Below are 115343 nucleotides of genomic sequence, written 5' to 3'. Positions count from 1 at the left end.
TATGAGTTTATGTTTAAGCCAGATAACCATGACCTATGGGATTTTTTACCTACTCTAAAAAACAAGCCAAATGTGCAATGGGCTTTGCCATTGGAGCAGGCTGTAGCAGACTTCCAAATTGAAGACAAAAGTAAAATACATATTGTTGGCCATCTGAGTATTGACAATGCCCTTGCCATAAAACCCGCAGTGAATGATACAGATCTTGAACAGAGATTAGATGCAGAACGAGATCGAATTCAGAAGACACGGAAAACTTTGCAAATCACTGAAGTAAATTCATTTGCTTTTGTAAGTAGTACTACTCAGCCCTTGGCAATTGATAGTACTTTTTTAAACAGTTTACTTGATGTACTTCCCAAGCATCCCAATATGGAAGTTCGTCTTGGTCTACACCCTGGTATTGAAAATCTCGATGCTTATTTAATAGAAATAATTGAGGTTTATAAAAAACATCAAGATGCATGTAAGAATCAATTTAAAATTATTTTAACAAGTAGTTTATTTGAAAAACTTAAAAAACCTGAGTTGACTGTAACTAATCCTGAGTTTGAGCATGTTTTTATAAGGGCCAATGTCACTGGTAATGAAGCTGCCGCAGCTGCTGAGTATGTAGCCCAGGCTGTTCCAGGTGCTTTATTAAATCAGGGGGTATTAGAAGGAAAACCAGCTTATACTCATTTTGGGAAACCTTATCTTCCAGAAAAATATTTTTCTAGCACTATATCGGCTTTTTTTACTGCAAAACGGCAACAAGAGCGAAGTAAAGATGAATTGGGGTTAGATAAGAAAACTGCCCCTGAGTGTTGTGCTGAAGTTCTTTTAAAATTATAAAATCTTAATTATAAGTTCCCTTTCCCAAAAGTAGGTAAGAGACCGGAGTGAGGATGATGCAATCTCTCCCTCATCCGCCCCTGCGGGCACTATCTCCCCATAGGGAGAAGGGTACATTTTTACCTTAATGAGGTGGAAAAATTCGATAGAGTCGCTGGTTAAGAGATCCCCTCTTCCACAGTGGGAGAGGGGCTGGGGTGAGGGTGATGCAATTATCCCCTTATCCGCCTTGCGAGTATTTTTCTCCATACAGAGAATTCAATGTAGAGATGGATTAGCACTTTGTCTTAATTATCGTACGAACAAGTTTTTTCTTCTTCTTTATCCAAAACCCCTGAATTTGCTGAGGTGGAAGGACAAAAAAACATATGTTGTATGGGAATAGGTGGATCAGCCTTCCGCTTGTCCAACCCCTTTTTTGCCATGTTTCTCACATCATCAGTTGTCGCATGAATACTCATGAATTCTAATTGACTTAACATCATTTGCTGTCTTTTCTTATCGTACTTCTCCCAACCATTGAATTCTTCAGCCACCCGGGCAGCTAATGTTGGATTAATTTTTTCCAATTTTAGGATGACGTCAACGATTAATTGATAGCCTTTTCCTGAAGCAGCATGAAAACCATAAGAATTTTTAATGAATGTGCCAAGTAAAGCATATACTTTATTGGGATTAGATAAATCAAAAGCGGGATGTTGCATTAACTGTTCCACAAGTTTTACAACATGCTCTGAGTGTGCTGCTGTCTGCACATTAAACCAATAATTAATAGCTCCGGCATCCCCTTGCCAGTAATCATAAAAACGTTGTAAGAGGTTGCCCGATTGGCTGCAATTATTGTTGATAAGCAAAATAAGCGCAGAGAGGCAGTCGGTCATGTTTTTACCCAGGGAACTATTGAATTGTTCTATTAAAGAACTCTCTGTTTTTTCAGGTTGTACAGAAATTAAATAGGTATGACAAACCTGCTTTAAGCGTCTTATGCCAGCAGACACGATATCAAATGATTTAAAAGGTGAGTTGTTGGATGCAGGTAATTTATCTAGATTGTTTTGCATTAACAAAATATCGTTCTTTAATTCTTTTGCAAGCTGGACTTGAATAAGCCGACGTGCTTCTGCAATTTTTTCAAAATCCTGGTCTTGCAGGTTGGAAAATAAAATTTCTTCTGTAGGTATGGATATTAGTTCGGCAAAAATCCAATGATTTAATGAACTAGATGCCTCGAGGATTAATTTTCGATAGGTGTTAAAAAAAGCAGGGGTGAGTTTAAGCGAATTACCCAAGCAATATTCCTTAACCATCTTGGTGATCAATTTATTTGCTGCCTCACAACGATTATATAAATTGCTGTCATGTTGCATTAATTGAAGAAGCTGTTCTGAATTATATTCAAATTCAAGTTGAACAGGAGCCGAAAAGCTGCGTAATAATGATGGAGTAGGGCGTAAATCCACATGATTGAAGTGAAATTCCATTTCAGGCTTATCAATTATTATGGTTGTATCACCCTGAATTTCTTTTCCATCTTTATCGAGTAATCCGACAACAACAGGTATCGGTCTACCTTTCCCATCCTTGGTTTTAAATTTTAATGTATAACATTTTGAATTTTCATCATACTCATCAGTAACCATTAATTGAGGAATACCGGATTCAGTAAACCAGGACAAGAAAGAGCCCATATTTTTACCCGTTGATTCACTCAATGAGTCCAATACTTCTTCCAAAGTTACGGCACCACCATCATTAGTTTTTAAAAATTGGGTCATTCCTTCATAAAAACTTTTTTCACCAAGAAATAGCATCATCATGCGAAAAATATCAGCACTTTTTTCATAAGCAGCGGCGGTATACAGACTTCTAACATTGGTGTATGTATTTTGCCTTGGAGCACGCTCATCAAAATTTTTTCCGTCTAACATCCGAATTAAGTCGGTTCCAAATAAGCGTTCCCGAAACATGGCTGCTCGAAACGTAGTTAAACCTTCTTTAAATGGCAAATTAAACCACTCGCGGATGGTTACTCGATCACCTGACCAATAATGAAAATATTCATGAGCAACAACCTCTAAGACACGGAGAAAATCAGCATCAGTTCGAGTTTCGGGTGTGGCAAATAAATTTGCAGTATTGAATAAATTTAAGCCAGTCGGTTCTGAAGCACCTGAAGCATATTTATCGACGCCAGCTACCATATGTTGTGGTAATTCACATTCCAGATTAAAGACCTCTTCTTCCCAACGCATTGCTTCTTTTAAAACTTCTTTAGCGAAATCACATTTTGCGGTAGCGGCAGGGGGTACATAAAATTCAATTGGTAATTCACGCTCAGATCGGGTTTTGAAATAAGCTACTGATTTTTGTAGTTTTCCAGCAACCAAGGCAAAAAGATAACTCGGTTTGGGAACTTTATCCAGCCAGGTTACGCTGTGTAACCCATTATCGAGATTGTTTTTTCCAATGAGTGATCCATTGGAAAGTAATACGGGATAGTCTTCCTTTTTAGCTATAATTGTTGTTTTGTAGGTGGCTAAATTATCAGGCCGATCATGACAATAAAGAACACGACGTAGTCCTTCGGTTTCAGCTTTAACCAGAATTGTTCCCTCTGTTTCATATAAGCCAAAAAGATCCGTATTCTCCCCTAAACGAGTCACTGTTTCGAGTGTAAACGCGCGACCTTGGGGGATGTTTTTGATAATTATGGAGTCTTTTGTTATTTCATAGTCGTCTTGAGACAGTTTTTTACCATCGAGTAAAATAGACTCTAAGAGCATATTTTCTCCATCCAACTCAAGATCTACCGAGTGAGATGAAGATTTGGGATTGGGCTCAATAGTTAATAATGCTTTGGATTGAATTGGACTTTTAGAGAGATCAATCTCCAAATCTACGTGTTTAACGAGATATTCAAGAACCTCATAATCACTTAACCTAAATATCCCAGAATGATTTTTCATGAAAACTCCCTAATTCATGGTATAAGGAGCAACAATATAAGATCAAAATGTTTATTTCAACAGAAATGATTTTTAAGTAGAAAAACTCGTTTCATGTAGCGCTTTTTTTTGAAATTCTTCTGTGCTCTCTTCATTAACTTGCATGTAAACGGGTACATGTTGTTTGGATTGGGTAAATGGATTATGCTCAGCATCCCAAGGAAGAAAAGCCTTCATATCATTGAAATAGCAAAGTTTGGCTTCAGCAATTTTTAATGGAAGTATCGTTTTTTCGAGAATTTCATTGAGTTCTCTAGTTATCTCCGCTTGAAGTTGTTCCGAAATCTCTATAGAAATTATCTTATTAGATCGTGAATAAGCCAATGTAATATGAAAGATCTTAGGAATTGTTTCCTCAATACTCAAAGCTTTTGCTATTTCTTCAATTTGTGTGACATGCTCTCTGGGTAAATTTACAGCAAGTGAAATTGTCCGACCAATGTTGACTTTCATCTTTTCAATGGAAGGGGTGATAGGAGTTTTTTGAAGAGCTTGTTTTATTTTTTTGTAGTGAGACAAGTTATTAGTAATAAATTGCTCCCATATGCCGCCTACTTGTTGTTCCGTCTCTAAACTCATTGTGGTCATATGATAACTATTGGCAGGTAGGGGAGAAAAATGCTGCATAATCAAAGGATTATTTTTTAAGGCTTTATGGATAGTTTCACAAAATTCTTTATGTTCAGGATAGCAGGCGGATACCACTGTAACCCCTGGAAATAGTGCATATTCACCACGCGCGTCAACTTTACTTAATCGTCTATGTTCCTGTTTGTTTTGCATTGTGAACATTTTAACAGCCCAAATTAAGGTTAAATGGATATTACCATGAATTATGTCCAATGCAAAAAATGTAGTTCATATTTAATCTATAATGATTATATAGAGAACTAGTACAGCGCATCTAATATGATATTAGATAATAGAAACAGAGAGTTACTATGGCATCGAAATTGAAAGAAATAGAAACTACCCAAGAGTTTGAGAATAAACGCCTTGATGCACTTCAGTCATTAAAAATTATGGATACGGGTCCAGAAGAAAGTTATGACCGATTGGTGCGTCTTGCAATTGATTTATTTAATATACCCATTTGTTATATCGCGTTTCTTGATGAAAAAAGGCAATGGTTTAAATCGCAACACGGTTTAAAGGTAAAACAAACCCCCAAAAACATTTCTTTTTGTAATGTAACAATAAAAAAACATGAACCATTAATTATTAGCGATGCATTAAATGATGAACGATTTGCCAATAGCCCTTTGGTACAAGAGGCGCCTCATATTCGTTTTTATGCGGGCGTGCCTCTGACCGATCCAGAGGGTTATAATGTGGGTACATTTTGTTTGGCTGATACTTCTCCAAAACAATTGGACTCAAAACAATTAGAGCTTTTATTAAATTTAGCTCATATAGCCAAAGATCAGTTAAGCCTCCGTAAGACAAACTTTTTATTACAAAAAATAAAAAGCCAACTTGAAGTACGAAATAAATTAATTCGTAAAGTATTTAGTTTTTATATGTCAGATGATGTAGTAAATACCATTCTTAAATCCCCTCATAATCAAAAATTGGGAGGATATGAAAATAAAATAACAATTATGTTTAGCGATTTAAGAAATTTTACTCCTTTATCGGAAGCAATTCCTGGTGAAACGCTGGTTTCTCTTTTAAATAACTATTTCAGTAAAATGGTCCCGGTCATAGAAAAATATCAAGGCATTGTTGATGCGTTTATTGGTGATGCCATTATGGTCATTTTTGGCGCACCATATTCTTCAGAAAATGATTCCCTTCGTGCGATAGCCTGTGCCTTAGAAATGCAACAGGTCCTAAAAAAATTGAATCACGCTAATAAAAAGAAAAATCTGCCGCAGTTAGAAATGGGGATAGGGATTAATACTGGGGTTGCCGTTGTGGGGAATGTGGGTTCCAAAAAGCGAATGCAATACAGTGCGATAGGTTCATCCGTTAATTTATCATCACGAATTCAAGATCTCAGTCTTGGCGGTCAAATATTAATTTCTGAATCTACTTATAAGGAAGTTGTAAATGACATCGAAATTAATGGGCATCTACGAGTCAAAGTTAAAGGAATCCAGTCACCGATAACTATTTACGATGTATCACAGTTAAAATCGATGGAAAAGAAAGTTTAAATAATTGCTGAAAGTCATCCCGAACAAAGATGAAGTATTTTCTTGGCGGAACACAAGTCGCTTTTGGGAATACCTCATTCAAAAGATCCCTTCTTCGTAAGACCTCACGTGGCTTTCAGATCATGTACAGAAAACCACGTGCGCATTATTATATTGAGGGCCCTTGGATGTTTTCTGCTGATTCACTTATTTCACTTGATAAACCATTTGGAGTAATTCCCCATGGTTTTGCAGTAGAGCGTCTGATAGGTAACCCGCCTTTATTTAAAATATCACTAACCAATGTAGTACAATTATAGACTTGGCTATCATTTTCTTTTTGCGTTATTTTTCTGCGATACAGTTCAACATCAATTGGATCTTGATTGACAAACGCAGAGCTGTCTTTAAAAAATCCAACAAGATTAACATTAGGTAGTAGTTGATAGCCTACCTTTCCTGTTTTTACTTTGTCTTGAGTTTTCTTAATATGTTCACTCATTACAGAAGTATTTAAATTTTCGAAATGATAAACATGATCTGGGGCTAATGGTTTTGTATCTTCAATTGGTTTTACCTGTATCGGTCTATCTGTATCAAGGCTTGTATTATTCGATGTCCCTAAGGTTTCCATATCATCAGACAAATTGGTCGCGATGTGTGCTGGTAAAGGGATTACAGATGTGAATCCTGTAGATGGGATACTATCAGGATGAATACTTGCATATTCCCCAGGATCTTCATCTTTCATTTTTGGCTTTGAACCGCCAACTTGTATTGCAGCATGCCCAACTTTGCTAGCTGTCATATTCCAAATAAAAACCCATGTATCTCGTGTAGGCTCAGTTGGTTTTTTTTCTTCTAGTGGAGTAGTCGGGTTTAAGTTTGCAGAATTACTTTCCATATCTTTTTTCAAATTTGAATTAGGGAGGGAAGTATTTGCACTATCATTTTTTTTAGATCTGAGAAATGAAAACATAACAATCCTTTTATTAGAGAAATTACCTATTTAGCATTGAGATTATAGGCAGGTATTAAATTTTAAATCAAGTGGGTATTTAATGTACACCATATTTAATCTTTATTAAATATGGTGTATTGGTTTGATATTATAACTTGAAGTCACTGCAATGTTCTTTCATAAATGATTCTTTATCTACTTTAGAAAAACCATGTTTTTCTAACGCTGGAGTAAATAAGGTTGGTATTGTAGGATTTTCAAAATCATAACCTGCACTTTTGAGTACATGGGTTACCGAACTAGCGCAATTATCTACTTTAATTTTCGGAACTTCTGGATGATTGTCATCATACACATGGAAACCACATATATCTTCAGAGGGATAACAACCCGTTTCTTTCTTAGATTTTTCTATTACTTTTTGTGAGCCTGCAGCTCCGTGAAGTAGATGCTTGAATCCATTCACTAGTGGATTGGCTTCCCCAAAAACAGAGTATGTTGAATGACCTTTGGTTACGTCTTTAGTGAACTCATTTTGCCCCTTTTTAGCACCTTTAAATTGTTCTTTAGTCACTGAAGTAGTCAAAATGTGAGTTGCTTCTTCTACATCTTGCTTATGATCTGGGGCGAGTTGTCCTGACACAGGGATCGAGCCAAAGGTCATTCCATTAATAATACTTCCGAAGAAGCCAGGATAAAAACTTGTGGTACGAATTTCTGTTTTACCTTCTTTTTTCTTGATAAGCAGTGCAGTGACGTGTCCTGGGCCATTTTCTTGATTAGTATCTTTGACACAGACAGCAACATGATATTCTGCTTTAGGTTGCTCAGGTTTAACTTGTGGTGTTGTAGTAGTTTGTTGTTGTGTTTCTTTTTTAGAGAACATTTAAATAACCTCATATTGTCTAACATACGAGGCATCCATACCAAATATTAAAATCACTTTTATTCTGTATTATACGTATCAATTATTAACAAAATATTAATTAATAGAATAAATTATGAGCAACAGTTGAATTAAAACAATCCATCGATTTTGGTCTGCTCCCTATTGCCTAAGCAATTAGAATGAGGAGCAAGTAATGTACTCTTAATAAGGAACTCACCAAAGCAAGTGATGAGGCAACAGGGGAGGCATTTGTGCATAATGCGGCAGCACGAGCGCCTCTTGCATCAATAGAAATATTTATCGGATCACTCAAGCGCTGCCGACAGAATGGGGAGTGTACTCACCTAATGTGTTTTGCTTTTCGCCAGCATTTTGTTGGTGAATGCAATTGCTAAGGCTGAAACAAGTAGCGTTAAATGAATGATGACTTGCCACATTACAGAGAAGTTGCTGAGTTTATTGGGATCAATAAACGTTCTCAATAGATGAATCGATGATATGCCAATTAATGAAAGAGCAAGTTTTACTTTCATTGCTCCTGCATCAAGATGATCAAGCCATTCAGGTTGGTCGGGATGTGAGTCAAGGGAAAGAGGCGAAACAAAGGTTTCATATCCTCCCAAAACAACCATAATAAGAAGATTGGCGATCATCACTACATCAATTAAGTCCAACACACCAAGCATAATGAGGGTATCATCAATGTTATTGAGATGGGTTATTAATTCAAATAATTCATGGACAAAACGATATACATAAACAGCCAGTATTAGAATAAGACCTAAATATAAAGGAAGTTGTAACCATCTTCCCATAAAGATAAACTTACTTATGCCTTTTTTTAGATTATTCATAAAGCTTACACCATTTTTTATTAAAAACTCTTTTTACAACACGCTCGTCATTCCGAGTGAAATGAGAGCCCCCCATGAAATAGCACGACGTCATAGTTGAAGCTCCCACGTCTCACTCAGGATGACGCCAAAAAATCCCCAATTTACGTAGCGTTAAACCAGGCTACAATTCAATAATCGAAAGGTTAAGGTGCCTCAGTAACCGTAATTACTGAAGAAACACCTTGTGCTTTTGTATTTGGATTGTACATTGCTTCCGCATAAGCAGGGGGAACAATGTATTTGCCTATATTCACTGCTTTTATTTTATAAACAATTTCCTTTGCAACAGACTCAACTCCACCAAAGAAATTCACTCTATCTTCACGCACATCAACAAAATCCATTGTCGTATTTTTTACAGAGTCGGTTACGACTTCAAAACCGCCTGGCAACAGATCTTCAATCGCAATATTAGACAAATAATCATTACCTAATGCACGAATTTGGATATGTACTTCAATTTCGCTTCCCAGGGTAGTTGTGCTGATTGCATTTCCTTTTGCATCTCTATATTCTCGGAAAATTTCCAGGCCTTGTTTTAAAGGCGTTTTTGGAATGTCTCGATTAAAACCTGATTGCATTAGTTGATAGAAAAATGTTTTCTTATCCGGGTTGTTTAAACGTATCTTTAGGACATCAGGATCAATATCCGTTTTTTGATAGTTTGCATTAGTCGCTGGAGCAATAACTTCTTTATTATTTGCCATGATCTTGGTCATCGATAAGGCTGATACTGATTCATTAGGAAGATTGGGATGATAGGCACCTAAGGCCAGACTGGTAAATCCAGATAAAACAGTATTGATCTCATCATTATTGACTGCTTGAATTAAGCGATTGAGTAGCTCATCACCTACCTGTGGCAATAGATTAGGGAAGTGCTTCGCTACAAGATATAAATATTGAGCATCGGCAATGGCACTACTATAAAAATCAGTAACATAAGCCTGATTATTTTGTGGCTTATACAGACCAATTAATTGATTTGCCTCATCATGACTTTGTAGGAGTTGATACGATGCAGCAATATAAGCTGAGGTAATATCACTCTTCCACGCACTCGTCTTATCCTTTTCTAGATACAGCTGCAGGTTTGCAAGATAATTCGTAGTAACGATTTCATTGCGGGTTAAAATATAAATGGCGTATGCCTGAATTCTCGCTGTATCCAGATCAGAGACATTTTGACTGGCCAGGGTTTTAAGATAGTTAATTCCATTAAAGAACAGTTCATTTGGAATATTAAACCCTTGCGCTCTTGCTTCAGTTAAGAAATGCATCGCATAAACCGTAGCAAAATCATTACCTTGATTATCGCCAAGCCCTGGCCAATAACTAAAGCCGCCATTAGACATCTGGCGCTGGCTTAGCATTTGAATTGCAGCGTTTACTTTTTCATTCACTTGCTTTGTTTCTTCACCAAAACCAGATTGGTTGTTCATTACCAATAAGGGGAGGGCTTTACTGGTTAATTGCTCAGTACAACCATAAGGATAATTATCCAAATAACGTTGTAAACCAAATACCAAAATCATCGGGCTAGTAGAAACAGTAGCACTCACTTTACGATATTCTGGATAAAGCGTTTGCATAATATCCAGAGTTTTTTGTGCGTCTTCTGATTTCCCACTATTGATATAAGTGCTAAGCGGCGTAGCTGGTCTGACACTTAGTGTAGCACCCATTGTACTTGATTTATCACCCATACTGGCTTTGAAGGTTAATTTAGCCGCTCCTAAAAGAGATTTAGCCTTTAATTTATAATGAACCGTCTGTTCGTGACCTTCAGCAATTTCTAATGTTTGTGTAGGGGATCCGACGATTTCAATTTCAGGTGAAGCGGCCAAATCCACATTGATCAGTGCATGTTCCCCAGAGTCTTTAATATTATTTGCAATCGATGTAGATATTTCAAACTCATCTCCTGGGGCTACAAAAGTCGGAACATTAGGGTTAATAATAAAATCCCCACGAATTTCGGCAGAAGTTTCTTTTGAACCAACAGAATCAGATGATACTGCTACTGCCATGACTCGTAATTTTCCATTAAAATAATCGGGAACTTGATAGACTAGTTGATGATTATTTGAATCGGTATCAACAATTCCTGACCAATAAGCGACAGGCAATTCGGTTTTCCGCTTGAACGGATTAAGGCGGCTTGCCATTCCTTCTTCACCATTATCACCACCAACGGCAGAAAGCTCACGATCTTGAATAAATTTTGGCATGATTTGATCCACAGTTTGCTGGGTCAATACTTCAAGAGCATGCTTTTGGAAGAAGAATGATAAAGGATCTGGGGTTGTATAGCGCGCGACTTGCAGAATGCCTTCATCGACAGCAAAGACAATTATCTTTCCAGGTTTATCTGTATGATAATCTATAGTGAAAGGTTGGCCTGGACGTGCAACTGATGCAGTTTGCAGATCAATCTTTAAGTTGTGATTCTCATGGTTCACAGTGAAAGGGACCACATTATAGCTGAGCGGGCTTATGAATATTTCTGGTGAGCTCCAATCACGTATAAAAGCAACATTGATGTACCCATCTCCTTGAAAATCAGCAGGTATATGGATGGTTTGAACGGAGTTAGTAGTATCTGTTTTGAACCATTGTGCTGCATAAACTTTATCACGCTCTATGGTTATTAAACCGGAACCTGTATAGGGTGCGGTAATTTGGATTTCAATATCCTCATTCGCTTGATATTCCGTTTTATTCAGTTTAATCGATAATTCAGCATTCTTAGCTAAGGGTTGTTGACTTGCGCCCACTATACTGAATTTTAGCTGATTAAGTACGGTATTATCTTTACCAAGAATACTTAAAGAATAATCACCAATTTGTTGCGTTGGTAAGGTGTAATCAGTACCTTGTTCGGAAATATTAAAAGGTGAGGTGCTAACTATTGTGGATTGAATAACGGACTGATATTGGTAGGTTCCATCCGCTTTTTTAACCAGGGTTGTAACTGGGTGTAACGAAACCAGTTGTATCTTTAAATCACTGACTTCTTGTTTGTTCAATCCAGGATTAATCGCAATATAATTAACACTTCGGGCACTGTTTTGCTTAATAAAGGATAAATCACCATCCGCCTTATATCCTATAAAGTAGGGCAGTGGACTAATTAGAGTTTTACTTTGGCTTGTTACACTACGGCCACCCTCAGACTCAAAACCTTCAGCAAAAAATGTTAATTGATATGTTGCCTTTTCGAAACGATCGAGATTTAAATCAAATTCTGCCTCGCCTTTATCATTTGTTTTTGCGTCATTCAAAGTTTCAGTGAAAACCTTAGGCGGCTTTTTGGGATCCAGCAAAGGATCAACAAAGACATAGTCTGGATATTTATCGAATTGAACCTTTTGGGGTACTAATAAAATCTTAGCACTAACTTTTCGATCTGCGGCAGGAGCTCCATATAAGTTCCATAGATTCACTTCACCCTTCATTCCAGTAGGAGTGCTCCATCCAGTAGATGGTTTTGGAGACAAGTTGGTAGTGATTCTCATTCGATCGGGTAAAAACTCAGAAACGCGAATGGTTGTAGATCCAAGTAAATTTTGGGGATATCCATCTTTGACTAAGTACAGATTGACCATGTACTGCCCCGTAGGGGAGCTGTTATTTGTTGCAAAATCCAAGTCCATGTAGCCTAGATCATTAAGAGTAATTTTTTCATCTTTGATTGTTGTGCCTCTTGAATCAACCACAGTTGCTTGTAAAGGTAAGCCACCTGGCTGGGGTTGGGCATAGGCTTGTTTGACAATCATGCCGATATGGACTGTATCTCCTGGTCTGTAAATTCCTCTATCGGAGAAAAGATAAGCACTTAAACTGTGCAATTCTTGATTGTTGGTGTAAAGCCCTCCAATATCAAACTTAGAGAAATTTAATTGTCTATTCGCATTATTGAATGGAATAAATGACACATCATTATTCAATTGTGCCAGATATACAATAGGTTCTCTATCATCAACAAAGTCTTTTAACGGTGGGAAGGTAACGCGTCCTTGAGCATCACTAACACGCGATAAAATCGGCAAGCCATTTTTTCCCAAAACAGTGACTGTCGCATTGGCAACAGGAGTTCCCTGGGTTATGGAGTTAACAAATAAATCGTGACTACCGTCTTGATTGTCTTTTACCAATAAAGCCAAATCGGTGATTAATATCATACGGCTTGCTTTTACATCCAAAGCCGATTTATTGTGGACATCCCAGCCAGTAGCTTGTAATAAAAATAACCCTTGTGGTCCCAGGGTATTAGTATTCATTGTCAAATATTTGCTAAAGTCAAGCGCAGTATACTGTTGCTTGGCTAAATCAGAAATATCGAATTCTTGGATTTCTGAAGAGATTTGACTGATATTCTGTTGATTAAAAGTAGGATTGATAAAATAGGGATTATTAAAATCACCTTGAGTTTGGGTTACCAGTTGATTGATGTTCTCCGGCAAAACTCGGGCAAAATCAAATTTGACTGCTGGTACGCCTCGAACGAGTACTGAAAGTTTTTTCTCTCCACTTAAAGCCAGCAGTGATCCTTTATGTAAGAAGCTGATCTCTTTAGGGATTGCAGGAACAGGAATAACCGCTGCATATTCATTGCCTAAAGTAAAATCGCCAAAACTGTGCATTCCTTTATCAATTTTAATATATATATATCGAGGGGCCTCGGTTTTAAATTTAAAACTGTGTAAGTTGGAATAGTTTTGCTCTGTAGGAATCGCTTCTTTTGCCAAGGGTGTTGAAAGCGAAAGAACCGCTTGTGTCACTTCACCTGGATTTTGCCATTGATAATTCTCTTTGGCAGCTTCAGCAGTGGTTGCCGGGCGATCTTTAGGCAGCAAATAAATATGTACTGACTTATTAAACTCACTCTCATTTACCCCTAACGAAGTTTCTACAGTAAGGACTTGTTCAGGCCTGTCTTTATCATTGCGGACAATGGACGCTGAAGCAGAAAGAACTTTAAGAAAATCTTTGGCGCTAGGAATCAGTAAATTTTGTGATTGATCTTGCAGTAAATGACCGGAATTAGTAGATGAGGTAACGCTTTGGCCTAGTGTTAAACGTAAGAAACGTGCTACATCATTTATCTTTATCGTGTCTGAATGTAGGTATGCTACCCGTTTATTTTTATCGTAAGTCAAGGTAAAGGGGAGATTTTCACCGGTTGACCCTGATTTTGTTTGATACACTAAAGAGGTATGTTGTTCTAAAGTTTGGGGATTAACTGGAAAATTGAACTCTATTGTTGCTACAGCATTTCTTACCTCAGCATGAACTGGATCTTGATAGAGCTTAAACTCAGTAATTTTGGCATTAAAAGGGTGAGTAGAAAAAGTAAACTTACGACTTTCCATATTTGCATTAGGAGCAAAAGCACTCTCAGCAAAAAGGATTGTATATTTTTTTCCTGCAGGCCAATCCTCTGAAGGAGTAAAAACTAATTGACTGTCGGTATTCCATGTCCATGTCCCAGGAATTTTTGGAGTTATAACTATGCCTTCGCTTACTGTTTTTCCAATCAGATTAAGAGGGGCAACTGATTGATTAATAAATCCATTATTTTTTATACCAAAATCAATAATCAAATTGTTAGGAACTAATTGTTCTTCAGTATTTGGTGTTATCTCCGGGACTGTGATTTGCGCCGTGGTATAAATTGGTTTTGGTAAGTTTTTATACCAATATAAGGAGTATCCGGCTGAAATTAAAATAAGAATTATTAATAAGCTGCTTCCCCAAAACTTTTGAGGAGATGATTTTGATTTATTACACAAGTAATTCACCCAAGGAGGGCTTCGCCAATTTAATTTGCCAAAAACAGATGAAAACGCATTTAGTAATATAGATAGCGGATTTTTATTCATCATTTATCCCAAGAGGTGGAAAGGGGTGAAAAATTTTTGCATATATTTTATTCTATTTAGTGCATAATAGCGACTATGAACAAAATATTTAAATCTCTAAGCATAATCCTTATTACGCTCCTTGTCAGCGCCTATCTGATATTATTTTTTTTACCTAAACCCACCTTACTGGAGGGAACGAGTTTTTCTAAAGCAGTTTATGACGAACACAATAAATTATTAAGGTTAACATTGAGTCAGGATGAGAAATACCGACTGTTTACACCTTTGTCAGGCATATCAAAGCAGCTTATTGAAGCAACCTTATTGCAAGAGGATCAATATTTTTATTGGCATTATGGAGTCAATCCTTGGGCAACAATGAAAGCCATATGGCAAACGTATGGTGCCCAATCACGAAGGGTAGGTGCCTCAACGATTACCATGCAAGTGGCGCGGATGCGTTATGGTATGAATTCAAAAAAAATCACAGGAAAGTTATTACAAATCATCCGTGCGATACAAATTGAAATGCATTATAGCAAAGAGCAAATTCTGGAAGCTTATTTAAATTTGGCACCCTATGGTGGCAATGTTGAAGGAGTAGGCGCTGCAAGTTTGGTTTATTTTGGTACACCAGTACATAAAATTACTTTGCCGCAATCCTTGACCCTAAGCATCATTCCTCAAAATCCAGGTAAAAGGACACCAAACAATAAAGAGTTAAAAAAAATTCGGGAGCACTTGTTGGGCCGCTGGTTAAACAAACATCCAGAAGACCTTAACAAAAAGGCAATGTTTGCATTGCCTTTAGTGATGCAAAACACTCATATGCTCCCTTTTAATGCACCACATTTTGTAAATAAAATTTTATCTGAAGCATCAAACAAACAGCAAAGCATTGATACAACCTTGGATTATCGTACGCAAATGATTATTGAACGCATTACGCATCATTATCTTGCGAGAAAGAAGGGAATCGGAGTAAATAACGCAGCTGTTTTACTTTTAGATACTCGCGATATGGGTATTAAGGGAATGTTGGGATCTGCTGATTTTTTCAATACCAGTATCAGCGGACAAATTAATGGTACAGAGGTCAAGCGATCACCTGGGTCCACGTTAAAGCCATTTATCTATGGATTAGCTTTGGATCAGGGCTTAATTCATCCAGATACTGTTTTAAAAGATGTACCCCACAGCTTTAATGGCTATAACCCAGAAAACTTTGATTACGATTTTATAGGTCCTATTAAAGCTAAAGATGCTTTAGTTTTGAGCCGTAATATCCCAGCAATTTATCTCGCTAGTCAGTTAACGAACCCAACATTACATCAATTATTAGAAAAAGCTGAAATTAGTCAATTACGATCAGAGTCATACTATGGCTTGTCATTGAGTTTGGGCGGGGCTGAATTAACAATGAGTGAACTCGTCAGCTTATATGCCATGCTGGTAAATGATGGAATTTGGTTACCTATTCAAGCATTTAAAAATGAAGTAAAACCAAAAGGAACACGTCTGCTTAGCCCAGAAGCAAGTTATCTCGTATTGGATATGTTAAAAAATACTCCTCGCTTAGATGATAGCTCTAAAAGTTGGACACGCTTACAGGTTGCATGGAAAACTGGAACTTCTTCAGGCTATCGTGATGCATGGACTGTAGGAGTATTTGGTCCATATGTATTAGCGGTATGGGTAGGAAATTTTGATAATAAGGCCAATCCTGCATTTATAGGCAAAGACATTGCTGCTCCTTTATTTTTTGAGTTGATTGATGCATTAAATCATGAGCGAGGGCCAATTCATGCTTTGGAAAAACATCCAGAGCAAATGAATTTGAGAAAAGTAGAAGTATGTAAATCCTCTGGGATGTTGCCGACACGTTATTGTAAAGACACTGAATGGAGCTGGTTTATTCCGGGAAAATCTCCAATCAAAACAGATACAATTTATCGTGAGGTTGCTATAAATAGTAAAACAGGTTTACGGACCTGCCATATGGATGAGTATACTCGTTTTGAGATTTATGAGTTTTGGCCTTCTGATTTGTTGAGTATTTTTAAAAAAGCTGGGATACAAAGACATATTCCACCCTTTTTTGAGCCTGATTGTACCTTGTCTGGAAATTCGGGTATCGATCCACACATTACTTCGCCACAAAACGGAATTAGTTATATTATTCGCGCGAATTCTCCTCAAAATAATACCATACCTCTCACTGCCGTGACCGATGCTGGTATTGCTTATGTATACTGGTTTATTAACGAAACGTTTATTGCCAAAACTAAAGCTGGAGAATCTTATTTATGGAAAGCAAAGCCGGGAAAATTTGTAGTTAGGGTAGTTGATGATCATGGTCAATCTGATGCTCGTGATATTCATGTACAATTGGAGAGTTAATCCCGATTAAGCGATAAAGCTCAACAATCAAAAAGCTATTTATAATTAAGAAAATGATTTATAGATTCTTAACAAATAAGGCACATATGTGGCAAAAGCAGCACCATTTTCTGGTCCAACATCAACAATAACACATACTTTTTTTCCACGTTTTTATCTCCTGTAAAATACTATCTATGTGGGTATTTGTTTGACCAATAGGATATGAAGGGATACATAATGAATTTATAATAGAACAAAAGCATTTACTTTTGTGAACAATGCGCACATAATTAATTCTATTTTTCTCATTCTAAAAATGAAATCATTTTTTAAACCCGCTAAACGTCTTATTTCTTTTAAAGAGTATATGGAAGATACCTTAGTCACAGCAAAGCGAATTACTGAAATTTCGCCTGGCCTACAACGATATAGCAGTGCTCAATTTGAAATAGCGCTTATATCTTTTGCTGATCTTGAGACGCTAAAAAAAGAGATGGATGTTGATCTTGAGGTCGAATTTCCTGAACTATTAGAGCTGGATTGGCAAGCGGGTTTTGATTGGCTTGATCTCGCTGTGCACTATGGAGATGAGGACGCAATAAAATATTTTAAGGATAATATGCAAAAAGAGGTTTTTGCCATGAATTATCATCTATATAAAACCGAATGTCGTCCTGATACTGTCTTACAACGTCATGAACATGTAAGTAAACCAGAACAGATGAAGTTTTAGTTTACGTATTATTTTGGGTATAATGAATTACCTTATTCTTGTTCATTTTTTTTCGATGTAGTGTTGCTCATTTCCTGATCCTCTACGTCCCGAGGAAAAAACTCGAGACGTTATTGCCTTAATGCTCTTTATTAGGAAGCAATCTTTAAAGGGATTGCTTTCAAAGACAAAATCATGCATTGTTTTATTTAGTAGTTAGTACTGCTGTTATCGGTACCGTTATTCGTACCACTACCATTATCTTTACCAGTGCTGGTTCCAGTATTAATTCCGGTGTTGGTACCATTATCTGTATCTGTATCTGTATCTGTATCTGTATCTGTATCTGTATCTGTATTCGTTCCGGAATTCATTCCAGGATTAGTCCCAGTATTGGTTCCTCCACTACCTGGTGATGAAACAATGGTATTTATTATCCCTGAAGCGTAAGTTGAAGAAAAAGTCGCTGTTATTAATAGAACAGAAAGTATTTTTTTCATGATTTTGGGTTTTACCGCATATCCAGACCAAACTAGCAATGAACTAAGTCAGCTATGTTAAATGAAAATATTGCAATTTATTCACTGAAATGAATATCATGCATTTGTATAGCAAATGTATTTCCAAATATAATGTACTTGCATACTGCAATTCGCTACAAGTATCATCGAGCTAATTAATATTAGTATCATTAATGCTAATAGTTGGAGTAATAGTTAAAGATAAGGATTTTCTAAACATGCGAAAAATCATTGTAACAAATCTTCTTGTATTATCATTTGCATACCCTGTATTTTCAGGGACTATGGGTGATGTAATGATAAAACCACATCCAATCTTTTATGCTGGTGGCTATGGCGGTTATGGTACGGTTTCAGGTGGGTATAAAAATGATGGCAATGTTGCCCAAGGACGTTTTACATTAGGTGTTAATGCCAAGGAGTATAGACAATGGATCCTTGGTGGTGAAGTTGGCATTCAATCTGGTAATACAATGCGCCTTGCAACGAGTTCATCAGTGTTAGATCCAGCCACAGATTTGCTTCCGCAAGCGATATTAAAACCTCTTATCGATTTATTGTTTACTGTTAAAGGTCAAATTCAGCCCGATAAACCTTTATATTATATTCTCAAAGGCGGCATTGCCTATCGCCAACTGCAGTTAGAAGATAGAACATCGACCTATGGAGATGGTTTAAGTAAACTTGCAGGCGAGTTTCAAGCGGGCGTTGGCATGAACCTTACTGAGCATGTTCAGCTCAACGCCATTTATCAAGGCATTTATTCCAACAACAATGCTGGTGTTTACTTAGACATTGCGGGTAACACACCTATTGCTCATATCCCAACACAACAGGGGGGCTTTTTGGGTGTAGAGTATTCATTCTTTTAAATAATCGGTACTTTTTTGATTTTTTTCTTAAAAAGCTCGAACTGCGCGAACACGAAAGCTACTACTATTCGTGCTGGTTGTCACGATACCCGTTAAAAAGTTTACGCTAAATGCTTGTGAATTTAACGTGCCTTGCGTAGAACTCCAATAACTAGATGACGCAGGAGTAGAGCCACTGCACGCCGACCAAAATGTTGTATCCCCTAAAGCAATGCTCGAAGTTGATTGGGCATACAATGTGGCAAGTTCGTCCTGAGAGGGAAGATACCAGCTTGTGCATTCAGTACACGTATCGCCATCTGCAGTGTAACTATTTGCAGCGCTTGCTGCAGGAAAAATACCGATTGTTGATAAAATTGCATTCGTGTTTGTCTCGCCAGTGAAATAGGTTTTTTGTGGCGTTGGTATTACCGTGGTTGATCCCCCGCTTTGCCATGCCATGGTGGTTGAAGTTAAGGCATCTGTGGGTGCGGCAATTAATCCTCGTTGCCCTGCTGGGGCATTAGCATCTGAACTCGCATAATAAACTACTCCGCCGCCATAGCAACTTCCTACTGGATGAGCCACCGCTGGAATCGTATTGAGTGCGCTTACTTGCGCCGTGAGTGTATTTTTTTGCGCAGTGAGTGTGTTTATTTGCGCAGTGAGTGTGTTTATTTGCGCCGTGAATGCTTTTAATTGGGCCAGAAGGACATTATTAATTGTATTGATTTGAGTCTGAAGCCGAGCTGCCGCTGCATCCACATCGGCTGTTGATGCTGGTTTAGCAGCTAAACATATTGATGCAGACAGAGAGAGCAATACACAGATACTTTTTTTCATTTAAAATCCTTTTTAATTAATAAAATAATGTGGTTATAATCCATTAATTGCTAAGTAGTTTGAAATTTCATCAATTTCCGCCTGGATGACTGCCATTTTGCTATCAAGGTAGGCTTTTGACGCAGGTGTTGCAGCATATACGGTGAAAGCAATAAAAACCCCTCCAAACAACATTAGCCATCTCTTCTTGCCTCTTATTTTCATTTTGTTCTCCTGATTAGCTGACCAACCGAAATTAACATTCAACTTATTAATAATCTTTTTCATATCGATATTTTTTTAAGATAAGCTTTAAGAGACAAATATTTGCCATAACTTAAGTGTGTTGAAATAATTTTTTGTATTGGAACTCCCAGTTGATACAGATGGACAATCTTATCTTTATCTATGATAAATTAGCTAAAAGCAAAGATAAAGAAGGATTAAAAAATCTAGCTAAACAAGGCCAAGAAATTAATAAACCGGAAGATGCTATAAAGGATCCTGTTGTATTAGAGTTTCTAGGGCTACCAGAATCAACGAAATTAGTTGAGTCGGAACTTGAAGAAGCTTTGATTAACTATTTACAACAGTTTTTATTAGAATTGGGAAAAGGTTTCTCGTTTGTTGGACGCCCAAAAAGATTAACTTTTGATGGTGATCATTTTGGTCCTGGGTGCTTACCCGAACATATCCATTAATCATGTAAATTTCATCCAATTTTTATCGTTTTTGTATTAAGGTCATTTTCACACATAACACAATAGATTTTATTATCGTTTATAACGTATCTTAACTATTTCATTGCCAGTTTGGGCTGGATATGTGGTAAAACCCATTTTCTCCTGAAAAAGTTAAAAATCACTAAAACAACAACATGATTCACATCAAAACGCACAGCATTTTTAATAACTCTATTCTCTCCATATTTTACTGCTATTACTTAGGAATAGACAAAAATCCAATTTAATCATGATTAAATCACAGCTTGCTTTATTAACTCTTTGAATTGTTTGCAGATATTTTTTTATATGATTATTCAGAATAATTTACAGTTTTTGATAGCGCCCAGTATTGAAAACCAGGTAAGTCTCACCATGATAAGCAAGTAACGTATCAAAAGGAAAAAGATGTTTAATCTCTGTGGTATTAAGATCATTTCCAAGCCATTCAATAGATTGAACTTCTGTAAAATCAAAACCAACGTGCAAATTTTTAAATCTCATGGTGAATGCCTGTTTCATTGAGGTGGGAAGCTTCTGAATTAGTTGAAGTACCTCAGTAATCGTGAATTTATTGTGTCTAAAAACCAATTTTATATGAGCAATTGAGTCTGTCTTGTTAGGAATAAAAACGGCTACACTTTCTTGTTTGAGTTGTTTTGCTAAACTTGTGGCTACTAGGAATGTTTTTTTTCGAGATAATTTTTGTAAAGGTGAAACAAAAAAAATCTCCGAGTTCTCCGCTGTAAATAGTTTGTTTTCCTGCCCAGTATACGCTCCAAGAGCATTTTTAAATTCTCCTAACTCCATATGTTGTCTTTGCAGTATACGAGTGGCAGCTTTTTTGAGCTGGTGTTGCTCTTTCCCGATTAAATACTGGAATGCTTTTTCCATGTCCAGGATTTGAGTATTGTTTGAGTAGAAAAATTGTATATTATTTGTTTTTGTATAACCTGAGATGCTCAATAGGAAAAAGCTGGTTAATACAAAAAGACTCCATAGTTTATTAGTTTTAGAAAAGGGTACTGTTCGAATAAATAAATTAGTCATGTTGAACTTTGAGTATCATCGATTCTAGAGTTAATCCAGGTCCAAAAGCACAACTAAAAATATGTTTCGCCTCATCTTGTGTGCCTAATTTATCCCATATTTTTTTTAATACAAATAATAAGGTTACAGAGGACATATTTCCATAATTTCTTAAAACATCATAAGAATATTGATTGTCATCTGCCGTAATCTTTAATGCCTTTTCGCATGCTTGTAAAATTTTAATTCCACCTGGGTGAATTGCGTAAAAATCTATATCATTAAACGAATAATTTAATTGTCTTAACAATTTTTCAGCAAACATAAAAATACCCGATTGAATTGCTTCAGGCACATAAGCGCTCAGTATAATATCAAATCCGTAATTGGTAATGGTCCATGCCATATCCTGGCTGGTTTGAGGTACTAAATCACAATAGAATGACTCCAGAGCCAAACGCTTTTGACTCGCGATTTCTCCCTGAATCAACGCTGTTGCAGCTCCATCAGCAAAAATAGCATTTGAGACAATGCTTTCTATGTTAAAAGCATTCTGAAAATGTATCGTACAAAGCTCAACACAAACCAGAAGCACATTGCTGCTCGGCTCTGTTTGACAAAATGCATTGGCTACCTTCAACCCATTAAAGGCACCATAACAGCCCATAAAATTAATCGCCGTGCGCTTAACGGAAGGGGATAAATTAAGCTTTTGGACAATTTCTATATCAATCCCGGGGGCATACATACCAGTACAGCTCACTGTAATTAAATGAGTAATTTTTCTTGGGTCAAAATCAATGCTATTTAAACAATTTTGAATGGATACCATGGCCAAATTGAGGGCGTTTTCTTTATATATAGCCATTCTCTGTGACGTTGACGGAAAACTTTCTTGAGGTGTATTAGGAAAAAATTCAAATTGACCTGGTTGTTTACAATAATCAGTCAACACACTATACCGAGTCTCAATTCCCGAGGATTTATAGATTTTTTTTAAAATTTTTGTTTGTGATCCATCAAGATGAAATCCTACAGAAATAAGATCGGCAATCTCATCTTGTGTGCGCATAAACGGAGGGGTTGCTATACCAATCGCTGTGATATTTGATTGCATTCTGTCCCTTTGTGAATTTTTTCCCTATTTAGACACGCTGTTGTTGCTTACGAGCCATCGGTACATTAAATCATTATTGTAATATTGAAGTATACAATGCAAAATGAAAATTTCTCATTATTTATAATGATCATGCCCAAATTCAAAACACGATCAAGGGAAAAGGAAATCATTGATCTCGGTCCAGATTTCTATACATCACAAGAGTACGAACACTCTTTAAAAAAACTATTTAAAATCAATAGAATTATGGGTATTTTTAAAAATACGGTTAATTTAATTCAACAGTTTCCTGAGAATTCCATACTGGCCGATGTTGGCTGTGGCGGAGGATTACTCTTGCTTCATCTGAGTAAATATTACCCTCGAATGAAAATGCTTGGATTAGACATTTCAACTGAGGCTATTCAACTTGCAGAAAAAGAATTGTCTGAATGGCAACAAAAAAATGGAAGCATTGCAGTTGAGTTTAAAATACAACCCCGGCCAGAACTTAACATAACACCAAATAGTGTAGATATCATTTTAATTAATTTAGTTTGTCATCATCTGGATGATGACGAGTTAGTTGCTTTTTTAATAAAAGCTAATGATACAGCTCGTAAAGCTGTAGTTATTAATGACTTGCACCGTAATTTTGTTGCGTATTGGCTTTATAAAATAATTAGTCCTATATTGTTTAATAACCGGCTGATTACTCATGATGGCCTGCTTTCGATTCAAAAAAGTTTTACCAGAAAAGAATTAGAGTTTTTATTACACAAGGCATGTATCAAAAATTATCAAATCAAATGGCACTTCCCATTTTGGTGGAGTATTCTTATTTTGAAATAGGGTCTTTTGGTTAAGAAAATAAAATAGACTTTAGTATTAGGGATAAAAGCCTATGACTTTGGATGCATTGATTATTGGCGGAGGACCAGCTGGTGCAACCACCGCATTACTTCTTGCCGATGCGGGTTGGACGGTTGGCTTGGTCGAAAAGAAAAAATTTCCTCGTAGAAAAGTCTGTGGTGAATTTATATCGGCTACCAGTTTATCTCTTTTTCAGAAACTTGGATTGGAAGAGTTCTATTTAGCACATGGAGGGCCAGAAATTAAACAAGTAGGTTTGTATGCTGATGAGGTTATATTGACAGCAAATATGCCGTATTCTACATCTTCAAAAGGTCTTTGGGGCAGGGCATTAGCGCGAGAGTATCTTGATACAGAACTCATAGAAAAAGCGAAATTAAAAGGAGTGCAAGTTTGGCAACCTTGTGAAGTAACTAATGTGCATCGTCGTCAAGAAGATGGTTTATTTATCTGTTCTGTAAAAGAAAATAATAAAATAGGTGAGATAATTGCTCCACTCATTGTTATTGCTAATGGTTCGTGGGAGAAAAGAATTGCGCAATCAGAAACCAAAATCCATCAATCTTCTGATCTGTTTGCATTTAAAACGCACTTTAAAAATGCCAATTTGCCTACAAATCTGATGCCCTTACTTGCTTTTCCTGGGGGGTATGGAGGAATGGTTCATAGTAGTATGCAGAAAGCAACTCTTTCTTGTTGTATTCGTCGTCATGTTTTGGATGATTTACGCTTAGAAAATCCAGGTATCCAAGCAGGGGAAACCGTTTTTAACTATCTATTGACGCAGTGTCGCGGAGTTAAGCAGGCTCTTGGCTGTGCCGAACGTGAAGGAAGCTGGCTGGCAGCCGGACCAATTAGGCCTGGTATTCGTTCTTGTTATAAGGATGGTATCTTTTTTGTAGGTAATATTGCCGGGGAAGCCCATCCTATTGTTGCTGAAGGAATCAGTATGGCCATGCAATCGGCTTGGTTACTGTCAAACAGTTTAATCCAATTTAAATCGAATCTTAAAGGCATTAATGATTTGGATGCAATAGGTATTTATTATACGAAACACTGGCGTAAACATTTTAGTACTCGCATTTATTTTTCTTCATTTTTTGCACAACTTGCAATGATGAACTCTTGGCCACGATCTTGGGTTTTACATATGCTTAAAAAATTTCCTGCTATTTTAACTTTAGGAGCGCGATTTAGCGGTAAGGTGCAAAACGTTGTTTCGACTAATCAAGAATAAAATAGCAGTATAAGAGTTACTTTTTTCAAAAATAGCAATCGCATCTTGTCCTTATGTATTATCTGTTTATACACTAATAAGTAAACATGAAATTGATTAATTAAAAATGAGTCATCACGATATAAATGTTGAAACGTTGATTATAGTGGCTATTTGGAATCAGCCCGCTATTTTTCAGGGATGTTTTAAAGTCTCCGCTCTTTATTCGCAACATGAAGAGTATTTTCTTTTCCGATGTGAAGTACGTAATTCTCAACAACAGGACTTTATAGAACGCGAATTTTGTCCTGATAACTATTATTTCACTCATTTTTACGCTCAAGAACAGCTGGTTCACTTGGATATGAACAATGAATCTCTGGAATATGCTTTATATCTATTGAAATACTCGCTTTATATCACAGTAAAAGAAATGCTGATTAATACCCCTCAAAAGCAGCATTTTCTTTCTATGGACGATATGTTTGTGGACTCTTTATTCGAGAAGATAAAACCAATCTTGAATAAAGATCCCTTATGGGATGAATCCATGAACGAGATAGGTTTTGCTGTAGCGATGGATTTTTGTCCCCGCGAAAAAATGGGTGAGACTGCAGTACAAATCCTTTTAAGTGGTTTAGTTAATCACGAATTTACAGAGAAGAAGGTTCACTAATTAAAATTGACTAGAATTTAGAGCAGATTATATCGGTAAAATTAAAATTTCATTCCAAATAGAATAGCAGGGGAGACTCATGGCACAAAACCCAGGCTAACAGATTCTAATCTGGGTTTTTCTTCTTATTAGACAACCTCAACATGAATCATGTCATCATCAATACGAACAGGATAAATCTTTAAGTTTTTGGGTTTGCTCAGCTTACCAAGTAGCGTTCCAACTGCTGGTGGCCACGGCGACCAACATTCGGGATTACCTGTTGTTAGATTAAATGCACTTTTATGAAAAGGGCACACGATAGTATTTTCATCTGTAATTGTCCCTTTAGATAGTGGTGATTTAAAATGGGGGCATTGGGAGGCAATGGCATGTACTTTATCATTGTGCCAGATCAATAAAATTTTATGGTCATCTATGGTTTCACAGTGACGCCCTTTTTGTTGCAGTTCACTTAATGTAATTGTTTGTTTCCAAGACATAGGATTAGATCTCTTGTTATTTAAATTATTTTCTCTTTTAGAAGAACTATCACAAATTTCTTTGTTAATAATATCTTAATCAAGAAATTATATAATTTAAACCTTTATTTAATCTCATCCACATCAACTATGTTTAAAATAACCGAATCAAAATTATCGACCTCTAATGTGGTGCTATTTATTCCGTTCACAGTCAGTGAAAATAATTTCTCTTTATATATTAGAGCATTGGACTGGAGAAATAATTTACGTTCCTCAGAAAAGATGGGCGCTACAATTCCACGTGTAGTGATTTATCGTCACCCAGATGAAAATGAAGAAGATTATGAGTTGTATGATGGAGCCCAATTTAAATTCAACCCGCAAAACGTACCTGCTAATACGGTCATTTACATTCTTGCTGATGGTACAGGCGATCCTGATTATGTAATAAATGTTAATCAAACCTTTTATGAACGTTTAGGACAAGAACCATATCAACTATCAATTGATGCAGTAGCTTGGCGCATGAAACAATGTGGCCTTACACCCGAATTAGCACAAAATCTTAAGGCAATTAATTTATATATTTGTGACGAAAATATGACTAATGATCGATTAGCTACTTATTTTGCGCAAGAGTTAGGTGAGCAGTATAAAGATCTAACCATTAATTATTATTCTGCGACAGTTTATGTCCCTCGACCCATAGTCACTGATCAAGGTGAAAAACGAATAAAAAAAACAGCTTACTTTAATATTCAGCTTGAAGACGGCAAAACACGATTAGTTAAGGCTGGTTATGCTCATGAACATAAACACTCAATAAAAGTTAGCGATGTTCTAGCTCAGGAGAGAAGCATCAACTATTCAGCAGATTCAAGAGAAGCTAAAGCGCTATCGCTTCCAACTTTTAGAGAGCTATCACTTACATCTTCCTCAGTAGTCATTGAAGAAATTCCTGATATCGGGAGTATGCCAATTGGTGTGGATCAAGAGTATCAATCAGGAAAGGTCACTTTTTCTGACGATAATACAGCGCATGAAGAAGATATTGTGTGTGAAGTAGACATTAGAAGACTTACATTGGAGGCGTCGCAAAGTAAATATCAAATCGTTAAGACGAATCAATGTACGACTGTTTTAGTATGGCAAGATAGATCCATTTTCTCTTTTTTTAAATGTGCAGAGACGGTAAACAAAAAAAATGACGAGGCCTTAAATCACGATTTATCGAACCGGTAATCTTTTGGGTTAAGAATTAAGAAGGGCTTCATTCTCGATAGTTCAATAATCAACTAAGTCTGATTATTTTGATAATCAGACTTAGTTGATTATACTATCCCGTGGTTACAAGTCATAAGTGCAAGCGCCTTTTTATAACATAGCGTTCATTTCCATCTTCATTTCATGGCGCTGATTTCTTTCATAAAAACTTCATTTGGTGATGCATAACCAAGACTTCTACGTGGTCTATTATTTAATTGGTCTGCGATAAAAGCAAGGTATTCATCTGTGATACCAGTAAAACTTGAACCTTTCTTTAGATATTGTCTGACCAGACCATTTGTATTTTCGTTCAATCCACGTTCCCATGATGAATATGGATGAGCAAAATAAAAATCTGTATTGAGTTCCTTGCTGATATTTTCATGATAAGCGAACTCTGAGCCGTTGTCTGCTGTGATAGTAAATACAGAGCCAGAGAAATCCTTTAATCCAGCTATTGTTGCTTCAGAGACCTTTGCGGCAGTTTTTGTTTCGACTTTTTTAAGAATGGTTTTTTTGGAAACACGTTCAACAATACTCACCACTGCTTGCTTCCGTTGTTTGCCAATGATGGTATCAATTTCCCAATCCCCGATTCGCTTTTTTTCTTTAACGATAACAGGTCTATCATCAATAAAACGCCTGTTTTTAATGGGTCCTTGTCGCTTTGGACTGCCATAGCGTTTACGGTATTTTTTATTCTGGTGACGTAGATGAAGATATAATTTTCGCGTTTATTTTTATCCTGTAATATGAATTGGGAAATCCATTCGCCGCTAATAATGAAAAGATTATGCTTCTTTGCATAACCACTAATTTGGTCTGGGCTCCAGTTTTGTTGAAGCTTCTCGCGAACAAAACTTTTGGCATAATCAGTAAATTTTATAAATTTATTTTTGTTTTTATGTCGCTGATTAGCATTGCTTTGAGCATAGTCAGGTTTATATTGCCATGATCCAAGCCTTGTGCGTACAAAGGTGATATTGCGTTTTAATTCCCGGCTGATGGTTGATTCGTGTACTCCGATTTCTTTAGCAATGCTGCGTTGCGTATACCCTGCTTTCCAAAAAGCTAAAATCTGACATCTTTGTAAATAAATTAAATGTTTATAACCCATTTCGTACAAATTCCATTTGAAAATTAACCGATAGAATTATATCAACTAGATTGGTTAATTAATAAACAAAACTTGCACTTAAAACTTGGATCTAAGATTCATAGTAATTATGTGAGCACGTTTTTGATCAAAATAAGCTCACAGAATATGTGTTTATAAATCTAGCAACCAATGAATCCCCCTTTTCTATTAGAAATTTTAAAGCTACGCACAAACTCCTTTATTCTATCCATAGTTTTCATCCATTATTGAATACTTTAAATATTATCTTAGAAAAGATCCTTTAATATAGATAATCAGACTTAGTTGAATATTCATAGCATTTGCTACACTAAAATATAAGTCGCGTTTCTCCGTTAATTCGCAGATAGACTTATGGAATTCTTTTTTAATTAACAAAGCCGGCGTAACTGGCTAGAATAGTTTCTTTAAGAGGAGTGAGTATAGATTGAGGTTTTATCTGGCTTAACCACTTCAAGTTCAAAGCGTTCTTGCTTAATTGCAAAGAACCCTAATGCCTGATGTCCTTGTTCTTTTTCTTTAGTTGCTCCTTTTGCAAAATTTTCTGCGCGGGTTTGCGCAATATTGATGTATTTAGTTACTATCTCATCACATTGTTCTCGATAGCGCTCCAGATTTTCCTCTGAATGAGGCATGCTCAAGGCAGTTAATTCTTTTAGTGCTTTGGCATAATACCAATTATCGCTTTTCATGTGGTTATTAATTTCCACTATCATTTCGTTAGGGAAGTTGTAAAAAAAAGGATTGCAGTGAGCGCCAAGTTGAAGTTCTTGATACAAAAAATTGGTTTCAGGTTGATTAATTAATTTTTGTAGGCATTGGGTTTGAATTTCTTTAATTGCTTCTAAACAGCCCCAATAGGGAACCTTTATTTGGAGATCCTTAGGTAAGAGCTCTTTAATCCTGGTGTATTCTTTGAAGTCATCCGTATCGATGACAATCTGTTCCAATTGGTTACAGCCAGAAAATGCACATATACCAATCGAGTTCAACCCCGCTGGCAGAGTGATGGTGGTTAAACTCGTACAGCCAGCAAATGCAAATCCATCAATCAATTTCAATCCCTCTGGGAGGGTAATCGCAGCTAAGCTCGTACAACGATTAAATGCACTTGCACCAATCAAGTTCAATCCCGCTGGTAGAGTGATGGTGGTTAAGTTTGTACAGCCAGAAAATGTACTTGGGCTGATCGAGTTTAGCCCCGCTGGCAGAGTGATGGTGGTTAAACTCGTACAGTAAGCAAATGCAAATCCACCAATCGAGTTCAATCCCTCTGGGAGGGTAATCGCAGCTAAGCTCTTGCAATGATTAAATGCACTTCCACAAATGGATTTCAGCCCCGCTGGCAGAGTAATAGTTCCATCGCTTTGTAAATCTTCGTTCAAAACTTCAATTAAAAAACCATTTCTTTCAATCATAGCAAACCAAGTTGGAAAACATTTGCCTAATATACCATTTTTGAATCAGATTGTGTTCAGGTTAGACCCTGCCTTGCAAAATTCTTGAAAGAAAATCCTATCCCTAAATTCCCTTGGTTAAACATTTTAAGGCTCCTCTTCATCATTTTACTTTTGTTGCCCAAAGGCTTTGCCTAACCAGTCTTTGTCTCTTGCAATGTATAAAGAGTTTGAGTAAGCTGCAATAAAAATGAACAAGGACTTTAACAATGAGAGAGCAAAAAGAATTATTTTTTCAGGAAAAGATTCAGGAAATCAATGAAGTCATCGAAGATTCAGAGGCGTCTGTAGAGCGAGCTGTGCGTATGGCACGAAGCACTCGAGAAATAGGGGCAGATACTGTAGAGGCCTTAGAGGGGCAATCAAAAAAAATTCAAAAAATAGAAAAAATTACAGAAAATATACAAAATAAGGCTGAACAGGCAGAAGAAAGTATTTTAAACATAAAAACTTATGGCTTATCTCGCTTTTTTCCTCCCATGCCTGATTTTTTGAAACACCCCTTCAGTCGCAAGTCAAAAGATGAACCACCAAGACACTCAACTCTGACTCAATCTATTAAGCAGGGACTGACAAGACATCATGAACCTAAACTTAAACCGCAATATAATGAACCAGTTGATAGAACTTTATTAGATGAAAAACATTTAGAGCTGTTTGATAAGACCAATGAGGGGCTTGATGAGTTAGGTGAAATTATCGATGATTTGAATCAATTGGCAAGGGAGCAAGGCAAAGAAATAACGTGGCAGAATGAACATCTAGACCAGCTTAAACCAAAGATAGAAATGGCAACAGAAACTGTAACTTATGAAACTCGGCGTGCTGGAATGTTATAGAATTAATTACAGCAAGCGTAGGTCTGCCCAACATGGTGCTAATGAAAGTTAGATAGGACTATTTCTTTTAGCTTATGAGTGGGAAACTGCATTAAGGATTTTATTAGCACTTGGTGTACATGATAACTTCTACCGGGATCTCAAGAGAAAGTAATTTACTAGGGAAGCTAGGTACTTCATCTCTTGGCCTGCGTTTAGCAACTTTTCGTTATAAGCAGCCCCTATAAAAACAGCAAAGGATTTGCAGATTTGTCAGATCTTTATGTCTTGAAGTTCAATCTAAAATAATGGGTTCGATATTAAGTTGTACATCGTAATGTTCTTTGATTTTCAATTGAATCCAATCTGCAAATTTCAATAATTCTGTTTGATAGGCGCCGCCATAATTTACCATAACCAATGCATGCTGCTGGTAAATCCCAACATTTCCTTGTCGCAATCCTTTCAGACCCAAACTATCAATCAGCCACCCTGCTGATACTTTGATTTTCTCGGGATTAGGTGTTGGAAAAACCGGTAAATTAGGATTTTGAATACATAACTTCTGCGCCATTTCTTTAGGTATGATAGGATTATGAAAAAAACTACCTGCATTACCTAACTCCTTGGGGTCAGGCAATTTACTTTGACGAATACTAATGATTATGTTGCGAAGGTCATATGGTGTTGGATGAGTTAAAGAATAGAGTCTTTGCGCTACATCGCCGTATTTTGTATTAAGATTGGGCTCCGTTAATAGAGTAAAACTGACGCTAATAACAATAAAACGCCAATTGTTTTTTAAAAAACTGTTCCGATAACTAAATTGACATTCGCTGCTGCTAAGGCTAATTAGTTTTCCAGCTTGAAGATCATAGACCACAACTTCTTTGATAAAATCTTTAACCTCGACTCCATACGCACCGATATTCTGAATTGGCGATGCACCCACCGTACCAGGGATTAAGCTTAAATTTTCCAACCCAAAAGCACCATGCTGGATACAATAAGCGACAAACTCATCCCAGTTCTCACCAGCCATTGCCGTAACAATCTTTTCTTGGCCAAAATCAGTAATTGTGATACCACGTAACTTATTATGAATAACTAAACCTTGATATATGGCGGGTAAAATTAAATTACTCCCTCCTCCCAAAATAAAGAACTTGGGATAATTAGAAATAATCGCTCTGATTTCATCTAATTGTTCGACTTGATTTAAGACAATATAATGAGAGGCTACTGATTTTAGGTGCAATGTGTTTAAAGGTGTTAAATCAATATTCTCTAGAATATTCAGCATTGTTTACTTATCAGTTGTGTATTAATTACTGATTATCGCGAATTTAATGGGCAGGCGCAATTGGTTTAACCTATTGCGTACATAATCACCACTTTTATAATCAATTTTTTAGGTTTTAAAAATAAAGAAATTGATATTCTTAGTAAAACAAAAATCATTGATTGCTAAATCGTCATATGAACGAAATAATCATCACATATCCTGTCTAAAGTTATTGAAATTTTGATTTTCCGGTAAGTTCTCAAGTATATGATTAAACAGCTCCAAGTGTTTCTTAATCACATTTCCGTAAAGCCTGGAAGTAGTCAATGCGCCAATATCAGTCTCAGTTAATTGCATTTCCATCGGTATTTGATCAAGATTATCTTGCATATTCAAAGCATAAATCAGTTTATTTGCTGCTGTTATTTTTTGTTCAGCACTATAACCAAATTTAAGAGTGATTATCTTTGTACGATGGTGAGATGCTAAATCGTGCCCCCCTGCCTCGGATGTGCGCGTGGCAATATATTTTTCCAAATCTTCTATAAATTTTTCGTTTGGATCCTTTTGGGCTATTGATGTTTGGGGTTGGGCTTCTTTCTGAGGTGTGCTTGTCCCCGCCCCTACACTATTCTCTTGATAATCGTTGACCTGCTCATTAGTCGTTTCCTGTTCTTTTTCCTGTTCTTTTTCCTGTTTCTTTCCAGCGGTTGAATCCGGATCAACTCGTTCTTCTTTACGAGAAAGCACTAAATCTTTTAATTGTTTTGCAGCGTAAGCAAGATAGAGGTTATAGCTGTTCTTATCGTTATTATGAAACATTGCGTCCCTTTTTTTACAAGCCTCTTCACAGCCTCGCAACCATTTCTCGCTGAAAGCATCCAATTTATTGATTAAATTCTGATTATGTTCAGCGGTCTTAGGATCGCCTTTCAATTCCGCTCTTCTTTTCGATTCCATCAATAATTGTCTCAGATTATTAGGGGTTGGTTGACCTGAGGAGGTCTCCACTTTTTTTCCCATCAGCTTTTGGTAAAATTTTATAAATTGATCGCTTGGTGCGTATTGCATCACATCGGGTGGAGGAATAAAAACATAATTTAGCTGATCCTTTTCATCATAAAGCGGAATTCTTAAACTGTCTTCAGATAGCGCTTTGCCATTATTTTGCAATAGTTTTTTAAGATATAGAACACTAAGCGCACCGCGATGGCTTCGATTGACCTGCTGGTCAGGGATTCCTTCATCAGGGAAAAAGTCCGTTCTCGGAGAAAAAAAAGCTGCAGAGTTTAATCTCCCATCAGTGTGATATAAGATTGACTTTACAGGTTGGTCGAGCCACTCTACTGGTTTAATAATATCATGTTTGGTAATTATGACGGCTTCCCAATGTGTTTGTCGTCTGATTCCTTTGCCACGCTCATTGTTTGTAAATACATATCCAACCATCTCCTTTTCACCAAGGGACTTTTGGATAGCAAGAATTTCATCTATTGCTTGCTCTTTTGTTAAGCAACAAGTGAGCATTTTTACTTTAAAATCTTTACTCAAACGTTCTCTTCGTTTTTCTAATTTAGCTTTATCTTGAACAGATAATTTTGTTTGGCAAAAAGTCTCTATCTCGTGTCTTTGCTCTGGATTTAGATCTTTTTTTAATCGGTTGTTTTCCAGAAATCCTTTAGATTTGAGAAAACTATAAAGCTCATGTAAATCTTTAGTTGAAAGGTGTGTAGATGACTTTAAAACAGCAGAATCACTGAATTCGCATATTTTTAAAAAATTATAGTACGGTTGCGTTTTAGCGGTTACTGCATCAAGTTGAGCAGCAAGACCATTAATATTACCTAGCAGAATGTGCCTATTAAAATCTCCATTCCTTATCAAACGAATACCATGTTTTTCTCCATAATGAGCAAAAATCTCTCCCAGATCTTCAAAATTAAGTTGGGTTTCATGCGCATCGAAGTTGTCTCCTCCGATTGGCGAAGCCTGGAATTGTGCTTTTCGTTTAGTTTTTTCTCTCATGATAACTCCGTCGAAAGACATACTTTGGAATGAGATATTTTTTTGGGATCATCCGAATTTTGGACTGATGCTTATTATTATAGTATGCCTAATCAAATTACCCATAAATCGCCTGAATTATAGGCTCATGGTGGTATTCAAAAATTTAAATGATGACCTAGGAATAAAATTAGTATCAAAGAATAGAATAACTAAAATTGAACAACAGTCAGTAACCTAAAGTCCACGTTAAACAACTAGCATTTGCCTCCTAACGTTGGAGCTAGGTTTCGATTGTTGGGATTTGTCGAACGCAGATTCGCGCGATTTAAATTATGAGCAAAAGTACTCAGATTTTGTCTTTTGTTATAACATATGCAACATAATTCAAACCTACTAAAACTTTGTGTATGCCAGGTCAACCAATTCCCGAACAGCAGCTGATTGAGCTATTAAAAAATCACTACGCGATCAATGCAAAAGATATTCTGCCGCTTCAATTAGGCGCTGACATGAATGCATTGGTATACAAAGTAAATGATTCGGCTAATTCCTATTTTTTAAAACTTAAATACGGTAACCATGAAGAAACCCACATGGATGTTATTAAGTTACTGCATGATTCACACGTAAAGGAAATTATTTTTCCCGTTTGTTCAGTTGATGGCAAATTATTCATACAATTAAATGACTTTAAAATCATTGTTTATCCTTTTATTGAGGGTCACAATGGATTCCAGCAGGTATTAACTAAAAATCAGTGGATCAAGTTAGGAAAAACATTAAAGCAAATTCATACATTATCCATACCGCTTGCTCTTCAAAAATCACTAAGAAAAGAAACCTATTCTCCAAAATGGCGCGAAATTGTTAAATCTTTATACTCTCAAATAGAATCAGATACATCCACCAGTACAACGACTATAGATTTTAAAAATTATTATCTAAAACAATTCGATTCGATTAATCGACTCGTTAATTCGGCAGAAGAATTGGTGAAACAAATACAATTTGATGCACATGATTACGTCTTGTGTCATGCAGATATACATGCCGGAAACATTTTAATGACTTCGGATGAATCATTTTACATTATTGATTGGGACGACCCCATGATGGCTCCCAAAGAACGCGATCTTATGTTTATAGGCGGTGGCGTTGGCAATGTTTGGAATTTATCTGCAGAAGTAGCTTATTTTTATGAAGGCTATGGTGAGGTTATTATCAATAAATCGGTTTTGTCTTATTACAGGCATGAACGAATTATCGAGGATATCGCTCTTTATGGACTCGATTTGCTTTCACCCAATCAAAGCGATCAATTAAAACGAGTGAGTCTAGAGCATTTTAAATCGATGTTTGAACCCAATGGTGTTCTAGATATAGCATTTCAAGATATTTTTTAAAAATTAGAATATTTTTTTCTGTTATGCCCCCTATCGTTCCTCTCGCACTGCAATTCCAGTTGTATAGCTGATTCTAATGCGATGGGTCAACTCAATTGTTCTATAGAATTTTTAACATCAGAATAGGCTGTATCTCTTAATACATTTCCATGAGCGCTAATAAGATGTTTGAATCTCAATTGTAATAAAGAGTCGAAATCAGCCTTATGAACTCCTGTCGCATTAAGCCATATAGGTGAAATTCGTGCTTTTGCTATTTCTCCATGAGATAACGCCATTTTTGCAGTATCTTCACTAAAGAATTCATCAATTTCAACCCAATTCTTTATGCTGTCACAAGTAATAATAATACCCTCATGATCTTCAATATATATGAAGCCCTCAAAGGGAGATGAGCTTTTGAACATGAAAAAATGGCTGTTTTTTATTGGTAGTTCATCCTTGTCCTGTAAATATCGTACACTATGAGATTTTTCTTCAGTAGGAACAGACCATAGGCTGGCGTGAGATCTATCTACATAAAATTGATCATCTCTTCCATGAAATGCCCCAATGCTCAAAACATGTTTGACGGTACCTAATTTATCAAGAGCTTGTAATCCAATTTCATTCAATCGTACGGTATTAACTAGGGTTAAGGCCCCGTTCGATTCAATAATTGTCATATTTCTACTGTGCTGAATCTTTCTATCATCAAAATAAGTGATGTTAGTACCACGGACAACATAGATACCTTCAAATACTTCAATTATATCGCCATGAGGCCATGCTGGAGAGTATTTGGACATAATTGCACTCCTGTCACTTCAAGATAGTTATCTGTGCGTTTAATGATACTTGAGTATCACCAGCTATACTATGTAGTAGACAAAAAGGAACTATCAAAGAGAAATGAGATGATCTTTAAGTTAGGCAAGGAAGCCACATTACTCCTTATAGAAGGTTCTAAAAAGGCCATTCCTTTTAATATTATTTTGGCCTCGTTGCTCGCTCTTATTTTATATCATCAGGTCCCCTTCTTACTCATTAGTGCTTGGTATTGCGGAATATTAATCATTAGTTTTATTAGATGGAATTTGTGTAGACAAATTATTAAGAACGATTTATATCAAGGAGAAAAGCAATCCATTTTAATCAAGTTTATTTTACTCACTCTACTAATGGGTATTGCATGGGGGGCTTGCTACTTAATTTCCTTAGCTTATGTAACTGAACTCTATGAGTTCATTATTATTTTAGTATTTGGCGGAATGAGCGCTGGTTCAATTGCGACACTCTCTGTTTGTTTACCAGCATATTATGCTTATATAGTTCCCATGTTTTTGCCAGTAATTGCCTATAATTATTCAGTTCTGGACATGGACAGAGCCCTTTTGGCGACTATGTTTTTATTGTTTGTTGTGATGCTTCTTATTGCTGCAAAAATTAATATGAAATTATTGCATAAAACATTTCAATTATCCCAAGAAAGAGAAACATTGATTTATGAGTTACAAATTATATCGATAACAGATCCTTTAACGGGGCTATATAACAGAAGACATTTTGAGTTTTTATTACCGCAGGAGCTTCAACGCGCCAAACGCAATAGATATCCTTTAAATCTTATCTCTATGGATGTTGATAATTTTAAATTAATTAATGACAATTTTGGCCATCCTTATGGTGATAAATTTTTAATCGGTATTGCGGAACTTCTCAATAGTGTTTGTCAACGAACAAATGATACGCTTTTCCGGCTTGGCGGCGATGAGTTTGCTGCAATTCTTGCCAATCAGCCTCTTGAAGAAGCCCTCTCTGTATGTCAAACAATAAACGGTTTATTTCAAAAAAAAATAGTTCATGCTGATGATTCCAATATTAATGATCAGACCATTTTGGAGCAAGTGACATTAAGTATAGGGATTGTTAATATTCATTTTGATTATTCATCGAATATTGAAACCGTGATTAACCTTGCTGATAAGGCACTATATCAAGCTAAAAAAGGAGGCAAAAATCAAATAATAATTGAGCGCTTGCATTAGTTGAAATTCTCCATAAAAGTTTAAAAAAATATAAAAATATCTCTCTTTCTGGGTTGCATGAGAGTAAGTTTTTTATATTCGCATTCTCTATAAATAAATGTCATTATGCAAAATTGAAAAGCCACTTTTTTTTCAATAAAAAATAGAACTGAGTACTTGAAAAACAAATAGTTTAATATAAGATACAGATTAGACAGCTCTAAGTGTGTGATTTTTCATCGTTTTTTTGATATAAAAGAAATAAGGCTTTTATGATTCAAGTAAATGTTTGGCTTTCAACAACGCAAATTTTTGGCAAACGGATAAAAAACCGATTTTTTGGTCCATTATTAGCCTCCGATGGAGATGAAAATATCGGGCATGCTAACTTTTACATGGAGCTTAATGAGCGCTCGCGCGGCTTCGCAAAACTAGAAGATAATCCAAGCCATTTTTTTGTAAAAAAGAGTCTTAGTTATGTACCTGAACTGGTTGAAGGTAATGCGGGCAAATATTATAGACGAAAAACCCTCAGAAGCGTTGAAGTAACCCACAGTTTCTGGCCCAAGAGTACCCCCTCAAGAAGTCAATTGGCTCAAGATTTTTTCCATTTTTTGCATCTTGCACCGAAATGTAAAGGAGTTAAGCCAGAAATATCTGATCATGAATCCGATATGCAAAGAGAAGTAATTGGCAAAGGCTCAACGCATCCCATTGAACATCCCTACTATCAAGAGGGTCTAAAAAAAGTCGATAAAGATAAAAAAGAAAACCTTGATAAAATCGTTAAAACTTGGAACTTAGATAGTGATTTAGACAATAAAAAAAATATTCTAGCACAACTTAATACGTTACTATCAAAACAGCACGAATTAATTAGTTTACGAGATGACCTGAGTAAACGCTGTCAAAAGGCACTGGATGAACTCAAGGAAAAAACAGATAATTTAACCAATAAGTTAGTTAAAAATAATCAAAAAATCACTTTTCTTCATAAGAAATCAAGTATCTTAGAAAAAATTTACAATCCTGCGAATAACACCTATAAGGAAATGAAGTCTGTAATTCAAATGCTTGATATGTTGCAAAAGGAGAATCTAGAGCTGTCCGAGGAGTTAGCTGAGCTCGAAAAAATGAGAATACAAAAACAAAGTGCTTATCAAGAACAAATGCAAGAAAATCAAACTGAAATCGATCAGGTTGATAAAGAAATGAGTCGACTTCAAGTCCAACTTGGTGATCTCAATGAAAAATTGCAAAATATAGATGAAACGAAGATAGCGGCATTAAAATCAGAGATCAATGAACGTGCAGATTTTCTTTCCCGTCAAGAAATGTCAATAAAAACACTATACAAAACTGATGGACGACACCCGGACCATTCGATAAGTCTCCCTACCAGTGAGTGTGGATTACGTTATTTCGTTGATGAGTTAGCAGTGATTAAAGCCATGGAAAACGAAAGAAATGAAAATTATATGCTAATCAAAAATAATTGTGCGAAAAGTGTCAAACGTTGTTTATTGGCTGGCATTGATCATTTACGAACAGTACTACCTAAGAGTTTTTTTAAGTATCAACCTATTGAAACCACTAACGGAGTATATAAGTGGGCTAGAGCACTGGAACAAGAACTAACGAAGCTAAATATGAAACTTAATGTAGATGAAACGTCTCCATGCATAGATGTAAATGAAGAAAACGACGTTCAACGTTCAATCCGAATATTTTAACAAAATATAAAGTAAGTTTGCCTAGAGCTCTTGCATCCGGAATTTGTCCCCTATCCTGGATGCAAGCCGTTAATTTTAGATTGATTTGTTATACATAGCGAGAAAGAACATGATCTTGATGATGTTCCTCATCATGAATAATAAGCGTGTTGTTTTTTTGTTCTCCGAGCATGAGCTTTTTAACCAGTTGAAAGATAGAGTATGTATCATTGGAATACTCTAAAGAACGAAAAAAGTCTCTTTCTTTTTTTAAGAAATGGTTTGGATTATTTAAAATACAGAGTCCCAAGCTCTTTTTTTGTGCAGGATCCAAATCGTTAATGATACTTTCCAATCCTAAAAGATATCCATTTTTGCGTTCTTTAAGAGAAAGGTCTTGAAACAATTTTTCTTGCAGCCATTGATCAATCTCGGCACCAGTTTTATTTTTGACAGTAAAATCATCACTTGAAAAATATCGAGTAGTTCTTTGCTGCTTCTTTAAACTGCGAATCGCATTTTGTAATAGAGGCTCTATATCATCAACTATCGACTTTAAAGGAACTCGTCCTTTATCTATTAGAGTAGTCAATATTTCCAATTGAACCTCTTTTTTGTCAAATATATCTATTTTATTGCCCGTAACCTCAAGGTATTCCCTTAAAACATCGCCAATTTCTTTCTCACTGATAGACAAATTATTTAAGGCAATGGCCCCTATTTTTGCTGATACTTCAAACAAAGTAGCAGGTTTTTTATGAGAATTAAGACCAAAATATGTAATATCTTTTAAGGGTTGAAATTGTGCTTTTTTAATGTGCCCGTGAGATTGCGCTGAATTTCCTATAATATAAAGTTTCCTATAATTTTCCTGGAAGTTTCTCAGTTCATCTGCAGTAGGCGTTTCATCCAGAAGCAATTTGGTGAGAATCATTTTCAATTCATAAGCACAGCTTCTTTGCTCACGTGCAAAGCTGGCACTTCGCGACAAATTACCTGTACGACTAGAATAATAGGTACTCAAATCAAAGGGCAATAAATCTTCAAACTCAATATTTGAATGTCGTGGATTTTGTAAATTCAAAAATGACCGTAGGGTTCGATTTTGTTTATCTATATATTTAATATTTAAACTAAAGCTTCCTTTCCCTCCGGGTATCCATTCGAGATAAAGTTTTCCTATCTTTGCTTTGACCCAGTAGCGACCATTATCTTTTGGCGGTACGACAAAATCTTCATCTTGAAATAATTTAGATGGCAAATCCATCTCACTCAATTGTGGCAGATCACGTATCCTATATGAAATGAGAGGAACTTCCACATAATTGTTTCCGATTTTCCGAGAAGTTTTGCACCACTCATAACTTGATATTCGCAAATCTCTAAATTTTGTCATTTCTCACCCTTTTTTGACTATGGTGAGCATAATTTATGCTATATGGGCGATTTTGATAATACAGTACTTTCGAAATTTAAATTTTCCAAAATGGAAATAATTTTAAAGAGACAAATAGATAAAATTGCTTTCAATCAACTCTCATTGTTGTTTATTTAAATTTCAAGCACTAATGCATTAGGACGCAACCATGACTTTCCAATTCAAATAACCAATTTGGATATTCAAACTTTTTATTACATCTTAAATCCAACTTTTCTAGCTTTTTGAGTTTTAATATACTCATAGGCAATTCGGTTAACTGATTGTTTCTTAAGTCTAAGTAAATCAGCTCCGACAAATTTCCTATCTCATCTATAAGTGAATTTAAATTATTATTACGTAAATTTAAAATTTTTAGTGAATCCAAAAACCCTAAAGTCTGAGGAACCTGTTCTATTTGATTATCAGAGCAATCAAGAATCCTTAACTCGGTCAAATGACCAATTTCATATGGAAGATTTTTAATTTGGTTATTCATCAAGTGCAATTCTCTGATCTTGTTACATTCTCCTATCGAACTTGGTATTGTACTGATTTGGTTATTATAAATTCGAAGCTCTATCAAGCTCTCCAAACCACCCATATCTTCAGGTAATTGTTTTATTTTATTACCAGAAAAATTTAAATACTCTAATCGACGCAACTGAGTAACTACATTTGGAATCATAGAGAACTCATTATCTGCCATATATAAATATTTTGTTAAAGGAAGTTTATATAAGTTATCGGGTAATGCAGAAAGTTTATTGCCATTCATATCTAAAGTTTCTAGCTTTTCTAAAGCCTCTATTTGCTCCGATATTGAGTTGATATTGTTTGCTGAAGCATTTAAATGGCGTAATGATTTGATAGTCCAGATTTCATCAGACAGTTCTTTTAATTGATTATTATAAAGACTGATACTTTCTAAAAAGTTTAAATGGCCCAATTCATTAGGAAGGCGTTCCAAATTTTGATTGTCTAAGTTTAAGCGATTTTTAAAAATATATTGTTTTAACATGGGATTAGCACTCGCTCTAATTAAACAGGAATACTTAGAGTAAATTTTTTCTCAAAATGTAACTGGTATAACCCATAAAATTATCAGGTAATGTGGCAATTACTTGATACCCCAGTTTTTGATAGAAACCCTTTGCTTGGAATTCTGCAGTATCCAGTTGAATCATTTGGCAGTGATTTTCTTTTGCGAATACATCTAGTTGTTCAAACAATTCACGTCCTAATCCCTGGCGACGATATTGCTCATGGATCCAAACGGTGAATACTCGACACAGCTTACCAAAGATATCTCCTTTAATTCCGCCAAGAACTTCCGATACCTCATTTTGTGCATGGATAATAAAAGGTTTTGCTTCATAATTGCCAATAATCGATTCATTAAATTTTTTTAAATTTTCATAAATGATTTTAGCAACAACATCATTTTCTTTAAAATCAGTAATGATTTTAAATGGCTCACTCATTCATATCTCCTACTCGATAAATTCGCGATTTTAATTCATCTTACAATGAAATGTGTTGTTTTATGTAGTAAATCGATTGGCACTAAACGGCAATGGATCAACGATTAAGTCCTCTTTGGTCATCATTTCAGCAAGTAAACGACCTGTAATAGGTCCCAAAGTCAAACCATGATGTGCGTGTCCAAATGCAAACCAAAGTCCCTTATGTCGGGGAGCTGGGCCAATAATGGGGAGCATATCAGGAGTACATGGCCTACACCCCATCCAGGGAGATTCATCAATTCGCGTGGTAATTGGGAAAAGCGTACGAGCTATAGGTTCTACCAAATCAAGCTGCACCGGAGTTTTTTTTGAGTCGCGTGTGGCAAATTCTGCGCCTGTTGTAAGACGAATCCCCCTTGCCATGGGCGCGATTAAATAACCATTTTCTATATCAAGTACAGGATGATACAGGTGTGCATTTTGCCCTTTTGCATAATGCATGTGATATCCACGTTTCACTGCCAGTGGAAAACGATATCCTAGCCTTGAGCATAAAACATCGGACCAGGGTCCTAATGCAATCACAGCAGCGTCCGCATGGATTAGCCCCTGCACTGTTTGAACGGTCCATTGATTGGATAAAGTGAATGCATCGCCAAAAAAGAACTGGCCACCAAGGTGTTCAAAATATTTTGCGTAGGCAGATACCAACGCGCCAGGGTCGCTTACAGTTTCTGAGTCCACATAGCGAAGAGCGCTTAATAATGATTTATCGAGCTCGGGCTCAACCTCATGTAATGCAGATGAATCAAGGAACTCAAATTGGATGCCATACTCCGATTTGCACTGCTCAGCAAATTGAAGTTCAGCATCTTGTTTTTTTGAGGTTCTAAACACTTTAATCCATCCTCCTGACCGCAACAAATGTCGCGCTTTTGCAGCATTGGCAAGAAAGTGATGTTCATTCACACTATGTTGGATTAAGGTTTCATAAGATTTTGCAATCTTTGCATGACGATAAGAATGAGAGTTAACCCAATATTTCCACAAGAAAGGTGCCAGTTTGAGTATCGATTTGGGATGATATCGGACATCAGGAGAGTAGTTCAAAGCATACTTAATGAGCGAAGCAATATCTCTTGGAAATGCATAGGGGTATACTCCTTCACGCTGGATTAAGCCTGCGTTACCAAAAGATGTCTCATTTCCTGGCGATTTCAAATCGATCAAAGCTACGGAGCGTCCTCGCATTTGCAAATGAGTTGCAATCGATACTCCGACAATTCCACTGCCAAGAATAATGACATCAAATTTCATAAAACATAAACTCCATTAGCTGAAGAAAAAATAATATTATTGCGCTAGTTATACGAGCTTATAACTTATTCATTATGAAAATTAAATAAGGGTCACCTAATTTTTAATAAAGGAAGATAGCACGCGTTAGTCCTACCCATATGCATTATAAAAGCACAATTCCAAGATAGGTTAGGTATAAAATTCCATTCAAAAGCAATGCACCTACTTTAATCCCATGTGCTGAAATATTAAACCTTAACCATGCTGTTGCCAGGTAAGTGATGAGGATGCCAGTGAGTACTATCCTGGAGGGTTGCCAAGGTGTTAAAAGTATTCCTAATGCAGGTAGTAATGTTCCCTGAAAAACCATCGCACCACATATATTACCAAAGCCTAGAGTATCTTGGCCTTTGCGTACCCAAATCACACTGTTTACCTTTTCCGGCAATTCAGTTGCTATAGGAATAATAAGCAATGATAAAAGCAAAACAGGTACACCAATAAAGTCTGCCACTTCATGTACTCCCTCAATGAACCCTTTTGCACTAAATACTAATAAAATCAAACCCAAAAGTAATTGAATCAGGATTGTTGTCAGATTGGTTTTTAGGCCTAGCCGGTTTAGAAGCAAGGGCTCATTCGTGATGACAGCATGTCCATCTTTGACTAAAGCTTTGGATGCGCTCAATGTAAGTAATAAATAGATAAAATAAAGAGAAATGAGAGTAACACTAAATAAAATACGTATATAGTTTGGCTTTAGAGGAAGAAACATTGCTAAAGCACCGAATGTAAATGCGACTAAGAAAAAATTCAAATCTCTCTTAAATCCAGTAACTTCTGGTGCAATGTATCCCTTAATACCCCGTTTTTTAATTACTGAAAAAGCCATGATAAACGTTGATAAGGTAGATAACATTAGTGGAGCACCTAAAATTGCTCCTACACTAATTTCTTCATTAATTTGTCGATCAGAAGTCCCAGCAATAATTGCCAAAAGGGGTACGGTTGTTTCTGGAAGTGCTGTAGAAATCGCTGCGAATATTGAACCGGTGACACCAGTTGAAATGTTTATTCTTTCACCAAAATATTCCAGCGCATTAGAGAATAATTGCGCTGATATTAAGATAAGAACGAGCATAACTAATAGTTCAAACCACATGTACATAGATATCCCTTATAATTACAGCTAAATTATCATCCTGAATAGGCAACAAAAACATGCCATTCTTCTCTAAAGACAGAGAGGATATTGTATATCACTCCCTCTATTATTTAAGTGCCGCGGACATTCTGATGATCTTAATCAAATGCAAGTTTCTTCATATAGGTCGGAGCAAAAAGCGATCAATAGGCTCAAGAGAATTGTAAAAAAAAACTTAATGATCTTTATAATCCAAAGCAATTAAAATGCAAGGTCCGCCAGCTATGATATTGATTTTATGTTGCTTACAGTTTTGAATGGCGTTATTACTTTCTGCACCTGGTTGCATCCAAATATTTTTAATGCCCTTTTGAATTGCATTTTCAACAACTTTCTCTGTAACTGCAGGTGGGGTGATGATGGAAATACTTTCTACCTCATCTGGCAAATCTCGTACTGAAGGGAAAACAGACAATCCTTCAATTTGATCTTCCTGAGGATTTACTGGATAAACTTTTTTACCATTTTGTAAATAACAACGTAAAACCTTATTTCCATATTTTCCACGATTGGATGAGGCACCAATCACAGCAAATGCTTTTGACTTAAAAAATGCATCCATTTGATCATTTATCATAGTGTCTTATTTAAAAAATTAGGCATTTAACTAGTTTAGCAGTGAATAGTGATTCACGGTATCTTTGATGACTATCCGTTTAATATGTATAAAATTTTTAACAGTATTTTTCTCTTATTATTTTAAGGATTCATCTTCGCTATCGCGCAAAATTTTCTCAACCCAGGTTTTTAATTTAGTATAGTGCGAACCCTCCCAATAAATTTTTTTGCACGATTGGCACCGCATGAATGTTTCATAATATTTTTGTGCTAACTTAGGAACATCTGCGATAATTGTAGTTTTTTCAATTCTTTTCAGCTTTCCATTACACGCGAGACATCGAGTAAATGGATGGCACTGTTTTTTTAACTGAAACTGATGCAACACTTCCTCCACCTGCTGTTGAGGATTGGTATGGTGTATCCAATGCCCATGCGTAATGCTTTTATTTTTCAAAATCCCGATATCACGTGTTAACACAATTCGATGTTCATTAATACTGCACTGAATGATAAACTCATCCGTTAAATTATTTGCATAAACCACATCAAATCCGAGTAAACGCAAATACTTAGCGAGTTTTCCAAGATGCACATCCAGAATAAAGCGAGGTTTTCTCAGTGGTTTGGGGTGTAGTCGAATTAATTCACTGACATCAAAAGCTTCAAAAACAGGATATACGGAAATTAAATCTTTATCTTGGACAAGATAGTTAAAATCAACTGATATTCCATTGACTAATATCACTTCGATTTCAGTATGTGGAATCCCAAGCGATTCAATAAGATCTTTAATCGACGTTTTTTGTGCTACGGTATGAATAAACTGCGTTTTACGCTTTTCTGGTGGGAGAAAATCATTTAATTCTTCATAAAACCGTAACTGGATGGAAATCATAGGCTGATTATATTATTCACCTTGCTATAATTTATGGCATAAAAATGTGAAAAATAAAAATGATGTAAAAAGATGAGCTGAAGCGCAGCAAGTCATCCGAGTATAGCGAGGGATCTCCAAGTCGTAGCACGGTGTTACGATGGGAGATCCCTCGTACGCTCGGGATGAAACGATTTGTTGCGTTCCGAGGACCAGAAATGAATGCAGAATCTTAAAAAATAGAGTTGGCCTTTTAAAAACGTTGTGCGGATGGTTCCAATCGATCTAACGCTTGAAAAGGAAGCATCCATCCAGGATATTCAGGTGGTAAGGCACTCACCTCATCTAACTGTTTTAGTTCTTCAACTGATAATTTTAGTTTCACAGCCTGTAAATTATCCTCTAACTGTTCTATACGCTTGGCTCCAATAATAACAGAGGTTACAGCAGGTCTGCTAAGCACCCAGGCTAATGAAACACGAGCAACACTACAATTATGGTTTGCTGCTATTGGTCTGAGCACATCAAGAATTTTCCAAGCCCTTTCCTTATCGACAAGGGGAAAATCAAAGCTGGAACGACGAGCGTGTTCTGGTGTTTGATTTTCACGGCTGAATTTACCTGAAAGTAAGCCACCAGCAAGTGGACTCCATACCAGCAGCCCCGTTTTTTCGGCTTCCAATAGAGGTATAATTTCTCGTTCTAAATCTCGTCCAGCCAAGGAATAATAGGCTTGCAACGTATCAAAGCGGGCCAGGTTTTTAAATTGAGAAATTCCCAATGCTTTTGCAATTTTCCATGCTTGCCAGTTAGAACACCCGATATAGCGAACTTTTCCTTGTTGGACTAACGCATCCAGTGCTCGCAGAGTTTCTTCGATTGGGGTAATGGGATCATTTCCATGGATTTGATACAAATCAATATATTCAGTATTCAGTCGACGAAGACTTGCATCAACAGCATCCATAATATGCCCCCGAGAGGCCCCTATATCATTGTAACCTTGCCCTACTCTTCCATATACTTTGGTTGCGATCACTACGTCTTTGCGTGCGATATTAAGGTTTTTTAAAGAGTTCCCTAAAAGACGCTCGCTTTCTCCTTCGGAGTAAATATCCGCAGTGTCAAAAAAATTTATCCCTGCATCTATAGAAGCTTTGATGAGCTTATCTACACCTGCTTGGTCAACCGCCCCAACTGTTTCCCAAAATCCTTTTCCCCCAAAAGTCATTGTTCCTAAACAAAGAGTAGAAACAAGCAAGCCTGTATTTCCTAAGGTTTTGTATTCCATAGCACTATCTCCAATCGAATAATTCATGAATTGATATTGCACCAACTAATTGTGCCGTGCTCCAAATATTGCAAGCCCTTGAGTCCGAAACCAGTATTTGTCATCTCCCACAACATAGGTTTTTAACTGAGGTATCTCTTGAATAGATGAATAACCTGTTGTTAAAAAATAACTTTTCCCTAAAATAGAGTATTCTTTAGTATTCCGTGAGGGAGTTACCAGAATGTGTCCATCAGGAATAATTTTGATTAATTGTTCAATAAAACCTACTATTTCTTTTTCCTTTTCTAACCCATTTTCAACACCAAGCAAATATGGGACAAAAGCAGTATCAAACGTTTGAGTTCTATCACTCATAAGCAGTTGATCTATTGTCCCTACATGGAATTGAATGTTTCTATCGAGTTCATAATTACTTTGGCTTTTGGAGCGAACGGCATGTTGAACCAATGTCACCATGTAGTGAATATAAGTTCTTCTTAATGAATTCGGCAGTATTAACCAGGATAGAAAATTAGTGAGTTTTCCACTGGATAAAGGGATTAAAGGAGGATACCAGGAGGTCAGTGCAGCGAATAATTCACCAATTGAAGGAAGTGGATTTCCATGATTATCATATTCACGATAAAGATAATATTTTTTAAATGCTTTCATCCAAGCAATTGTAACGGGATCTTTATCATAGGCAGTAACGGCTTTTGCACCTGCTTGAGCCAATAGAAAACTACTATTTCCATATCCAGGAATGACCAAGACATTTTTTCCCTCGATCTCTCCTCGAAGATCATATCTATCTTTTCGATCTCCTGCCAATGCGGATGCGATATAGCGTTCAGCGCCCATTGGATAAATTTGCACTTCTTTATTATCAGAAAGTCTTGTTATACGCCTGTCTAAGATCCATTTTTTTTCTTGTTTACTTAAAATGGTTTCAGTAGCTGACATAAAATTCCTAAATTAATTTTGTGAGGGTTTTAATCTCGATGACTTTATCATTTTTTTTATAAACATGGGTGACCCTTTAAAATTATTGCTTAATTTTGCCGCGATTTTTTTCCCTAAGGTGCGAGAAGGCTGCTCAATAAATACATGCAATAACCAGGATAATAATAAAGAAGCACTAATAACGATAATGAGTGATAGCCAAATTTTAAACTTCATCTCCAACATAATTCGCAGGACGATATAACCCGCGATACTATGAATGACATACAATGGATAACTAATACGAGCCAAGAAATTAAATGCAGGATTTGCTTTAAAAAAATGAGGGAATATAGAAGAAAATAAAAAAGTTAATACAGCAAAAGCATAGCTCCATGCCAAGATTAAATTTCCTGAATAAGGCCCTGACCACCAAGCGATACAAAACATAGCAAATAAAGTACCAATTATAAAATATCCCAAATCAGCTTTAATTTTATGACAATATAAGTAATGCAAAACAACACCAATAAATATAAAAATAATATATTGTGCTGACATCATATATGTTTCTGCCCCAATAAAGGCTACAAAATTACTTGTTGCCCACTCGGGAATCCTGTGTGACATATAGCAGGTCAAAAGAAAAAGTAATGTAGGTATAAAAAAAACCTTTAGAGAATAACGACGAAACCAGACAATGGATAGTGCTGCGATGAGATAGAATTTCATTTCAACTTCAAGAGTCCAGACGATAACATCAATATTTCTGGAAGCAAGAATGTCTCGAATTCCGGGGAGATAGTGAATTATTATTTCCTGAAACGTATATGGCCATCCAGCAATAAAGAATTTTCCACCTAAAAATAGAGCCCATAAAGTAAAACTAAATCCAATGACATAAGTAGGAACTATACGAAAAAAACGATTCACGAAAAAACTAATGCTATTGGTCTTCTGTAGTGAAAAGGGAATAACAAATCCACTGATTATAAAAAATAATCCTACCCCATAAGCACCCCAGTCAAAAAGTGGAAATGGGTTAAGCCACTTAACATAAATTGGTGTCGCGTGGGTTTCAGGGGTTAATAGAGGTGCATTAATTAGATGAGAAATAGAGTCTCTCTTATACCAAAAAGCACTTAAATAATGAGAAACAACGACAAATAACGCTGCAAGCCCCCTTAATGTATTTGCAAATTCAATCTTAGAATCATCTCTCATGAGAGGCACCCACGCGGAATTCTTCTAAGTTATCAATATGAGTCATATCTTAAATAACTCGAATTAGATTTTGTGATGCAGCAATCCTAATTCCTTTTTTCTCGGGAATAAAGTTTTTTATCTAGAAATAACACTTTAATGCTTTGCCAATAAATTATGCTAATATTATATACAAATAGGCCATAAAGTGAGAGAAACATGAAATACAAGACAACAGTTGAAGTTGAGCGTGATGGCTCTCTTGTTATGACAGATGGAACGTTATCTGCTACCGGCGATATGACTTTTGCTTATCATGCACTTGTGACAATTTGCAATGATCAAGCTAAAAAAGGAAACACATTCCAAAGAGACCAGCAATTTCAAGTTCAACCTGTAGTACAGTCAAGTTCTGGTTTCCATTCAGATAGGCTTAAGGTAACGATTAATTCGGAATTTGCAAAAGACGCAATTGCAGTGCTCAAAAAGGAATATCCAGGATTAACAATACGAAACGAAGAACAACTTGACCGAGTGAACGAGCATAATTACAAATCCAATTAGGTATTATCGCGCTTAGAAAATATGGAGTTCCTTAATATCTAATTTACTTGAAATAGCTCGTAGCATTTTAAATGATGCTACGAGCTATTTATTTTTATGAAATATCTCTACTGAACAAAAACAATTAATTATACAATAGTTTAAAGATTTTTTTAGTGATAATAGTTTACAAGTTAACAGAATAAATTCATTATCTTGTTCCGAGAATTTAGCAAATAGGAGCCTGATGCTAAATTTGGCGATCTGTTATCCGTTCACAATAGATGAGATAAAATTGAACGCTTCGCCTCAATTTAACCATTTTATTTAAGGAAAAATGTATGGCTAAAATTTTATGTGTTCTCTATGAGGATCCGATTAATGGATATCCCAAATATTATGCTCGAGACACACTTCCAAAAATAGAACACTATCCTGATGGACAAAGTGTCCCTACTCCTAAGCATTTTGATTTTAAACCAGGAACTTTACTGGGATCTGTTTCTGGTGCATTGGGTTTACGCCAATTTCTTGAAGCGCAAGGACACCAATTCATAGTCACTTCAGATAAGGAAGGTCCTAATTCAGTTTTTGAGAAAGAATTGCCCGACGCTGATGTGGTAATTTCCCAACCTTTTTGGCCGGCTTATTTAACTGCTGAACGAATTGCTAAAGCAAAAAAACTACAATTAGTCATTACAGCAGGTATCGGTTCAGACCATGTAGACCTGCAAGCTGCACAGGAAAATAATGTTACTGTAGCTGAAGTCACTTATTCAAACAGTATCAGTGTTGCCGAACATGTCGTGATGATGATTCTTTCTTTAGTACGTAATTATCTGCCTTCCCATCAGTGGGTTGTTCAAAAAGGTTGGAACATTGCTGATTGCGTTGTGCGTTCCTATGATTTGGAAGGAATGACTGTAGGTTCTGTAGCATGCGGACGTATAGGTTTGGCAGTCATGAAACGTTTAAAACCCTTTGATGTTAAGTTGCATTATACAGATCGTCATCGTTTACCCGAAAAAACTGAAAAAGAATTGGGTCTTGTATTCCATCATGATGTGGAGTCTCTAGTACAAGCATGTGATGTAATTACTATAAATTGCCCTCTGACGCCTGAGACAGAAAATTTGTTTGATGAACGATTGATTAATAAAATGAAGCGGGGCTCGTATTTAATTAATACCGCTCGAGGAAAAATATGCAATCGTGAGGCCATTGTGCAAGCTTGTGAAAATGGACAACTTGCAGGCTATGCGGGTGATGTATGGTTTCCACAACCAGCCCCTAAAGATCACCCATGGCGATCAATGCCCTATCAAGGCATGACTCCTCATATTTCGGGAACTTCACTCTCTGCTCAAGCTCGTTATGCTGCAGGAACTCGGGAGATTTTAGAGTGTTGGTTAGAAGGACGTCCTATCCGTGATGTTTATCTTATTGTAGATAAAGGCAGACTAGCCGGTACAGGAGCACACTCCTACACTATGGGAAATGTGACAGCCGGTGCTGAGGAAGCATAGGGGGTTTATGTGACAATACGTACCGCGCTTCATGCGCGGTGTCTGCTTATTTTGCTTCACAACGATTATTTAATCAGTGAGCAGGAGCCCAACTTCGATCATTCTCTTGTTGTTCTTCCAATCTGAGCTCACTATTGTATCCAAGTACGTGTCGTATGAACGTAATAAGTTTCATAAGAATATTTTGCTGATTTGCTTCAAGAAGCTCAAAAGCCTTGGTTACATTTGGCATATCTGACAATTTTGTAAGTTCAAAAGAAGTGATTGCAACAACCTCGCGAGATATATTTATTTTAATACAGGCCTCAACCGCATTCACGGTTTCTCCTGTTGGGTCATCCGGAGCTAGAGTTTTCCAAATGCTTTTAAATATAAAATCAACACTATTGTTATTAACAACTACTAATTCTATTTTATACTCGGGTAAGTCTGGACACATCCAAACAGGATAGTCAGCTTCTAAATTGAGTAATGACTCAACTATTTTATTCATTGCAAAATGAATCCCTATTCGGCTTTGCAATGTCATATGTAAAATTTTATTTTGAAATGCTGCATCTGTAATGCCTCTATCATTTAAACAACCACGAAAACTATCTAAAGTTATTTTAGTATTTCTGTCTCTCAATTCTGGAAAAGCGGCATAGCTTGTATTTCGGCCAATTTCTTTCTCATCTTCAGCATTAAAAGTTAAATCATTTTTCTTAGTTGCACGAATAACTGAATTTGCCCTTTGAATTTGACTAAAGAACCCTAAACCATTTGTAGCGTATTCTAAATTTAATTTAGCCATTTTTTTCTCAATAAAAGTAAATAATATATTACATATTGAGTTCAAATTAATCAAATAATATTGAGGGAGCTCGGTTTTTTATACTTGTTGCCAGGATTATAAATTGATTTTATTAACATTTTATTATTAGTGGTGCCCCCCCTCACCCGTCATGTTTTATGTTTGATTGAAATTAATTAATAGAAGAGATGAATTTTGAAGTCATATGAGTTTGCTTTTTAAGAGATATAAATACTCTGATTAATCGCCTTATTAAGCTTCAATATCTTCTATAATCTAAATAAAGGTATTGAACCATTTGTCTAACCAGTTGCTAAGGAAATAAATGATTTCTATATCCGGCTATGCATTACGAGAAAAAATGAGGCATAACCATAATATTGATACCTATTATGCCTTGCGATTAAAAGATAGTCGTAGAGTGCTTCTCAAAACACCAAGCAAACCTCACTCCAGTTCTGAGAATTTGGCTATTTTGCAACATGAATATTACTTGCTCAATATGATTGAAGCACCTACTATAATTAAAGCTTACGACTTTCTGCAAAATCTACAAACGCCTGTTTTAATTCTTGAAGATGTAAAAGGACAGTTATTAACTTCATACCTTCTTATGCACCAATTGGATATTGAAAGTTTTTTGATTTTAGCATTACAACTAGTTGATATAGTTGGAGAATTACATCAACGTCATATTATTCACAAAGAAATTAAACCATCTAACATTGTTATCGATCCAGAGCAGCTGAATCTTAAGCTGGTTGATTTAAGTACCTCTTCCAAGTTAACTGAAGAAACTTTTGATTATCTAAAATTGGGAATATTGGATGAGGATTTAGCCTATATCTCACCAGAGCAAACAGGTCGTATTAACCGTCCAGTTGATTATCGTACTGATTTTTACTCACTGGGTATCACATTTTATGAAATGTTGACTAATCGATTACCCTTTCAAACAGTTGATACACTTGAATTAGTACATTGTCATATTGCTAAAAAGCCACCAACAGTATTAGAGGTTAGACCTGATGCGCCCAGAATGCTGGATGCAATTATAGCGAAGTTGTTGTGCAAAATGCCCGAGGATCGTTATTCCAGTATTATCGGATTAAAATCAGATCTGAAGGAATGCTTGAATCAATGGCAACAAAAAGGAGCGATTAGTGATTTTACCCTTGGTCGAAACGATATTCACGATCATTTAAGTATTTCTCGTAATTTATATGGCCGAGAACTCCAAGTAGACAAATTAATCAAAGCTTTTAATCGAATCAGCCTAAGTGGCAAAGAAATTGTTTTAATTGCCGGTTATTCTGGCATTGGAAAAACCTCACTAGTGAAAGAAGTACATAAACCGATTATTCAACATAGAGGTTATTATATTCAGGGAAAATTTGATCAATTACAACGAAGTATCCCTTATAGCGCCATTGTTGCTGCATTTAAAAATTTAGTAAAACAAGTCCTATCAGAGAGTGAAAACAAGCTAGAGAAACTAAAAAAATTACTTGTCCATTCTTTAGGTAATATAGGTCAGGTTGTCATTGATGTTATTCCAGATGTTGAACTCATTATCGGCAAACAACCACCAGTACTCCAGTTGAGCCCTGCTGAAACTCAAATACGTTTTAATCTGGCATTTCAAAATTTTGTACGAATCTTTGCTCAAGCAGAACATCCACTCGTTATGTTTTTAGATGATTTACAATGGGCTGATAATTCGTCCCTAAATTTTATTGAAAACTTGTTACAGGATAGAGAGACGAATCATTTACTCATTATTGGCGCTTATCGTGATAATGAAATCAATGAGAATCACCCTTTACAATTAAGTATTAACAACCTAGATAAAAATAAAGTGAACTTAAGTACCTTGACTCTAAGACCACTACGCCTAAATAACATTCAAAGTCTTCTGGTCGATACCTTATCCAGTTCACCAAAAAAAGTCCAGGAGTTGGCCAAATGTATTTTTTATAAAACTCAGGGTAACCCATTTTTTATTAATGAGTTTCTAAAAATAATTTATGCACAAAACTTATTGGTCTTCTCTTATGAGCATGCTGCTTGGGAGTGGGACTTAAACAAAATTCAACAACAGAGTGCCACGGATAATGTCATTGATCTTTTGACTAGCAAAATTCACTTGCTCCCCAAAGCGACACAAGAAATCTTAAAATTAGGAGCATGTTTCGGCTATCAGTTCAACTTTAAAACGTTACAAATAATTACCAATCAATCCATTAGCCAGATGGCGGAACACTTGTGGGAAGCGATGAAAGCAAATTTAATCTACCCGGTTGAGGAAGCTTATAAAACATCTGGCTTGATGGGCTTAAATGAAAACATTACAAATCTTAGCAACACATCATTACATTATATTTTTGTGCATGACAGAGTTCAGCAAGCCGCTTATGAGTTAATTAATGAACAAGAACGACCGGATATTCATTTAAAGATAGGGAGATTATTATTAAAAGACAATCCCCTTGTAGAATATGATGAGCGGCTTTTTGATGTATTAAAACATTTTAATCAAAGTACTTCATTAATTCATAAATCAAGCGAACGAATGAAGTTGGCTCAATATAATTTATGGGCAGGACAAAAAGCAAAATTAGCCTCTGCATATGATGTTGCGAATGAGCATCTAACTGTCGGTGTTGAACTATTAAAACCATATAACTGGAAAAAAAATTATAATCTGCTCTTCCAACTTTTTAAGGAGTTTGCCGTTTGCAGATATTTGATTGGTGATTTTAAAATTGCCGATGATTATTTTAGCGAGCTCTTAAACCACGCACATCATGCTTTGGATAAAATTGAAATTTATCGTTTGAAGATTGAAATGCTCTCGGCACTGGGAAAACATACCGAAGCCTTACAGATAGGATTAAATGCATTACGAAGTTTTGGCATGAAGATACCAACGAAGCCCAGTTCGATAAATATATTGGCCTCGATCTTTAGAATAAAATTTCAATTAAGACATACTAAAATTGAAAACCTACATTTACCTCTGATGAGTGATTTAAAGCAGATCGCGATAGTGAATCTAATTACTCAACTGCTCAATAGTGCATTTATCACCAATCAGCAATTGTTCGTACTTCTGACCTGCAAAAATATTATCTTAAGCTTAAAGTACGGGTATACTGAAAGTACATCGATGTCAATTCCGGTCTATGCGTTTATTATTATGCATTCCTTAAATTTGTACGAGGATGCCATTTCATTTGTAACGCTATATAACCGGCTGAAGAAAGAATATGGTTCATCAAGTTTTGAAGGTAAAAATCAATTCGTTCTAGGTACTTTTATTGAACCCTATCAAAAATCACTTACTTTATGCAATAACACAGTGATTAAAGCATTTAAGTTGTGTTGTGAAGTAGGTGACTTAGTATACAGTAATTACAGTAACCTACTCCTGATACTCCATTCATTGTCAGCAGGTAAAGAGTTAGATGAAAGTAAAAAATACATAAAATCGGCTTTATCGTTTATGTCACGCATGAAAATATCAGATTTTGTTAATGTAACCACTTTTTGGGATTATATGACGCAAGGCTTGGAGCAGCCTGAGTTTACAAAAATCAAGCAATTATCTTTATTTGAAAAAAATATCATTAGTGGAAGAAATAAAACCGAATTAAGCTTTTTCTATAGCTCTCTGACACAGCTACACTTTCTCCTAGGTAATTTTGCTGAGGCAGTCCAAGCAGGAAGCAACCATGAGCTCTATTCGGAATATAATAAAGGCATGATTAGCCATTTTGATGGTAAATTTTACTATGCGTTATCCCTGCTAAGCTTATTACCCCAGTTACCCAAAAACAAACATCGTCTTTATTTAAAAAAATTAAAGCAACTCAAAGCATTTGTTAAAAAATATGAAACTTGGTGTCCTGGAAACTTTAAAGCTTATTCTTTACTTATAAATGCTGAATATATGAGTCTAAAGAAGCAAAACGAGAGTGTCCTGGTTCTCTATGAGCAAGCAATCGAAGCAGCTCTTACAAGTGGACTAGTCTTACTTGCGGCAATTGCCAGTGAGCGCGCTGCTTACTTTTGCGATAAAATCAAAATAGATAATATCGCAAAAATTTACATGTCTCATGCCCATCACTACTTCAAGGATTGGGGGGCACTTGCCAAAGTAAAACATTTAGAACAATCTTCTCAGACAACGGCATTAATTAACTACTATCCCGATCTGCAAGTTAAAACGCCGACTCTAGATATGTTGACCGTTTTAAAATTTAATCAGCTTATTTCTAGTGAAATTCGCCTGGATAAATTACTCCAAAAACTGTTAGTTATTGTATTAGAAAATGCAGGAGCACAACGAGGTATTATTCTGATTCAGGATAATGATAAGTGGATGATTGAGGCAGAAGGAAATTTAGATCATCAAATGATTTATCTCAATAGCCCAATAGAGCAGGAAAAGACTGCAAGATACCCTACTTCCATCCTAAATTATGTTCAACGGACTCAAAAAGCCATTATTTTAAATGATGCAATTCAATCAGAACTCACTGTTCAAGATGAATATGTACAGCAAGAAAATCCAAGATCTCTTTTAATGATGCCGTTGTTTTATAAGAGTCAATTATGTCGGATCCTGTATTTAGAGAACAACAGCAGTAGCTGTACCTTTACTCCAAGTCATTTGGATAACTTGCAATTGCTCGCTTCCCAAGCAATGATTTCACTCGAAAATGCCAAACTTTATTATCAAGCGACCCATGATCCATTAACTGGATTAGCCAATCGAAATTTGCTCTATGAAATATTTCAACACAATACAAATCAGGTGACCCGATTTCAGGGGAAGATTGCTTTATTATTTTTGGATATTGATTATTTTAAGGTAATTAATGACACTTTGGGGCATGATAATGGAGATAAGTTGCTGATTCATGTCGCAAAGACAATTAGTTCTTGTTTACGTGAGTTTGATATCGCTGCTCGAATAGGTGGTGATGAATTTGCCATAGTCCTTTTCAATATCAATTCAAATGCTCAAATTACAACAATCGTTGAACGATTGCTCGCGGATATTAGCAAACCAGTTCCTATAGATGAACATTTAATTCAAATCGCATCCAGCATGGGTATAAGTGTCTATCCTGATGATGGGAAAAATATAGAAACTTTACTTAAACAGGCTGATACAGCTCTTTATCAAGCAAAAGATAAAGGAAGAAATCAATTTCATTATTACTCTAATGAACTCTATGAAGAGTACCAACAAACCCATGGGCTGGGTAAGGAGTTACAACGTGCCTATGATAAACAAGAGTTTTTCTTAATGTATCAACCAGTTTGTGACACACGCACAGGAAACATAGTTGGGCTTGAAGCTTTATTACGCTGGGCTCATCCAGAAAAAGGTGTCTTAGATGCTGCGAAGTTTATCCCTAATCTAGAAAAGAGCCCATTGATTATTCCAGTGAGTGAATGGATTATTAAAAATGTATGCCGTCAGGCGAAAAACTGGCAAGATAAAAAAATACTCTCTGGGCCTATTGCGATTAATATATCCACAGTTCAATTTATTCGACATTCACTCAGTAAAATTATTGCTGATGCTTTGGCTGAAAATCAACTTGATACATCCTCTATTGAATTGGAAATCACAGAATCTGTGTTCATTGAATATAGTGATAAGTTATATAACGAAATTAATTTATTAAAAGAAATGGATATTAGTTTAGTGATAGATGATTTTGGTACTGGTTATTCCAGTTTATCTTATTTAAAACATTTACCCGTGAAAAAAATAAAAATCGATAAAGCGTTTATTAATAATTGTCATAATGATTATTTAGATCAAACGATTATTAAAGCAATTGCAACAATCGCACATAAGTTAAATATAAAGGTTGTTGCTGAAGGCGTTGAGAATGAATCACAACTTCACTTTCTACGGGAACAAGGTATTGATGGAATCCAAGGCTTTTATTATTACCATCCATTATCAGTAGAAGAATGTAAAATATATTTGCAAAACAAAAAATAAAAAATTTGAACCATAGATTCGTCATAGCTCAAAAAGCTTTTTTTTATCTCATTTATTACTTGAATTTTTTCACAAAAATCATTTAAAGCATCTATACTTACCTATGATTTTAATCATTTTAACTAAGGAAGGGACTTATCATGTATAAGAAAATCATACAAGCAGCTGCATTTACTTTTACGTTAGCACTTAGCCCAGTAGTACTAGCCCATTCTTGGGGCTGCGGGGAAGGATTAAAAAATATGGTTGAATCATTAAAACTTGATGACAGCCAAAAATCTAAGATAAAACCTATTTTAGAGCAACTAAAATCAACAATACAAAATGATGCGGCTCAAATGAAAGGCTTACATGACCAACTCAATCAACAAGCTGAATCGGCTAATATGGATCAATCAACAGTTGACAGTTTAATTGATAAAAAGACAAAACTGATCGGCGACATGATGAAAGCTAAGATCACAGCTAAGAATCAAATTTATGCAGTACTTAACCCACAACAAAAAACAGAACTTCAAAATAGAATGAAAAAAGTGGAAGAAAAAATGGAAGAAAAATTTAAAAGCTGTCATGAAGAATAAATGATGTATCCTGGGATCTGTTTTGACAATTCGCTAGACTGAGCCAAAATGTCGTGATTTTAGAATGCGCAACACAGCGTACATCGACAAAGCATTTAAAATCACGACATTTTTCCAGGGTAGTAGGATCCTCAGCAGATCCTGTTTTAATTCAGAAATAATAATTATTATTCGTGAATTCTTAATCCTAACGGGCAAGAAATGTTATTAAAAGAATATCTATGTTGTGATGCAACCGAACTGGCAAAACGAATTAAAACACGCGAAATTAGTCCCCATGAAGCGTTGAATTGTGCTCTTTCGCGGATAAATGACGTCAATACAACACTCAATGCGGTAGTGAGTGACTGTTCCGATTTTGCAAAAAAATGTCTCACCACTCTTCATGGTGATGAGCCCTATTATGGTGTTCCTCTATTAATAAAGGATTTGGGGCAGCCCATTGCTGGAATACGAGGTACTGAAGGATCACGTTTTTTTGCTAAAAATATTCCTCAAATCACCAGTGATTTAGTAAGTAAGATGATTTCATTAGGTTTTATTCCTTTTGCTAAAACAAATACACCAGAGTTAGGCCTTTCCTATGTTACTGAGTCTGCCTTATTAGGACCATGTCACAATCCTTATGATCTTAATAGAACAACAGGAGGATCTTCTGGGGGGGCTGCTGCTGCAATTGCTGCAGGTATTGCGCCCATCGCTACAGCAAGTGATGGAGGTGGCTCCATTAGGATTCCTGCTGCATGTTGTGGCTTATTCGGTTTTAAACCAACTAGGGGCTTAACTCCAACAGGTCCTTTAACCGATGAATTATGGTCTGGCCTGGCAGTAAATTTTGTGTTAACTCGCTCTTTACGTGATTCTGAGGCATTATTTAAGCAATTGGCGGATCAATCTCGAGTGCATCCACTTATTCCAAATAGAAAATTAAACATAATATATTTAGATGGCGTTTTTGCACCAGTACCTGTTGCAGAACCATGCCTTGAAGCGGTACGCATAGTTGAGGAATTGTTAAAAAGTTTAGGTCATACAATACAAAGAAAAAGTTTGGCATTAGATCTTCAAACTATCGGTGATTGTGTGATAAACCTTATTGCCGCAAATACCTATACTGTTATTAAAATCCAAGAACTTCAATCAAGGAAAAAAGCAACGCGTGATGAACTTGAACCTGTGACATGGGAATTTTATCAACGAGGAAAGAAACTTTCTGCTTGTGAGTATTTAATTGCCAAGAGTCATTTATACCAGCTCATTCAGCCCCTTCATCAGTTACTCAATCAAAATGATTTAGTACTAACGCCTGCTTTAGCACAGCTTCCATTACTTATAGGAGAATTAAGTACTCATGATGAATTTGAGCATTATTTACAAAAAAATGTGGAATTTTCTCCTTTTACCTCATTGTTTAACCAAGCGGGCTTACCGGCGATGACCCTGCCAGTTATGTTCCATAATCAGCTTCCTATATCAGTACAAATGGGGGCTGCTCAAGGAAATGACTTATTACTGTATTCTGTGGCAAAAAAATTACACTCCATGCTGCCTGATTTGAGTCAAGTAATGCCCTTCAAGTTAAGCGAATAAAGGTCCCAGGCAAAAAAATATAGCTTTATCATTGATGATTCATAAAACGCTTCCGGCAGAATCTGATCTGCTTCTGCTCCAACAATTTGCAGTCTCTCAGGAAAACGAATGATCATAACGAATTTACAGGTTCGAGGCCTTTGCGTTTCAGAGTTTCCAAACTTGTAAGTAAAACGACTTATTTGATCATTTTTGTACAAAATCTATACTAAATAATAGTCGTACATGTTCATTTAAAGAGTTTAAAATGAAACTACATCTATTTTTAAAACCTGGTAATGCTAATCATCTCACCCTTAATATAAAAAAACAGCCAAAACCTTCTGAGCAAATTAATGAATTTCTTCGCTCAAAAAATTGTTCTTTCGATGATTTGAAAGAAATATCTTTTGAATATTACACTCTTGATGACTTCACTCAACTGGATGATTGGTATTTTAAGTTGGAAGAATTGGTCGCCTATAACCAAAGCCGCCAAAAAGCATTAATGCCTGATGAACCCTTTGAAATAACTCCGGTATCTGCTGCTGAGTCCCTGAAAACATTTAGGGAGAATTACCCTAAAAATCGATTATGGCAGTTAGCCGTTGATGGAAATCTCTATGCCAAAACAGTAGGTGCCATTGCTGGGGAACTAAGAGGTGGAGAAAATGGGTGGGTAGATTATGCTGGTAGAGAACCCAATTCTCTTAATGCTTTCTTTTCAGCTCTGGATGTAGCTTTAGATAACATTGATGATAAATCAATCTCTCATGACTTAATTTTACAACTTCATGATTTTGTCACCAAGGATGTAACATTAGGTTGGGGGAATAACGCCATCGCAAGAGGGGCCTATAGACAAAAATCTCCATTTTTTGATTTAACACCTGGGTGGACGACAGTTGAAGGTCTTACTGATTTACTTAATAAAATGGAAGAGGGGTATTTTGCTTTAGAGGGTGAAGACGACAATGATGGCAACACGCAATATTTGTATGCTCCTTTAGAAGGCAATGAGCGAATCATTTTGACATACACTACTTTTATTGAAGCACGAAATAACATCGCTGCCAAATATAAAATTGAAAATAATAACGCTGCCTTAGCACAATTCATGGTAGAACATTGTAGTAACATCAAATACCAAGCACCTGAAGCCGCTGAAGTGATTATGGAAAAAATTATCAACAACTACAACGAAAAAATTAAGACTTTAAAAGAGCCTGATGAAATCCTGCAATTAATTGGTGAAACAACCCAGGCTTTCGAACGAACTCATCCCTTTGGAGATGCGAATGGCAGAACATTTGTTAATTTATTACAAAATCGTTTATTAATTCAAAACGGCTTCCCTCCTGCTACTCTGTTTCAGCCTAACCTCTATGATGTGTATGGAAATCATGTTGCCGTCCTTAAACGCGGCATACAAAATACTATGGCGATTTATAAAGGCGAGGACATTTTTGGATATCATATGCACATTCTGCATCCAATGCACGACAGTAAAGCCCCATTAATGTCAACTCAAGCTTTTTTTGATAATGAAAAATTAGGAAAACATGTACTTCAAATAAAAGAAAATCCTTTATTGTCTGAACAAAGAAACAATTTAACAGTAGAAGAGATATATGATGCATTATCCATAACAGACAATCTATTATTAAAGCTGGACTATATAGACCAAGCCTTGAATAAATATGAACAAAATCTTAACGATATCGCCCTTCTTGATGGAGTCTATAAGGAATTAATTTCTAACATCCCCGCACCTGAATATACCCAGACCCCCTCAGATTTTGCATTGCAAGAATTAAATTTACAAATTGCACGTCGTGTGAAACAGCATGCTCTGCATCCAGCCATTCAAAGATTATTAGAAAGTGACTCCCAGGAAATCATAAAAGAAAATCATCAGAGTGTACCAGACATTCAAAAGGAAAAATTAGATAAAGATGCCATTGAAAGACAACTAGTTCAAAGTGTTGATGATGATTTGTTACTAGAAGCGACTGAAATATCATTAGATGAAGCCGAACTCCAAGTTGAAGAAAAAGTCTTGCATACATCACAAGTTGAAGAACCAGAACTTTCTGAAAGAGAATTAAATTTAATTCATATTTTAGATGATTACATACATATAAGAACAGATGACATTGATGAAGAAGGTGAGTCATCCAAACATTATAAAACCAAACTATTTGGATACAAATTTGGCTTTAGCGCTGAAGAAAAAATAAAGGCTGCTCTTCATTTAATAGCACTTCTTGAGCATAAACCTGGTATACCATTATTAACCAACCAAGAGTTTAGCGCACTCACCACATCACGATTAGGTAATAAGACTATTGAATATATTGATTTATTCGAAAATCTCTACACCCCAGATCTTGATTTACGTCAAGCTGCAAAGGGCTAAAAGCTTAACCAGCAAGCGTAAATATGGGGATGGTCCAGATGAGCAATGTAAATTATTAGTCAACTTATTCAAAATAAACCAGAACCAACCCCGGGCCGTCCTCGCTAGGATGCTTTGTGCTATGAGCCCTTTAGTGCTGATATTTCACCCATGTTCCAAAAGAAAAATTGATCCAAACTTTAAAATCTTCGAGGCTATAGGCTAAACAATAACTCTGTCTTTAGTCACGTACGGTTGTTGAAAACTCAAGAGTAATAACTCTCGAGGTAATTAGTGATGTAAAAGCCCTGATGATGCTCAGGGCTCTTAAGCTATATTAATTATCTTTTAGGAAATTGGTTTGGCATAGGATTACCTTTTCCTATATTTTGGATATTTATATCCTTAACACCACTTTTTTCGGTCATAGCACCTACTTGTGACATGTTACTACCGCTAGTCATACTAGGCTTTGCCGCACTTTGGTTGATGGGCGCATTATGACTCATTGGAACAGTAGAATGCATTATAGAGGGTTTGGATTCAGGTTTTCTAGCTTCTTGTTTTGGTTTTACGGCAGGACTTGTTTTACTTTGAGAAGCGGTTACCTTGACGTTCTTTTTCGTATTTGCCATTTTTGTAGATGAAGATACTTTTTTCGCAGCAGGTGCTGCAGCTTTTTTCGTAAGAGATGAAGTTTTTTTAGCAGCAGGTGCCGCGACTTTTTTGGTTGGTGAAGACACTTTTTTCGCAGCGGATGTTGCCGCTTTTTGGGCTGATGAAGATGCCTTTTTCACAGTAGATGCGGCTTTTTTTGCAGAGGCAGAAGCTTTTTTTGCTGCAGTTTTCGCTGTAGTAGCAACTTTTTTTGTGCTTTTTGTCATGAACGATGAAGTTTCGTCCATCATCTCGTTCGCACGTTGATCCATATCACGAGAAATATTTAACCATTGTCGCTCAAGGATATTGAAGGTTTCTCTCATATAATTCATAGTCATCTGACTGTTTTGGATAAATAGCTCCATATTTTTATTAAAAAACTCTTCGGGTCTTTTTATATTGAATAAATCCATTGGCTTAATTAAAGATAAGTTCTGCATCATTTTAACGTTCAGTTCCATTAGTTTTTGCATTGGATTATCCATATTGTTAAAAATCTTTTGCTCAAAAAATTGGTTCTTCATAGCATCTCCTTATGTTGCATCGCACAATTAAGATTAGTTATTATTGCCGCGTTTGTCAAATAAAGCCATTCTTGATTCACATAGTTATCACCGAATTTAGAGTAATATCATTTTGATTTTTTTGTAATTTTTCCCTATCACTAAAAAAACTCAGCGTACCAATGGAAGTAGAAGACTCAATATGACTTTTCGGTGGCATTGTAAATGCTGCTTCGTTCTGTTCCTGTTTTAAGCGAGACAAAAATAAATCTTCTTTCAACTGGATAGAAACACTATCTGAAGCTGACTCTTGAATATAAAATAAATCACGATGTTCGCTATTTTTTATATATTTTACAAATTCATCGAGATGCTCTATTTTCGATGAGACCAAATTGATATTTGCTCCTTGCATCATTAAAAAAATACTTAATTTATAATGACTAAGTTCTAAGGCCGTACTAAGTATTGGATCAAGATTTATTGAGAAAAGCATTTCTTGACTGCCTTTTTGTTTATCTAAATGCTGAAAATAAAGCTTCAATAGCAATTCTACAGTAGGTAAATAACCCTTTTCTGCCGCCACATTTAATAAAGATTGGCAGTCTATTTGTTCAAAAGAGGGAAAAATATCAAATTGCAGTATCCCCTTAATTAATTGGGTATTACCTAATTTTACCGCCTCTTTTAATAGTTTGAATTTATACTTTTCATTAAAAAATTTATGTCTTTCTTCCTTGGTGATTTGATTTATGATGACTCTTAATGCTTCGAAATTTTCAATTTTCAAAGCACAAAGTACGGCTTCTTTTTTATCATCGATGTTGAGTACTTTTTGTTCCAATAATAACTTTAAAATACTCACATCAGCCTGTCTGCAGGCAAGATATAAAGCGGGAACCCTTGCTTTCAAACCTCCTTTCGCTTTTTGTGCTCTTTTTACTACAGCACCTCCATTTAATAAAACTTCTGTGGTTTTAAAATGGCTGTTTTTGATAGCAAGTTCTAGGGATGAAAGTCCATCTACTTGTTTTTGGATATTCGCACCGGCAGTAAGAAGCATTTTTACGTGTTCGGTCTTACCCAATTGAGAAGCGACCATAAGCGCAGTCCAATCTTTGTAATTTGGAGCATCTATATTTTCTCTGCCCAGAGTATGAATCAATTGTTCAAGATCATGTAAGTCCAGATACACTACTGCAGAATGCAGCGTCATTTGTTCTTGGGGGGCGCTTAAAACGGGTATACGTTTCTTTTTAAATTCAGCGTTACTGATTTTTTTAGATAAAATAACATGCAAATAATTTCGTGTCGCATGCAATGCTTTTTCATAGGCATCACTTTGGTCCAGGCAAAGCCATTTGTACATCATCTTATCTTCTTCTAAAGCTTTTACTAATCCAGGCTCATCTTCAATCAATTCACGGCACAATGGAAGTTTAAATACTTCAAAAACCTCAAAAAAAGAATGGCCACCACTGTTGTATACCATCAGAGCAGCAAATGCAGTCATATATTTTTGAAATGAACTCTTATGATAAATGTGACCTAAACGTTTTTCTAATATCATATTCCGAATTTGAGCCAATGTAGTGCTGGAAATACCGTTAGAATATGGTTGCGTCATTCGTGAAAATAAAAACTGTGTCCATTGGCTTTCTATCATGAAACTTGCTTGATCTGCGGAGCGTTGAAAAGGTGATACAGTTTGTTCTTTTGTTTTTTCATCATAGTGAGCATCTACGGCATTGACTACATCATGATACAGAGGAAGTGGTGAGGTGGATTTCATTAAACCTTTTGCAGTCGTTCGTACTTTATCATGATCCTTTTTAATTATTCTTCCTCTTCCATCCATACCCATGGTAAATACAGTATCACTACAAAAATCAACCGGCATCGTTTGATCAATCTGAGTATTTAATGTGGACAGACTCGTACTGCACGCAATTTCCAACAAATTTGCACAGGCCTTTTTAGATAAACCGTAAAAATTATTTTTGGCTAACATACAGATTATTTGTGCATATTCCGTTTCATATTTATTAAGTATTGAATCCATCTCTCCTTTAAGAATTTTTTCTGCTTTTTTAATATGAGTCTTATCAGGGGTAGGTAAAGCAAATAAACGTTTTTTTAAATTTTTAGTAAACTCAATTAATTCGCTTTGATTAAGATCTTCTGCATTATTTTGAAGAAGATAATAAGCAAGTTGTGTTTCAAAATAGCGTCGAGTGGGATCTTCATTAATAGTAATAGGATCGGATTTAACCGTATATTTTTTAGACAATAAAATTCCCCGAATTTCTTTAATAAAACTAAATTCCTCTTGTGACTTAATCCCTTCAATATAAAGCAGATTTAATTGATCGATGATCGCTAAATCAACCTTTGCTTGAATACAGGCATCCATAACGAGTAATAAACTTTCACCAACCGATAAAATAACTTCACCATCGGATTTATTTTCAGGTATATACTGAATTAAATATTTTTTTATTAATTCTAAAGGAATGCTCATAATAATCGTCCTTAATTTTTATGAGTAATCATCCAATATACTGCGTAATTATTTTTGCTTCAACTTCTTGCTATTTAGTGTTTTTTGAAAACTGAAATAGATTGGGTTGGACCCTAGCTCTAATTTGATTAGTCAAATGCATTAGGAATTTTGTTGGGGCTAAGGCCCAACATGGGTCTCTATGGCTTATATGCTACATAACCATTATATGTATGAGATGTGATAGTACTTATTATACTTATTTTGCTTAAAACATACTTTTTGTAAAAAAAACGATAGCATAATTCCTGTTTTTTCAGGTAGGATGAAAAGGGTTTTTATTGTTATTTTTTTCAAGGAGAGAGTATTGTGGGCAAACTTACTGTTGATGGAATGAGCGCTGTTGAAAAAGCAAAAAAAGACCGTGCGGAAGCATTAAGATCACTAACTTCCACACCATTTAATGTCAATGATGAGAAGCAACAAGCTGCATTAAAGAAATACATAAATGACTTCGAGTACAATGCCAATCTCATGTATCTTTTCCAAGGAATGAGTACTGGACTAACCGCTTGGGGGGGCTCTTGGCTTGCAGGGTTTCTTCTACCGATCCCCGAGTTTGCGAAGTACTTCCTAAGTATGTTTCTATATTGTGGCGCTGCTGGTTATATTCTCCAAAATTTTAGCCTCGCTGACTTCCATAATCAGCTCGACGAAATGAAGGTAATTTACAACTGGTGCTTGAAGAAAAATCAACCTGAATATGATGGAACCGATAATACCGAAATACTCTCCAACTCGGATGTCCAACGTATGATTAAATTAATGGCCCCACTCTGCCCTACTGAATTTATGTGCGTATGGAAAAAAGTAACTTCGGCAGAAGAAACTAAAACTTCTATTTGGAGTGGTTTCTATCATGCTTACTCACTCTTTTCTGCACCTAAAACCGATGTTGATCTTAATCGTCTTCAAGATTTAAAAGCCAGTGTAGAACGCCGAGAACTTGATGTGGGTATATATAAAGGTGTAGAGAGTGCCGTTCGTTACTTCGCAACAGACTCTCATTTTAGAGAACTTTTAATTGCCAAAGTACAGCAACCTGTGGAGCAAATAAAAGGGATGTTGCCATCGGTAGTTAGCTTAGGACATTCAAAGTCTGAGTAATGACTTGCAGCTGGTGTCAATTGTATCCTGGGTGAAACGCAGCAATCAGAATCAGGGATTTTTTTACTATTTCGATTTTACCGAGGGATCTCTTGGATATAGCATTCGTGTTACGAACAGAGATCCCTCGCCAAACTTGGGATGACGCCAGCTCCTCTATACTTTACCTACACTGACGATAAAATTTGTGCAGTGAAACTACTTCTTAAATAAAACCCGCGCGGTAATGTTTTGATTTTATTGCCTTGAATATCATAACCGTAACATAAAGATTTTCCATTTGCGGCTTTAGGCCGTACTTGCAAATACTCCCCTTCTTTTGCATCCACGCTTTCAAGATGTCCAGTACCGATTTGTAAAGACAAATAATTCCAATCTGCTTCTAAAATACTCTCTTGTAATCCATCTGGTGACCATATAAATCCTTGTCCAATCCTTCTTTGTGGATAAGGAATGTCTGTATCTCCTTCTACTGGAACCCACAGAATTCGTTTTAATTTAATGTAGCATTGGGAGGTCTTCCATTCTTGTCTATGAATTGTTAATAAAGGAATGGAGGTAATGAATGTCGATTCGGTGGGTTTTCCAGATTGATTTAAAGGAAGTGTTTTAAGTTCTACGCCGAGAAATTTGAAGTCAGGCAATGATTTATTTTGGGCATCAGTTCCTAAAGCTAACTCAATGGCCTGGCCGACCCACCCTTTTCTCTGATTGGGATTAGCTGGAATAGATAAACCCAGACTTAAAGCAAGTTGTGCAAAACTAAGACCAGCAATACTGGAGCAGCGTTCAAGTAATTCCGCTTCAGTTTTCGGTGCTCTGTTTTTTAGAGATGAGATCACCTTGTCCCTCTTTAATTTCAATGGAAATCGGTTCTATAGGCGGTTTAATATTTGCTGTTTTAAACTGTGTCATTATGGCAAACAATACTTTAGATTGGACTTCAATTCGAGTATGTATTTGCACATTAATGAAATACCGAACCTCAAACTCAAGCAAGGCTTCATCAATTTTTTTAAGAAACACTTGAGCCGGTGGATCGCCAACAATTTCTGGGGTCGTTGCCAAAATATCTTGTATTAGTTGCTGAATCATTACGGGATCATCAGAACGACTGACTTTTATAGGAATAACTGTTCTGACAATACCGTCCTGATGTGTCCAGTTAGTAAAAGGCTTATTAAAGGTTTCTGCATTAGGAATCAATACCTCCATATTGTCCCAAGAAGAAACTCTCATAGACCGAATGCCAATATGAGAAACACGTCCTTCATGTTCTCCTACTGTAACTAAATCCCCTTCTCGTACAGGCCGCTCAACAAGTAACATGAGACCACCAACAACATTGCTGGCAAAATCACGTAAACCAAATCCCATACCAACTGCAAGTCCCCCGATAATCATTGACATACCGCTAAAATCAAATCCAAGCACATGCAGAGAAACAAAGCCACCTAAAAGAACTATTGCATATTGACTAAAGACCGAAAGACTATTTCTTATCCCAGCATCTTTAGCATTTTTATACAACCAACGATAACAAAATTCGCGCGTCCATTTGGCAGCCCAAACACATACTGCAAGTAGAATAAAAAACCCTATTGTACTGGTGATGGTGATATGGATACCTGGGATATTGACAATGGTATATTGCGCAAATTTACCCAAGCTGACCATAACCCACGAATCAGAATGCCAGCCAAATAATTGAAAAAGAACCAACATACTCGCCACAAGTAATAGAATCCGCAGAATTTTATCTAAGGGTTTTAAAAAAACCTCTACCCATAACCATCCATTACGCAATGAGGAAATCATTAATTCTGAAAACAATTCCAAAGCATCGAATAACAGGCCTCTTGAAAGGATGTAACCCACAAGAACAAGTAAGGCATAGGCCTGATATTGACTCATATTCCATGCTAAATTGATAAATCCTAATAAGCCGATTACAGCAGTAGTAAATAATGTTATGGGTACAAGGATCACCAATAAAGAAATTGCATTTTTAACGTATCTTTTTTGACTTTTTAATAACGGACGAAGAAGATACGGAATGACGTCCTTACTTTTCCATATAACCAAGGACACAGTTAAAATAAAGAGCATAAATAAACGGTTAAATATGTCTTGAAGCAGTATCGATAAGGGTAATGAATGACCGAGGGTCATTAAAGCTGTAGTCCATCCACCAAAAAGTAATAACCATTTTAAACGGTAATAAAGTTTGACATCCTTACCTGAGGAGTCAGTTATTCGCTCTAGTAACACTAAGCGCGCTATCAAGATTAAAATCTTAAAAGTAAACCATACCGCAATTAATTTAAACAACAACTGATAATTAGAAAAGGAAATGTGGGTTACATAGAGCAATGCCCATAACATAGAAACGATACAAAAATAAGGTATGTTTCTTTGCACTAAAACCAAAATACCATCATATAGATAACCGGTTAGACGGGAGCGCTCTTTATCTCTACGAAGCGTTCTTAAAATACGGCTTATCATGAAGAAAAAACCGGCTATAAAGACAAATCCACCCCATAAGATCACCATAGATAAAGGAGTTAACCATAAATAGCTATCGTATACTTTTAAACTCAATGTGTTGATGTATTTATAAAATAAACCCGGAATCGCTGCAATTTTATTAAGGATAATAGGCCAACTGCTAATATTGTAATCCGCAAGAGTTTGTCGAGCAGACATTAATTTCTTAAGCTGGGTTTGATAATCAGACAAATTCTTAATGAGCAGTTGTTTTTGGGCATTCGCCTCTTTAAGTTGCACAGCTAAGGTATCTTGTAACGATCGTATCGATTTTTTTAAATTAAGGGTACCAATAAGTTTCGTTTCATTATTCAGAAAATTGCTTATTTGTTGGATTGTTTTTTCAACTTTAGAATATTGATTTATAGCATCTTTATAAATATCAGTGATTAGTTGTAAATTTTTTGTATCTGGATTTTTAAGATAAATAATATCTGCTCTTACTACGGTCTTCTGGATATTTAAAGCATTTAAATGATTTTGAATCGCTGCAATATTTTGATTGTTCATCAATAACATTGCTTCATAATCTGCCGCAGAAAGTGGTTTTGATGACCTGGAATTTTTATCGGATTGATTTTTGGTATTGGTTTCATAAAGTACAGCCAAACGCTTATTAAGTTGTTCTTTTAATGACTTAATTTGCGCTAGTTTTTGCTCAAGAACAAAATTCGAATGCCACAGCTCCAAGTGTTTTATCTCTTCATTCAATGAAGATTGATATTCTTTGGCAAGTTTTAAATTTTCAATTATGAGTTGAGTGGTTTGTTTATTGATGTTCAGTAGGTTTTCTACTTTTTCTACGCGCTCAGGAATCGTTGTATTTTCTTTCGATATTGGCATCTGCTGGAGATGCTTTAAACGCTGATTTAAATTATTTTGTTCTTTATACTGATGGTCGAGAAAACTTTCCAAGCTTTCAATCTTAACGCGGCTCATCGAGAGAATGGCGGATACTTGCTTCATTTTGACATTAAACTCTTTCTCACTTTGAAGCATGATGGGCTGCTTTGTTTCCTGAATGGATTTTGTTAAATGCGCTTTTTCTTGGGTTAAATATTCAGTAAAAGTAGCCGGTTTCTTGGCCGGTGCAGCAAGAGCTAAGGAAGAACAGAAAAAAAAGAAAAATAAGAAACTTAAATATCTTCGACTTTCAGAGAGTGATTTTATTTTTATTAATAAAGAACTCTTGCTATACATACAGGGATCCTTCTCCAAATTAATTTTGATATTAATTGGATAAGAGATCCCTGGCTTTGCAGGGATGATCAATTTTTTTGCGAGGCTAGCTAGACTTCTAACCAGCTTGTTATTTAGTCTGTGTCGTTGGAGCAAGTCTTATTCCTAATTCAGTTAATTGCGTGTTACCAGTAGGTGATGGCGCGCTCGTTAAAAGGCACGATGCTGTTTGAGTTTTAGGAAAAGCAATAACATCTCTAATTGACGTTGAATCTGTAAGTAACATCGCTAGGCGATCGATACCCAGGGCGATACCGCCATGCGGTGGTGCTCCATATTGTAAAGCATCCAATAAAAAGCCAAACTTTTCCTGAGCCTCTTGCTCATTAATTCCAAGCAACTCAAAAACTGCTTTTTGTAAATCTGATTGATGAATACGAATGGATCCCCCTCCGATTTCATAGCCATTAATTACTATATCATAAGCCTTGGCTAAGGTCCGTGTCGGATTAGCTCGTAAGTTCTCAGGTGATAGATCTTTAGGTGAAGTAAATGGATGATGCATCGGATTTAGTTTGTTAGCGTCATAATCCATTTCAAACATTGGCCAATCAACAACCCATAATAATTCCCACCCATCTTTAAGCAGTTTTCTATCATGGCCTAATTTTATTCTTAATGCCCCCATCGCTTCATTAACAATATGGTTTCTATCCGCACCAAAGAAAATAACATCTCCAGTTTTAGCTTCTGTGCGTCGCAGAATTGCGAGTACTGCATCTTCGGAGAGAAATTTTAAAATTGGAGATTGCAAACCGGTCATTCCTTCATCCAGATTATTTACTTTAATGTAAGCAAGTCCCTTAGCTCCGTAAATACCGACAAAACGGCCATAATCATCCAAATCCTTTCTGCTTAGATCACAGCCGCCTGGGAGTCGTAATGCAATCACTCTGGATTCAGAATCATTTGCAGCAGTAGAAAATACTTTAAAATCACAGTCTTTAACTATGTCAGCCACATCAATGAGTTCTAAAGGATTGCGTAAATCCGGTTTATCACTACCAAAGCGCCGCATTGCTTCAGCATAAGGCATTCTGCGTAATTTTTCAGGTAAATCCACATTAAGAATTTGTTTAAATACCGTTTTTAATAAACCTTCGATAAGATTGAGTATGCTTTCTTCATCAATAAAAGACATCTCGATATCAAGTTGTGTAAATTCAGGTTGTCTATCGGCTCGTAAATCCTCATCACGAAAACAACGAACGATTTGATAGTACTTGTCAAAGCCAGAAATCATAAGTAACTGTTTAAAAAGTTGTGGTGATTGAGGCAACGCATAAAATGACCCTGGATGAACTCTGGATGGTACCAAATAGTCGCGTGCACCCTCTGGGGTTGCTTTGGTTAGCATTGGTGTTTCAATATCAAGAAAATTCTGCTGATTAAGATAGGTACGAATACAACTGTTTAACTGATGTCTTAATGTGAGTTTGTGCTTCATTGATGGACGGCGCAAATCAATGTAACGATATTTATAACGTAGATCTTCATTCACAACTTGAAAATCATCAGGTAAAAATGGAGGTGTTGGCGATTGGTTAAGAATTTCAAGCTTGCTGCCAATTACTTCGACTGTACCTGTAGCCATCGCTGGATTAATCATCCCTTCGGGTCTTTTACGCACCACTCCGGTAATTCGCACCACAAATTCGGAACGTAATTTTTCTGCATCAGAAAAACATTCTTTATTTTCTGGTTCATAAACTACTTGCAAGATACCTGAGCTATCACGTATATCAAGGAATATGACACCACCATGATCTCGACGATGATGAACCCAACCACAGACAATAACTTCTTTACCTAAACTTGACTCATCGACGCCCAAACAGTAGTGTGTACGCATATAAAAAACCGCCTATTTAAATTTTTACAAATTGTTTGTTAATGCTGCCTCGGACATTGGCGGCATCACTCCTAAAGAAATTATAAATTTAAGTGCCTCATCAATACTCATATCTAACTCAATAACATCACTTCTTGGAAGCATCATAAGAAAACCTGAAGTGGGGTTAGGTGTAGTAGGGATAAATATAGAGACTAATTCTTCTTTTGTTTTATTATTTATTGATGAACTTGCTGCACCGGTTTGGAAAGCAATGCTCCACAATCCTTTACGTGGATACTCAATTAAAACTACTTTTCTAAAAGCCTCACTATTCGTTGATAATACGGCATTAATGACTTGTTTTACTGTTTTGTATATTGATCGGACTAGCGGAATTTTAACAAGAATTGATTCCCCCCACTCTACTAATCGCTGTCCGAAATAATTAGTAGCAATTATTCCAGTAACAAGAAGAATAATAAGCGATAAAATAACGCCTAAACCTGGAATATAATGGCCAATTAATTGTTCGGGTTGATACGCTTTAGGGATCAAAGCCAAGGTATTGTCAAGTAAGTCAATAATAAAACGCAAAACTCCTATCGTGATGAGTATCGGTAACCATACCACCAATCCAGTGAGTAAATAACTTCTTAATGACAATGCTTTCACTTAGTGTCACCGTCTTTAGTAGTTTTTGAGGAAGAAGTATCTTTTGCTCTATCTGCAGTACCGGAATTATCATTTTTAGCAGTAGCTTCTGCAGGTTTAGTATTTTTATTTTTAAAATCAGTAGCATACCAACCGGTACCTTTAAGTTGAAAGCCAGCGGCAGAGATCAGTTTGACCACTGTATCTTTATAACATACAGGACACTGTTTGACCGGCTCATCACTAATTTTTTGCATTAAATCAAAGTGATGATTACAACTGGTACATTGGTATTCATAAATTGGCATCGAAAACGACTCCACTAACTTCAGATAGTTCAAACTAACCTATTATTATAACGAACTCCGAAAGGATGAACAATATGTAAGCCCTATGACATGGGCTTACATTTTTTGATATTCCTTTGAGTTATCTAAATTTTTATAAATATTTTTCGTTGATATAAAAATGCAGCCACTAGAAAATTTAAAAAAAGAAACACTATGGCATAAAAAAGCCCTGCATTTTCTTGACTAAAAGTTCCAAATAGATATTCCGCGATGACTACTCTTAAGACGTCTTGAGATCCATCGGGTAAGTGAAAAACAAACATGGATTGAATTTTCAGTAAAAGAACATGAAAAATAAATATAAAAAGTGCATTCATGCCAAAAATCTTAAATGGAATAGACCATTTTGTATAACCCAATACATCGATAACAAAAAAACATAAGCCAAAAACGATAAGGGAAAAACCACTACTCCATAAGATAAAAGTGCTTGTCCATAAATTTTTATTAATAGGAAAGCTATAACTCCATATCCAGGCGATTAACAGTGACAGCAAACCCACTGCGATTAAGATTGCACTTTTCTTTTGTTTACTGATACGAGTTAATAAAAAATGTCCTGTTAAAAGTCCAGAAAGTGTTGTAGCGACTGATGGGATTGTACTTAAAAGACCCTCTGGATCAAAAGTCTTAAATAATAAATGTGCAGGAGAAAATATTTGACTATCAATATAAGCGCCCCAGTTGTTTTCCATACTTAATTGATCCGTTCCAGAACCAGGAAGTGGAATTTGAGTTAGGAAAAACCAATAACCGATAATAATCCCGAAAAAGATAATAATTTGTGTACGGATGGAGGTACGAAGATAGAGAATCGAACAGATGAAGTAACATAAAGCAATACGTTGCAAAATTCCATAATACCGTATCGTTGATAAATTAATAATTTTTGGAAAAACACTAAGAAATAATCCAAAAAAAATTAAAAGGAATGTACGCGTTAAAATACTTCGGTAAAGTTGGGCATTGCTTGCCTCATTAATGTGTTTCTTTAGACTGATAACCGTTGTGATCCCGACTATAAACAAGAAAGCAGGAAATACTAAATCAGCTAAACTGCAACCATTCCACTCAGCATGCATTAATATGGGATAAGAAACCCTAGTTCCAAGGCTGTTAACTAATACCATTAACGCCATAGTTAGACCGCGGAATACATCTAAAGATAAGATACGATGATTATCAATTGGATTACTAATCATAAAAGATTTTCATTAAAAAAAGTAATATGATAGCAATAATATGCTAAGTTGTCTTCAAACCGCGCACAGGAACATCCATATGATACACGTAATGTTTGATAATTTGTTCTGCTTGTTCACAGGTTAATGGCTTGCTAATTGCTCCCTCCATAAAATAATGTTGACAATCATATTTGACAACATCCGCTTCAAAACCAGTCAAAGCGATAATGGGAACATGATGATTTGTATTTTTTTCCTTTTGACGTAGTTGTTTTGCAACCACATATCCTGAAGAGTCTTCAAGACCAATATCCATTAAAACGAGATCATATTTTCCTGGATGAAATAATTTTATAGCGCTATCTGCAGAATCTGCTATATCGACTTGGCAATGTAATGCAGTTAAGAGTGCTTTTTCAACATTTTGCGCAATTATATTATCTTCCACCATAAGCACAGTAGGCAAGTAACCTTCTTTCAGGGAGCGATCAACTTTTTGATTATGTTCTTGTAGTGCATTTACATGTGTTTTAAGTTCTTTATTTAAAGTAACATCGTTTAAAATAACAATTAGTCCAATTATTTTTTTATTGCGGTCATGCATTGGTATTCGCGACGATTGAAAGTAATAAGCTGTACCCGAATTGTCTTCAATAGGTTTTTCTTCGACATGATGTTGTGGAACACCCGAAAAAATTACCTTCATATCATCCAATTTTAATTCTTCTACCCGTTCCTTATCCCAGTGCGCAAATTCCTCCATTTGCTGATAAGGTGAACCCTTCAGATCTTTGAGCGTATTTAGTCCAAGCAATTTGATGAAATTATTATTACATCCTTTAAGATTACATTCTGTATCAATCCAGTAAACAATATGGGGCATTGAATTGATAATTTCCATGTAATATTGATGAATGGAATCAATCTCATCTTGAGATCTGTTTTTAGCGTGGGGTGACATGCAAGTACTCCAATAATTTATCATTTCGCATGTAAATTATAGTACAGGTAAAGTATTTTAATTTTTTAGTTTCTAAGTATTGGGACTTTTTTTTATAGGAACGTTTTTCAAAGAAAAATTGAGTTTTATCTGTGAGGACGCATCAATTTTCGATCTTAATTCACGGAGATCTCCCACGACTTGAGCGTGGGAGATTCAAATAGCAAGAATAAGCTAACGCAGAATCCATTCAATTTGTTGCTTTAAATCAATAGAAATTTCAGAAAGCTCCTCAAGTTCGTAATCCATATAAGGATTTTCAACTGAACTGGTATCTTGATGCTGCCGAATTTTCTTATCGCGCTCCTGGTGTAACCATATAATCTGCGGCTTAAATAAATGAAGTATCCCTTCAACCCATTTGTCCAACACTTGCCAATAGGGATCATTCTGTAAGCTCATTTTGTAGCGTTTAAGCAAACGCGCACTGTGTTCAGCAGGATACCAAATTTCGGAGGTTACCCAGCGATTAACAGTGAATAAGCGTATGGGTTGTCCTAATTGATTCATACCAATAGCTACTAAATGAGTCATTGGATTATCAATATATCTATCCCAATCGGCTAAAGGTGCTGGTTTGATACTTTTAGGAATCTGTTTGTACCGTAAAAAACAATGAAAATGGCCGTGCTCAGTACTTTCATAGTTTTCTCTGTGGCAGTGATAAAAATATTGAGCCCCCGTTTTATGATCGATACGATCTCCCTTAGGGTAATGACTCATTCGTTCGAAACGACGTTTTTTATTTAGGGCGTAGTGAAGAATGTTTTTACCCTTATTTGTCGTCATCATTTGTTGTGATTCTAAAATTTGTTTGGCGTAATTCAAATAAATATTCTTATGCCACTTACTTAGTTCGGGTAAGGTAAAATCTGAATGGGTAATCATATTTCTTACTTCATGAAGGAATAAAACGAAGAGGTAGTAAAAACTACCTCTTTTAGAGAATAAAGATTACAGATTACTCGCCAGAGCAACCACCGCAACCTTTACAACCTTTGCAGCCTTTACAACCTTTGCAGCCTGCACAACCTTTGCAACCTTTGCAGCCTTTGCAAGTGCTAGTAGTTGTAGAGGCGTCATCTGCATAAGCAACAGAAACTACAGGAGCTGCTAATACAGTTAATAGAGCAGCTACAGCTATTGTTGATTTTTTCATAATTTTACTTCCTTGATAGTTAATGATTTTTAACCCAATTAGATATTAGCAAAGAAATTGGAGTTTTTCTTCCTTTTTTTGAAAAAAGTTTATTTTTTCAGGCATTTTTATCGCATTCGATATGCTTAAAAAACAAAAAATCAAGATAGCTCTTTTTTCGAAACCATTAAAAAGAATTTATCCAACATTCTTGCACTTAAAATCCATTTAAGAAAAATCATGAGATGAGCTGGAAATGTAACTGGATACTTGATCCTAGGTCTTTTAGATTCAATTGCATGAATAAATTTACTAATTACTGCATCGGGTTTGCGAGTAAAAACAGAGTCCGATTTTTTTTGTTTATAACTTGTCAGCATTTTTTCATATTGTTTGGAGAAATAACTATTTTGCACATTAATATGACTTAATGATTTATCAACACTGTTATCTCGAAAATGGCTTTCTATTGGACCAGGCTCTATTGTAATGACATCAATACCTGATGACTTCAATTCAAGCCTTAACGTATCACTAATCCCCTCTACGGCATACTTTGAGGCATTATACGCGCCACGAAAGGGCAAACTAATAATACCTAAAATGGAACTTAAATTAATAATGCGGCCATACCCCTGCTGACGCATCACGGGAATGGCAAGATTTGTGAGCTCGACCAAGCCAAAAACGTTGGTTTCAAATTGTGCTCGTAATACATCGCGTGAAATATCTTCTAAAGCCCCTGCTTGACCATAACCCGCATTGTTGATTAAAACATCTAAACGTCCTTTGGTGATAGCAAGAACTTCAGTAAACGCACTTTGAATTGAAGATGAATCAGAAACATCCAGAACAACCGCTTCTATTCCCATATCCAATAATTTTTGAACATCATCTTTATTTCTGCAGGAGCCTATCACTCTGTGCCCTCTTTTTTTCAGAGCAAAAACAGCATCAAAGCCTATACCACTGGAACAACCAGTAATTAAAATGATTCTTTCCTTCATATATGAAATCCAAAAATTGCTCATGAAAATGATTTATAATCTATAATTCATAATGTAACAACAAAAAGATGGGGTTGCATCATGGAAAAGGTTAGCATCCAAAGTTACAAAATGGTTACGCGTCTTCTACTCTCCGTGACCCTCCTTATAGGTTTTTTCTACAGCAGTCTAGTTAAAGCAGATTCACCACCTTCACAACTACCAGGCCAGCAGCTTGCTTATTTTATTGGATATCATTCTGGCGGCTATTATGAACCACCTCCATATTATTATCATCGTCATCATAGGAATCTGGTCTGGACCCCCTGGAGATATGTAGGACATGGTTGTCGCAGAAGTTGTCTTATTGATCGCTGGAGTGGTCGTGTTATTCGTTGTAGAAGAATGTGCCGATAATAAAACGTTTTTTTATAAAAACAAGGTGTGCACAAAGCACGTCACCCCGAGAGTTAGCGACCGCCATCACCCAGTGGCAGTGTTCTCATTCCGAGCATCCCGAGGGATCTCCATGCAGTAGCACCATATTACGATAGTGGGTCTCTTCGCTACACTCGTGATCACGTGGATTCTTAGGCAAAATAATCGACTAATCCCTTAAGTCTTTCTTTACTTCTTAAGGGGGTTACTCCAACTTCCTCCTCAAATGGTTGAGTTAGTTGCTCTTGGTCTTTATTATTTTGCTGAGAAAACTGACGTGGATTGGCTTCAGAATCAAATTGCACCTCAGATAAATTTAAACCTTGCTCAGCCATCATCGCCTGTAATCTAGGCAATGATTGATCAACAATGTCTCGAATATGATCATTATGGGTGATTATATTTACCGTAGCTGTATCATTTACCACCTTAATATTAATTTCTAGCGGACCTAAATCCTCAGGATGTATTTTAATTACAGCACTCTTAATTTCTTGTTGACCAAGCCAAATAATATGCTCGGAAAATTGTTTTGACCATTCAGGTTTATCTATTTCCATGGGTATCGTTAATGATTGAGGTGTCCTCTCGAGAAGGGCTTCCCTGTTTTCTATCTCCCTAGGTACAGCAAAATGTACTTCATTTGTTAATGTATGAACAATGGATTGGAATTCCGTCCCAACAGTATTTTCACTTGTCGGTGCCGGTATAATAAGCGGTAATGTTTCTTCCTTTTCTTTAATTAGTGGTTGAAATGAAAAGAATTCCTCCGTTTTTTTAAGTTCTACTGGGTTTTCTAAATAGCTGAATGTAGATTCTAACGGTAAATTTGATTTCATTAATTCTATATTTTTAAGATGAGGTAGCGGAATACTTGAAGTCTCTACTCCTTTTTCAACAGGTTCTAGAGACTTTAATATTGTATTTTTAATAAATGGATCACCGTCGGCATTTAAAATCTGATCAGTATCATTCAGTAGATTATTCTTAACTTCGACCAAAATGGGTCGTTGTTGTTGGATGTCACTCTCATGTATATCTTGTTGTTTTATCTCTTCAAACAAAGCATTTTTTTTAGAACCCATTTCATCATGCAGTGTTTCAGTTCCTATAAATGGTACTAGCTTAGGTAAAGTTTTTTCATCATCTTGCTTTGTGAGTGATGCGCTATTTAATAAATCCAATGGATTATCCTTCGGTTCTGTATTGCCCTCATTCATTTGAATTTCCTGCCGATAATAGTGAGAATTAATCCAAGAAACAGCAACATTATTTTCCATTTCAGTTATTGTTTGCTGTTCATTTTTATCTTCGGAAACCTCGTCTGATTCAGAATTAATTGTTTCTGATGGAGGCAGCTGAAGTTCTTCAGGAGTTGATGAATTTTCCTGATAATTAGATATCTTTTCTACAACATGTGTTAATAATAAAATAAAAGCATTCGAATCATTGAAATCGATGGTTGACAGAGGATTTTGATTATCATTTTGATATATTCCTACTGATGCTGCCAATATTTCGCCATTTATGGCAGTTTCACTTGACTCATTATTAGAGAAAAGGTCAGCAACGCCAGATAAATTGGATAGTACATTATTCAAATCGGTCATTCTAACTCTCTCCATAATTTTGATTATTGGAAAGCAATATTCGTACCAATTGATAACTTAAATTGTAATCATCAAAATTTTGTAAAAAAATATTTCTTGAGTGTAAATTCATCTAAAAGGCCTATTTTAGACCAAATCAATAGTGCTAATCTACGCTCACTACTATTTAAAGGACAATGAACATGTATTCTAAGTCATTTTTTTCTAAAAAATACACGCATGAATTAGTTATGTTGGAAATCAAACAGGCGAAAGACTTATTGAAGAACAAAGCAAACACAGATAAAGAGGCTGTTTTTATCCTGCTAGAGAATCGAATCGTTGATTTTGAGAAGGCCCTCAGCGAAACTTCTGATCCTTATGAACAACAAAGAATAATCGATCAATATCACCGGTTTGCTAAAACGTTACTCGATTGTCTCTCCAAACCAAAAGAAACGCCCAATCATTTAAGAATTTACTTTGACTCTAGAAATTATTACATGGTAGGTGTTACTGAGGTAACTAAAGAGCCTATTCGGCATAATATATCACTCGCTGCGACGATTTTAGGTGCTGCGCTGATCTTAGCATCCATTGCTACATTTTTTGTGAATCCGCTGTTTACAGCTATCTTGCTCCCTATTGGTATTAGTATTTTGGCTCCTGGATTATTTTCTTTATTAAATCCAAATTCTCTTGACGCATCAATCAAAAAAGAGGAAGAGAAAGTAATTTTTGAAGCTGGAGCTCGAGTAATTGATCCAAAGTTTGATGAGGATCAACAATATACTCCTCAGTTGAGCACTATGGCGTTCTAAAAAGTTCAGGCCTAATTTCATCAGATCTCATGGAATTTTCTTAAAATTGAGCTATCATTCAGTTTTTGATTTCAGGAGCTCCTTAAATGAAAGTAGGTCGTGACAGCTTATCAACAAAATCTCAATTGCATGTAGATGGAAAAACATATCATTATTACAGCCTTAAAGAAGTCGAACAAAAAAACTTCAAGGGAATAAGTCGACTTCCTTACTCGCTTAAAGTCCTTCTTGAAAATTTATTACGTTTTGAGGACGATAACACAGTAACAACTAAAGATATTAAAGCGATCGCAGACTGGCTACAAAATAAAACTTCCCAACACGAAATTGCCTTTAGACCCGCGCGTGTATTGATGCAGGACTTCACAGGAGTTCCAGCGGTAGTTGATTTGGCAGCAATGCGCAATGCCATCGCGCAACTGGGTGGAAACCCTGATAAAATCTCTCCTTTATCCCCTGTTGATTTAGTGATTGATCACTCAGTGATGGTTGACAAATTTGGAAGCACCGATGCGTTAACAGTGAATACCGAAATTGAGATGAAGCGAAATAACGAACGTTATGAATTTTTACGCTGGGGTCAAAAAGCTTTTGATAATTTTCAAGTCGTGCCTCCTGGAACAGGTATTTGTCACCAAGTAAATCTTGAGTATTTGGGAAAAACTGTATGGAGCAGTAGCGATAACGGTACTTTATATGCCTATCCAGATACTTTAGTTGGTACAGACTCTCATACAACGATGATTAATGGTCTAGGTGTACTGGGATGGGGAGTTGGTGGCATTGAGGCAGAAGCAGCGATGTTGGGTCAGCCAGTCTCCATGCTGATTCCTGAAGTGATTGGCTTCAAATTGCATGGCAAGATGAAAGAAGGCATTACCGCAACGGACCTGGTGCTTACAGTAACCCAGATGCTTAGAAAAAAAGGCGTTGTAGGTAAATTTGTTGAATTTTATGGCCCCGGTTTAAGTGATTTACCGCTTGCTGATCGCGCCACAATCTCTAATATGGCACCTGAATATGGAGCTACATGTGGATTTTTCCCAGTCGACAAAGAAACCATACGCTATCTTGAACTAACTGGACGTGACAAACATACCATTGCCTTGGTTGAAGCTTATGCTAAAGCGCAAGGAATGTGGTATGAAAAAGACAGCGAAGATCCTATATTCACAGACACTTTAGAACTTGATTTAAGTACCATCGTCCCCTCATTAGCGGGCCCTAAACGCCCTCAAGATAAAGTCACTTTAAATACTTTACCTGTTGAGTTTAATACGTTCCTCAAAGAAGCTGGAAAAGAACAAGAAAAAGACTCTTCTTTTGCAGTTAAAAATCATGATTTTAAAATGAAACACGGTCATGTAGTTATTGCTGCGATAACCAGTTGCACGAACACATCGAATCCGAGCGTCCTTATGGCTGCAGGACTAGTGGCTAAAAAAGCAATTGAAAAAGGATTACAACGCAAGCCTTGGGTAAAATCTTCTTTAGCACCTGGGTCAAAAGTAGTCACCGATTATCTCAAACAAGCCGGGTTACAATCTTATTTAGATCAATTAGGGTTTAATTTGGTTGGCTACGGTTGTACTACATGTATTGGTAATTCTGGCCCGCTACCTGATGCAATTTCTCACAGTGTTAGTGATAATGATCTCGTTGTTTCCGCTGTTTTATCAGGAAACCGTAATTTTGAAGGACGTGTACATCCACAAGTTAGAGCAAACTGGTTAGCGTCACCTCCGCTAGTAGTTGCTTATGCTCTTTGCGGTACCACGACCATTGATTTAAGCAAAGATCCCATAGGTAAAGACAATAAGGGCAATGATGTATATTTGAAGGATATTTGGCCTTCTAACGCCGAAATTGCGGCTGAAGTATCTAAAGTAACTGGTGGAATGTTCCGCAAAGAATACGCAGAAGTCTTTCTTGGTGACGAACACTGGCAAGCAATTAAAACAAGCAGTGGAAAAACTTATGAATGGGACGCTCATTCAACCTACATCCAGCATCCACCCTTTTTTGATAATTTAAAAATAAAGCCTGATCCAATTAAGCCGATTAAACAAGCGTATATTCTTGCTTTATTTGGTGACTCGATTACAACGGATCACATCTCTCCAGCAGGTTCAATTAAGGCTAACTCTCCTGCAGGACTTTATTTAAAATCCAAAGGAGTTGATGAAAAAGAATTTAACTCTTATGGCTCACGCCGCGGTAACCATGAAGTTATGATGCGAGGTACTTTTGCTAATATCCGTATCCGTAATGAAATGACTCCAGGCCAAGAAGGCGGTATCACACGTTATATTCCTTCAGGTGAGGTAATGCCCATTTATGATGCAGCAATGCTTTATCAAAACGATCATCATGATCTTGTGGTCATTGCAGGTAAAGAATATGGTACAGGATCTTCAAGAGATTGGGCGGCAAAAGGAACTAATTTACTTGGTGTCAAAGCTGTAATTACTGAAAGTTTTGAACGTATTCACCGTTCCAATTTAATTGGCATGGGGGTTTTACCATTACAGTTTTGTGATGGTATGACACGTAAAACATTGGAGTTAAAGGGAGATGAGCGCATTAGTATTGATGTATCTGATTCTTTAAAACCTGGCTCCATGGTTCCAGTCACCATTGAACGAACCAATGGTCAAGTCGAACAAATTAAAGCATTATGCCGCATCGATACTGCAGACGAATTAGAATATTATAAAAATGGTGGTATTCTGCAATACGTTCTCAGAAATCTGTGTGCTTGATATGATCATGATATATTCTCAGTTGGGTCTTTGCCCCAACTGCTGCATCAGCAAATTATTTCGATATACTCACCGTTTGTTTGAGTTAAAATCCAATCCTATTTTTTTATTTAAATTTCATAAATGACAATAGCACTGGCATCCAAAGTTATTCGCGGTTTGGTTAGACCGCATTTGTTAAGGATTAATCATGAATCAACCTAAAAAGGTTCTAAGCGTTTTTTCTTTGGTAATGATTAACGTCATTGCTGTGGATAGCTTACGTACTTTGCCTATTAGTGCCAAACTCGGCCTTACATTAGTTTCTTATTATGTTGTTGCCGCATTTGCCTTTTTCATTCCTGTCTCTTTAGTGGCAGCTGAATTAGCCACTACCTATCCAGAAACAGGTGGAATCTATGTATGGGTTCGTGAAGCATTCGGGAAACGAGCGGCCTTTATTACTATTTGGCTTCAGTGGATATATAATGTGGTTTGGTATCCAACGATACTTGCCTTTATCGCGGCCACCCTATCCTATTTAATTGCCCCTGAATTAGGAAATAACAAGTATTATTTGTTAGGTACGGTACTTGCTCTGTTTTGGTTGTTTACGATACTCAATTGTTTTGGAATGAAAGTGTCAAGTATCATGAGCACAATTGGAGCAACAATCGGCACTATATTTCCCATGCTTTTTATTATCGTCTTAGCAATACTTTGGGCTGCTCAAGGAAAACCTATGGTTGTTGGCTATCCAAAAGCATGGTTACCGGACTTCAGTTCTTTGGGTAATTTATCATTATTTGCCGTGGTTTTATTTGGACTTCTTGGGATGGAGATGTCCGCAGTTCATGCTGAAGAAGTAAAAAATCCCCAAAGGGATTATCCAAAAGCCCTGTTTTATTCAACTATTTTAGTCATTTCTACGCTTTCTCTAGGCTCAATAGCCATTATGGTTGTAGTCCCTAATGAAAGTTTAAGCGTTGTATCGGGTCTTATTGACGCTTATGCAGTTTTTTTTAATTCGTATCATATGCCCTGGATGACTTCAATTATTGCTATTTTAATTATTTTAGGTGGTCTCAGTGGGGTTTCAGCATGGATTATTGGCCCTACAAAAGGACTAATGGTTTCAGCACGAGACGGCTCTTTACCTGTTAAATTCGCCCATACTAATAAATATGGCGCTCCAACAACTATTCTTTTTGCACAGGCTATTATTTTTACCATTTTAAGTACGGCTTTTATTTTGTTAGATTCAATTAATGCAGCTTACTGGATGTTAAGTGATCTTTGTGCGCAAATGGCCTTATTGGTATATGTCTTTATGTTTGCTGCAGCCATTAAGTTGAGATACAGTAAACCAAACCTACATCGTGGTTACACCGTGCCAGGTGGTAATAAATTCATGTGGTTATTATGTATCATGGGAATTCTCTGTTGCATTACAGCAATTGTTATCGGTTTTGTACCTCCGGCTCAAATACCTATTGGTAATGTATTTATTTTTGAAAGCTTTTTAATCGGTGGGTTAATTATGTTCGTATTAATTCCTTGGTTCCTTGCTAAAAAACACTAGAGTATAAACACTGATTTTATAAACATCTCACATCCCCCCTCACCCTAACCCTCTACCCAAAGGGGCGAGGGGATAAAAAATAAATCAGTAGAAATCCCCTCACCTACGTCGTTATATGAAATAAAATGGTGTGTACGAGAAAATGCAATCGTCGTTGCGAAGATGGTATTTTTCAAAATAAATAAGATAGAAATTAAAATAAAGTGGGGTACAAGGAGTAGCTTGTTCATCAATTACTCCCTTAATCATCATGTTGTAACTTCATGTTACATATAAATAAAAGAGATACTTTAAAAGAGTGATTAAACTCGTCTTTAAAGTATCTCTTTTATTCGCATATCGATTAATCAGGCAAGGACATCAAACTTGCATTGCCTCCAGCTGCGGTGGTATCCACAGTATAAGTTCGTTCGTGACATAGTCGGACTAAATAGTTAGGTCCACCTGCTTTCGGACCAGTTCCTGAAAGTCCCTCACCGCCAAAGGGCTGTAAACCGACAACTGCCCCTATCATATTACGGTTCACATAACAGTTCCCTGCATGAACGTTCTGTCTGATGTATTCAACGGTCTCATTAATACGGCTATGGATACCCAGAGTTAAACCATAACCGGTTGCATTAATTTGTTTGATCACTTGATCAAGGTCTTTACGCTTAAATTGAATCACATGCAACACTGGGCCGAAAACTTCTTTTTCTAGTGCATTGATATGATCAATTGCAATAGCGGTTGGTGGCATAAAATATCCTGATTCAAGGGATTCATCCAATGGGCATTGGTAAATAATTTCAAAACGTTTTTTCATATTTTCCACATGATTTTTTAACGTGGACAATGCCGCTTTGTCTATAACAGGACCTATATCAGTAACCAGCCAGCGTGGATCTCCTACGACCAGCTCCGCCATGGCCCCTTTTAAAAGCGCTATAGTTCTTGGGTAAACCTCCTCCTGAACAAATAACACCCTCAATGCAGAACATCTTTGACCTGCGCTACCAAAAGCTGAATTAATAGCATCGACAACGACTTGCTCTAATAAAGCAGACGAATCAACGATCATTGCATTTTGACCACCGGTTTCAGCAATCAATGGAATAATTTCTCCGCCTCGTGTCGACAAGGTTTGATTAATCAGATTGGCAGTATCAGTTGAACCCGTAAATAACACTGCTTTAATTCGTTTGTCAGCAACCAATGCAGCGCCAATAGTCTCGCCTGGGCCAGGAAGTAATTGTACAGCGCCGATAGGAATTCCTGCTTGATGCATTAATTTAATGGTATATGCAGCAATTAATGGAGTTTGTTCTGCAGGTTTTGCAATAGCACAGTTTCCTGTTACTAAAGCAGCAGCAATCTGGCCAGTAAAAATCGCTAAAGGGAAATTCCATGGGCTAATACAAAGCACTATGCCCCGTGGATGCAAACTCAACTCGTTTAATTCGCCTGTGTAACCCGATAAACGCAAAGGAGCTGCCAAAATTTGCTGTGCTTGCGTAGCATAGTAGCGACAAAAATCAATGGCCTCCCGCACTTCAGCAATACAGTCACTCATTGTTTTACCCGCTTCCAGACATGCTATAGTCATCAATTCGGCCTGGTTTTCCTGCAATAAATCAGCAAAACGATTAAGACAAGCAGCTCTTTCTTTAACGGGCATAGCGGACCAAACTGGAAAGGTCTGCTCTGCTTTTGCTAATGCCTGATCTACATCCCCAAGTGATGCATTTTGGACAGTTCCAACAACGTTTTCAATTTGTTGAGGGGATTCAATTCGTTGCTTTTCACCTATTAGGGCGGTGCTCCCTGCAATAATGGGTTCTGAAGTCCATTGCTGCAGCTTGAATTGTGCCATCTTCTGTTGCAATAGGGCGCGCTCAGCTCGATCGGTAAAGTCAAAACCTTTAGAGTTTTTTCTATTGGGTTGAAACACATCATCAGGCAAGGGAATATTTTGATTCATCTTGTGCAATAATGACTTGGCTTTTTCAACAGGATCCTCAACCAAGGTACTTATAGGCGCGTTATCATCAACGATTCGGTTTACGAAAGAAGAGTTTGCTCCATTTTCTAATAATCTACGCACCAAATAAGGAAGTAAATCCTCATGACTACCTACAGGAGCATAAATTCGACAAGGAATACCATGACACTCAGCTGGCACTATTTGTTGATACAGTTCATTGCCCATTCCATGTAAACACTGAAACTCAAAATCTCGATAATCGCCAGTAATATTTAAAATCATCGCTACAGAATAAGCATTATGTGTCGCAAACTGGGGATAAATGGCATCCGTCATGGTTAATATTTTTTTCGCACAAGCCTGAAAAGAAACATCAGTAAACACTTTACGCGTAAAAACAGGGTATTCTTTTAAACCCTGCATTTGTGTTTTCTTAATTTCGCTATCCCAATAAGCGCCTTTAATCAAGCGCACCATAATTCGACGTTGTTTTCTTCTCGCTAGAGCGGCTACCCAATCCAGTACATAAAACGCTCGTTTTTGATAAGACTGGACTGCCAATCCAAAGCCATTCCATCCATCTAAACTGGAGTCATTAAAAACACGCTCCATTACATCAAGTGATAACTCCAAACGCTCAGATTCTTCGGCATCAACAGTTAGGGCGATATCATAATCTTTTGCCAAACGAGCAAGAGCCAACAGTTTAGGCGGCAGCTCATCCATTACTCGCTCATGTTGGCTTTCATTATAACGTGGATGTAATGCAGAAAGTTTTATAGAGATCCCTGCCCGTTTATAAACATTTGAATTTTTATCAGCCTGTTTACCTATTGCTTCAATTGCTGCTTTATATGCTTCAAAATAACGTGATGCATCAATCGAAGTAAGCGCTGCTTCACCTAACATGTCATAAGAATAACGATATCCTTGAGCTTCTTTCTTTTTAGCACGGTTTAATGCTTCATCTATAGTTCGTCCCATGACAAATTGTTTACTCATAATTCGCATTGCTTTATCAACGGCTTTTCTAACTACCGCCTCACTACTGCGATTAACGAGTTTCATTAAAGATTTAGATAATGTCGTTTGGGCCTTCTCTGGGGTCAGTATTTTCCCTGTAAGCATCAGAGCCCATGTTGTGGCATTTACAAAAAATGAATCACTTTGACCTATATGGGATTTCCAATCGCCACCAGATAATTTATCTTTGATTAAATTATCAATTGTAGCGCTGTCAGGAACACGTAGTAATGCTTCAGCCAGACACATGAGGGCAATCCCTTCATCACTGGATAAGGCATATTCAGTTAGAAATGAATCAATCCCCGTACTTTTTTTTCTATCAGTTCGCACTGACTCAACAAGTTTTGTTGCACTATTTTTAATATCAATTAATTGCTGTGGCCCTAAGGTTGCTTTCTCACAAAGTTCTGTTATCAATGATAACTCATCAACACGATAGGCATGATTAATAGCAGCTCGTATTCCTTCAGGTAATTGTATGATCTGCTTTTCCAGCATAGCATTCTCCGAAATCAAATAGATAACTCCTCTTCTTTTCCCAAGTCTCCCTTCAGGATCATTAAGTCAATGCCGGGTTAAAAAGAGTAGAAAAAGTATCAGCCAAGTATAATTTAGTGCCATATAAATTGGAATGCACTCACTATTATTTTGCTGTAGAATACAGTCTAGATCCGCTGTAAGCGCGGTAATTATACCTGGTTTTTAGCAAAATATCTGTATTTTATTTAACGAAACAGGATTAATTTTACACTAATCGCTCAATATTTATATTGACAAATAGTCTCAACGTTAATCGAAATGCATATATTTTATACAATATCTTTTTTGAGCGCTCTCGTAAGCATCTGAATTGATTCATATTTTTTCTTAATGGGCAAAGAAAAACCTTTAAATTTTACAATTACATGAATTGTTAATATAATCACCATTTTTCTGAAGAACTATAAAGGCAATTTACAAGAAGAAAGGAGAAGTATGAATACCCTATTGACTCTAATCTCAACCTTAATTTTAACCAGCAATATAACATCCAGTGCGCCTTCATTTGCAGCAAGATCCGATACAGATATCAATACTAAATTGCAACATTTGAGTAGCAAGGCACCGAAATTAAATAGAAACGTATTAAAGCTTGCATTAACTGCATATAGAAATGCGAGCAAAAAAGGAGCTGTCAAAAAACCTGTGCTTACAGTGATTGATTACTCTTTACCCTCAAACAAGCAACGTATGTGGGTATTTGATCTCAATAGAGAGCGCCTCCTATATAACACTTATGTTGCACACGGGAAAAATTCAGGTGTGAATAAAGCAAATCATTTTTCGAATGTTCCCTCAAGCAAACAATCAAGTTTGGGCACGTATATTACTAAAGATACCTACATGGGTCATAAAGGATATTCACTTAACCTACAAGGGCTAGATAAAGGCTTTAACGATAATGCATTAAGTCGACGTGTAGTAATACATGGTGCATGGTATGTCGAACCTGATTTTATAAAACGTGCGGGTCGAGCCGGATTATCTTGGGGCTGCCCTGCAATTGCTCAAACCTTAGCAAAACCCGTAATTAATACCATTAAGAATGGTTCTGTAATTTTTGCTTATTTTCCTGATAAAAGGTTTCTATCTAAATCAGGTTATTTAGTAGCATAAAATAAAAAAGCCAGGGTCCCCCCTGGCTTTCGCAGTCATCCGTATAAGAACTTCCAGTTCTTATTATCATCCATGATAAATCATATCCGTATGATTACAATTCCATTTGTCTGACTTATATCCATACAAGTCATGATTAAAATGTAGCAATAGAAAAAAAGAAGTTCAAGGTTGATTTACACCCATCTCTTGATTTGAGTTGAGTAACCCCTTAACTAACATTTCTCAATTTATGTTTAAAAACAATGAGTTAATCATGCAGCCCAGAATTTATACATAAAAAAAAGGCTATTATCTTCACTTCATTTGAGAAATATCTTACAAGAGATCGAGCAAAAAAACTGAGCATATTTTTTGGAATTTAGTATTGATCATTTAAAATAACTAGGGGTAATCAGTAAGTTTGTATACAAGTGCTTGATTATGTCAAAAGATGTGGTAGTTTATTCTGCATCTTGATAACGTTTTAGAGCTATACAATGGACAAACAAACGCTAACTACAGTTAAAAAAGATAAGTTACACGTTATAGATTGGCTTATTGAACACTTTCCTAATGCTTTTTTTAAAAAAGGAAATCAGATTAAACCCCTAAAAATTGGGATATTTGATGACATCATCGATTTCTATGAGCGTCTGGATTCCCCGCCATTCAGTAAAAAATCGTTGCGTGAAGCCTTAAGCTATTATAGTGCATCTCCAGCCTATCTAAATTGTCAAAAAGAAAACTCTGCACGAATTGATATTTACGGTAATGAGGTCGATGTGGTAACCCAAGAACAAGCTAAATATGCTCATCAACGATATTTAGAGCGCTACAGTAAGAATAAAAATTCGGAAGCATAAAATTATTTCATAACAATGAAGTCGAGTTTAAATCTCGACTTCATGATCTTTTGTCTTACACTTTCTTTTTCAGAGGAGTTTGCGACGTTTATTGTAAAGCCATCAAATAGTTAACTCTAATGTCCGATCCTAACGAAGCTTTCCTTAAAAAAGGGTTGTAATCCATTCCTTTGAGATCAATCAAGTTAAAACCCCAGGGTCGAGCCATGGCAAGTAACTCACTTGGCTTGATAAATTTTTTATAATCATGCGTTTGTTTAGGTAATAGATTTAATATATATTCTGCGGCAATAATTGCAGTGGCATAGGCCCTAATAGTTCTACTAATTGTTGATACAAATAAAAACCCTTGTGGTTTAAGAAGTCGTTTACAATGCTCAAAAACCAATTCAGGGTTTTCTACGTGCTCTAACATTTCCATACAGGTAATCACATCAAAACGCTGTTCGTCATATTCTTCTATTGAAGTAGATAGATAATTAATTTTCAGATGATTATTTTTTGCATGTTCTTGAGCTACCACAATTGCCTCAGATGCGGCATCAATCCCCGTCACATGAGCCCCAGCGCTTGCCATAGCCTCACACAGAATACCTCCACCACACCCCACATCCAAAACAGTTAAATCATTCAAAGGAACATGGTGTTTGATAAAATCAAGGCGCGTTTGATTAATGTCATGCAGGGTTTTCAAAGGTCCCTCAGTATCCCACCATAAATTGGCATGCTGGGCAAATTTATTAATTTCGTTAGGATTAACCGTTGATTCAGTATGACTCATATTGTAATAAATCCAGAGGTTTAAAAAAATCAATAACAGATTGATTGGTAATAAAACTTACATTATAAGGATGTTCTGCTCTAAGTCCTATAGGTAATTTACTTTGGGCTGCAGTTTCTGCAATTTTACCTAACAAAATCAGTTGGATGGAGGGCTTAATTAAGGCCAATTGACTAAAAAGGCTTTGTATGAAAGGTTTCCATTGACGTGCATGATAAGGAACCTTACCCTCGCTATAAACTAAAGAAGCATTGAGTAACAAGATACCCTTCTTCATCATTCCTTCAAATAACTGCTGTGCTGTTTGTACCAAAAATTTTTTATCCAATAGTGCAATATTGGCTTGTGACGTATTGGAATCTAATTCACCGCGGGCAACAAGTAGCATTTTAATCAAGTTACGCAAAGAAGTCGCTCGATTAACTGCTGTACTTAACCCATTCATACTCCATAAGCTCTCAACCGTATTATCCCAAAAAGCATATCCATTCGCCGAATCTTGGCGTGGATAAGGGGATTCACCTAATAAAATATATTGAGTCTTAGCGAGTGGCAAACTAAAAGCCGCAAATAACCGCTCCTTACCTGGCAACCATTTTTCATCATGTATTAACTGATGCAAATAGTTCAAGTCCATAGCTTCTAGTGCTTTTACAACAATGTCCTTCCAATCAGAATGGCAATGAGTTAGTAAAAATTGCTTTTCCTCTTTCATGCTCGATGAAGAGAATTCTAATGACACTTCCACTCTGCCTCCTTAAATGAGCTTATACATACAGATATTAACGATTTTTTGTATAATCAATGTGATTACCGAACGATGCCCTAATCGTAACTGCTCTTGCTGGTTTCTTCAATTAATACCTAAGTAATAAAACACATCATTCGATAAACTCAGTCAAATAGGGCTACTGCACCTCAGAAACCATTTTATACAGCAAACAAATTGAATATAGGGAATGCTAGAAATCGTATTAATTTTTACCCAATTCGGCACAATTGAGTCATCTACTCTATATTGTTTTAAATAACTCCAAAATATCAAATTTTTACTTGCTTATTTCGGTTTTTGTGGTTAAAAATAGAATTTACAGGGAGATTCTTAAACACAGGGAGTGTGGTGTATGTCTACTAACGAACAAGAACTTGATACCTATATTAAAAGAGATACTAATCTTTCTAATGCGAATAAAGTAGTTATTGAAAAAGCTTTGGCACAGATGAGCTTTTCTGATGCAGCAAAACAATTATTATTAGATCCAAAATCTCCTCCAGCTGATTTAGATAGTTTACAAAGCATTGCTTTAACCCAAGAGCATCTAATCCAAGTCAAAAAAAGTCTAGGCGCAATAGTTGACAGCTTACAAGCTAATCCAAGTCTTATATCACAAGCGGCTGCTTTTTGGGGTGAGCTGCCTTTATGGCAAAGAATTCTCGGTGGTGTTGCTCTATCAGGCCCAACCCTAATTATTGGAGCGGCAGCCCATATCGGTATTTTAGTCACAATCAGTGGCGTCAGTGCTTTAGCTTACACCACAAGTGGTATTGTGCTCGATGACCATCATTACCATACCAAAAATATTACTCAAAAATTAAAAGAAGGAATTTTTGGAGTTGCAGAAATTCTTGAATTAACTATTGGCGCATTAGATTCCATTCGTAAAAAACTTGCCGCTGAAATTGATAAATTTAAGGCGGAGAATGAGAAACTCGCCCAAAATATTACGCGTTTGAATGAGGAGGTTGAGACTTTGAGTGCTCAGGTAGAGGTCTATGTTGAAACGGAAAAATTACTCCGTAAAACAAAAGAAAAACTTGAAGACACAAACTCCGCCTTAAAACAAGATCTTCAAAAACAAAATGAACAATTTCAAGCCAATCAAAAAGAGCTTTTAAAAGCTCAAGATGAACATTCAAAATGTCTATTGCTCTTATCCCAGAAAACTTCCGAATTATCAGATGTGAGGCAATCTATGGGGGCTGAACTGGAAAAAGCAAAAAAAATTGCCACTTCCTTGGAAGGAACAGTGAAAGTATTATCCTCTGCAGCAATCAGCGACTCCAGTCAACGACAAGCCTTTCAAGAAAAACTCAATAACTTTTTAACGGATAAAGCGGCCAATTTTGATCAAGTAGCCGAACGAATGAGCAAAGCAGAATCTGAGCTTTCTATGGTTAAATCGGAATTAAAAGCAAGTACAGAGCGTTTTAATAAATTATTAGAGCTTCAAGAAAAGCAGTTGCAACGCTTACAGGGACTTGATCGACGCGTTGATGCGAGCATTCATCCAGAACAACATTCAACTCAAGGTGAAGAACAAGTAAAATCAGAGGGATTATTGAGTAAATTAGGCCTTATGGCTTTACCCCAAATATGGCCATTAACCAACTCGACGCAACCTGCTAAACAAAATTCTCCCATGAATCCTGTACCTTAAACGAAATATTCAAGTTCTCATGTCCTCCGAGTTGGATTACTTGGAGGTTTTAATCTATTTATTTCTTTGGTTATACCAACATTGTGAAGTACCCTAAATTCGGCTATTCTGTATTTTTAACTTTAAGTTAAAAGCCGTGATTAAATCATACGATAAACTGATAAAAATAATAAAAAATAATCAGGAAACGATGGTGAAGCAACTTCATCAGTTTTGTGAGATTAACTCAGGTACAACGAATTTAGAAGGGTTAGCCCAAATGGCTAATCTACTGCAAACAACTTATAGTTCTATAGCAGACACCATTCAAATCAAAAAACTTCAGCCATTTTCAGTTATGGATATTTCCGGTGATACAGTAATACAAAACTGTGGTGATGCATTGTTTATTAGAAAAAGGCCTCATTTGAAACGACGAGTTTTACTCTGTGGGCACATGGATACTGTTTATGCCATAGACAATCCTTTTCAGAAATTAACTTATATCAATGATAATTGTATTAATGGGCCTGGTGTTACCGATATGAAAGGCGGTCTTATTGTGATGTTGCACGCTTTATCCGCCTTCGAACAAGATGAGTGTGCCTCAGAACTCGGTTGGGATGTTTTAATCAATACTGATGAAGAGATTGGCTCACCAGCATCCAGCGCGCTTTTTGATGAGTTAGCAGCTAGTTATCAAGCAGCGTTAGTCTATGAGCCTACTATGACGCCAACAGGTACCTTAGCAAAAAATCGCAAAGGAAGTGGAAAATTGACGCTTATTGCGACTGGAAAAGCGGCGCATGCTGGACGTGCTTTCTCAGAGGGCCGAAACGCAATCTGTTATTTAGCTGAGGCGATATGCGCTGTGCATGCACTTAATGGAAAGCGTGAAGGAGTAACAATTAATGTAGGAGCAATTGCAGGCGGTGAAGCGCTCAATGTGGTTCCTGACCGAGCGGTAACACAACTTGACATTCGGATTAGTCTACCTGAAGATGAGTTTTGGGTGCGAACTGAGCTGGATGAAATTATTAGTCGATTAAAACGCCAAGGTTATTCTTTAAAGGTATATGGTGTTTTTGGTAGACCAGTAAAACGTGTATGCTCAGGTACAAAACGCTTGTTTCATCGTATTCAACATTTAGGACAAGAGCTAGGTCTATCTATAGATTGGAAAGACAGTGGTGGCTGCTGTGATGGAAATAATTTAGCTCAACATGGTTTACCAGTTCTAGACACACTTGGGGTTAGGGGTGGTAATATTCACAGTTCAGAAGAGTATATATTGCTTGATAGTTTATCCGAACGCGCAGCACTCAGCACCCTACTCTTGCTTGATCTAGCTCAAGGTGGTTTAGAGGATCTAAAAAATGATGCTATTTCGTAGTGCTCGTGATACAGATTTGGATGCTATTCATCATTTGGCTGAGGAAAGTGGCGTAGGAATAACAACGCTTTCCAAAGATAAAGAAATCTTAGGAAAAAGACTTCACTGGTCTACTGACTCCTATAAAAAAATTATCGAAAAGCCGAATAATGAATATTATTTATTTGTTTTAGAAAATCCAACAAATAAAAAAATAATAGGTGTTTCAGGAATAGAATCATGTACTGGACATGAGGCTCCTTTTTATTCTTACAAAATATCTAAGCGAACTCGAATTTGTCGTTCATTAAATATACGCAGTGATTATGAGGTTTTAAGTCTAGTAAATGATAATCAGGGACGAAGTGAAATCTGTACCCTTTTTTTAGAACCACAATATAGAAAAAATCAAAATGGTTTATTACTTTCCAAAGCCCGTTTCCTGTTTATCGCGCAACATCCAGAACGTTTTGCTTCGACTGTAATCGCTGAAATGCGCGGTATTTCAGATGCAAATGGTATATCACCTTTTTGGGAGAATGTAGGAAGCCATTTTTTTCACATGTCTTTTGCTGAAGCAGATCGACTCACCCTGGCCACTGACAAACAGTTTATAGCAGACTTAATGCCTCGTAATCCTATCTACGTTAAATTACTGTCAACAGAAGCTCAAGCAGTCATAGGTCAAGCCCACCCCTCGACACAAGCGGCAATGAACATTTTATTAAAAGAAGGTTTTCGCTATAACAAGTACATTGATATTTTCGATGGGGGTCCAACACTCGAAGTTCCATTATCCAAAATCAAAACCATTGAACTCAGTCGCGTTGTCACCATTAAAAACATTAGTGATGAAGTGAGCAGCACGAACTATTTATTAGCAAATACCCAATTGGATTTTCGTGCAACGATTAATAGCGCTCTAATCAACAGAGAAAATAATACGTGTATTATTAGTAAAAAAACAGCTAACCTCCTTCAAGTTAAATGTGGAAATCAACTGCGTGTGGCTCCGGTATTATTTGATAATGGAGTGTTAAATGATTAAATCATCAATATTGAATGGTAAAGGACACTATATTAGTGGTCAGTGGCTTCAAGGACAGGGATCTACGCTGGAATCACTAAATCCTGCTTATGGTACATTATTTTGGCAAGGGGCACATGCAACTGAACAAGAAATTTCCGCTGCCTATCATGCTGCTCATCAAGCCCTTTTCCCCTGGTCTACACTTGATTTCGAAACGCGTGCCAATTACATCCAGAAATTTGCGAAGCAAATTGAAAAAAATCGTGATCAATTAGCGCAGCTCATTGCATTAGAAACTGGAAAACCTTTATGGGAAGCACATACCGAAGTCAATGCAGTTATAGGAAAGATTAATTTATCCATCCAAGCCTATCAGGAAAGAACAGGAACAAAAATAAGCAAAACAACAGAGGCAAATGCCTGCCTTCGGTTTAAACCCCACGGCATTGTAGTTGTTCTTGGCGCATTTAACTTCCCAGCTCATTTGAGCAATGGACATATAGTCCCTGCTCTGCTGGCAGGAAATACGATTCTTTATAAACCAAGTGAACATACGCCTGCAGTGGCTGAGTTTGTCATGCAATGTTGGCATGAGAGCGAACTGCCTCCAGGAGTAATCAATTGTTTACAGGGTGATGCTACCTGTGCAAAAGTTTTACTTGCACAAGACATTCAAGGTGTGTATTTCACGGGTAGCTATGCCACTGGCTTACGTATCCACCAGCAATTCGCGGATAAGCCTGAAGTAATTTTAGCTCTTGAAATGGGTGGAAATAATCCTTTAGTCATTGATGAAGTTACTGATCTTCATGCGGCTGTTTACCAGACATTACTCTCTACCATAATTACTGCTGGTCAACGTTGCACTTGTGCGCGTCGTGTTATTATCCCTGATTCCGCTCAAGGTGATGAGTTTTTGCAACGTTTTATAAAGATGTGTTCATCAGTCAAGGTAGGCCCATTTGATCAAAAACCAGAGCCATTTATGGGGCCAGTTATTAGCTATGTGCAAGCTCTTAAACACATTCATAGCCAAAAGAAACTGACTGAGTCAGGTGGTATTTCTTTATTGTCCATGACATTACTTGCTGAGTATACAGGTTTACTATCACCAGGCATCATCGATATGACACATTTTGAAAATCCGCCCGATGAGGAAATTTTTGCGCCTTTAGTACAAATATATCGGTACACAAACTTTGAACACGCAATTTCGCTGGCGAATCAAACTCGTTATGGTCTGGTCGCAGGTTTATTCAGTAATAATGAGCAGAATTATCAGCAATTTTATCAACATGTCCGAGCTGGTTTAATTAATTGGAATAGACCCACCACAGGCGCAGCCAGTAGTCTTCCTTTTGGTGGGGTCGGATTAAGCGGAAATCACAGACCAAGTGCTTACTTTGCTGCAGATTATTGCGCTTATCCTGTAGCCAGTATGGAACAATCTTTTTTGACGATGCCTGAACAGATAGTGCCAGGTATTAGCGAGTTGGGTGTATTGTAGCCGAATTACGATACGCTAGTCCGGGCTACAATTTAAAATGGAATATAAAATGAATGTTTATGAGTTAAACCTGGATGGCCTTGTTGGCCCTACCCACAATTATGCTGGTATTGCACCGGGTAATCTTGCATCTTTTTATAATGCAGCGGCAATTTCCAATCCACAAGCGGCCGCACTGCAGGGTTTAGAGAAGATGCGCTTACTTTACAAAATGGGCCTAAAGCAAGGATTATTTCCACCCCATCAGCGTCCGAATCTAGAGCTACTCCATCAATTAGGTTTTTCCGGCACGCCCAAAGAGCAAATTAATAAAGCTTATAAAAAGGCACCAGAACTTCTTAGTGCATGTTATTCAGCTTCCAGTATGTGGGCAGCCAATGCAGCTACCGTTTCTCCAAGCACAGATACACATGACCATAAAGTTCATTTTACCGCCGCAAATCTCATAAGCAATTTACATCGCCATCATGAGGCAGATTTTTCAAAAAAATTACTGGAGCTTATTTTTTTTAACCCAAATTATTTTCATCATCATGCGATTCTGCCACGGTCAACGATAACTGGAGACGAAGGTGCAGCAAATCACAGTCGTCTCTGTCAAAACTACAACCAACCAGGAATTCATCTTTTTGTTTATGGAAAAAAAGCTTTAGGGAAAAATCAATCAAATATTGGTCCAATAAAATATCCAGCTCGTCAAACTCGAGAAGCATCTGAGGCGATTGTACGTCAACATCAGCTATCGGAAAACCAGGTTGTGTTCGCATGCCAAAATCCACTTGCTATCGATCAAGGGGTTTTTCATAATGACGTTATTTCTGTAGTTAATGAATCAGTTTTTCTAGTCCATGAACATGCGTTTTATCAGCAAAATTCCATACTGAACGAATTAAGGGAAAAAGCTCACTTTCCATTAATTATTATTGAAATTCCACAAAAGGAACTTAGTGTTGTCGATGCAGTTGCAACCTATCTTTTTAACTCACAAATTATTAGTTTAAAAAAATCAAACTCCATGATGCTTATTGCTCCCTCTGAATGTCAAAATAATCCTCGTTCGAACGCATGCATTGAGAGAATACTTGCTGATGAATCGAACCCCATTAATTCGGTACATTTTCTTGATTTGAAACAAAGTATGCAAAATGGAGGTGGTCCTGCTTGCTTAAGATTACGTGTTCCCTTGAATGAAGAGGAACTTGGAGCCATGCATCAAGGTGTATTAATCGACGATAAATTATTAACAACTTTAGAAATGTGGGTTTTAAAGCATTATCGTACTGAGTTAGTTCCAAAAGACTTAGCTGATCCTCTGCTTATTGAGGAATGTTTTTGCGCCTTGGATGAATTAACTCAAATTCTAAAACTTGGTTCTGTTTACCCTTTTCAAGTAGAGAATACACGCTAAATGTGGAAAACGAAGTTCGGTAGATGCATTCATACATCCCCTTCAGGTTATAAAGTATATCAAAATTTATGCTATCGTTGGCTTACATTAGGAAGTACAGCACTCCAAACAGTAATTAATCGTTATCAACCTCAGGAGCCAGTTTTGTATTATCTTCCTGCACTTACATTAATGGCTCGAAAATATCCCGGAGTTACCTGTATGTTGGGATTAGGCGGTGCTGGGGTTGCGTGGATGTTGAAAGATGTTACCTTAGTTGCTGTAGATAACAGTGAAGAAGTGATTGACATAGCAAGACGCTTTTTTATGATAGACCACTTAAAAAAGTTAACAGTCGTCCATGACAATGCTAAGGATTACATACAAAAATGCAATAAAAAATACAATCACCTCATCATTGATCTATATAACGCCAATCATTTTCCACCTGAATGCGCTCATGCTCATTTTTTTGCTTCATGCAAAAAAATAATGACCGAAGATGGTTTATTGGCAATAAACTTGGCCAATATAAAAGAACAAGATCCTATTTTTCAATTAGTTAGAAACCAATTTAAACATACCCTGGTTATTCCAATACGTAACAGTTCGAATATGGTAATTTTTGCTGCCAATGAAAGCAAAGAATTGTTCATGAATAAAATAAAGCAAACGTGTGCCTTTAAACGTATTATTTGGGTTGAATCATGGGGTTATGTTGGCGATTATATACAAACAAATTGGCAACGATTAGCAGCCTTTTTTAAAAAAAACTATCTATGACCTTCTTTCATCCAACATAACCTATTGCATCCCACAGAACTCACTTTATTAGCTATACTTTAACAGAGATCTAATAAGGAAATTAATATGTCTACAGGTCATGATCATAATGAAGATATTTCATTAGGATTTGGATATAAACACTTTAAAGACGGTGCTCATGCCTGTCTTATTTATCGAGATGAAGCTGAAAGACGTAGAGTGATATCCAAGTATATAGAGTCGGGAATAATCAATAATGAACAAATAGGTTATTTCGTTGATACAATGACACCAGAGGAAGTAAGGGTTTGGTTAGCGGAGCTCGATGTGGAGTTACCGCAAAGCAAGCAAGTTGAAATTACTCCTGCGGTTTCAATTTATTGCCCAGATGGGAAATTTATACCGGAACAAATGCTATCTTGCCTTAAGCTTCACTATGAGCATGCTATCGCAGCGGGTTTTTCTGGTTCTCGTCTATCAGGAGAAATGTCCTGGTCTTGCCGAAACATTCCAGGTTCAGATCAATTGATAGTCTATGAAGCCTTAATAAATACTATTCTTGATACACATCCAGCTAAAGTAGTTTGTCAGTATGATGTCAGTAAATTTGATGGTGGCTTAATTTATGATGTCTTGCAGGTTCATCCTTTTATGTTTGTACATGGTCAAATTGTCAAAAATCCTGCTTATATAAAACCGGATGAATTTTTACATAATTACAAAAGTAATATGGAAAAATGAATATTCATAAATTGTCAGACAATGAAAAAATTCTCTTTAGACTTTATGCTGCCCATAGCGTACTTTTTATTTTTACGCGTTCAGAACAGTTTATACCTTACCTTGAGAAGACTATTGACAGTATACCCGGTGTACAAGAGTGTGAAGTGTGTCTTATCAAAAATATTGATCGAAGCGATAAAGAATTACACTCAAGATTTATTGGAACAATCGATCTAAAAAATGGGATGTTTAGCATATCTGATTTTTATCAACTTAGTGAGTCGTTTGAAGAAAGAAAATTACAAGTTTATCCTTTATTTGCGAAAGAACTTTTTTACGGACTAATTGTTGTGAAAATTAGTGATTTTAATCATTTTAACTTATTTGACCCCATCGTTAATAGCTTTACAATTTCTACTTCTGTTATTTTCGAGAATTTGTTTCAAAAACAAATGCTTGAAAGAAATAATGAGGAATTGATAATGCATAGAGAACATTTGTCTGTTTTAGTGAAAAATAAGACTAAGTCTCTATGGCAAGCAAAACACACTCTCCAGGATATGTTAGAGAAAGCGATTGAATCATTAGCATTAATTGCAGAGCAGCGCGATCCTTATACAGCAGGTCATCAATTTCGAGTTGCTAAGCTTTCTGAAGAAATAGCCAAGGGTTTAGGCTTAAGCTCTAAAAAAACACATGAAATCTATTTGGGCTCCTTAATCCATGATATAGGTAAAACCCGAGTCCCTATGGAAATTTTAGTTTCACCTGCAAAACTTACTGAATTAGAATATCGTTTTATCAAAATACATCCCGAAGTAGGTTATCAGATTGTAGATAGAGTCGCTTTTGGAGAAACAATTACTGATATTATTTTGCATCATCATGAACGTTTAGATGGCTCTGGATATCCGGATGCATTAAAGGCTGATGAAATTCGTTTTGAGACAAAAATTGTATCGGTTGCAGATGTGTTCGAAGCCATGAGTTCTCATCGTCCATACCGCCCTAAAAACTCAGTAGAAGCGACCCTAAATGAATTACGCGAAGGTGCTGGAATACGCTACGATAAATCTGTTGTTGAATGTTGTATAGATCTCATTACCAAGAAAAATTTTGAATTTCCACCTCTTCCATATAATCGAGTGAATAGTAATATGTATACCTAGCACTCGCAGTAATGGCTATAAGAAATAATCCAGCGACATGGTAAGCAATAGATTATACGTGCATCTTTACCAACAGAATATTGCCAAAATTAACCTATCGGGCTATAAAATAACTGCTGTATTCCAAGAGGATACTTCAGCAGTAAAATTATCAAGTGCCGCCATTTCTTTTGAAGTCTTAAATAAACCATATGCAGTAAGACCTCCCGCAATAACCCCTGACGCTAGACTTGAAGAGGCTACAGTTACCGCAGCTGTATAACCACTTAATATTCCGGCAAAAAAAGCTCCTGGACCAGTCCACCAACTACACGCAACACCAATTGTAAAGCCAATTAGTGCGGTTGCAATCAATACAATGGCTGCTGCAGCGACTGAAAGTACTGCTTTAAGGATATTAGGATTCTCACCCTCTAAAATGATTTCACTATTCTTTATAAAACTTTCAATGGCCTTAGCTTTATTCTTTGGGGTACTTTTTGAGTCCAATACAATTTTTGACAGTTCATTCAGTTCAATATCCATCAAGCCTTTTTTTCTTTTTGGCAGATTTTTTATATCCTCTTTTAGTTTTATAACAGCCTCATCCCACGAGAGTAGGAGTTTTGCTTCACAATGAGAGCGGATCAGATTAAAAAGCTCCTCGATATTCTCTCCGTCTTTTGCTGAAGTAGTAATGAAATTGGCAAATAATTCTTTTGATTTAATTTTTTTTAATGCGTCATGATTTGCTTTAGGAGAGTCTGATTTTGTGCCAACACAAATAATTGGGGCCAGGGGAGCAAATTTTCGAAATTCTTGGATACTTTTAATAAGTTCTTGCTCGTGAATTTCTTCTGTTAGATCAACACAAAATAAACCTACATCAGCGCCTTTATAATAATAGGGATTAAATTGTTTAAATCGCGCTTCTCCAGATATATCCCATAGGTCGACAATATTATTAGAATCCATTTGCCGAGAGAAAAATTCAGCACTTAAGGTAGGAGAAGTCTCTTCTGCAAAATCAATTTTTGTTTGAGCAACTTTATGAGCTAGTTTAGTTTTACCACTTTTGCCAAAAATAACAACTTTATACTTCATAAGGAACCTCCAAAAATTATTTTCAGAAGCATTTAAGAGAAATTTATTAAGTTATTTTTCTAATAATAAAGAAAAAACTTAATGGAAATTCTTTATCATGACTAAATTAACAAATTAAATAAAGCAATTTGTAGTTTTTTGAGTAAGAATTGCAATAAAAAAGAATTATTACAACTTGAGGTTATTTACCTCAAGTTGTCTGTTGATTTAAATTTCCATTAAATCTTTTTCTTTTTCAGCCAATAATGCATCTACTTCTAGAATATATTTGTCGGTTAGTTTTTGAATGACTTCAGTTGCTCGACGCTCATCATCTTCAGAAATAGCCTTATCCTTAACTAATTCTTTCAATTGATTATTTGCATCTCTTCTGATATTACGAATGGAAACCTTTCCTTGCTCGCCTTCATTACGAACAACCTTGATTAACTCTTTTCTTCGTTCTTCAGTCAAAGGTGGCATAGGGACACGAATCGCAGAACCTGCTGTAGCCGGATTCAAACCTAAATCTGAGGTTAAAATTGCCTTTTCTACAGCTGATACCATGGATTTTTCCCATGGGGTAACTAATATTGTACGAGAATCACTAGCAGTAATATTAGCTATTTGATTCAATGGAGTCATCGTTCCATAATAGTCAACTTGCACATGATCAAGTAAACCAACATTCGCCCTTCCTGTGCGAATTTTTGTTAGGTCTGTGTGCAATACTTCAATAGTTTTTTTCATTCGCTTTTCTGAATCTTGCTTAATCTCATTAATCATGATTAGCTCCGACTATAGTTCCTACGCGTTCTCCAGATACAATTCTTTTCAATGCATTAGGTGCAGTCATATCGAAAACCTGCAATGGCATGCCTTGATCTTGACAAAGACAAATTGCAGTAGAGTCCATTACTTCTAAGCCTTGCGTTAATACTTCGATATAGCTCAAATAATCATATCGTTTGGCATTAGGGTTTTTAAAGGGATCTTCTGAGTAAACACCATCGACTTTTGTTGCTTTTAATACCACATCAGCGCCAATCTCAATGGCTCTTAAGCAAGCAGCAGTATCCGTAGTGAAAAAAGGATTTCCTGTTCCTGCTGCGAAAATAACAACGTGTCCGGTGCGCAAATGTGTAATTGCCTTACGTCGATGATAAGGGTCAACGACTCCCAGCATGGGAATAGCTGACATAATACGCGCTGGCATATCAATTCGTTCTAAAGCATCTCTCACCGCTAAAGCATTCATTACTGTAGCCAGCATCCCCATATGGTCACCAGTCACACGTCCAACCCCTGCTTGAGACAGTGCCTTACCACGAAATAAATTACCACCACCTAATACAAGACCAACTTCAACGCCCATCTTAATTAATTCGGCAATATCCCTGGCTAAAGTATCCAAAACCGAGGGATCAATACCGAATTGTGACTTGCCCATAAGGGCTTCGCCACTGTATTTTAGTAAAATACGTTTATATTTTAATGTTGGGTGACTTTCATTCATCATGTACGAACCTGAGCCATCACTTCTTCAACAAAGTTGTCTTCTTTTTTCTCTATACCTTCACCAACTTCATAGCGTATAAAGGAAAGTACTTCTGTATTTTTTTCTTTTAAAAGTTGTCCAACTTTAATGTCAGGGTTCTTAACAAAAGGCTGACCTAATAAACTGACTTCATCAATAAATTTATTGATTCGACCTTCAATCATTTTATCGATAATTTCTTGTGGTTTGCCACTTTCTTTTGCTTGAGCTGTAAAAATTTCACGCTCATTTTCAATAGCTTCAGCAGAAACTTGATCTCGGCTTACAACAATTGGCTTGCTGGCAGCAATATGCATCGCAATGTCTTTGGCAAGTTCTTCATCACCAGTTTTCAGAGCTGCCATAACACCAATTCTTGAGCCATGTAAGTAATAACCAATTACCCCAGTGTCACAAGACATGCGCTCTAAACGTCTTAATTTAATGTTTTCGCCAATTTTCGCTACTAATTCTTGACGAGCTTGTTCTACGGTATTTCCAGATGAAAGAGTAATTGCAGACAATTCGGCAACTGTAGTAGCAGAGCTATTTAATGCCGTTTCAGCGACCTTGCTAGCAAAGTTAGTAAAGTTCTCATCACGAGCAACAAAATCGGTTTCACTATTAATTTCAAGCATTACTGCACTACGTCCATCTGCGGAGCGTGCAATAACTACTACACCTTCAGCGGCAACACGATCTGCTTTTTTATCTGCTTTTGCTTGACCTGCTTTACGCATTTCAATAATTGCAGCCTCAATATCACCATTGGTTGCTATTAGAAATTTTTTACATTCCATCATGCCAGCACCGGTACGTTCACGTAACTGCATGACTAAACTCGCACTAATTGACATTTTCATTTCTCCGTATAGCAAAAAGGGGGCAAATTGAGGTGTTCTGACACCCGGCCCCCTATATTTTAAATTTTAATTATTCCCCAGCTTTTTCTGCATCACTGGTTTGTTCAACTACTTCAACAAATTCAGCATCAGAAGAACCTACTCCTACTGTATTACTGCCTTTAGCATCTAAAATTGCATCAGCAACACAACGAACGTAGATATCAACTGCTCTCATAGAATCATCATTACCAGGAATAATATAATCAATATTTCTTGGGCTATTGTTTGTATCAACAATACCAATAACGGGGATTCTTAAACGGTGAGCTTCTTCAACGGCAATATGTTCGAAACCAACATCAACAACAAATAAAGCATCAGGCAAACCGCCCATGTTCTCAATACCGCCTAAGCCTCTTTCTAATTTTTCAAGTTCACGAGTCAGCATTAATGCTTCTTTCTTAATCATTCCATTGAATAATCCTTTTTCTTTCATTTCTTTTAATTCTTTCAGGCGAAAAATAGACTGACGTACTGTTTTATAGTTGGTTAACATACCGCCCAGCCAACGGTGATCAACATAAGGCATGCCACAACGTTTCGCATGTTCGCGAATACTTTCTTGCGCTGCTCTTTTAGTACCTACAAACAGAATTTTTGCTTTGTTAGATGCCAATCTGCCGACATAGTTTACTACGTCGTTAAGCATCACCATGGTCTTTTCAAGGTTGATAATATGGATTTTGTTACGAGATCCAAATATATACTCACCCATTTCAGGATTCCAAAAACGAGTTCTGTGTCCAAAATGAGCACCTGCTTCGAGTAATTCACGCATACTTACATTCATTTTTTATCTCCAGGGTTATTCCTCCACGTTTCCCATACGAAACCCTTTTTGGGACCCTATCGTATGTGCCGAACCGTGTGTGTATTTAAAGCGCGACATTTATACCATATTAGATGAAATTCATCAATCGAATTTAGTGACAAATCTTTTTTTTTAACTTGTGCTAAGCTTTTTATTAATGGCTCTGTTTTCGTTGTAATGAAATATAAAAGAACTGGCTTTTTATATGCGGTAATTTATTGAACTCACAAAATAAAGAATAAAAATGTATCAATATAACCCAAAATTACATGTAAAAATCTGGTTAAGCAATAATCCAAACGCGTTTATGAATTTGGAGAATCAAATTCGTCTTATTGAAATGCGTGAAAAAAATACCAACGATACAATTCACTTGGTATACGAATCCAGCTTACTCACTCCGACATCAGTTAATGCGCTACACGAATTTTGTAGAGAACATCGTATTAATTTCATTGATGCAAACTCAATTCACTCCTCTCTTCAAACAGATAACGAAAAAAAATTGTACCAATTTTATAAAGACGAAATTTATAATTTAAAAATGGGGGGCAATTTAGCTGTTGCCAGTGATATTTTAAGATGGCTTTCTCCAATATTTAAAAAAGGAACTTATACCGATTTTGATTTTCCAATTGATACGACTCATCTTCCTCAACTTATTCCAACTGAAATGCCAATATTACTCAATATTGGTAGTTTAAGAATGGGGAGAAAAGAATTTATTCTCGCAAATAATGATTTTGTCGCTATAGTAGACTCCATAGCAGCACAAAAAGATATTGATCGTGTACAACGTGGGCTTATTGCCCGGCTATCTCATTATGATACTGACTTCATCGAGCGGACAGAAGCTGAATTAAACGAAGACAGCTTTATAAATCGTTATCTCTTAAAATTCATGAAAAATCGCTCTGAATCTCTCTATATAGCAAAATCTAAACAAATTAGTCCACCCGATACATCTACTTCTTCATTAAAAATCAGAAAATACATTAATGAAGTGATGGCCGATAAAAATAAATTTTTAGATTTTAATAAAATATATCCCCAAGAAACTCACGAAGAAGTGATAAAAAGATTGAGAAAAGACCTACAGGTTCAACTGAATTTAATAAAATATCTATTTTTTAGTAAAGAATATTCCTTAATTAAACGAATTTTAGAAACAAATGACGATAAGTTTTTAACTTATTTAATGAAAAAAGAGCGGGATCTTTATCTTAAATCGATTGTCGTATGTACTACGGGGCCAATACAGATATCGAATGCTCTATTTCATGGCTATGTGGTTGATGCTAATAAATTCAGCAAAGAAATCCAACCCCACTCGTTTAATCATTATGGCTTGCAAAAAGCCTTTTGCTCACAAAATTCTATTCCTTTGCATGAAAATGTTTTGGGGATGCTCAAGTTTCTGGGTGTTGATGAGGGCGAATTAAATGATTCTTCCTGGTTAGATTCTGGAAAAAAATTACAAAGTTCACGCTCGAAATTACTTGCTGCCCGACAAAAGGAACTTGCTTTAAGCTTACCGGCTACTTTTTTAAAGGTTAAAAGAGAAGTGGAAGAAAACATTCAAAAAATACCTCATATCCCTTATCGATCATTTATCAGAGATAAGAATCATTCCAAAAAAGAAGACCTTGAGCTTATTTTGAATTGTTTTACTCAAGAAAATGAATTTAATATCGTTAAATTTAATAATATTTTACTGAATATTCAGAATCATAACCATGATGACTGCACGCAGAGACTAATCAAAGAGCTTAAAACGCTTTGTCATGAAGCACTAATTTTTAGTCTTGCAAAAGATAGAAAAATAAAATTAGCTCATCCTTCTTCCCAATCGCCCCAATCATGTCCAACACCCCATTTAAGGAAGAAAATTAGGGGGATTAGCCAATACATGCATGCCCTAATTACCTGGCAAAAATAGATGGAGACTCTCCTATTTAAATTAACGCTAACATACTGTATTTATTCACTCTATAGTCTATACTCCAATAAGGTCATCCTATTGACATAAGATAAAACAGGAAAGTTGGTATAATTATTATGAGGAATGGATAATGAGTAAAAAAATTCTCTGGTTATCAACCGTCGTATTTGTACTAACATTTGGTCAACCAAGTTTTGCGTGTATTGGTGGCTCCAAACACTGTAATTCGCATCATCGATTAGATAGATTGGCCCAAGAACTGAACCTCACCGCTGATCAAAAAGCTAAAATTAAAGCATATAAAGAAAAAGCTAGAGCTGCATTCAAAGAAAACTACGGTCAACTGAGATTACTACGTAGTCAAATTAACTCTATGATTCAATCAAATAAAATTGATGAAGCAAAACTTGATTCTTTAATAGAGAAAATAAGTAAAATCAGAGGCTCTATGTTAAAAAGTAGAATAATGATGCAACATCAGATGTTTTCACTCTTAAATGAAAAACAAAAAGCTAAATTTCTTGAATTAAAGAAAAAATGGTATTTAAAGCGTAATGCTTAGTCTATTCGTCAATCACGAGCATAGCGAGAGATCTCCATCGTTGGGCACCGAGTTATGATGAAGATCTCCCAGAAGACTTGCGCAGGGTGAATCACCCCTGGCTTCTTTATTAAATTAAGTCTGGATCACTGCCCAGACTGTAACTTTATGATTCAATTTACTGTAATGCAGTTATTTTTTAAGTACAGCAACTGCTTTAAAGTTTATGGTCACTTCATTTTTTATTTCACTAGTACTTGACCAATCACCCTGCCCTATACCAAAGTCTAATCGTTTTACTGTGGTATGTCCCTCAACAACCAAATGATCTTTAGGTGATTCAACTGCTGTAAAAGTAAGTACTACGGGCAGTGATTTATTTTTTATAGTTAATGTTCCCGCAGCTTCATAATTTTTATCATCCTTTTTAGTAAACTTGGTTGATTTAAATTCAGCTTTGGGAAATTCTTTGGCATTAAACCAATCAGCGCTGAGTAATATTGAAGTTATTTCTGCGTAGGACATTGTGAGTGAGTTAGTATTCACTACCACATCGACATTACTGTCTTGATAATGTGCAGGATCAGCATTTATTGTTGCGGTAAACTCTTTAAATGAACCAGTAACGGGTGCATTATTTTGTGTTGCTGTAAAACTTATACTGCTTTCACCAGGAACAAGTGACCATTCAGGTAAGGCATTTGCATAAGCACTATTCAAAAAAAATAAAACGAAAATAAACTTTATCATTTTCATGGGAACATTCTCCGTAATATATCATCCTTATTAATAAAATGATGTTTTAGAGCAGCTGCACTATGCATAAAAATTGCTGCAATGAGCGCGTACCCCAACCATTCATGGATCCATTCAAATAATATTCTTTTACTGTCATCTGGTGCTATAAGATTAGGTAAGGTAAACAATCCAAAGAATGATGCTGGTAATCCAGCAGCTGAAGTAATTAACCAACCAGTAATTGGCATGGCAAACATAAACAAGTAAAAAGCCCAGTGCATGCTACGAGCAGCAATTTTTTCCAGCAAAGGCAAAGCAAGCTCGGGTTGTTCATTGCTTAGACGCCAAATAATTCTAAAAACTGCCAAAAAAAGGACCAACAAACCATACTCTTTATGCCATCCATAGAATTTCAATCTTTGGGGATTCCATGGTAAAGAGACCATGTACAACCCCAACACTAACAACCCAATAATTAACAAAGCAATAACCCAATGAAATACTATAGTAACAATACCAAAGTGAGTTGCACTATTTTTGATTTGCATAAGAAGTCCCTATTTCTTATCCTGATATGCTTCTGCCCCAATTGAAAGGGTTACTTTATCACCTACAGAAGGCAGGAAAGCATTTATCCCAAAATCAGAACGATTTATAGTGGTAGTAGCTGTAAAGCCAACTGACATCTTGTTACTAATTGGATTCATTCCCTCTTTATTTAAGGTAACATCCAATACCACAGGTTTACTCACGCCACGCAAAGTTAAGGTACCATCAACAGTTGCTTTATTATCACCTTTGGGAGTTACCTTATTACTGACAAAAGTTGCAGTGGGAAAATGTTCCGTATCAAAAAATAACTTACTTTTTAGATGTTTATCCAACTCTGGAATACCGGTAACCATATCCGCAACATCAATCTTAACGTTGACTTTACTTTGACTTGGATTGTCTTTATCAAGAATCAGTTGACCTGTTCCATACCATTTACCATATTGGGTTGAAAAGCCTAAGTGATCGATGCTCCACAACACAAAAGTATGGTTTTTATCCAGTGTATAGGTTTCTGGTGCGGCATGAATTGGCGACGTAGAAAAAGTGAATGCCATAAACAATAATGAGGACAAGCCTCCTAAAATTTTTTTCATTGTTAACTTCCTTTTTTAAATGAGAATTTGAAATAATTTATTGTAAATTTTTACTCAGGCTTGAGACTACCACCAACTATCCGCTCACAGAGTCCTTTGGGTAGCAAAATAAAAGCGTCTTTTTGTTTATCTTTGGTCGCAGAGGAAGCACATGAAGCGGTTGCAGTGGCACAGTCATTCATCCCCTTTTTAGCAATTCCATAACATTTTTCAGTTGTAGAATTTGTATCATTACTGTCAGCTGCCGAGCTTCCTGTCGCAACTAAAACAAAAAAAGCAGTCATCACTGATTGCACTAATTTATCCCGTATTAACATAGTTATCCCTTTCATTAATGAATGTCTTAATTAACATACAATAGTGTCATGGAAACAACAAGTAAAAGGGAAAAAAACGACATCCTAGGTAAACCAGGTATTAATCTGAGCTGTTAAAATTCAATCATTGTAATGTCGCCAGCAAATGATAGTTCTGCCAAAAGAGGGGCAGTCAGTTTTTGCTTTAATGTGTCAATATTAGCTGATAAAGCTTGCATGTTTGGGTCAAAGCAATTTGCAATCCAGCCCGTGCATTCAATGTTATTTGCATGCAACACAGCTTCTGTTAACAACGCATGATTAATACATCCTAATTTCATGCCAACTACTAAAATAACAGGGATCTTAGTAATCTGTAAAAAATCAATCCATGTTTCATTGTCATTTAGCGGCACCATTAATCCCCCCGCACCCTCAATGAATAATGTTTCAATACCCTCCAGCTGCAAATTAAGGCAATAGTTAGCTATTTCAGTGACGCTTAAACATACTCCTTCATTCTGTGCCGCAATATGAGGGGAAACAGGCGCTTTAAATCGCCAGGGATTTATTACATCCATAGGGATGCTTGTCTTGCTGTTTTTTTGTAAATGCTGCGCATCACTGTTCACCAGTTTATTTTCTATTTCCATGCATCCACTTGCTACCGGTTTAATTGCTGCTGCCGATGAAAAATATTGTAACAGACTCGCTGTTACATAGGTTTTACCGCAATCTGTATCAGTACCTGTAATAAAAAATCGCTTCATTGAATAAATCCTCGGATTTCTTCGATAAATAAATCCATATGAGATAAAAAAGGCATGTGTGCCGCTCGTTTGAACAGAATATAATGAAACTTGGGATAATTCAGTTGCATGGAACTCATTGTTTTAATTGAAACAATGGGATCAAGGCGACCAAACATAAAACATGTCGGTTTAGTAAACTGTTTTAGCTCCTCTCGTAAATCCCAATTTTCTAGAATTTCAAGCCCCAATTTCAACCCTTCTGGAGATGGGAGTCTATCAGGTAGATGGTTCAACCTATCATTAGTAGTTAATCCATTGAGTTCCATAAATTCGTTTAAGGTACTCTGTGGCTCCTCTAATAATTTTTCGTAAAATTTTTTAAAAACATCTTGAGAAACACCTGACCATAGATCCGCATGTAAAAATCGGGGTGATGAAGTCACGTTAATAAGAGACCGTACTCGTTCAGGTGCTTCAACTGCCAAACGCATGGCATATAACCCACCCATAGACCACCCTACTAATGCAAATTGTGGGGGTAATTGTCTCAGTAAAAACTTTTTAAATGCATCCCAGTCCATGATTGGGCTATGACCAAATCCTGGCAAGTCGATTAGTATAAGCTGATAATCCATGGACAGTTTAAGCACTAGTGGCAACCAAACTCGACTGTCAAATCCCCATCCATGTAGAAACACAATAGGGAATCCTTTTCCATAACTATTGATGTTTATATGCATAAATGACACTTAATTGATTAAATAACTCCTGGATCTGTTCTGGAGTATGATTGTAATTCAAAATGACTCGCAAACCGGATGCTTTAGTACTGACTGTAGGCCTTCTTATTGCACAACAGCTAATTCCTTTTTTCTTCAATTCACGCGCATAATATAATGCTAAATGGGGACAGCCTAATTGAAGTTGTTGAATTGGAGAAATAGAATCAGACCACTTTAGAGGAGACTGTTTAATATAGGATCGAAATAAAGCAATGAGTTGTGTTAATTTCGACCTTCTATCTTCCGCATTAACTACACATTCCAAAGCATGCAACAAGCCATAACTTAAAGCTGGGCTTATGGCGGTTGAATAGATAACAGAGCGACCGGCTTGTAATAAAGCATAGATCCACTCTGCTTTACCAGCAACCAGTGCACCCTGAGCGGCATAGGCTTTTCCTAGAGGAATAATCCTTAACGGAACTTCGTTTTGAGTTAAACCATGATACGCTACAGCCCCCCTTCCCTGAGCGCCTAAGAGTCCAAAAGAATGAGCCTCATCAACTAAGAGTGCACTTTGGTTCCTACTACACAGAGAGGACATTTTTGCCAAAGGAGCCATTTGGCCGCTCATGCTAAAAACTCCCTCCGTAATCAATGCGGAGCTATTGGCATAAGTTATTAATTTACGGTCTAAGTCAATTAAATTATTATGCAGATAGCGTGTATAGTTTACTTGTGATAGAGCTAAACCATCGTAAATGGATGCATGTATTTCTTTATCTATAAAACAATGGACCTTTAATTGACCAAGTAAGGCAGTAACTGCAAGATTTGCTGCATACCCTGAAGAAAATAAAATACAATCATCCACAGCCAATAAGTTAGCAAATGCCTCTTCTACTGCCCGATGATTGGGGTGATAACCACTTAACAACATTGAGGCACCACTTCCACAAGGATACAGAGCATAGCCTCGCTGGTATCCTTCCGCAATACGTCGGTCCCTAGCTAGCGACAAATAATCATTACTGTCAAAATGAATTAATGACGAATCATCAGCGCTTATTATCCTATTCCTTAATAGGCCTTCTTGAGCTAGCTGATTCGTATAATCCTTAATCTTGTGACTTATAGGCATTTAAACCATCTCAGTTAAACCTAGCTTGCTAAAAAGGGCTTTATCTTTTAGTCGTTGAGGATTTTCTTCTGTTAATAATTTATCACCAATAAATACAGAGTTCGCTCCAGCAAAGAAACAAAGTGCTTGTAATTCATCACTCATTTCAGTTCTTCCAGCCGTTAGACGAATGACGCTTTTAGGCATTAGTATTCGCGCAGTTGCAATCGTACGTGCTAACTCAATCCCTTCGACTGGCTGAGCTTTCGCAAGAGGCGTACCTTCTACTGGAATTAAACGGTTTATAGGAACACTTTCAGGAGGTGTTTCCATGTTGGCTAGAGTTAATAAAAATTCAATGCGATCTTCGCGTGTCTCTCCTAAACCTAAAATACCACCACAACATACATTGATTCCGGCTTCTCGCACATTATTCAATGTATCCAATCGCTCGCTGAATTTGCGTGTCGTTACTACTTTCTCATAATAAGAAGGTGATGTGTCTATATTATGATTGTAATAATCCAAACCGGCTTCTTTTAAACAAGCGGCCTGTTCTTGATTTAACATTCCTAAAGTCATGCATGTTTCTAAACCTAAAGACTTCACCCCTTTAATCATTTCTTGTAATTCATTCATCGCCTTATCAGGTGGACAACGCCAAGCAGCTCCCATGCAAAAACGTTTGGCACCGCCCTCTTTGGCTTCCTGAGCAGCTTTTAATACTTCAGCAACTGACATTAAATTTTCTTTTTCTACATGAGTTTTATGATGCCCACTTTGTGAACAATAACCACAATCCTCTGGACAAGCACCTGTTTTAATACTGAGCAGAGTAGCAAATTGTAATGAATTAGGTTGATGATATTCTCTATGTATTTCATGCGCCTGGTGCAACAAGTCATTAAATGGTTGCTCATAAAGCGCTGTAATTTCAGAAATAGACCAGTGCTTCTTAGTTTGGGTCACAACAGTTCCTCCTATTAAGGAAATTAAAACAATGTAGCCTTGATGGAGCACAGATAAATCCGGTCATCCGCATCTTAGCCTGTGATTTCGTATCGCAACATTGTGCTACGACGTAGAGCTCCCGCTGCACTTGGAATGACGGACACAGCACCAATTAATAATCCGGATAAAAATGATGCTCCTCTATTTTAGGCAAAGTGAAGCAAAATCCAGCTACATCCATATTTCTCATTTTATTTACATAGCGAACATGATAAAGTGCCGCCTAATCTTGTCAACCAAAATTTTAAAAATGGTTAACGTTCATCAATTAATTAGTAGAGATTTGAAACATTTTTGGCATCCTTGCACCCAAATGAAGGATTTTGAAACCTGCCCTCCACTGCTTATTGAGAAAGCGCAAGGCAGTTATCTTTACACCAATAAAGGGCCTTTGATTGATGCCATTTCCAGCTGGTGGTGTAAATCATTAGGACACGGCCATCCGGCTGTAATGG

At 36.4% G+C, this 115343-nt stretch carries 96 protein-coding genes and 2 pseudogenes (2 of these 98 cut by a window edge); 39 read left to right on the top strand and 59 right to left on the bottom strand.

Going from position 1 to position 115343, the window contains the following annotated elements; translation table 11 throughout:
- Positions 1–834: the 3' portion of a hypothetical protein gene (locus ACF8MK_RS14140; RefSeq protein ID WP_392537196.1), read on the top strand. It extends 363 nt beyond the left edge of the window; 834 of the gene's 1197 nt are visible here — the last part of the coding sequence; its start codon lies off the left edge, out of view; its stop codon occupies positions 832–834.
- A 287-nt stretch (positions 835–1121) separates the two neighbouring features.
- Here the strand turns inward: ACF8MK_RS14140 and pepN are convergent, their stop codons facing one another.
- The gene (gene pepN, locus ACF8MK_RS14135) at positions 1122–3800 is read right to left on the bottom strand and encodes an aminopeptidase N (protein ID WP_392537195.1); all 2679 of its coding nucleotides are present in this window, start codon (positions 3798–3800) and stop codon (positions 1122–1124) included.
- Between the two features lie 72 nt (positions 3801–3872).
- Complete coding sequence (locus tag ACF8MK_RS14130) at positions 3873–4631, bottom strand: DUF1868 domain-containing protein (protein WP_392537194.1); 759 nt, start codon at positions 4629–4631, stop codon at positions 3873–3875.
- A 149-nt stretch (positions 4632–4780) separates the two neighbouring features.
- Here ACF8MK_RS14130 and ACF8MK_RS14125 point away from each other — a divergent pair, with 149 nt between their 5' ends.
- The gene (locus tag ACF8MK_RS14125) at positions 4781–5998 is read left to right on the top strand and encodes an adenylate/guanylate cyclase domain-containing protein (protein WP_392537193.1); all 1218 of its coding nucleotides are present in this window, start codon (positions 4781–4783) and stop codon (positions 5996–5998) included.
- 148 nt (positions 5999–6146) lie between these two features.
- On the opposite strand, the gene ACF8MK_RS14120 is transcribed toward ACF8MK_RS14125, so the two are convergent.
- The 4 genes from ACF8MK_RS14120 to ACF8MK_RS14105 form a co-directional block, all read right to left on the bottom strand.
- Positions 6147–6956: a hypothetical protein gene (locus ACF8MK_RS14120; protein WP_392537192.1), complete on the bottom strand. Its 810-nt coding sequence runs from the start codon at positions 6954–6956 to the stop codon at positions 6147–6149.
- 130 nt (positions 6957–7086) lie between these two features.
- Complete coding sequence (locus ACF8MK_RS14115) at positions 7087–7824, bottom strand: hypothetical protein (RefSeq protein ID WP_392537191.1); 738 nt, start codon at positions 7822–7824, stop codon at positions 7087–7089.
- A gap of 347 nt (positions 7825–8171) precedes the next feature.
- Complete coding sequence (locus tag ACF8MK_RS14110; RefSeq protein ID WP_392537190.1) at positions 8172–8681, bottom strand: TIGR00645 family protein; 510 nt, start codon at positions 8679–8681, stop codon at positions 8172–8174.
- A 185-nt stretch (positions 8682–8866) separates the two neighbouring features.
- On the bottom strand, positions 8867–14608 hold the full coding sequence (locus ACF8MK_RS14105; protein ID WP_392538972.1) for an alpha-2-macroglobulin: 5742 nt from the start codon (positions 14606–14608) through the stop codon (positions 8867–8869).
- Between the two features lie 75 nt (positions 14609–14683).
- On the opposite strand from ACF8MK_RS14105, the gene pbpC reads away from it, so the two are divergent.
- Both pbpC and ACF8MK_RS14095 read left to right on the top strand, forming a co-directional pair.
- Entirely contained in the window at positions 14684–16990 is a 2307-nt protein-coding gene (pbpC, locus tag ACF8MK_RS14100) for a penicillin-binding protein 1C (protein ID WP_392537189.1), read from the top strand.
- A gap of 298 nt (positions 16991–17288) precedes the next feature.
- On the top strand, positions 17289–17705 hold the full coding sequence (locus ACF8MK_RS14095) for a hypothetical protein (protein ID WP_392537188.1): 417 nt from the start codon (positions 17289–17291) through the stop codon (positions 17703–17705).
- 188 nt (positions 17706–17893) lie between these two features.
- Here the strand turns inward: ACF8MK_RS14095 and ACF8MK_RS14090 are convergent, their stop codons facing one another.
- Positions 17894–18223, bottom strand: a complete 330-nt coding sequence (locus ACF8MK_RS14090; RefSeq protein WP_392537187.1) for a hypothetical protein — start codon at positions 18221–18223, stop codon at positions 17894–17896.
- 200 nt (positions 18224–18423) lie between these two features.
- On the opposite strand from ACF8MK_RS14090, the gene ACF8MK_RS14085 reads away from it, so the two are divergent.
- The gene (locus ACF8MK_RS14085; protein ID WP_392537186.1) at positions 18424–19077 is read left to right on the top strand and encodes a hypothetical protein; all 654 of its coding nucleotides are present in this window, start codon (positions 18424–18426) and stop codon (positions 19075–19077) included.
- Positions 19078–19104: 27 nt separating this feature from the next.
- Here the strand turns inward: ACF8MK_RS14085 and ACF8MK_RS14080 are convergent, their stop codons facing one another.
- Together ACF8MK_RS14080 and ACF8MK_RS14075 are read right to left on the bottom strand one after the other, a co-directional pair.
- Complete coding sequence (locus ACF8MK_RS14080) at positions 19105–19899, bottom strand: DUF1566 domain-containing protein (protein ID WP_392537185.1); 795 nt, start codon at positions 19897–19899, stop codon at positions 19105–19107.
- Between the two features lie 33 nt (positions 19900–19932).
- A complete protein-coding gene (locus ACF8MK_RS14075) occupies positions 19933–20103 on the bottom strand; it encodes a hypothetical protein (protein ID WP_392537184.1) in 171 nt (56 codons plus the stop codon).
- A 161-nt stretch (positions 20104–20264) separates the two neighbouring features.
- Here ACF8MK_RS14075 and ACF8MK_RS14070 point away from each other — a divergent pair, with 161 nt between their 5' ends.
- Complete coding sequence (locus ACF8MK_RS14070; RefSeq protein WP_392537183.1) at positions 20265–20579, top strand: PDDEXK nuclease domain-containing protein; 315 nt, start codon at positions 20265–20267, stop codon at positions 20577–20579.
- 348 nt (positions 20580–20927) lie between these two features.
- On the opposite strand, the gene ACF8MK_RS14065 is transcribed toward ACF8MK_RS14070, so the two are convergent.
- Complete coding sequence (locus tag ACF8MK_RS14065; RefSeq protein ID WP_392537182.1) at positions 20928–21650, bottom strand: hypothetical protein; 723 nt, start codon at positions 21648–21650, stop codon at positions 20928–20930.
- Positions 21643–22746: a type III polyketide synthase gene (locus ACF8MK_RS14060; protein ID WP_392537181.1), complete on the bottom strand. Its 1104-nt coding sequence runs from the start codon at positions 22744–22746 to the stop codon at positions 21643–21645. Before ACF8MK_RS14060 ends, ACF8MK_RS14065 begins: the two co-directional genes overlap by 8 nt.
- A gap of 96 nt (positions 22747–22842) precedes the next feature.
- Between ACF8MK_RS14060 and ACF8MK_RS14055 the strand changes: the two genes are divergently transcribed.
- From ACF8MK_RS14055 to ACF8MK_RS14045, 3 genes are all read left to right on the top strand, one after another.
- Positions 22843–23580 carry a methyltransferase domain-containing protein gene (locus ACF8MK_RS14055; protein WP_392537180.1) on the top strand — a complete coding sequence of 246 codons (738 nt, stop codon included), beginning with the start codon at positions 22843–22845 and terminating at the stop codon, positions 23578–23580.
- A gap of 52 nt (positions 23581–23632) precedes the next feature.
- Positions 23633–24838 carry an NAD(P)/FAD-dependent oxidoreductase gene (locus ACF8MK_RS14050; RefSeq protein WP_392537179.1) on the top strand — a complete coding sequence of 402 codons (1206 nt, stop codon included), beginning with the start codon at positions 23633–23635 and terminating at the stop codon, positions 24836–24838.
- A 106-nt stretch (positions 24839–24944) separates the two neighbouring features.
- Positions 24945–25493 carry a hypothetical protein gene (locus ACF8MK_RS14045; protein WP_392537178.1) on the top strand — a complete coding sequence of 183 codons (549 nt, stop codon included), beginning with the start codon at positions 24945–24947 and terminating at the stop codon, positions 25491–25493.
- 128 nt (positions 25494–25621) lie between these two features.
- Here the strand turns inward: ACF8MK_RS14045 and ACF8MK_RS14040 are convergent, their stop codons facing one another.
- Positions 25622–25975: a Rieske (2Fe-2S) protein gene (locus tag ACF8MK_RS14040; protein WP_392537177.1), complete on the bottom strand. Its 354-nt coding sequence runs from the start codon at positions 25973–25975 to the stop codon at positions 25622–25624.
- A gap of 129 nt (positions 25976–26104) precedes the next feature.
- Here ACF8MK_RS14040 and ACF8MK_RS14035 point away from each other — a divergent pair, with 129 nt between their 5' ends.
- Complete coding sequence (locus ACF8MK_RS14035) at positions 26105–27199, top strand: hypothetical protein (protein WP_392537176.1); 1095 nt, start codon at positions 26105–26107, stop codon at positions 27197–27199.
- A 158-nt stretch (positions 27200–27357) separates the two neighbouring features.
- On the opposite strand, the pseudogene ACF8MK_RS14030 reads toward ACF8MK_RS14035, so the two are convergent.
- From ACF8MK_RS14030 to ACF8MK_RS14020, 3 genes and pseudogenes are all read right to left on the bottom strand, one after another.
- Positions 27358–27894: pseudogene (locus ACF8MK_RS14030) on the bottom strand (IS30 family transposase); the annotation flags it as partial.
- 362 nt (positions 27895–28256) lie between these two features.
- Positions 28257–28340, bottom strand: a pseudogene (locus ACF8MK_RS14025) (hypothetical protein); the annotation flags it as partial.
- Between the two features lie 428 nt (positions 28341–28768).
- Positions 28769–29779, bottom strand: a complete 1011-nt coding sequence (locus ACF8MK_RS14020; protein ID WP_392537175.1) for a leucine-rich repeat domain-containing protein — start codon at positions 29777–29779, stop codon at positions 28769–28771.
- 248 nt (positions 29780–30027) lie between these two features.
- Here ACF8MK_RS14020 and ACF8MK_RS14015 point away from each other — a divergent pair, with 248 nt between their 5' ends.
- Together ACF8MK_RS14015 and ACF8MK_RS14010 are read left to right on the top strand one after the other, a co-directional pair.
- A complete protein-coding gene (locus ACF8MK_RS14015; RefSeq protein ID WP_392537174.1) occupies positions 30028–30657 on the top strand; it encodes a hypothetical protein in 630 nt (209 codons plus the stop codon).
- Positions 30658–30709: 52 nt separating this feature from the next.
- Positions 30710–30811: a type II toxin-antitoxin system RelE/ParE family toxin gene (locus ACF8MK_RS14010; RefSeq protein ID WP_392538971.1), complete on the top strand. Its 102-nt coding sequence runs from the start codon at positions 30710–30712 to the stop codon at positions 30809–30811.
- A gap of 120 nt (positions 30812–30931) precedes the next feature.
- On the opposite strand, the gene murB is transcribed toward ACF8MK_RS14010, so the two are convergent.
- Together murB and ACF8MK_RS14000 are read right to left on the bottom strand one after the other, a co-directional pair.
- The gene (gene murB / locus ACF8MK_RS14005) at positions 30932–31939 is read right to left on the bottom strand and encodes a UDP-N-acetylmuramate dehydrogenase (RefSeq protein ID WP_392537173.1); all 1008 of its coding nucleotides are present in this window, start codon (positions 31937–31939) and stop codon (positions 30932–30934) included.
- Between the two features lie 192 nt (positions 31940–32131).
- Positions 32132–33946: a hypothetical protein gene (locus ACF8MK_RS14000; protein ID WP_392537172.1), complete on the bottom strand. Its 1815-nt coding sequence runs from the start codon at positions 33944–33946 to the stop codon at positions 32132–32134.
- Between the two features lie 389 nt (positions 33947–34335).
- On the opposite strand from ACF8MK_RS14000, the gene ACF8MK_RS13995 reads away from it, so the two are divergent.
- Positions 34336–35331 carry a phosphotransferase gene (locus ACF8MK_RS13995; protein WP_392537171.1) on the top strand — a complete coding sequence of 332 codons (996 nt, stop codon included), beginning with the start codon at positions 34336–34338 and terminating at the stop codon, positions 35329–35331.
- Positions 35332–35417: 86 nt separating this feature from the next.
- On the opposite strand, the gene ACF8MK_RS13990 is transcribed toward ACF8MK_RS13995, so the two are convergent.
- Positions 35418–36119, bottom strand: a complete 702-nt coding sequence (locus tag ACF8MK_RS13990; RefSeq protein ID WP_392537170.1) for a hypothetical protein — start codon at positions 36117–36119, stop codon at positions 35418–35420.
- 108 nt (positions 36120–36227) lie between these two features.
- Between ACF8MK_RS13990 and ACF8MK_RS13985 the strand changes: the two genes are divergently transcribed.
- Positions 36228–37358, top strand: a complete 1131-nt coding sequence (locus ACF8MK_RS13985; protein WP_392537169.1) for a GGDEF domain-containing protein — start codon at positions 36228–36230, stop codon at positions 37356–37358.
- Between the two features lie 251 nt (positions 37359–37609).
- Positions 37610–39070, top strand: coding sequence for a coiled-coil domain-containing protein (locus tag ACF8MK_RS13980; protein ID WP_392537168.1), 1461 nt, complete (start codon positions 37610–37612; stop codon positions 39068–39070).
- 88 nt (positions 39071–39158) lie between these two features.
- Here ACF8MK_RS13980 and ACF8MK_RS13975 read toward each other — a convergent pair whose 3' ends face one another.
- The 10 genes from ACF8MK_RS13975 to ACF8MK_RS13930 all read right to left on the bottom strand — a co-directional run bounded on the left by ACF8MK_RS13975 (position 39159) and on the right by ACF8MK_RS13930 (position 49309).
- Positions 39159–40445: a hypothetical protein gene (locus ACF8MK_RS13975; protein ID WP_392537167.1), complete on the bottom strand. Its 1287-nt coding sequence runs from the start codon at positions 40443–40445 to the stop codon at positions 39159–39161.
- Positions 40446–40614: 169 nt separating this feature from the next.
- Positions 40615–41487, bottom strand: a complete 873-nt coding sequence (locus ACF8MK_RS13970) for a leucine-rich repeat domain-containing protein (RefSeq protein ID WP_392537166.1) — start codon at positions 41485–41487, stop codon at positions 40615–40617.
- Positions 41488–41521: 34 nt separating this feature from the next.
- Entirely contained in the window at positions 41522–41950 is a 429-nt protein-coding gene (locus ACF8MK_RS13965) for a GNAT family N-acetyltransferase (protein ID WP_392537165.1), read from the bottom strand.
- Between the two features lie 60 nt (positions 41951–42010).
- Positions 42011–43249 carry an NAD(P)/FAD-dependent oxidoreductase gene (locus ACF8MK_RS13960; RefSeq protein WP_392537164.1) on the bottom strand — a complete coding sequence of 413 codons (1239 nt, stop codon included), beginning with the start codon at positions 43247–43249 and terminating at the stop codon, positions 42011–42013.
- A 145-nt stretch (positions 43250–43394) separates the two neighbouring features.
- Entirely contained in the window at positions 43395–44393 is a 999-nt protein-coding gene (locus ACF8MK_RS13955) for a sodium:calcium antiporter (RefSeq protein WP_392537163.1), read from the bottom strand.
- Positions 44394–44610: 217 nt separating this feature from the next.
- A complete protein-coding gene (locus tag ACF8MK_RS13950; RefSeq protein WP_392537162.1) occupies positions 44611–45012 on the bottom strand; it encodes a CoA-binding protein in 402 nt (133 codons plus the stop codon).
- A 117-nt stretch (positions 45013–45129) separates the two neighbouring features.
- On the bottom strand, positions 45130–45891 hold the full coding sequence (locus ACF8MK_RS13945; RefSeq protein ID WP_392537161.1) for a Mut7-C RNAse domain-containing protein: 762 nt from the start codon (positions 45889–45891) through the stop codon (positions 45130–45132).
- 232 nt (positions 45892–46123) lie between these two features.
- Positions 46124–47161, bottom strand: coding sequence for an aldo/keto reductase (locus ACF8MK_RS13940; RefSeq protein ID WP_392537160.1), 1038 nt, complete (start codon positions 47159–47161; stop codon positions 46124–46126).
- A gap of 45 nt (positions 47162–47206) precedes the next feature.
- Positions 47207–48106 (bottom strand): ABC transporter permease, encoded by a 900-nt coding sequence (locus tag ACF8MK_RS13935; protein WP_392537159.1) that lies wholly within the window; start codon positions 48104–48106, stop codon positions 47207–47209.
- A gap of 12 nt (positions 48107–48118) precedes the next feature.
- Entirely contained in the window at positions 48119–49309 is a 1191-nt protein-coding gene (locus ACF8MK_RS13930) for an acyltransferase family protein (RefSeq protein WP_392537158.1), read from the bottom strand.
- Positions 49310–49507: 198 nt separating this feature from the next.
- Here ACF8MK_RS13930 and ACF8MK_RS13925 point away from each other — a divergent pair, with 198 nt between their 5' ends.
- Both ACF8MK_RS13925 and ACF8MK_RS13920 read left to right on the top strand, forming a co-directional pair.
- Entirely contained in the window at positions 49508–49852 is a 345-nt protein-coding gene (locus tag ACF8MK_RS13925; RefSeq protein WP_392537157.1) for a hypothetical protein, read from the top strand.
- A gap of 320 nt (positions 49853–50172) precedes the next feature.
- Positions 50173–51357 (top strand): NAD-dependent formate dehydrogenase, encoded by a 1185-nt coding sequence (locus tag ACF8MK_RS13920; RefSeq protein WP_392537156.1) that lies wholly within the window; start codon positions 50173–50175, stop codon positions 51355–51357.
- 73 nt (positions 51358–51430) lie between these two features.
- Here ACF8MK_RS13920 and ACF8MK_RS13915 read toward each other — a convergent pair whose 3' ends face one another.
- Complete coding sequence (locus ACF8MK_RS13915) at positions 51431–52150, bottom strand: hypothetical protein (RefSeq protein ID WP_392537155.1); 720 nt, start codon at positions 52148–52150, stop codon at positions 51431–51433.
- A 325-nt stretch (positions 52151–52475) separates the two neighbouring features.
- Here ACF8MK_RS13915 and ACF8MK_RS13910 point away from each other — a divergent pair, with 325 nt between their 5' ends.
- From ACF8MK_RS13910 to ACF8MK_RS13895, 4 genes are all read left to right on the top strand, one after another.
- Positions 52476–58178, top strand: a complete 5703-nt coding sequence (locus ACF8MK_RS13910) for an EAL domain-containing protein (RefSeq protein ID WP_392537154.1) — start codon at positions 52476–52478, stop codon at positions 58176–58178.
- A gap of 140 nt (positions 58179–58318) precedes the next feature.
- Complete coding sequence (locus ACF8MK_RS13905) at positions 58319–58759, top strand: Spy/CpxP family protein refolding chaperone (RefSeq protein WP_265704755.1); 441 nt, start codon at positions 58319–58321, stop codon at positions 58757–58759.
- A gap of 201 nt (positions 58760–58960) precedes the next feature.
- Positions 58961–60349 (top strand): amidase, encoded by a 1389-nt coding sequence (locus tag ACF8MK_RS13900; RefSeq protein WP_392537153.1) that lies wholly within the window; start codon positions 58961–58963, stop codon positions 60347–60349.
- Positions 60350–60722: 373 nt separating this feature from the next.
- A complete protein-coding gene (locus tag ACF8MK_RS13895; RefSeq protein ID WP_392537152.1) occupies positions 60723–62747 on the top strand; it encodes a Fic family protein in 2025 nt (674 codons plus the stop codon).
- 320 nt (positions 62748–63067) lie between these two features.
- On the opposite strand, the gene ACF8MK_RS13890 is transcribed toward ACF8MK_RS13895, so the two are convergent.
- Positions 63068–63910, bottom strand: coding sequence for a hypothetical protein (locus ACF8MK_RS13890; protein ID WP_392537151.1), 843 nt, complete (start codon positions 63908–63910; stop codon positions 63068–63070).
- A 76-nt stretch (positions 63911–63986) separates the two neighbouring features.
- Complete coding sequence (locus ACF8MK_RS13885) at positions 63987–66410, bottom strand: ankyrin repeat domain-containing protein (protein WP_392537150.1); 2424 nt, start codon at positions 66408–66410, stop codon at positions 63987–63989.
- Between the two features lie 348 nt (positions 66411–66758).
- On the opposite strand from ACF8MK_RS13885, the gene ACF8MK_RS13880 reads away from it, so the two are divergent.
- Complete coding sequence (locus tag ACF8MK_RS13880; protein WP_392537149.1) at positions 66759–67556, top strand: hypothetical protein; 798 nt, start codon at positions 66759–66761, stop codon at positions 67554–67556.
- Between the two features lie 167 nt (positions 67557–67723).
- On the opposite strand, the gene mutH is transcribed toward ACF8MK_RS13880, so the two are convergent.
- The 10 genes from mutH to ACF8MK_RS13830 all read right to left on the bottom strand — a co-directional run bounded on the left by mutH (position 67724) and on the right by ACF8MK_RS13830 (position 78509).
- The gene (gene mutH / locus ACF8MK_RS13875) at positions 67724–68398 is read right to left on the bottom strand and encodes a DNA mismatch repair endonuclease MutH (protein ID WP_392537148.1); all 675 of its coding nucleotides are present in this window, start codon (positions 68396–68398) and stop codon (positions 67724–67726) included.
- Positions 68361–71306: a mechanosensitive ion channel domain-containing protein gene (locus ACF8MK_RS13870; protein ID WP_392537147.1), complete on the bottom strand. Its 2946-nt coding sequence runs from the start codon at positions 71304–71306 to the stop codon at positions 68361–68363. Before ACF8MK_RS13870 ends, mutH begins: the two co-directional genes overlap by 38 nt.
- A 109-nt stretch (positions 71307–71415) precedes the next feature.
- Complete coding sequence (gene aspS / locus ACF8MK_RS13865; RefSeq protein ID WP_392537146.1) at positions 71416–73197, bottom strand: aspartate--tRNA ligase; 1782 nt, start codon at positions 73195–73197, stop codon at positions 71416–71418.
- 24 nt (positions 73198–73221) lie between these two features.
- Entirely contained in the window at positions 73222–73851 is a 630-nt protein-coding gene (locus ACF8MK_RS13860) for a DUF502 domain-containing protein (protein WP_392537145.1), read from the bottom strand.
- On the bottom strand, positions 73848–74138 hold the full coding sequence (locus tag ACF8MK_RS13855) for an FmdB family zinc ribbon protein (protein ID WP_392537144.1): 291 nt from the start codon (positions 74136–74138) through the stop codon (positions 73848–73850). Before ACF8MK_RS13855 ends, ACF8MK_RS13860 begins: the two co-directional genes overlap by 4 nt.
- Positions 74139–74263: 125 nt before the next feature.
- Positions 74264–75382, bottom strand: a complete 1119-nt coding sequence (locus ACF8MK_RS13850; protein WP_392537143.1) for an acyltransferase family protein — start codon at positions 75380–75382, stop codon at positions 74264–74266.
- A gap of 43 nt (positions 75383–75425) precedes the next feature.
- Entirely contained in the window at positions 75426–76325 is a 900-nt protein-coding gene (locus tag ACF8MK_RS13845) for a response regulator (protein ID WP_392537142.1), read from the bottom strand.
- Positions 76326–76538: 213 nt separating this feature from the next.
- On the bottom strand, positions 76539–77252 hold the full coding sequence (locus tag ACF8MK_RS13840) for a DUF6969 family protein (protein ID WP_392537141.1): 714 nt from the start codon (positions 77250–77252) through the stop codon (positions 76539–76541).
- Positions 77253–77325: 73 nt separating this feature from the next.
- Positions 77326–77523 (bottom strand): hypothetical protein, encoded by a 198-nt coding sequence (locus ACF8MK_RS13835; protein WP_265704740.1) that lies wholly within the window; start codon positions 77521–77523, stop codon positions 77326–77328.
- 140 nt (positions 77524–77663) lie between these two features.
- Positions 77664–78509 (bottom strand): SDR family NAD(P)-dependent oxidoreductase, encoded by an 846-nt coding sequence (locus ACF8MK_RS13830; RefSeq protein ID WP_392537140.1) that lies wholly within the window; start codon positions 78507–78509, stop codon positions 77664–77666.
- An 81-nt stretch (positions 78510–78590) separates the two neighbouring features.
- Here ACF8MK_RS13830 and ACF8MK_RS13825 point away from each other — a divergent pair, with 81 nt between their 5' ends.
- A complete protein-coding gene (locus ACF8MK_RS13825; RefSeq protein ID WP_392537139.1) occupies positions 78591–78905 on the top strand; it encodes a hypothetical protein in 315 nt (104 codons plus the stop codon).
- 173 nt (positions 78906–79078) lie between these two features.
- Here the strand turns inward: ACF8MK_RS13825 and ACF8MK_RS13820 are convergent, their stop codons facing one another.
- Positions 79079–80536 carry a flagellar hook-length control protein FliK gene (locus tag ACF8MK_RS13820; RefSeq protein ID WP_392537138.1) on the bottom strand — a complete coding sequence of 486 codons (1458 nt, stop codon included), beginning with the start codon at positions 80534–80536 and terminating at the stop codon, positions 79079–79081.
- Between the two features lie 182 nt (positions 80537–80718).
- On the opposite strand from ACF8MK_RS13820, the gene ACF8MK_RS13815 reads away from it, so the two are divergent.
- From ACF8MK_RS13815 to ACF8MK_RS13805, 3 genes are all read left to right on the top strand, one after another.
- Positions 80719–81336: a hypothetical protein gene (locus ACF8MK_RS13815; protein ID WP_392537137.1), complete on the top strand. Its 618-nt coding sequence runs from the start codon at positions 80719–80721 to the stop codon at positions 81334–81336.
- A gap of 86 nt (positions 81337–81422) precedes the next feature.
- The gene (gene acnA, locus ACF8MK_RS13810; RefSeq protein ID WP_392537136.1) at positions 81423–84098 is read left to right on the top strand and encodes an aconitate hydratase AcnA; all 2676 of its coding nucleotides are present in this window, start codon (positions 81423–81425) and stop codon (positions 84096–84098) included.
- A 190-nt stretch (positions 84099–84288) separates the two neighbouring features.
- Complete coding sequence (locus ACF8MK_RS13805; RefSeq protein WP_392537135.1) at positions 84289–85659, top strand: APC family permease; 1371 nt, start codon at positions 84289–84291, stop codon at positions 85657–85659.
- A gap of 44 nt (positions 85660–85703) precedes the next feature.
- Here the strand turns inward: ACF8MK_RS13805 and ACF8MK_RS13800 are convergent, their stop codons facing one another.
- Entirely contained in the window at positions 85704–85889 is a 186-nt protein-coding gene (locus tag ACF8MK_RS13800; protein ID WP_392537134.1) for a hypothetical protein, read from the bottom strand.
- Between the two features lie 113 nt (positions 85890–86002).
- On the bottom strand, positions 86003–89149 hold the full coding sequence (gene putA / locus ACF8MK_RS13795) for a bifunctional proline dehydrogenase/L-glutamate gamma-semialdehyde dehydrogenase PutA (RefSeq protein ID WP_392537133.1): 3147 nt from the start codon (positions 89147–89149) through the stop codon (positions 86003–86005).
- 477 nt (positions 89150–89626) lie between these two features.
- Here putA and ACF8MK_RS13790 point away from each other — a divergent pair, with 477 nt between their 5' ends.
- Together ACF8MK_RS13790 and ACF8MK_RS13785 are read left to right on the top strand one after the other, a co-directional pair.
- Entirely contained in the window at positions 89627–90307 is a 681-nt protein-coding gene (locus tag ACF8MK_RS13790) for a murein L,D-transpeptidase catalytic domain family protein (protein ID WP_265704730.1), read from the top strand.
- A 479-nt stretch (positions 90308–90786) separates the two neighbouring features.
- On the top strand, positions 90787–91152 hold the full coding sequence (locus tag ACF8MK_RS13785; protein ID WP_392537132.1) for a ProQ/FINO family protein: 366 nt from the start codon (positions 90787–90789) through the stop codon (positions 91150–91152).
- 88 nt (positions 91153–91240) lie between these two features.
- Here ACF8MK_RS13785 and ubiG read toward each other — a convergent pair whose 3' ends face one another.
- Together ubiG and ACF8MK_RS13775 are read right to left on the bottom strand one after the other, a co-directional pair.
- Positions 91241–91933: a bifunctional 2-polyprenyl-6-hydroxyphenol methylase/3-demethylubiquinol 3-O-methyltransferase UbiG gene (ubiG, locus tag ACF8MK_RS13780; RefSeq protein ID WP_392537131.1), complete on the bottom strand. Its 693-nt coding sequence runs from the start codon at positions 91931–91933 to the stop codon at positions 91241–91243.
- A complete protein-coding gene (locus ACF8MK_RS13775; RefSeq protein WP_392538970.1) occupies positions 91920–92648 on the bottom strand; it encodes a uracil-DNA glycosylase family protein in 729 nt (242 codons plus the stop codon). The genes ubiG and ACF8MK_RS13775 overlap by 14 nt, the downstream gene beginning before the upstream one ends.
- Positions 92649–93057: 409 nt before the next feature.
- Between ACF8MK_RS13775 and ACF8MK_RS13770 the strand changes: the two genes are divergently transcribed.
- The 8 genes from ACF8MK_RS13770 (at position 93058) to ACF8MK_RS13735 (ending at position 102303) form a co-directional block, all read left to right on the top strand.
- Entirely contained in the window at positions 93058–94371 is a 1314-nt protein-coding gene (locus ACF8MK_RS13770; RefSeq protein ID WP_392537130.1) for a LegC2/C7 family Dot/Icm T4SS effector, read from the top strand.
- A 136-nt stretch (positions 94372–94507) separates the two neighbouring features.
- The gene (locus ACF8MK_RS13765; RefSeq protein WP_392537129.1) at positions 94508–95743 is read left to right on the top strand and encodes a hydrolase; all 1236 of its coding nucleotides are present in this window, start codon (positions 94508–94510) and stop codon (positions 95741–95743) included.
- Positions 95727–96770, top strand: coding sequence for an arginine N-succinyltransferase (locus tag ACF8MK_RS13760; RefSeq protein WP_392537128.1), 1044 nt, complete (start codon positions 95727–95729; stop codon positions 96768–96770). The genes ACF8MK_RS13765 and ACF8MK_RS13760 overlap by 17 nt, the downstream gene beginning before the upstream one ends.
- On the top strand, positions 96763–98259 hold the full coding sequence (astD, locus tag ACF8MK_RS13755; protein WP_392537127.1) for a succinylglutamate-semialdehyde dehydrogenase: 1497 nt from the start codon (positions 96763–96765) through the stop codon (positions 98257–98259). Before ACF8MK_RS13760 ends, astD begins: the two co-directional genes overlap by 8 nt.
- Before the next feature lie 49 nt (positions 98260–98308).
- Positions 98309–99667 (top strand): N-succinylarginine dihydrolase, encoded by a 1359-nt coding sequence (gene astB / locus ACF8MK_RS13750; RefSeq protein ID WP_392537126.1) that lies wholly within the window; start codon positions 98309–98311, stop codon positions 99665–99667.
- Positions 99668–100429: a spermidine synthase gene (locus ACF8MK_RS13745; protein ID WP_392537125.1), complete on the top strand. Its 762-nt coding sequence runs from the start codon at positions 99668–99670 to the stop codon at positions 100427–100429.
- 87 nt (positions 100430–100516) lie between these two features.
- Positions 100517–101152 (top strand): MEDS domain-containing protein, encoded by a 636-nt coding sequence (locus ACF8MK_RS13740; RefSeq protein ID WP_392537124.1) that lies wholly within the window; start codon positions 100517–100519, stop codon positions 101150–101152.
- Positions 101149–102303 carry an HD-GYP domain-containing protein gene (locus ACF8MK_RS13735; RefSeq protein WP_392537123.1) on the top strand — a complete coding sequence of 385 codons (1155 nt, stop codon included), beginning with the start codon at positions 101149–101151 and terminating at the stop codon, positions 102301–102303. Before ACF8MK_RS13740 ends, ACF8MK_RS13735 begins: the two co-directional genes overlap by 4 nt.
- A gap of 102 nt (positions 102304–102405) precedes the next feature.
- Here ACF8MK_RS13735 and ACF8MK_RS13730 read toward each other — a convergent pair whose 3' ends face one another.
- The 5 genes from ACF8MK_RS13730 to rpsB all read right to left on the bottom strand — a co-directional run bounded on the left by ACF8MK_RS13730 (position 102406) and on the right by rpsB (position 106597).
- Positions 102406–103386 carry a GTP-binding protein gene (locus ACF8MK_RS13730; protein ID WP_392537122.1) on the bottom strand — a complete coding sequence of 327 codons (981 nt, stop codon included), beginning with the start codon at positions 103384–103386 and terminating at the stop codon, positions 102406–102408.
- A 207-nt stretch (positions 103387–103593) separates the two neighbouring features.
- Positions 103594–104151, bottom strand: coding sequence for a ribosome recycling factor (gene frr / locus ACF8MK_RS13725; protein ID WP_392537121.1), 558 nt, complete (start codon positions 104149–104151; stop codon positions 103594–103596).
- A complete protein-coding gene (gene pyrH / locus ACF8MK_RS13720) occupies positions 104144–104884 on the bottom strand; it encodes a UMP kinase (RefSeq protein ID WP_392537120.1) in 741 nt (246 codons plus the stop codon). The genes frr and pyrH overlap by 8 nt, the downstream gene beginning before the upstream one ends.
- Positions 104881–105759, bottom strand: coding sequence for a translation elongation factor Ts (gene tsf / locus ACF8MK_RS13715; RefSeq protein WP_392537119.1), 879 nt, complete (start codon positions 105757–105759; stop codon positions 104881–104883). Before tsf ends, pyrH begins: the two co-directional genes overlap by 4 nt.
- A 76-nt stretch (positions 105760–105835) precedes the next feature.
- On the bottom strand, positions 105836–106597 hold the full coding sequence (gene rpsB / locus ACF8MK_RS13710; RefSeq protein ID WP_265704712.1) for a 30S ribosomal protein S2: 762 nt from the start codon (positions 106595–106597) through the stop codon (positions 105836–105838).
- Between the two features lie 265 nt (positions 106598–106862).
- Here rpsB and ACF8MK_RS13705 point away from each other — a divergent pair, with 265 nt between their 5' ends.
- Positions 106863–108557, top strand: coding sequence for a glycosyltransferase family 88 protein (locus tag ACF8MK_RS13705; RefSeq protein ID WP_392537118.1), 1695 nt, complete (start codon positions 106863–106865; stop codon positions 108555–108557).
- A gap of 133 nt (positions 108558–108690) precedes the next feature.
- Positions 108691–109122 (top strand): Spy/CpxP family protein refolding chaperone, encoded by a 432-nt coding sequence (locus ACF8MK_RS13700; RefSeq protein ID WP_392537117.1) that lies wholly within the window; start codon positions 108691–108693, stop codon positions 109120–109122.
- A gap of 171 nt (positions 109123–109293) precedes the next feature.
- Here ACF8MK_RS13700 and ACF8MK_RS13695 read toward each other — a convergent pair whose 3' ends face one another.
- The 8 genes from ACF8MK_RS13695 to bioB form a co-directional block, all read right to left on the bottom strand.
- On the bottom strand, positions 109294–109857 hold the full coding sequence (locus ACF8MK_RS13695) for a YceI family protein (RefSeq protein WP_392537116.1): 564 nt from the start codon (positions 109855–109857) through the stop codon (positions 109294–109296).
- On the bottom strand, positions 109854–110387 hold the full coding sequence (locus ACF8MK_RS13690; protein WP_265704706.1) for a cytochrome b: 534 nt from the start codon (positions 110385–110387) through the stop codon (positions 109854–109856). Before ACF8MK_RS13690 ends, ACF8MK_RS13695 begins: the two co-directional genes overlap by 4 nt.
- A 9-nt stretch (positions 110388–110396) precedes the next feature.
- The gene (locus ACF8MK_RS13685; protein WP_392537115.1) at positions 110397–110987 is read right to left on the bottom strand and encodes a YceI family protein; all 591 of its coding nucleotides are present in this window, start codon (positions 110985–110987) and stop codon (positions 110397–110399) included.
- A gap of 50 nt (positions 110988–111037) precedes the next feature.
- Positions 111038–111304 (bottom strand): DUF2282 domain-containing protein, encoded by a 267-nt coding sequence (locus ACF8MK_RS13680; protein WP_392537114.1) that lies wholly within the window; start codon positions 111302–111304, stop codon positions 111038–111040.
- Positions 111305–111417: 113 nt separating this feature from the next.
- Entirely contained in the window at positions 111418–112053 is a 636-nt protein-coding gene (gene bioD / locus ACF8MK_RS13675; protein WP_392537113.1) for a dethiobiotin synthase, read from the bottom strand.
- Entirely contained in the window at positions 112050–112775 is a 726-nt protein-coding gene (locus ACF8MK_RS13670; protein WP_392537112.1) for an alpha/beta fold hydrolase, read from the bottom strand. Before ACF8MK_RS13670 ends, bioD begins: the two co-directional genes overlap by 4 nt.
- Entirely contained in the window at positions 112756–113898 is a 1143-nt protein-coding gene (locus tag ACF8MK_RS13665; RefSeq protein ID WP_392537111.1) for an aminotransferase class I/II-fold pyridoxal phosphate-dependent enzyme, read from the bottom strand. Before ACF8MK_RS13665 ends, ACF8MK_RS13670 begins: the two co-directional genes overlap by 20 nt.
- A complete protein-coding gene (gene bioB / locus ACF8MK_RS13660; RefSeq protein ID WP_392537110.1) occupies positions 113899–114846 on the bottom strand; it encodes a biotin synthase BioB in 948 nt (315 codons plus the stop codon). It abuts the gene before it with no gap.
- A gap of 292 nt (positions 114847–115138) precedes the next feature.
- Between bioB and bioA the strand changes: the two genes are divergently transcribed.
- On the top strand, positions 115139–115343 hold the start of the coding sequence (bioA, locus tag ACF8MK_RS13655) for an adenosylmethionine--8-amino-7-oxononanoate transaminase (protein WP_392538969.1). The gene runs 1118 nt beyond the window's last position; the window shows 205 of its 1323 coding nt (coding positions 1–205); its start codon is at positions 115139–115141; its stop codon lies beyond the right edge, outside the window.

The sequence above is a fragment of the Legionella sp. 227 genome, from assembly GCF_043161935.1.
In the GTDB taxonomy this organism is placed as follows: domain Bacteria; phylum Pseudomonadota; class Gammaproteobacteria; order Legionellales; family Legionellaceae; genus Legionella; species Legionella sheltonii.
Note: the sequence above shows the minus strand (reverse complement) of the source record. Positions and strands in the feature narration are given on the sequence as shown.

Coding starts and splice junctions, on each gene's coding strand:
- ACF8MK_RS13945 (WP_392537161.1), bottom strand. CDS start 45,891: ATGATTTCCATCCAGTTACGGTTTTATGAAGAATTAAATGATTTTCTC.
- pyrH (WP_392537120.1), bottom strand. CDS start 104,884: ATGATGAATGAAAGTCACCCAACATTAAAATATAAACGTATTTTACTA.
- ACF8MK_RS13745 (WP_392537125.1), top strand. CDS start 99,668: ATGTGGAAAACGAAGTTCGGTAGATGCATTCATACATCCCCTTCAGGT.
- ACF8MK_RS13805 (WP_392537135.1), top strand. CDS start 84,289: ATGAATCAACCTAAAAAGGTTCTAAGCGTTTTTTCTTTGGTAATGATT.
- acnA (WP_392537136.1), top strand. CDS start 81,423: ATGAAAGTAGGTCGTGACAGCTTATCAACAAAATCTCAATTGCATGTA.
- ACF8MK_RS13835 (WP_265704740.1), bottom strand. CDS start 77,523: ATGAAAAAATCAACAATAGCTGTAGCTGCTCTATTAACTGTATTAGCA.
- rpsB (WP_265704712.1), bottom strand. CDS start 106,597: ATGAATGTAAGTATGCGTGAATTACTCGAAGCAGGTGCTCATTTTGGA.
- bioD (WP_392537113.1), bottom strand. CDS start 112,053: ATGAAGCGATTTTTTATTACAGGTACTGATACAGATTGCGGTAAAACC.
- ACF8MK_RS13940 (WP_392537160.1), bottom strand. CDS start 47,161: ATGGAATACAAAACCTTAGGAAATACAGGCTTGCTTGTTTCTACTCTT.
- ACF8MK_RS14095 (WP_392537188.1), top strand. CDS start 17,289: ATGAAATCATTTTTTAAACCCGCTAAACGTCTTATTTCTTTTAAAGAG.
- ACF8MK_RS13775 (WP_392538970.1), bottom strand. CDS start 92,648: ATGAAAGAGGAAAAGCAATTTTTACTAACTCATTGCCATTCTGATTGG.
- ACF8MK_RS13930 (WP_392537158.1), bottom strand. CDS start 49,309: ATGAGAGATGATTCTAAGATTGAATTTGCAAATACATTAAGGGGGCTT.
- ACF8MK_RS14115 (WP_392537191.1), bottom strand. CDS start 7,824: ATGTTCTCTAAAAAAGAAACACAACAACAAACTACTACAACACCACAA.
- ACF8MK_RS14055 (WP_392537180.1), top strand. CDS start 22,843: ATGCAAAATGAAAATTTCTCATTATTTATAATGATCATGCCCAAATTC.
- ACF8MK_RS13735 (WP_392537123.1), top strand. CDS start 101,149: ATGAATATTCATAAATTGTCAGACAATGAAAAAATTCTCTTTAGACTT.
- ACF8MK_RS13760 (WP_392537128.1), top strand. CDS start 95,727: ATGATGCTATTTCGTAGTGCTCGTGATACAGATTTGGATGCTATTCAT.
- ACF8MK_RS13925 (WP_392537157.1), top strand. CDS start 49,508: ATGAAATACAAGACAACAGTTGAAGTTGAGCGTGATGGCTCTCTTGTT.
- ACF8MK_RS13965 (WP_392537165.1), bottom strand. CDS start 41,950: ATGAGTGAGCCATTTAAAATCATTACTGATTTTAAAGAAAATGATGTT.
- ACF8MK_RS13975 (WP_392537167.1), bottom strand. CDS start 40,445: ATGACAAAATTTAGAGATTTGCGAATATCAAGTTATGAGTGGTGCAAA.
- ACF8MK_RS13980 (WP_392537168.1), top strand. CDS start 37,610: ATGATTCAAGTAAATGTTTGGCTTTCAACAACGCAAATTTTTGGCAAA.
- pbpC (WP_392537189.1), top strand. CDS start 14,684: ATGAACAAAATATTTAAATCTCTAAGCATAATCCTTATTACGCTCCTT.
- ACF8MK_RS14035 (WP_392537176.1), top strand. CDS start 26,105: ATGTTTAAAATAACCGAATCAAAATTATCGACCTCTAATGTGGTGCTA.
- ACF8MK_RS13890 (WP_392537151.1), bottom strand. CDS start 63,910: ATGAAGAACCAATTTTTTGAGCAAAAGATTTTTAACAATATGGATAAT.
- ACF8MK_RS13960 (WP_392537164.1), bottom strand. CDS start 43,249: ATGAAATTTGATGTCATTATTCTTGGCAGTGGAATTGTCGGAGTATCG.
- ACF8MK_RS13670 (WP_392537112.1), bottom strand. CDS start 112,775: ATGCATATAAACATCAATAGTTATGGAAAAGGATTCCCTATTGTGTTT.
- ACF8MK_RS14130 (WP_392537194.1), bottom strand. CDS start 4,631: ATGTTCACAATGCAAAACAAACAGGAACATAGACGATTAAGTAAAGTT.
- ACF8MK_RS13665 (WP_392537111.1), bottom strand. CDS start 113,898: ATGCCTATAAGTCACAAGATTAAGGATTATACGAATCAGCTAGCTCAA.
- ACF8MK_RS13950 (WP_392537162.1), bottom strand. CDS start 45,012: ATGATAAATGATCAAATGGATGCATTTTTTAAGTCAAAAGCATTTGCT.
- ACF8MK_RS14125 (WP_392537193.1), top strand. CDS start 4,781: ATGGCATCGAAATTGAAAGAAATAGAAACTACCCAAGAGTTTGAGAAT.
- ACF8MK_RS13680 (WP_392537114.1), bottom strand. CDS start 111,304: ATGTTAATACGGGATAAATTAGTGCAATCAGTGATGACTGCTTTTTTT.
- ACF8MK_RS13990 (WP_392537170.1), bottom strand. CDS start 36,119: ATGTCCAAATACTCTCCAGCATGGCCTCATGGCGATATAATTGAAGTA.
- ACF8MK_RS13995 (WP_392537171.1), top strand. CDS start 34,336: ATGCCAGGTCAACCAATTCCCGAACAGCAGCTGATTGAGCTATTAAAA.
- putA (WP_392537133.1), bottom strand. CDS start 89,149: ATGCTGGAAAAGCAGATCATACAATTACCTGAAGGAATACGAGCTGCT.
- ACF8MK_RS14060 (WP_392537181.1), bottom strand. CDS start 22,746: ATGCAATCAAATATCACAGCGATTGGTATAGCAACCCCTCCGTTTATG.
- ACF8MK_RS14070 (WP_392537183.1), top strand. CDS start 20,265: ATGGACAATCTTATCTTTATCTATGATAAATTAGCTAAAAGCAAAGAT.
- ACF8MK_RS13910 (WP_392537154.1), top strand. CDS start 52,476: ATGATTTCTATATCCGGCTATGCATTACGAGAAAAAATGAGGCATAAC.
- ACF8MK_RS13820 (WP_392537138.1), bottom strand. CDS start 80,536: ATGACCGATTTGAATAATGTACTATCCAATTTATCTGGCGTTGCTGAC.
- ACF8MK_RS14075 (WP_392537184.1), bottom strand. CDS start 20,103: ATGAAAATAAGAGGCAAGAAGAGATGGCTAATGTTGTTTGGAGGGGTT.
- ACF8MK_RS13850 (WP_392537143.1), bottom strand. CDS start 75,382: ATGATTAGTAATCCAATTGATAATCATCGTATCTTATCTTTAGATGTA.
- ACF8MK_RS13900 (WP_392537153.1), top strand. CDS start 58,961: ATGTTATTAAAAGAATATCTATGTTGTGATGCAACCGAACTGGCAAAA.
- ACF8MK_RS14015 (WP_392537174.1), top strand. CDS start 30,028: ATGAGAGAGCAAAAAGAATTATTTTTTCAGGAAAAGATTCAGGAAATC.
- ACF8MK_RS13730 (WP_392537122.1), bottom strand. CDS start 103,386: ATGAAGTATAAAGTTGTTATTTTTGGCAAAAGTGGTAAAACTAAACTA.
- ACF8MK_RS13905 (WP_265704755.1), top strand. CDS start 58,319: ATGTATAAGAAAATCATACAAGCAGCTGCATTTACTTTTACGTTAGCA.
- ACF8MK_RS13985 (WP_392537169.1), top strand. CDS start 36,228: ATGATCTTTAAGTTAGGCAAGGAAGCCACATTACTCCTTATAGAAGGT.
- ACF8MK_RS13815 (WP_392537137.1), top strand. CDS start 80,719: ATGTATTCTAAGTCATTTTTTTCTAAAAAATACACGCATGAATTAGTT.
- ACF8MK_RS14045 (WP_392537178.1), top strand. CDS start 24,945: ATGAGTCATCACGATATAAATGTTGAAACGTTGATTATAGTGGCTATT.
- frr (WP_392537121.1), bottom strand. CDS start 104,151: ATGATTAATGAGATTAAGCAAGATTCAGAAAAGCGAATGAAAAAAACT.
- ACF8MK_RS13970 (WP_392537166.1), bottom strand. CDS start 41,487: ATGTTAAAACAATATATTTTTAAAAATCGCTTAAACTTAGACAATCAA.
- ACF8MK_RS14000 (WP_392537172.1), bottom strand. CDS start 33,946: ATGAGAGAAAAAACTAAACGAAAAGCACAATTCCAGGCTTCGCCAATC.
- ACF8MK_RS14065 (WP_392537182.1), bottom strand. CDS start 21,650: ATGACTAATTTATTTATTCGAACAGTACCCTTTTCTAAAACTAATAAA.
- ACF8MK_RS13825 (WP_392537139.1), top strand. CDS start 78,591: ATGGAAAAGGTTAGCATCCAAAGTTACAAAATGGTTACGCGTCTTCTA.
- ACF8MK_RS13870 (WP_392537147.1), bottom strand. CDS start 71,306: ATGTATAGCAAGAGTTCTTTATTAATAAAAATAAAATCACTCTCTGAA.
- ACF8MK_RS13840 (WP_392537141.1), bottom strand. CDS start 77,252: ATGATTACCCATTCAGATTTTACCTTACCCGAACTAAGTAAGTGGCAT.
- astB (WP_392537126.1), top strand. CDS start 98,309: ATGAATGTTTATGAGTTAAACCTGGATGGCCTTGTTGGCCCTACCCAC.
- ACF8MK_RS14085 (WP_392537186.1), top strand. CDS start 18,424: ATGCGAAAAATCATTGTAACAAATCTTCTTGTATTATCATTTGCATAC.
- ACF8MK_RS13955 (WP_392537163.1), bottom strand. CDS start 44,393: ATGTGGTTTGAACTATTAGTTATGCTCGTTCTTATCTTAATATCAGCG.
- ACF8MK_RS13845 (WP_392537142.1), bottom strand. CDS start 76,325: ATGTCACCCCACGCTAAAAACAGATCTCAAGATGAGATTGATTCCATT.
- aspS (WP_392537146.1), bottom strand. CDS start 73,197: ATGCGTACACACTACTGTTTGGGCGTCGATGAGTCAAGTTTAGGTAAA.
- murB (WP_392537173.1), bottom strand. CDS start 31,939: ATGCTGAATATTCTAGAGAATATTGATTTAACACCTTTAAACACATTG.
- tsf (WP_392537119.1), bottom strand. CDS start 105,759: ATGTCAATTAGTGCGAGTTTAGTCATGCAGTTACGTGAACGTACCGGT.
- ACF8MK_RS13800 (WP_392537134.1), bottom strand. CDS start 85,889: ATGAACAAGCTACTCCTTGTACCCCACTTTATTTTAATTTCTATCTTA.
- ACF8MK_RS14040 (WP_392537177.1), bottom strand. CDS start 25,975: ATGTCTTGGAAACAAACAATTACATTAAGTGAACTGCAACAAAAAGGG.
- ACF8MK_RS13855 (WP_392537144.1), bottom strand. CDS start 74,138: ATGCCAATTTATGAATACCAATGTACCAGTTGTAATCATCACTTTGAT.
- ACF8MK_RS13830 (WP_392537140.1), bottom strand. CDS start 78,509: ATGAAGGAAAGAATCATTTTAATTACTGGTTGTTCCAGTGGTATAGGC.
- ubiG (WP_392537131.1), bottom strand. CDS start 91,933: ATGAGTCATACTGAATCAACGGTTAATCCTAACGAAATTAATAAATTT.
- ACF8MK_RS14080 (WP_392537185.1), bottom strand. CDS start 19,899: ATGAAAAAAAGTATCTGTGTATTGCTCTCTCTGTCTGCATCAATATGT.
- ACF8MK_RS13690 (WP_265704706.1), bottom strand. CDS start 110,387: ATGCAAATCAAAAATAGTGCAACTCACTTTGGTATTGTTACTATAGTA.
- ACF8MK_RS14120 (WP_392537192.1), bottom strand. CDS start 6,956: ATGTTTTCATTTCTCAGATCTAAAAAAAATGATAGTGCAAATACTTCC.
- pepN (WP_392537195.1), bottom strand. CDS start 3,800: ATGAAAAATCATTCTGGGATATTTAGGTTAAGTGATTATGAGGTTCTT.
- ACF8MK_RS13700 (WP_392537117.1), top strand. CDS start 108,691: ATGAGTAAAAAAATTCTCTGGTTATCAACCGTCGTATTTGTACTAACA.
- ACF8MK_RS13785 (WP_392537132.1), top strand. CDS start 90,787: ATGGACAAACAAACGCTAACTACAGTTAAAAAAGATAAGTTACACGTT.
- ACF8MK_RS13935 (WP_392537159.1), bottom strand. CDS start 48,106: ATGTCAGCTACTGAAACCATTTTAAGTAAACAAGAAAAAAAATGGATC.
- ACF8MK_RS14050 (WP_392537179.1), top strand. CDS start 23,633: ATGACTTTGGATGCATTGATTATTGGCGGAGGACCAGCTGGTGCAACC.
- ACF8MK_RS13915 (WP_392537155.1), bottom strand. CDS start 52,150: ATGGCTAAATTAAATTTAGAATACGCTACAAATGGTTTAGGGTTCTTT.
- ACF8MK_RS13770 (WP_392537130.1), top strand. CDS start 93,058: ATGTCTACTAACGAACAAGAACTTGATACCTATATTAAAAGAGATACT.
- ACF8MK_RS13885 (WP_392537150.1), bottom strand. CDS start 66,410: ATGAGCATTCCTTTAGAATTAATAAAAAAATATTTAATTCAGTATATA.
- ACF8MK_RS13705 (WP_392537118.1), top strand. CDS start 106,863: ATGTATCAATATAACCCAAAATTACATGTAAAAATCTGGTTAAGCAAT.
- ACF8MK_RS13920 (WP_392537156.1), top strand. CDS start 50,173: ATGGCTAAAATTTTATGTGTTCTCTATGAGGATCCGATTAATGGATAT.
- ACF8MK_RS13695 (WP_392537116.1), bottom strand. CDS start 109,857: ATGAAAATGATAAAGTTTATTTTCGTTTTATTTTTTTTGAATAGTGCT.
- ACF8MK_RS13790 (WP_265704730.1), top strand. CDS start 89,627: ATGAATACCCTATTGACTCTAATCTCAACCTTAATTTTAACCAGCAAT.
- astD (WP_392537127.1), top strand. CDS start 96,763: ATGATTAAATCATCAATATTGAATGGTAAAGGACACTATATTAGTGGT.
- ACF8MK_RS13685 (WP_392537115.1), bottom strand. CDS start 110,987: ATGAAAAAAATTTTAGGAGGCTTGTCCTCATTATTGTTTATGGCATTC.
- ACF8MK_RS14110 (WP_392537190.1), bottom strand. CDS start 8,681: ATGAATAATCTAAAAAAAGGCATAAGTAAGTTTATCTTTATGGGAAGA.
- ACF8MK_RS14105 (WP_392538972.1), bottom strand. CDS start 14,608: ATGAATAAAAATCCGCTATCTATATTACTAAATGCGTTTTCATCTGTT.
- ACF8MK_RS14020 (WP_392537175.1), bottom strand. CDS start 29,779: ATGATTGAAAGAAATGGTTTTTTAATTGAAGTTTTGAACGAAGATTTA.
- ACF8MK_RS13740 (WP_392537124.1), top strand. CDS start 100,517: ATGTCTACAGGTCATGATCATAATGAAGATATTTCATTAGGATTTGGA.